The following is a 97,797-nucleotide window of genomic DNA, read 5'->3' as shown; positions in this document are numbered from 1 at the left end:
AACGTCAGCACGACGGACAATGGCACGCTGAATGTAACGGGCGACGTGTCGAACAATGGCTCGCTCGACACCAGCAATGGCGGTTCGACCGACATCAACGGCAACCTGTCGAACAACGGCACGGTGGACACCGACAATGGCTCGCTGAACGTCAACGGCAGCGTGGACAACAATGGTTCGCTGAACACGAGCGGTGATAACGGCACGACCAGCATCGGTGGTGACCTGAACAACAGCGGCAACGTCAGCACGACGGACAATGGCACGCTGAACGTGACGGGCAACGTCTCGAACGATGAGAACGGCACGATCGACACCAGCAACGGTGGCTCGACTGATGTCGGCGGTAACCTGTCGAACAACGGCACGATCGACACTGACAACGGCTCGCTGAACGTCAACGGCAGCGTGGACAACAACGGTTCGTTGAACACGAGCGGTGATAACGGCACGACCAGTATCGGTGGCGACCTGAACAACAGCGGCAACGTCAGCACGACGGACAATGGCACGCTGAACGTGACGGGCAACGTCTCGAACGATGAGAACGGCACGATCGACACCAGCAATGGCGGCTCGACGGACATCAACGGCAACCTGTCGAACAACGGCACGGTGGACACCGACAATGGCTCGCTGAACGTCAACGGCAGCGTGGACAACAACGGTTCGTTGAACACGAGCGGTGATAACGGCACGACCAGTATCGGTGGTGACCTGAACAACAGCGGAAACGTCAGCACGACGGACAATGGCACGCTGAACGTGACGGGCAACATGTCGAACAACGGCACGATCGACACCGACAACGGCTCGCTGAACGTCAACGGCAGCGTGGACAACAATGGTTCGTTGAACACGAGCGGTGACAACGGCACGACCAACATTGGCGGCGACCTGAACAACAGCGGCAACGTCAGCACGACGGACAACGGCACGCTGAACGTGACGGGCAACCTGTCGAACAACGGCACGATCGATACCGACAACGGTTCGCTGAACGTCAACGGCAGCGTGGACAACAACGGTTCGTTGAACACGAGCGGTGATAACGGCACGACCAGCATCGGTGGCGACCTGAACAACAGCGGAAACGTCAGCACGACGGACAATGGCACGCTGAATGTAACGGGCGACGTGTCGAACAATGGCTCGCTCGACACCAGCAATGGCGGTTCGACCGACATCAACGGCAACCTGTCGAACAACGGCACGGTGGACACCGACAATGGCTCGCTGAACGTCAACGGCAGCGTGGACAACAACGGTTCGTTGAACACGAGCGGCGACAACGGTACGACCAACATTGGTGGCGACCTGAACAACAGCGGCAACGTCAGCACGACCGACAATGGCACGCTGAACGTGACGGGCAACGTGTCGAACGACGAAAACGGCACCATCGACACCAGCAACGGTGGTTCGACTGATGTCGGCGGTAATCTGTCGAACAACGGGACGATCGATACCGACAACGGCTCGCTGAATGTCAACGGCAGCGTGGACAACAATGGTTCGCTGAACACGAGCGGTGATAACGGCACGACCAGCATCGGTGGTGACCTGAACAACAGCGGCAACGTCAGCACGACCGACAATGGCACGCTGAACGTGACGGGCAACGTGTCGAACGACGAAAACGGCACGATCGACACCAGCAATGGCGGCTCGACGGACATCAACGGCAACCTGTCGAACAACGGCACGATCGATACCGACAACGGTTCGCTGAACGTCAACGGCAGCGTGGACAACAATGGTTCGCTGAACACGAGCGGTGACAACGGCACGACCAACATCGGTGGTGACCTGAACAACAGCGGCAACGTCAGCACGACGGACAATGGCACGCTGAACGTGACGGGCAACGTGTCGAACAACGGCACGATCGACACCGATAACGGCTCGCTGAACGTCAACGGCAGCGTGGACAACAACGGTTCGCTGAACACGAGCGGTGACAACGGTACGACCAACATTGGCGGCGACCTGAACAACAGCGGTAATGTCAGCACGACGGACAACGGTACGCTGAACGTGACGGGCAACGTGTCGAATAACGGCACGATCGATACCGACAACGGTTCGCTGAACGTCAACGGCAGCGTCGACAACAATGGTTCGCTGAACACGAGCGGTGACAACGGCACGACCAACATCGGTGGTGACCTGAACAACAGCGGCAACGTCAGCACGACGGACAACGGCACGCTGAACGTGACGGGCAACGTGTCGAATGACGAAAACGGCACGATCGACACCAGCAATGGCGGCTCGACGGACATCAACGGTAACCTGTCGAACAACGGCACGGTCGACACCGACAACGGCTCGCTGAACGTCAACGGCAGCGTGGACAACAACGGTTCGTTGAACACGAGCGGTGATAACGGCACGACCAACATCGGTGGTGACCTGAACAACAGCGGCAACGTCAGCACGACGGACAATGGCACGCTGAATGTAACGGGCGACGTGTCGAACAATGGCTCGCTCGACACCAGCAATGGCGGTTCGACCGACATCAACGGCAACCTGTCGAACAACGGCACGGTGGACACCGACAATGGCTCGCTGAACGTCAACGGCAGCGTGGACAACAATGGTTCGCTGAACACGAGCGGTGATAACGGCACGACCAGCATCGGTGGTGACCTGAACAACAGCGGCAACGTCAGCACGACCGACAACGGCACGCTGAACGTGACGGGCAACGTGTCGAATGACGAAAACGGCACGATCGACACCAGCAACGGCGGCTCGACCGACATCAACGGTAACCTGTCGAACAACGGCACGATCGACACCGACAACGGCTCGCTGAACGTCAACGGCAGCGTGGACAACAACGGTTCGTTGAACACGAGCGGTGATAACGGCACGACCAACATCGGTGGTGACCTGAACAACAGCGGCAACGTCAGCACGACGGACAACGGCACGCTGAACGTAACCGGCGACGTGTCGAACAACGGCACGGTCGACACCGACAACGGCTCGCTGAACGTGAACGGCAGCGTGGACAACAATGGTTCGTTGAACACCAGCGGAGACAACGGCACGACCAACATTGGTGGTGACCTGAACAACAGCGGCAACGTCAGCACGACCGACAACGGCACGTTGAACGTAACCGGCGACGTCTCGAACGACGAGAACGGCACCATCGACACCAGCAATGGCGGCTCGACGGACATCAACGGCAACCTGTCGAACAACGGCACGATCGACACCGACAACGGCTCGCTGAACGTCAACGGCAGCGTGGACAACAACGGTTCGTTGAACACGAGCGGCGACAACGGCACGACCAACATCGGTGGTGACCTGAACAACAGCGGCAACGTCAGCACGACCGACAACGGCACGTTGAACGTAACCGGCGACGTCTCGAACGACGAAAACGGCACGATCGACACCAGCGATGGCGGAACGACAAACGTCAACGGCAACGTGTCGAACAACGGCACGATCGAGACGGACAACGGCACGCTGAACGTCAACGGCAGCGTCGACAATAACGGCACGCTGAACACGAACGGCGAAAACGGCACGACCAACATCGGCGGCGACCTGATCAACAACGGCAACGTCAGCACCACGAACAACGGCACGCTGAAGGTGGCGGGTAACATGACGGGCGTGCCGGGTGAAGGGGGAGGCGACAACGGCGGCGTGACGAACCCGGGTGAAGGTGGTTCGGGTGACGGTGGCTCGAGCGGCGGTAGTGGCGGTAGTGGCGGTAGTGGCGGTAGTGGCGGTGGCGGTGCCGGCGCGATTGCCGGAGGCGTCGGTGGAGCGGGCCTGCTCGGCCTTGCCGGTTGGTTCGTGTGGCACGATTTGACCCAGGGATGGATTCTGGAGAGCCCGCAGACTCTGACTGTGGTCGAAGGCGATGCCGTGGTGTGGGCCGATGCTACGCTGGACTCTGTGCACATCGATGCGCTCGAGATGCAGGCGGTCGTAAGTCTGCACACGAAGACCGGCGTGATCGAACGTACGCTGATGCTCAAGGACCGCGCGGATGGGGTCGACCATTTTGAGGTGGACGATCCGTCAACGCAGACGCACACTTCGCTTTCGTACAACCGTGAAACCCACGAGTATTTCTTTGAGGAGAGTGGTGTGAAGGACGGCAAGCCGTACACCGTCAGAGCTCACGGTTGGCTCAAACCGCAGGCCAAATCCGCGGAGGCCCACTAACAGATGTTTGCGGGGATCTCTGAGTCGCCCGCTTGAGTAAAGTGTCGCAGACCGTCGGAGGTTTGACGGTCTGCGACGGTGTTCGTGGTACGAGTGTCCGGGATCTATGGGTCGTGATGTGCACGAGCCCCGGATGGCAGGTAAATCGGACTCGAAATCGGCATTGATAGTCGTCAATTTCCGCTTCGATTTTCTGAAAAGCGCAGCATTGCGTGATTGTGTCCTCATCGTTGCGTCAGCAACGTATCGGATGCAGCGGACTGGGAGTAAGCAGAAGCAAACCGGATGCCAGGCGCGGTTTGCGAGCAGCACGACGGGCCTGAGCAAGGTTCCTGTGTTGCATCGAGTGACGGCATGGATGCCGGTCGGGGACGCAGTTGCGTTGAGCGCAGAAGGCGGTCCCGCAGGTCTCTATTCCGGAGTCCGGACGTTATGCAAATTTAACGACCGCGTTTGGATCAGTGGCGAATGAGGTTCGCACCTGAGCGCGGTTTTCTGTTTTCCGGGGGCTGCCGGTATGTGCCAGCGGATTTCGGGGTAGGTCATTCATGTTTTCAATCAGAAAATGCGATCTCCGTTTGCCGCGTGGTCAGCGGTGGTCGATTCAGGCGGGAGGATCGCTGGTAGCAGCAGGACTTCTGTGGACGACGAACGCGCTCGCCGTGCAGGCCGACGCGCCGGCGACCACGCCTGTCGTCGTCGCGGCCAGCGCCCCCACGGTGCGCGTATTTCCGGCCGGCAGTACCCAGGAGTCGACCGTGCAGGCCGCTCTGAGCGACATCCTGCATCGGGACGCACCGCCCACTACACTGCAGGAAGTCGATCAGTGGTCGGCGAAGCTGACCGCAGCGCTGCGCCGGGGAGGATTTCCGCTGGGGCAGGTGCTGATGACGCAGCAGGACTGGCAGGTGCTCGAGCGCACGGGGCAGCCCGTGTTTACGGCCTTTCCGGGTCGTATCGGCCAGATCGTTATTCACAACAAATCCCGGGTGGCGGACGAGCGGCTCTATCGTCTGGTCACGCACGCGTTGTGCGGCAAGTCCAGTCTGGATGAGGTCTGTCTGTTCCAGAGTTCGCGCTTCGAGCGGACCACGCAGCTGCTGCAGGATCTGCCCGGCGTCGCGCTCGATGGCGCTCCGAAGTTCGCGCCCGGCGACGCCCAGGGCACCGTGAAGGTCGACTTTGCGGTGACGCAGAAGGGCAAACCGCTCTCGGCTAGCGTGACCCTCGACAACAACGGCATCGATGCCACCGGCCGTATGCGTGCCGGGGTGAGCGTCGCGGGTAACAACTACTTTGGCCTGGGCGAAGACTACGCATTCTCGATCACCGGGACGGACAAGCGGATGTGGACCGGCGCGCTGAGCGCAGGCATTCCCGTCTTCTCGGACGGAATGCGCCTGACCGGCGGCTTCAGCCGGCAGCAATATTCCGTACTGGCTGGCGGGACCGCTATCGCCGGCTTTGCCAACACGGTTTCCGCCGGGCTGCTGTATCCGTTCACGCGAGGCCTGGACAGCAACGTGTGGGGCGGGCTGTCTGTGCTGCATACGAATACATCGTTAAATTACCGTGACTTCGGTGTCGGCACGACGAGTTCTCTCGACTCGATGCAGCTCTCGCTGACGGCCAACAATGGCGACCGCGCGCAGCAGTTGCGCACCAACGTGTGGAGCGCCCAGGGCGCGTTGACCTTGGGTCATCAGCGCAACGACGACCCGAACGACGTCGGACCGCATCGTGCCGGCAACTATCTGAAGCTGGCGGGCACCGGCGTGGGCACGTACGCGCTGGATCGTTCGGGCGATCTTTTCCTGCGCGGACGTGTCACCGCGCAACTCTCGGACCGGAACCTGGACCCTAGCGAACAACTCCTCGTCGGCGGTCCGAACGCAGTTCGAGCGTACCGGCTCGACGAGCCGTCGGCGGACGAAGGCGTAATCGCGAGCGTGGGTTTGTATCGGCGTTTTTCCGTGGCCACTGGTCACCAGATCCAGCCCGGCATTTTCGTCGATTATGGCCTGGCCCGCGTCAACCACAGCCCGTGGCAGGACTGGGCGGCGGCCTACCCGGGCGTGCCCGGCGTCACAAACATCCGGCATCTCGCCGGCTACGGAGCTAGCGTAGACTGGCTTACACCTTATGGCGCGATCGTCTCGGTATCGGCGTCGAAGGCTTTCGGCTTTTCCGACGACTCATGGGTCGACCCGGGCCGCAAGCCCATACAGTATTGGCTGTCAGTGACGTGGAATCACTAGTCGCGGTCTTCACCTTCTTCCGGATGCATCATGGCTGACAAGTTTCCCATTAACGAATTCGAATATCACGTCTATCGGCGCGACCGCGAGACGGCTGCCCGCACGCTCATCAGGCTTCTGGAGATCATCGACTCCCACTATGGCGTGTTGAAAAACGTCGACGCGTGGGCGCAGTCCGAAGCAGCCGGTGACATCATGGACGATCACCTGCTGACCCGACTGACGAGCGCGATCACGAGCCTCGCAACCGATCCGGAATTCACGGTCTCGGACTATGGGGTCGCGCGTCTTGCGCTGTTTCATCGCTGGATGTCGGCGCTATTTTCCGCGAGCTCGTTCCGTAACGCCGATCACATCCTCCGGTCGCTGGGCGCGGTAGCCGACGCCAAGAACGTCGTGCAACTGCGCAACGCCGAATCGCGCAAATTCCAGCTCTTCTATCTGACCGACTCCGAAGTGCGGCTCGACTGGGACGTGTTCTGGAACCTCGACAGGATGCGGGCGGCCAACCTTGCCATTTCCATTCTCTCCACGCGGCTGATGGCTTCGCCGTCGGCGCACGCGAAAAGGGAAATGCTGCTGAGGTGGCTGCCGCCGAAGTTGCCGGAACTGGAGTGGGATCAATTGCCGGGTGGCGTGATCCACGACGCCTATATGCACTGCTCCTACGCGGATCTGCCCGAGAAGCACGACATCAAGCGTGCGATCAACGTGCTGATCCGGCGCAAGCTCGCAAGCGTGGGACTGTCCGATGTGACGCGCGAAGCGCAAGCGCCCGCCGAAGGCGAAAAGCCCGTGCTGCTGGTGGTGCTGGAGTGGTTTTCGAAAAACCATTCGATCTACCGTACGCACTCGCAAACGATGGTCGCCATGCGCGACAAGTTCCACCTGATCGGCATGGGCTACGGCAACAGGGTCGATGACGTAGGTAAGGAGGTGTTTCACGAGTTCATCGAGCTCAAGGGCGGCCACCTTTGGGAACACGTCGCGCACGTGCGTGAAGTGAGTGAAACGCGCAACGCCCAGGCCATGTATATGCCGAGCGTCGGCATGTTCCCGATCACGATGGTGCTCGCCTGCCTGCGAGTCGCGCCGCTGCAGATGATGGCGCTCGGCCATCCGGCGACAACCCACGGTCATGCGATGGACTACGTCGTCGTGGAAGAGGACTACGTGGGCGACGAGGCGTGCTTCAGCGAGGCGCTTCTGAAGCTGCCCGCGGACGGCATGCCGTACCGGGCGCCCGCGGCCATGACGGAGCTGAAGCTCGAACCGGGGCGCCTCGGGCCGCGGACCACGCCGGACACAGTCAGAATCGCGGTGGCGGCGACCATCATCAAGCTCAACCCCAGGTTCCTGCGGATGTGCGGCCAGATCGTGCGGGAAGCGAAGGTCCCGGTGGAATTCCACTTTCTGGTGGGGCAGGCCAACGGGATCACCTATCCGCAGCTTTGCCACATCATCCGGCGGCTGGTGGGCAAACAGGCCGTTACGCACAAGCATCAGAATTACGAACGCTATATGCAGGTGATCACCGACTGCGATATGTTCATGAATCCGTTCCCGTTCGGCAACACCAACGGGATTGTAGATACCGTGTGGGCCGGGTTGATGGGGGTGTGCAAGACCGGTCCCGAAGTGCACGAGCATATCGACGAGGGGATGTTCCGGCGTCTGGGGTTCCCGGAGTGGACGATTGCGCATACGCATGATGCTTACAAGGCAGCTGCGCTGCGGATGATCCACAATACCGAAGAGCGCCATCAGCTTGCCGCGGAGTTTGCCGGCCCGCGTGCGGTCGAAAAACTGATCTTCGAGGGGCGGCCGGAGATTCTGGGTGAACGTATCCAGGGGTTGTGGCGCGATCGTTTGCATGGCGCGAACCCGGATCTTGACAAGCCCGATCACGACAAGCCGGAACTCGACAAACCCGATCTCGACAAGCCGGCCACGGATCCGCTAAAAGCCGCGAAGCGTGCCCGGAAACGCGGCCGTAAGTAGAGCGTAAAGTGGCTCGAGCGCGACGCATGGCCAAAGTCCATGTCGTCGCCTGTCGAACGGGATCGCCGCCGTTATTCCCTCAAGTCTTCTGGAAACATCATGACCGACCGGTTTCCCATCAACGAGTTTGAATATCACTGCTACCACCGCGAACACGAGCAGGCGGGACGACGTCTCCTGCAATTGCTCGAACGGGTGGACGCCAACTACGGCACGCTGATGGACGTCGACGAGTGGGCACAGTCCGAGCAGGCTAGCGACATCATGGACGACCACCTGCTCACGCGGCTTGCCTCGGCGATCACGGCGCTCGCGACCGATCCGGCGTTCACCCTGTCCGAACACGGGATATCGCGACTCGCGCAGTTGCAGCGCTGGCTGTCGGCGCTCTTCGCCGCGAGTCCTTTCCGCAACGCGGACCACATCCTGCGCGCACTTGGTACCGATTCGGCGGCCAAGAATATGCTGCAGATGCGTTACGGCGAAGCGCGCAAGTTCCAGCTGTTCTATCTGACCGATTCGGAAGTGCAGCTGGACTGGGACGTGTTCTGGGAATTCGATCGCGTGACGGCGGCACGCCTCGCGGTGTCGATCCTCTCCACACGTCTGATGGCATCGGCTTCGGCTCACCAGAAGCGGGAGATGCTGCTCAGGTGGCTACCGCCCAAACTCGCCGAACTGGAATGGGACCAGCTCCCCAGCGGTGTCATGCATGACGTGTACATGCATTGCAGCTATGCGGATCTGCCCGCGAAGCACGACATCAAGCGCTCGATCAATACGCTGATCCGCCGCAAGCTGGAGAGCCTGGGGATGAGCGACGTGACCCGTGCGGCTCAGGCGCCGGCTGAAGGGACGAAACCCGTCGTGCTGGTGGTGCTGGAATGGTTCTCGCAGAACCACTCGATCTATCGGACGCATTCGCAGACGATGGTGGCCATGCGCGAGCGGTTCCACCTGATCGGTATGGGTTACAACGACCGGGTCGACGATGTGGGCAAGGCCGTCTTTGACGAATTCATCACGCTCGAAGGTAACGACGTCTGGGAGAACGTGGCTCACGTCAGGCAGGTGAGCGAAAGCCGTCATGCGCAGATCGCGTACATGCCGAGCGTCGGGATGTTTCCGATCACGATGATTCTTGCCAGCCTGCGGGTCGCGCCGTTGCAGATGATGGCGCTCGGCCATCCGGCGACGAGCCACGGCCATGCGATGGATTACGTGGTGGTCGAGGAGGACTATGTCGGCGACGACGCATGCTTTAGCGAAAAACTCCTGAAGCTGCCGCGCGATGGCATGCCGTACCGTCCGCCGACGGCGATGACGCAGATGAAGCTCAAACGCGGCCATCTGCCGCCGCGGGTTGCACCGGACACGGTCAGGATCGCCGTCGCGGCGACCATCATCAAGCTGAATCCCGGCTTTCTGCGGATGTGCGGCGAACTGGTGCGCAAGTCGAAGGTGCCGGTGGAGTTCCACTTCCTCGTTGGACAGGCCAACGGCATTACCTACCCGCAGATCAGTCACATCATTCGCGGCATGGTGGGGCGCGAGGCGGTGACGCACAAACATCAGGACTACGAGCGTTATATGCACGTGATCGCCGACTGCGACATGTTCCTGAATCCGTTTCCGTTCGGCAATACCAACGGGATCGTGGATACCGTCTGGGCGGGGCTCGTCGGCGTGTGCAAGACCGGACCTGAAGTCCACGAGCATATCGACGAAGGCATGTTCCGGCGACTCGGATTCCCGGAGTGGACGATCGCCAGCACGCTCGAGGACTACAAGACCGCGGCCCTTCGGCTGATTCACAACCGCGAAGAGCGGCATCAGCTTGCGCAGGAGTTCGCTGGCCCTCACGCGATCGAGAAGCTGATTTTCAAGGGTCGTCCGGAGATTTTGGGCGAGCGCTTCGAGTCACTGTGGGAGTCGGCAAAGCAGGCGGATGCGGATTCGCCGCAGCGCGAGGCGCCGAACACCGGGGCGTCGGCCTGAACGGGCGATGCGGATCCGGGACGCCAGATAGCACGTTGGCGTGCCGTGGCGTCGTATCCGCATCGATGACCGGTGCCGCAATATGAAGAGCGGGATCGTTCGATAACGTATGGAGCGTGTCCGGCGGAGCGGCTGTTCCCGGCAGTTTCGCTGGAAAATTCCTCGGAGTAACGGATGTCCGATCTGGATTCGACGGCCAGGTCCCCGCGGTGGGGCAAGGCGCGTTTCAAGCTGTTCTTTGGGGGAAAGGGTACGGTGGTTCGCGTCACCACCGTTCAGAGTAGTGGTAGCAGCGAGCGCGACAAGGAGTGCATCGCGTGGTGCTGGACTCGCACTATCCCCATCGTAAAGAAAGGTGTGCGGACCAACGCGCAGTGGTTCATCCTCGACATCGATGCCGGTGCGGTACTCGAGATGCCGAAGCATTGAGTGTTCAACGTCGGTCACTCACCTCGCCGGGTTGTCGTGAGGCAAGCTTATGAATTTGGCGGAACGTATCGATCGGTTGGCTCGAGTTCGTCCCGGACACACCTCGCCCTATGCGTTGAGCGTAGACGCAGTCGATGGGCTAGGCTTCGTTTGCCGCAGCCCGCACACACCTGAACCCTGCATACACATACTGATAATGCGGCTGGAACCAGTTGCGGAATTCCGGTCGCAGCATGCATTGCGCGGTGCGCGCTGAGCCGCCCTTGAGTACGTAATGCTGGCCGTCGAAAAAGTTGGCCGAATAGCCGGGATAGAACGGAAACGCTTCGAAGCCCGGCAGCGCTTCGAATAGCGTCGAGGTCCATTCCCAGCCGTTGCCGAACTGGCCTTGCACGCCGAAAGCGCTGACGTTGTCGGGATGGGCGTCGACGGGCTGCGGGTCCCAACTGCGGAAATCGAAATTACCCGATGCAGCGTGAGGCGCGCCTTGTGCCGCGCGTTGCCATTGCGCTTCGGTCGGCAGCGCCTTGCCGGCCCAGCGGGCGAACGCGCTGGCTTCGGCGTGGCTCACGTAGACGGGCCAGTCGAGCGGCAGCGGCACTTCGTCGAACATCGTGCGTAGGGTCCATTCGGGGTGGCCGTTCCGCGCGGCGCGTTGCGACCAGCCAGCCGGGTGCGCGATGCGCTCGGCTTCCTTCCACGCCCAGTCCTTCAGCGACCACCACTTCGTCTCGCGGTAACCGCCGTCGTCGATAAATTCGACGAACGCGCCATTCGTCACCATATGGCGATCGATCTCGAACGCGGGCACGTCGATGCGCATTTCGCCAAACTCGTTGTCCCAACCGAAGCGTCCGGCTTCGCGCGCCATGCCGAGCATGCACGGGCCGGCCGGCACGCTGATCATCGACGACAACGCGTCGTGCCGCTCGGTCTGGGTCATCACCGGTTCGCGCAACGCGGTGGTCTTCTGCGCGAGCGGCAATTGATGGAGCATGTAGGCGAGGGTTTCCGCATGCATCAGGCGATGCTCGATCGCGACGTTCAGCAATTGCTCGGCCGCTTTGTTTTGCGTCGGACTGCCGAGCGCGGCAAGCGCGCCGTCGATCTGCCGGCGGGCGTGCGTTGCGTATTCGCGCACGATCTCGAGCGATGGCCAGTCGGCGGGTTGATCGGTTGGAAAGCCGCCGCCGACCGGATCGATACCGAATGCGAATAGCTGGTCGAGTTCCGGTGCGAACGCGGGCAGGTCGAACAGACGCTGGTCGAGCAGGTTGCGATCGAACGCTTCGAGATGGCCGATGTAGAACACGATCCGGTGACGTTCGCGGATCGGCCGTTCATATAGATAGTCGGGTTTGACGATCGCAAAGAGGGCGTCGCTGACTTGACGCGCATCGATCAGGCGCTGCACCAGCGGGTGATGCGGGGCGGGATCACGATTCATTTCGCCGGGTCTCCTTACCTGGGTCCCATGCAAAGCGGTCGACCCAAGCTAGCGCTCCAGCGCCTGCCTGGGCTCCATGCAACACGGCTACTGCGGGGAACAATCCAAAGACTCTACCCGGTCGCAGGAGCCATGCCAAGGCGAAATGAATGTGGGGGACGGGCCGCGCGGGAACCGGTCGGACAACACCGGCAGCGCGGCTCGATTGGATGAGGTGACCACGTGGGGCCACGCCGGACGGACCCGTCCGCCGGCTGTCAGATGCGTTTAAACCTGCCGCAGACCTTCGAGATCGACGATCCGGATGTGCTTGCCCTGTGTGTCGATCAGGCCGCGCTTTTGAAATCTTGACAGGGTGCGGCTGACGGTTTCGAGCGTCATGCCGAGATAGCTACCCATGTCCTCGCGCGTCATGCGCAGATTGAATTCCGACCACGAGTAGCCGCGCTGCGCATTGCGTTGCGACACGTCGAGCAGGAACGCGGCGACGCGCTCGTCGGCGGACAGCGAGCCGAGCACCATCATCTGAGCGGCCTCGCTGACGATCTGCGCGCCGAGCAGCTTGTGCATCCGGTCCTGCATCGAGCTGATTTCGCGGCACAGCAGCTTCAGCGGGCTGTAAGGGATGATGCAGACCGTGCTGTCCTCGAGCGCGACCGCGCTGCAGGCATGCACGTCCGCGCTGATGCCGTCGAGCCCGAGCGCCTCGCCGGCGAGGCGCAGGCCGGTGACCTGCTCACGACCGTCACGGTGGATCATCACCGTTTTCATCGAGCCGGAACGCACCGCGTAGATGCTGTCGAAGCGGTCGCCGCTGCGATACAGCGCTTCGCCGCGCTGCACCGAGCGCGCGGAGCAGATGAGCGTTTCGAGCTTCGACAATTCGTCCGCCGACAGGCCCTGCGGCATGCATAGCAGGCGCATCGAGCAACTCGAGCAGCGCGCCGCGGTGCGCGTGGCCGCGCGGGGCGGTGGGCTCTGGCGGGTACCGCGCGTGGGCGGCGAAACGGTGGTGTGCTCGGTACTGCCGGAGGACGGGGTTATCGGACGAGGTTGGGTCGGAGTCAGCATGATCTGCACGCGCTTATTGTTAGCGTATGAGTAGATTGTCCCATCCGCTATGACGCGCAACTGGCGGCAAAGTGACGCGTCCGGCTGTCAGGTGTCCTGAGCGACGGAGTGCGCTTTGACGGGAGTGGGAAAGGGAGCCGCTGGGTAGTGCCGATGAGTTGCATCGACCGGGACGGCGGCTCGCCGGGGCGGGGCGACGCGTGGCGCGTTGCCCCGTGCGAAATGGAAAAATCAGGCGGGTTCCTTGTCCGTGCCGGCCGCCGACGGAATCAGCAGCACCGGCAGCGTGGCCTGACGCACGCAGCGCTCGGCGACGCTGCCAAGAATCAGCCGCTGGAAACCGCGCCGGCCATGCGTGCCCATGACGAGCAGGTCGGCGTTGAATTCGGCGGCGGCTTGCAGCACGATTTCCGAGACATCGCCGAGCGATGAGGCTTCGGACACCGCCGGATCGCCTTTCACGCCCTTGTCGGCCATCGCCTTCGAGAATTCGGCGCGGAGCTCCTGGCCTTCCTCGACCAGCCGGGTGCGCAGAATCGACGGGTCGTAGCCGGGCGCCTCGAAGTACATCGGCGTATTTTCGACGACATAGAACGGCCGCAGCACGGCGCCGTTGGTTTGGGCGAGATCGAGTGCCGCTTCGAACGCACGGCGTGAGGTGTTGCTGCCGTCGACCGCTACAAGAATGCGTGTGTACATATCGGCTCCACGTCTGAAAGTGCATCTGCCGCAATGATTGCCACGGCAGGGTTTATTGATCTTTTATACCAACGAAGCTTAGATGATCGCCAGAAAAGATGCACTGAACCAGGATGTAAATCAAACATTCGTCAAATATTCAGGTGCCGAACAGCCGTTGCGACGATGGGTGGGGCATCCGATACCGCGCGCATAAGTTTCTGAAGCCGTAATAGGGTTGCCCTTACAATCAGGCCATATTCAGACAAGCTGCCCAGTCCGCTGATGAACGATCGTAAAACCAAGGGCTTGCCCGACCAGATCTACGGCGACATTCTCAACCGTATCCTCGAGGGCGAATACAAGGAAGGCGAGCGTTTGCCGACCGAGCACGCGTTGGCCGAGCGCTTCGCGACCTCGCGGCCGACGGTGCGCGAAGCGCTGGCGCGACTGCGGGCGGACGGCATCATCACGACGCGGCACGGTTCGGGCACGACGGTCGCCCGGCGGCCCGATCCGGACGTGCGCCGGTTTGCGCCGCTCGAAACGCTGTCCGATATCCGCCGCTGCTATGAATTTCGCATCGTGACCGAAGCGGGAGCGGCCGCCCAGGCCGCGCTGAAGGCCGACGCCGACGACATCGCGGCGATCCAGCACGCGTGGGAGGAGCTCGAGCGCATCATCGAGGCGCAGGGAATTGGTGCGCACGACGACTTCATGTTCCATCTGGCGGTCGCGCGGGCGTCGAAGAACCCGTTTTTCATCACAGTGATGTCGTTCATCGAGGAGCAGATTCTGTTCAGCATGAACCTGTCGCGCAATCTGTCGCTGGTGAAGACGGTCGAGCGGCAGCGGCTGGTGCAGGACGAGCACATGGCGGTGCTCGACGCAATCCGCCGCGGAGATGCGGCGGGGGCGGAGGAAGCGATGCGCGCGCATCTCCAGAATGCGCTCGAACGGATGTTCGGTTCCTGAATCGGCACGCGCGTGGTCAGGTTGTCACGGTCGGGGAGCGCGGCGCGCACACGCTGCGGCTAAACGTCGTCAGGTGGCAACCTGGTTGAGATCAAATCTGGAACAGACTCCCGGATCAGACTTCCGTTTACGCCGCTGCGGCGACTGGCCCAAACAGCGAGGTCAGGGTTTTTTCGCTCACCGCGACATCCAGCGCTACGGCCCTTTCGACACCGATCTGCAGCGGCTCGCCGAGCCGGCTGATATCGAGGCCGGCCCGGCGCAGCATCCGTTCGATCGGCGTGGTGGTGACCGTCACGTAATGCGTGATGCCCATACGCTGGGCGAAGCGCATGACTTCCTGAATCGCGCGGATGGTCATATCCGTGAAACCAAACGACTGTTCTTCTCCACCCGTTTCGATGGCCCAGCGGCTCAGTTCCCAGATGTGCCGCCCGACCGGCGCGGCTGCGCCGTGCAGTAGCTGCGGGAAAGTGTCCTTCAGCATGTTGGGCCCTTCTGTCGGCATCAGTCGCCAACAGCCGCGTACACACTGCTTTTCGTCCTGAATCAGCATGTAGTGAGGGCTGAGTGCATCGTAGCCGTCGATTTCCATCCCCGCGATGGTCGGGATCTCCCAGCCGAGCCGGCCGTGAAACACCCGCGCCCGTAGGCGATACATCTCGTTGATGAGCTCGTTGTCGAATTCCTGCCGCATTCCAATACGGATCGTTGTGTGCATGACGTTCTCCTGAACGTGTTGGGGTTGCCAGTACTCAGGAAAACTTATGCATTTTGAATCCTTCCGACACCTACCTACCTGGATAGGTGTGGATGCTTATCGGGTAACGCAGAATTCAAACATGTATCCGCCAATAACCTACAAGGCTCGAAAATGGAACTTCTTGACAATCACTGGCAACCGCAGACCCACCTCCCGGCACGTCCCTCGGAGGTTTCCTCGGCAGTGGACCGCGTCCTGATCATCGCCTACCGGAAGAAGAAAAAGGAAAGCCAGCGCCGCTTCTGGGCTCGTTTCGGTGTGACGCAATCGCGCGGTAGCCGCTTCGAATCGGGCGCGGAGATTCCGGCACCGGTCTCGATCCTGCTGGGTCTGTATTTCACGAAGACCGTGTCCGACGCCGATCTGGGTCGCGCCGAACGCGTGATGTACAGCCGCGACGCCGCCGCGCTGCTCAACCCGGGTCAATAAGACCTAGCTGGGCCGCAATCACGGCGGCCGCACGCCGCGAATTCACGCCGAATTTCGTCCTGATGTTCTTCATGTGGAAGTTCACTACGGCTTCCGAACAATTCAGGATGTGGGATATCTCCCAGGTGGATTTGCCGCGTGCGGTCCATTTCAGACATTCACGCTCGCGCGGCGTGAGCTTGGGCAACAAGGTCTGAGCGTGCGAATTCAGATGGCGCTTGCTGGTGTCCATCACCAGATCGCGCAATAACACCAGGCTTGGCAATGCGGCGTTCACATCACGCCGGAATCCGTCGGACGGCATGTTGTCGTTGACGAAGCACATCATGCCGGCTTCCTGGTTGGGCCCGTGGATCGGTAGCGACACCCCCGAGCGCAGGCCATACGAGCGTGCTTCCTCATAAAGGGATTGCTGCTCGGCAGTCGAGAAAATGTCCGGCGTCCAGATCAGCGGCGCGGAGCGCGACAGACAATGCGCAACCGTCGGATCGAAATGGACCATTCCCGCGTCGTCGTATGTCTGGCGCCATGCCGGCGCATAGGTGCTGCGCAGGTACGCGTCTTCGAGGCGCATGGTCGGGCGCGGCAGCATCGCGATCAGAATCCTGTCGAAGCCCCATGTCTCGGCGAGGTCCGCGATCGCGCCGAACCATTCCGCCTCGTCGGCGGCGTCCAGTAGCGGTGCCATCTGCTCGATAAAATGTAGCGACAATTTTTGACTCTCTCAGGCTCGCAAACAACCCATTTGCGGTTAATTGCAGGCAGATGTTCCGCCTGCTTGTTTTATCCGGGGTAATTTATCACTAAAAATTGAATCGCAACGCCCTGGATTCCCCCGCTGAATGGACGGAGACGCCAGCTGCCTCGCGGCGCATTATGCCCATTGATATAAGTCTTTAGCTCATCCGAGTTTCATCGGCGATTACAACGGCTAATTTTCTGGCAATGATGGCATTTTAAGGTGTTTCATTGACCGCATTATTTCCGGATACCTCTCTCGTTAATCGTATTTGCACGATTATCTTGCAGATAGCTTAATCCCCGCGCGTATCTGTTTATCCCAAATGTCGGAAAACAGTCGTGTCGGATGCGGCCTCCCGCGTGCAGCTTCTATTGTCATACAAAAGAAGGTTTGGCGATTCGAGGGCTGCCTGTTCCGGCCCTTAAGCACATATCTCCAAACAAGGGTCCACATCGGCCATGTCAGTTGTTTGACAACTTTGAGCCTCGATGCTACCGTAAAAATCCTGGTTCTTCGTCGACTTCGCGTGGACTGATCATGAACGAATCTCCGCTCCATGACGGCGAGTTCGCCGCGTCGGTCATGGCGGTGCCGCCGCTTGCGCGCCGCGCCGACTACACGCTCGAGCCCACGCAGAATCTCGCATTGATCCGCCATATCGAGGCGGGCGGCGTGCGCACGCTGCTGTATGGCGGCAACGCGAACCTCTATCACGTCGCGGTCAGCGAATATCGCGAGCTGCTGGACATGCTGGCCGACGCCGCGAGTCCCGCGACCCGTGTGATCCCGGCGCTGGGCCCCGATTACGGCAAGATGCTCGACCAGGCGCGCATCCTCGCGCAGACCCGCTATCGGACCGCCATGGTGCTGCCGCTCGGCGGCTTCACGACGTCCGACGGCATCGAGGCGGGACTCGCACGCATCGCGGATATCGCGGGCATGCCGCTCACGCTGTATATCAAGAGTGAGAACTACCTCGACGTCGATGCGCTCGCGCGGCTGATCGACCGCGGCACGCTCTGCGCGATCAAATACGCGATCGCGCGCGACGATCCGGCGCACGATCCCTATCTGCGTCGGCTGCTGCAAAGTGTGCCGGCGACGAAGGTTGTGTCGGGCATGGGCGAGCGGCCGGCGCTCGTGCATCTGCGCGAATTCGGCCTTGCCGCGTGGACGACCGGTTCCGGCTGTCTCGCGCCGCGCATGGCGATGGCGCTGCTACGTGCCGTGCAAGGCGGCCGCGGCGTCCAGAGGGGGGAGCGCGCGGAGAGCGACATCGCGCAACGTCTATACGATGCATTTTTGCCGCTCGAAACCCTGCGCGAGCGGATTTCACTGATCCGCGTACTGCACGACGCGCTCACGTTGTCGGGCCTCGCCGACATGGGGCCGCTGCTGCCACTGCTCAGTTCGACGCCCGCCGAGCATCATGCGAAGATCGCGCAGACCGCGCAAACGCTGCTCGCCCTCGAACGCGCGTTCGCCGCCACCCACCCAACTCTCTCCGACACCCAGGCACCCGCATGACCGACCACAGCCGACGCTATCCCGATCCCTCCATCCGTGTATTCGATCCGCGCTTCAGGTCGCTGATTCTCGCGTCGGCGTCCGTCGAATGTCTGTATCAGGGCACGCGCTGGTCGGAGGGGCCGGTGTGGTTCGGCGACGGCCGCTATCTGCTGTGGAGCGACATCCCGAACGACCGCATCCTGCGCTGGGACGAAACGACCGGCGCGGTCAGCACGTTCCGGCAATCGTCGAACAATGCAAACGGCCACACGCGCGATCGCGAAGGGCGCCTCGTCAGCTGCGAGCACCTGACGCGCCGCGTTACGCGCACCGAGTACGACGGCTCGATCACCGTGCTCGCCGATCGCTATCAGGGCAAGCGCTTCAACTCGCCGAACGACGTGGTCGTCAAATCGGACGGCTCGATCTGGTTCACCGATCCGACCTTCGGCATCGACAGCTTCTACGAAGGCGAGCAGCAGGCGTCGGAGTTGAGCGCGTGCGTGTATCGGGTCGACGGGCAGTCGGGCGAAGTATCGATGGTCGCCGACGATGTGCTCGGTCCGAACGGTCTCGCGTTCTCGCCGGACGAAACGCTGCTGTATGTCGTCGAATCGCGCGGCGAGCCACGCAAGATCCGTGTGTTCGACGTCGACGCAAACGGCAAAGGCGCGGGCGCGATGCTATCGAACAATCGTGTGCTGATCGACGCGGGCCCAGGCACGCCCGATGGTTTTCGCGTCGATGTACACGGCAATCTGTGGTGCGGGTGGGGCATGGGCACCGACGAACTCGACGGCGTGCGCGTCTTCACCGCGCAGGGCGAAGCGCTCGGTCACATCGCATTGCCGGAGCGCTGCGCGAACGTGTGCTTCGGCGGACGGCATCGCAACCGGCTGTTCATGGCCGCGAGTCATGGGCTGTATTCGTTGTACGTGAACACGCGGGGTGTGCGCGGCGGGTGATCGCGAGCGAGCGTGAGCCTTGAGCCTGCGACGGCCGGCGCGGAACAAGCGCGAGGAGCACGCGCCAGAAACAAGCGCCAGAAACAAGCACGCGGAACAAACGCCGGGAGCAAGCAGCAGGCAAAGCACCCGCCGCCCACGCGTCGCCATCTTCATAGCCCGCTCCTCCAGCCCCCACAGCACCGCACTCACACACCAGTCGTCCGCTTGCCTGACAACGTTTGTTGCAAGCACCTCAGGGCTCGGGTTTGTCCCTGGGCGCAGCGAGCAACCCATTGAGCGATAAGGATTCCAGGGGGAAATCGCTGCGTTAGCGTACCGCCCGCACGGACGACTATTTGCTTGACATCGGCTGTTGCGCTTCGCTATGTTCCATTGATAGAAAGACACCGCCCGCGGCGCTTCGATCGGCGGGCTTCCATACCAAGAAGCGAGGAGACGCAATGACTGTTTCGCACAGGTTGTCGCTCAAGCTGGTATCCGTAGCTCTCGCGGCGAGCGCCGCTTTTACGCCGACCGCGCAGGCGGCCGATCCGGTCACGATCAATATCGTCGACGTCGCCGGCGATCTTCAACTCACGCAAAAAGGCTTCGAGGCGTTCAAGGCGAAAAATCCGAACCTCGTCGCGAACATCACGTTCACGAACGCGCCCGCGCCGCAACTGCCGGGCAAGATCAAGGCGATGCAGGCCGCGGGCCGCTCCGACATCGATCTTGTACTGACCGGCACCGACGCACTCGCGGCCGGCATCGAACAGAGTCTGTGGATCAAGCTGCTGCCCGACAACGCGGCGCAGTTTCCCGGCGTGCTCGACAAATACGCGCCGGGTCCGCGCAAGATGCAGGATCTCGCACAGGGCTACGGGCTCGAGGTCGCGTATATGCCGGCCGGTCCCCTGCTCGAATACAACCCCGCCAAGGTCAGCGATCCGCCGAAGACGCCCGAGCAACTGCTGCAATGGTGCAAGGCGCATCCCGACAAGCTGATCTATGCGCGGCCGGCCAACTCCGGCCCGGGTCGCACGTTCCTGATGGGCCTGCCCTACATCCTCGGCGATAAAGATCCGCAGGACCCGGTGCATGGCTGGGACAAGACGTGGGCGTTCCTCAAGCAGCTGAACGATTGCATTCCGTATTACCCCGGCGGCACGTCGGCGGTGATGAAGGAGCTCGGCGAAGGTACGCGCGACATGACGGTGACGGTGACCGGTTGGGACATCAATCCGCGTGCGCTCGGCATCGTGCCGGCCGAATTCCGCGTGCAGTCATTCGACAACATGACATGGGTCAACGACGCCCATTACATGGTGATTCCGAAAGGCGTGCCGAAAGAAAAGCTCGACGTGCTCTACAAGATGATGAACTTCATGCTGGAGCCCGCGCAGCAGGCGTTGACCTACGACGACGGTTATTTCTATCCGGGCCCGGCGATCAAGGGCGTCACCGTCGAGCAGGCGCCCGCGCATAGCCAGGAGGTGCTGAAGAAGTACGGCCGCCCCGAATACGCGAAGATGCTGACCGATCATCCGCATGCGTTGCCGCTGAACGCGGCGGCGATGGTTGCGGCCTTCAAAAAGTGGGATACCGACGTCGGCGCGCAGAAAACGCGGTAGGTTCGCGTTGTCGTTGTCGCCGCGATGGTGATTGCGATCGCGATCGCGGCGGCTGGCCGTGCTCCTCGTCGTTGCGTAGAGCGGAGAAAGGAACACGGCAAAACGGACACGGCAAAACGAACGCAGCAAAACGCCCCGAGCCTACGCGCGGTACGCGCTAACGGATGTTCCACCGCGCCGCAGCCCGGTTAGCCGTTCACGCGCAGCCGCGCGCCACGTCCTTCGTACTCCGTGCGGGCGCTTCGCATCGCGTCCGTCCCGCGCCAGCGGCATCATACGCTGCGCGCCCGTCGTTTGCGCGGCATCGGCATCGTTCGCCACCTCGCTCGCGTCAAGCGGATCAGGAAACCGCCATGAAGCATCAGTTTGAGCAGTTGCGGCTCGACTCGGTGAGCCGCAGTTTCACGAACGCACAAGGCCACGCGATCGCGGCGCTGCAAGAGCTCGATCTGACGATCCGGCGCGGCGAGTTCATCGCGTTGCTCGGGCCGTCGGGCTGCGGCAAGTCGACCGCGCTGAACTGCATTGCCGGTTTGCAGCCGCTCACCGGCGGCGGCATCTGGCTCGACGAGCGACGTATCGACGTGCTGCCGCCGGAAAAGCGCGGCTTCGGCATGGTGTTTCAGAACTATGCGCTGTTCCCGCATATGAGCGTGCTCGACAACGTCGGCTTTGGTCTGAAGATGCGCGGCGTCGGCAGGAGCGAAATCGCGCGACGCGCGCGCGAGGCGCTGCAACTCGTGCAACTGGTCGGCCATGAGCACAAGCTGCCCGGTCAACTGTCCGGCGGCCAGCAGCAGCGTGTCGCGATTGCGCGCGCGATCGTGATCGAGCCGCCGCTGATCCTGATGGACGAGCCGCTGTCGAATCTCGATACGAAGCTGCGCATCGAAATGCGCGCGGAGATTCGCCGCATCCATACCCAGCTCGAACGCGCGACGCTGTACGTGACGCACGATCAGGACGAGGCGCTGTCGATGGCCGATCGCATCGTCGTGATGAAGGAGGGCGTCGTGCAGCAGGTCGCGACGCCGAAAGAGGTCTATACGCGGCCACGCAATCTGCACGTTGCGCGTTTCATGGGCTATCGCAACGTCGCCGAGTTCATGCTGGAGGGGGCGCAAGGCGATGGCGTCGTGGTCGGCGCGAACGGCGTGCGGCTCGTCGGCACGCCGATGGCCGGTTTCGACGGCAAACGCGTGAGCGTCGCGTTGCGCCCCGAAGACATGGAGCGCGCCGCGCCCGGCGCGGACAATACGTTCGACGCGCTGATCGACGCGGTCGAATACGGCGGCCACGATTCGCTGCTGCGCGCGAAGACCGCGTTCGGCGATGTGTGGGCGCGCGTCGCCGGCGAATTCGCGCAAGGCGAGCGCATCACGTTGCGGGTGCGGCCATCGTGCGTGCTCGTCTACGAGGCCGAGGCCGCATGAACACGCCGACGCTCGTCCCCCCGCTGACTCCCCGCGCGCCGCGCGACGCGAAGGCCTGGCTCGTCACGCCCGCGCTGCTCTTCATCGTCGCGCTGTTCATCTATCCGTTCGCGTACGGACTCGCGCTGTCGTTCCGGCCGATGAACGGCGGCAGCGCGTGGGCCAACTATCTGACGTTCTTCACCGACACGTCGATGTGGCCGACGATCCTCGTCACGCTGAAGCTCGCGGTGCCGGCCACGTTGATCAACGTCGGCGTGTCGGTGCCGGTCGCATTCGCGCTGCGTCGCTACTCGCGCTATCAGAAGATCGTCACGACGCTGCTGGTGATTCCGGTGACGCTCGGCACCGTGCTGATCGCCGACGGCATGCTTACGTATTTCGGCCCGCATGGCTGGTTGCCGCAGGCCTTGCAGGCGCTGCATCTGTACACGCGGGAAGTGCGGCTCACGCATAACTTCACCGGCGTGCTGCTGTCGCTGATCGTGTCGGGCTTTCCGTTCGCGTTTCTGTTGACGCTGTCGTACGTGACCGGTATCGACCCGACGCTTGCGGCCGCGGCCGCGACGCTCGGCGCGAGTCCGTGGCAGCAGTTTCGTCGCATCTATTTCCCGCTGCTGGTGCCGGGGCTGACGATGGCCGCGTGTCTGTCGTTCGTGCAGGCGTTCTCGGTGTTTCCGTCGGCGGTGCTGCTCGGCGCGCCCGCTGGCCCGACGCGCGTGATGTCGATCGCCGCTGCCGAAGCCGCGTTCGAAAGCTACGATTATTCGCTCGCATCGGCGATCGCGATGGTGATGGGCTTCGTGCAACTGGTCGTAGTCGCCGCGCTGCTCGGCGCGCGCCGCTGGTTCTATCGCGGTCCCGCAACCGGAGGCAAAGGCTGATGACAACCGATCCTCGCGCGCCGCAAGCCGACTGGCCCGCCTCCGTCTCGCCGCAACCCGCGCAGCCCACGCAGCATGCACGTCAGCGCGCGAGCGTCGTCGCGCGCATCTGGCGCACGCTGGTGTGGGCCGTGATGGTGTTTTTCCTGCTCAACGTCGTGCTGCTGATTGCGACCGTCGCGGTTAATTCGATCGCGACACGCTGGTTCGGCACCGCGCTGCCGCAAGGTTTTACGCTGCACTGGTACGCGCAGGCGTGGAGCGACTTCCAGCTCGCGAGCGTGTTGTGGGTGACCGTGCAGGTGGTTGGCGCGGTCGTGTTGCTGTCGGTGCTGCTCGGCGTGCCGGCCGCCTATGCGCTCGCGCGCGTGCAGTTTCCCGGCAAGCGGCTCGTGATGCTGATCTTCCTGTTGCCGCTGATGGTGCCGCCTGTCACCTACGGCATACCGATGGCAACCGTGATGTACAAGGTCGGGCTCGCCGGCACGCTGTGGGGCGTGATCCTCGCGAACCTGGTGCCGGCGCTGCCGTTCGTGATTCTCGTGATGACGCCGTTCATCGAACAGATCGATCCGAATCTCGAAGCGGCCGCGCGTATTTTCGGCGCGAACACGTTCCGTTATTTCCGCTACGTGCTGCTGCCGCTGCTGGTGCCCGGCATGCTCGCGGCTGGGCTGCTGGTGCTGGTGCGCACGATCGGCATGTTCGAGCTGACGTTCTTTACCGCGGGACCGGCGACACAAACGCTGGTGGTCGCGCTGTACTACGCGGTATTCTCGACCGGCGTGCGCGCGCCGCAGTCGATCGACGCGATGGCGATGATCTATATGGCGATCACATTGATCTGGGTGCTGATTGCACTGCAATTCGTGAGCCCGACACAGATCGTTTCGCGCGTGAAGGAAGAGCGCCGCTGACGCGCTCGATGCCCCCTGGAGTAGACGTTGACGAAGAGAAAGACCCCCGAGGAATTGCGCAGTCATCGCTGGTATGGCGTGAACGATCTGCGTTCGTTCGGTCATCGCTCGCGCACCGCGCAGATGGGCTACAACCGCGACGAATACGCGGGCAAACCGGTCATCGCGATTCTGAATACGTGGAGCGAGATCAATCCTTGCCACACGCATTTCAAACAGCGCGTCGAGGAAGTGAAGCGCGGCATCTGGCAGGCCGGCGGCTTTCCGCTCGAACTGCCGGTGCAGACGCTGTCCGAGCCGTTCCAGAAGCCCACCACGATGCTGTACCGCAACTTCCTCGCGATGGAAGCGGAGGAAACGCTGCGCTCCTATCCGGCCGACGGTGTCGTGCTGATGGGCGGCTGCGACAAGACCACGCCCGCGCTGCTGATGGGCGCGATTTCGATGAACCTGCCGGCGATCTTTCTGCCGGCCGGTCCGATGCTGCGCGGCAACTGGAACGGCGTGACGCTCGGCTCCGGATCGGACTCGTGGAAGTACTGGGCCGAGCTGCGCGCGGGCACGATCACACCGGACGACTGGCAGGGCATCGAAGGCGGCATCGCTCGCTCGCCGGGTCACTGCATGACGATGGGCACCGCGTCGACGATGACGAGCGCGGCCGAAGCGCTCGGCTTCACGCTGCCCGGTTTCGCATCGATCCCGGCGACCGATTCGCGGCATGCGCAGATGGCCGCGAAAACCGGCATGCGCATCGTCGAGATGGTGTGGGAGGATCTGAAGCCGTCGGATCTGTTGACGGCCGCGTCGGTCGACAACGCGGTGACCACCTGCCTCGCGCTGTCCGGCTCGACCAATGCGATCGTGCATATGATCGCGCTCGCGCGGCGCGCGGGCATCGCGTTGACGCTCGATCGCTTCGACGAACTTGCGCGTCGCACGCCGGTGCTCGCGAACATCCGGCCGACTGGCGCGTATCTGATGGAGGATTTTTTCTATGCCGGCGGTTTGCGCGCGCTGCTCGCGGAGCTCGGTGAACTGATCGACCGTTCGCAGAGGACGGTGAACGGCCGCACGCTCGGCGAGAATCTCGCGGACGCGCAAATCTTCAACGACGACGTGATCCGCCGCCGCGCGAAACCGTTGCTGGCCGATAGCAGCCTCGCCGTGCTGCGCGGCAATCTCGCGCCCGACGGCGCGGTGATCAAGCCCGGCGCCGCCGAGCCGCGTCTGCTCGTGCATACCGGCCGCGCGGTGGTCTTCAGCGATTACAACGAAATGGCGGCGCGCATCGACGACGACGCGCTCGATATCGACGAGACCTGCGTGCTGGTGCTGCAACACGCGGGGCCGGTCGGCGCGGGCATGCCCGAATGGGGGCAACTGCCGATTCCGCGCAAGCTGCTGCAACGAGGCGTGCGCGATATGGTGCGCATCTCCGATGCGCGGATGAGCGGCACCAGCTACGGCGCATGCGTGTTGCACGTGGCGCCGGAGTCGTTCGTCGGCGGTCCGCTCGCGTTGGTGCAAAGCGGTGATCTGATCGAACTCGACGTGCCGCGCCGGCGCCTGAATCTGCTCGTCTGCGCCGACGAACTCGCGCGCCGCAAGGCCGCGTGGGTCAAGCCGGCGGCGCGCTTCGAACGCGGCTATGGCGCGCTGCATCAGGCGCACGTGCTGCAGGCCGATCAGGGTTGCGACTTCGATTTCCTGCAGCGCGACGGCGCCGCGAAGACAAGCGCTGGCGGCGAGCCGGAGATTCACTGAAGCCGGGCGAGTCGGCGTGAACTCCCGCGCGGACTCGACGGAAGAGTTAATCCACCAGATCTATAACAAGCTAACGCACGCACCGGAATTGAAACGGCGCGTGCGTCACTATTTACTGATTAATTGGAATAAATACGGTAATTCAAACACTGTATCGCGCGGGGTTACACGCGCGATACGCAGGACGTTTATTTCACGCGATGTAATTCGATCACGCGCGCGGGCCGCAAATGATTGAGCGCGTAGTGGATGCGGCCGCGATCCTGACGTTGGCCGACCGGACGCGGGTCGTTGTATTGGTGGTCGGCCGAGTAGCCGGCGAGCGGTTCGACCATGCCCTTGTCGATCACCGCATAGCCCGGTTCGAGCGCAAGCAGCAGATGATTGCCGCCGACCCGGCTGTCGAAGCCGGCCATGCCGTCGAGCGCTTCGGGCACGCTGTTATCGAGCGTCGCGTTGCTCGTGGTGATCTCGTCGGGCGAGATCGCACTGTGGCCCGCGATACGCGCGGCTTCGTGGTTCTTGCCGTCGGTGTCGACGGTGCTGTCGTGGGTGCGGTCGTTGTGCAGGTCCGTGCTTCGCGGGTCCTGCGTGTCCGGTTTCGTGCCGGCGTTTTCCGGCTTGCTGATCGCGCTGTTCATCGTGCATGCTCCTATAGAGGACAAGGTTTGAAAGCAGCAAAAACCGTTCCGGAAGGCCCGGCACCTTGCGCGCCGCGCGCTCTACGCAACGCATGTTTCCCCGCCGATCGACTGGCGATGACGTCCGCGATTCTTTTCGTTTTTTTTAATGGACGGGTATTTTCTACAGAGTATGATCTTACTCCGGCGAGCGACGCGCGGTTAAATTGACGAGATCCTCCGGCTGTTTCAGTGTAGTCGGAAATAACGAACAAACACGAAGGGCCGCGCGACTGAAAACATGTTACGGGCTTCAGGGGCGGGTGACACATGCACTTCGATGCTGCATTTACACATCGCGGCTATCTGTTGAATTGCGAACCGGCGCGCGCGGGCGACGGCTCATGGCAACCGTACGTGGTGATCTCGCGCTCGAGCGACGGCGAACTGGTCGCCAACCGTTTCTTTCCCACTGACCTGCGTTTCTCCGATGAAGCCGCGGCCATCGCACATGCGCGCGACTGGGCCGTGCGGTGGATCGATATGAGCAGCCTGACTATCTGACGCGTCGTAAGCCGATGCGCGAACGCATGCGGCGAGCGAGCCCGGCATGCGGCGCGGTTCATGTTGTGCATCGCGCCATGCGTCGCCGCGTGTCGCTGTGCATCGACGCAGCGGGCAGCCTCCAGCTGCACCCATACCCATGCCAGGGTCTCGGCGAACTGCGCCATGCCGCGCGGGCCGCGATAAAACGCGGTAATCTCTGCGGATAACCACTTTGAACCGTGCCCATTGCACGGCGCCGTCCCTTATGGCTAATGCGCCTTCCCAGAACTGGGGTCTCGAACAGATCGTCGCTGACCTGCGCGCCTCGCGCGAACAATTGCATCGCACGCGGCATCCGCTCGGCATTCGCGAGTTGCCGTCGCGCGAAGCCGTCAGCAGCATCGTCACCGGTCTGCGTGCCGCGCTCTTTCCGACGCATTACGGCGCGCCCGATCTGACCGACGAAACCGTCGACTACTACGTCGGCCACACGCTCGAAAGCACCTTGCGTTTGCTCGCCGAACAGATTCGCCGCGCGCTGCGCTTTCTACCCGAGTTCGGCGCGACGTCGGATGCCGAGTTGCAGGAGCGCGCGTTCGCGGTGGCACGCGAATTCGCGACGCAACTGCCGGGCATTCGCGCGCTGCTCGTCAGCGACATTCAGGCGGCTTTCACCGGCGACCCGGCCGCGCAGCACATCACCGAAATCCTGCTTTGCTATCCGGGCGTGTGGGCGATGACGCATCACCGGCTCGCGCATGCGCTGCATCGTCTGGGCGTGCCGCTGCTCGCGCGTTTCATCAACGAGATCGCGCATTCGGCAACCGGTATCGACATTCACCCGGGCGCGACGATCGGGCCGAGCTTCTTTATCGACCACGGCACCGGTGTCGTGATCGGCGAGACCGCGATCATCGGCGAGCGCGTGCGCGTGTACCAGGCGGTGACGCTCGGCGCGAAAAGTTTTGCGGCCGACGAAGACGGCGCGCTGATCAAGGGCAATGCCCGGCATCCGATCGTCGAGGACGACGTGGTGATCTACGCGGGCGCGACGATCCTCGGGCGCGTGACGATCGGGCGGGGTTCGGTGATCGGCGGCAATGTGTGGCTCACGCATAGCGTGCCGCCAGGCAGCAGCATTTCGCAGGGGAAGGTGCGTGAAGGCGAGCGCGATCACGAGGGGCGGCATTGACGCTGTGGGAGTGAGGTAGGTTACTGACGTACGCACGCTGACGCGTGCTATGGAAGCACATCACTAAGGCACGCGTTCGATACGCGGCAGCGAGCGCGCTGTTTAACGCGGTGGGTTGACTGCGTGCCTCAGCGCTGCCCGACTCGCAGCGCCCCATTCATTGCGAACAAGGCGCCGCGGCGCGCATGCACGCATCGTCGCGCGTCTAGCTTGTGCACCAGTGCCGCAGCCACAGCCATCCATACGCGTCGTGCAGCCACACGTGCTGGCCGATAAACCACGCGGCCGCCCACGACGCGGCGACTACGATCACATCGCAGTTCCCGCTATTCCACAGATTCAACGAATGACGCCCGACGATCCACGGTACGCCGAGCGGATTCGGCCAGTCCGCGAGCAGATGCATGAGGCCGCCGCACGCGAAGCCGAACGCGGGCGCCGCGTAGATCGAATGTCCGAGCGCGTGGTACGACACCGCGAGCAACGCTAACCAGCCGACGCCCCAATGCGTCAACGTGCGATGCGTGATCCACAGCCGTCGCGCGCGCGACCACCACGCGACTTCGAGCCAGTCCGGCGCGGTGCTGCCGGCCATGCCGGCGATAAAGCTCAGCAGCATGCCCGAATGAAAAAAACCGCCGCCGACGCGCGCGACGATCGTCGCGGCGATGACACCGGCCGCGAAACCGGTCGCATGATGCGCTTTGCTGGATGCCATCGAACCTCGCGGCATGAGCGCCGCCTGGAAAACAGAGGGCGGCTATGTTCGCAGATGCGCGAGCAAAAAAATAGCCGGCGCGCGAGATAAAAATCGCGCGCCGGCCGGATGTACTGGAAGCGGTGTGACGCATGACGAGGTTCGCGCAACATCGGGAGCGTCGCGCACGAGCGAACGCATCGACCAATGAGCGCGAACCTCGCGTGAAAAATAGCGCGAACGAAGCGCGAAGGGAGCTTGAAGTGCGCGTGAAGTGAGCGCGAAAAAAGCGCGCAAAAAGTACGAACGAGCGCGCGACGCTCAGGACGCGCAGCGCGCGATATCGAAGCGCATTTCCTCTTCGGGTGGATCGTCGGGCGCATTGGCCGGACGCATGACCTTGATGACCGTGCTGCCGTTGAGCGGCGTCAGCGTAATGAAGTACGAGTTGTGCGAGTCGGAGCCGACCGCGAGTTCGGTCGCGGCGCCGGCATGCGACGTGCGCACGCGCGGGAGACGGTCTTCGAGGCACGCGGCGATGGCGGCGGCCGGCCGCGACGACGATACGTAGACCATCGGCACGGACGCATCGCGCGCGGGACCGCCCGAGGAGCCGCAGGCGGCGAGAGTGGCGGTCAGGGTGACAGCGGGGGCAAGCAGGAGAAGTCTTTTCATGATCCGATCGTCGGCGTTCCCGGGTCGTGCATGGGAAAGTGAGGCGCGGGCGAAGCGCGATGCGCTGACGGGCAGCGCGATGCTTCGCGGCGAAGCTGCGATGCGGGGGCGTCGCTCGATCGCGGCACCGCAAGGCAGTCGGGGCAGTATACCCAGCATGCATCGGCATCGTCACTACGTGCCGTCGTTCATTCAACGATATGCCGGCCAACCAGTATGACGGCCCGGTATGACGGCCAATCGTAAGGCCCATGAAAAAACCCGCGACGTGATCGACTCACGCGCGGGTTTCGGTGCAGCGCGAGCGAATGGGCTCGCGCTGCCGCTGCCGGACGGAAAGCTGCCGGCGTTAGAAGCGATGGCGCATGCCGAGCGCGGCGGCCACCTGATTGCGGTTCGTCGACGGCGCGAGCGTGTTGATCGACGCGACGTTCACGCCCAGGTCGCCGAGCGTGCCCGACGCGTGTTGATACACGCCTTCGATGTACACGTCGGTGCGCTTGCTCAGCAGATAGTCGCCTTGCAGCGAAGCCGTGTGCCACCTCGGGGTGCCCGAGCCGTTCGAGCCGCTCATCTTGCCGTTGGTGAACGTGTACGAAGCAGCGAGACTCAGTGCCGGCGTCAGCGCGTAACGGCCGTTCACTTCGTAGTTGTCCAGATGCAGATTGGTACCGGCGATGCCCGGCAGCGTCGCGCCGCCGACGTTCATGCTGGTGATGCCGTCCAGTTGCGAGTGCGTGTACACGAAGCCGACGACGGCGGGACCGTACGCGTAGTTGATACCCGCGCCATACGTGCGCTGCAGATGCGCGCCGATGGCCGAAGTGCCGTCGCCTTGCGAGACCGCGCCGTTCAGGTTCGAGCTGCCCGAGTTGTTCAGTTGCAGGTAGGCGGCGGCCACGCTCAGCGGGCCGTTGTCGTACGAAGCGCCCGCGCTCCATGCGCGATTGTTCGAGAAGTCGCCGGCCGCGTTGCTGAAGCCGTACAGGCCGCCGAACTTCAGGCCGCCGTAGTTCACGCTCGTGTACTTGACGGCGTTCTTGATCGAGAACGAGCTGGCCAGATTGTCGTTGTTGAACGGGTGGGCCGCGAGATTGTTGCCGTAGCCTTCGCCCGTTTCCGACAGCGGCGCCACGTAATCGCTCACCGAGTCGTATTGACGGCCGAAAGTCAGCGTGCCGAAGTTATTGCTGCGCAGGCCGACGAACGCCTGGCGGTTGAACAGCGTGTTGCTTTCGGTGTTGTGACCGTTGCTCAGGTTGAAGCCGTTTTCCAACGTGAAGATCGCGTGCAGACCGCCACCGAGGTCTTCGCTGCCGCGCAGACCGAAATAGGTGTTCGACAGCGAACCGCTGCCTTGTTGCCAGTTGCTGTGGCCGCCCTGGTTGTTCGAGTAGACGACGCCGGCGTCGAGCGAGCCGTACAGCGTGACGCTGCTTTGGGCGTGTGCGGTGACGGCGAGAGCGCTCAGCAGGCTTGCCGCGATGAGAGTTTTTTTCATAGGGGATCACTCCGGGATAGTGCATGGAGAATCGGCGTTCCAGCGATGACGCGCCGTTTGCGCTCGATGACTGGCGATTCGCGATGCAGTGTATTCCGGTTCCGCATTCGGTTAATTGCGAGTAGTACGATAATGAGTTTTTTAAATTGAGAATGTGAAATTAATTGCGTAAGTGCTGACGAATAAAAGAAATTTATTTTTTGCTATTTAAATGCGGAAAGCATTGTCAAGTCCGGGATGTTGTCCCTTCGCGACACGCAAGCGCTTGTGCATGTGGGGAGAGAAGCTGTCTGAAGCCTTTCGTTGCCTATCGATTCCTGCTGTTTTTTGCAATGCATTTTTCCGATAGACATCTTAAATCAAGATAATTTGCCATTTATAATTCTCATCGACCCCTATGACCAAAGGGTGTCTTTTTCATTTTTACACGCGGCCCTCGGGTCGCGTTTTTTTATCTCTAATTAAAAGCTGGCTTTAACCATCCGGCACAGGACGAAACAGCTTATTACGGCAAGGGCATGGGCGGTGGAGCTCGTCGCGACTTGTCCGTTTGTCGGAGGGAGCAGGGCGGGGCGCTCGCGGGAAGGTAAAATCGCGGGCTCGAATCTGTTAAACGCCTCGCGAAGTGAGTGAACCTGTGATGACCGACATGCCCTTTCCCTCGTCCGATACGGACGCCGAATTCCTGACCGACGACGCGTCGTCCGAGGCAGACGACGATAGCGTGCACGAAGAGCGTCTGTGGCGCGACAACGGCTGGACCGCGCGCATCATCAAGAATGAAGACGACGAAGGCTGGGCCGTCGAAATGATCAAGGACGGCGAGGCCGAGCCCGCACTCGTCGGACCGTGGACGATGGGCCGCAACAAGAAGGATCCGAAGCCGCTCGACGTATCGGCGTTCAACACGCTGGTGAAAACCGCGTCGGAAGTGCTGCGCCGTCACGAGCAGCAACTGCGCGCGCAATTGCACAAAACGCTGCGGGTGCCGAGCGCGGACGGTAACGACGAACTCGAGATCACGCTCGACATCGTCCCCGACGAAGACGAACCGTACGCACTACTGACCGCGTTCGATAGCTTCGGTGAACAGATCGCTCAGGTGCAGGTCGCGCCGACGTTCAAGCTCAGCAAGGCAAGCGCGGTGGCGTGGGTCGAAAACGAATTCCGCCGGCCGGGTTGAGTCGCGGCGGGAAAGGCTGTGTCAGCGGTGATGATGGAGCCGGATCCGCAGCTGGCGGGGACCGGCGTAACGACGAACCGGCGCGCTGAGCCGGCCTAGCTGCGCTTGCAGAAAATCGCGGTAATGAGTGGCGCGACGTGATGCACGATCGCCGTGCTGCCGGCCTCCTTCAGCGCGCTCTTGACCTTGTCTTCGCTGCCGAATACAACCGCGCCATACGCGGACTGCGCAAGCGGTTCGCCGTCGCCCTCGCGGAACAGCGGGTCGTCTTTTTCGAAGCCGACCACGGCGAACACGCGAAATCCGAACGCGGTCAGATTGGCGTTGGGTGTCGGCGAAAACGCGTTGATCGAATTGCGCTCGACGTGGCTTGGCTTCGGGTTGATCAGTTGCTGCTCCAGCAGATCGGCGATGAACTGGTGGCCGCTCTCGTTACACGTGAGCGGCGCATCGAGTTCCGCGGCGAACGAGGGGAGCGGCAGCGCGGCGGCTGCGAGCAACAAAACAGAAGCAAGAAGACGGTTCATGAGCTTAGGAGGCAGGCCCGCTGATGTAGTGGATTCGCAACGGCCGGCGACGTAGCGGAAGCGCCGCGTAGCGTTGTGCATCGAAGGGATTCGGCGTGACAGGCGCAAACCGGATTCGCACTTTATCGCTATTCGCCGAATCCCGCTTTGTGACAGACACACGAATGCCATCGACAAACCGCAAAGAAACGCACGGTAAGAAAGCAATCTTTCACGATCCCGTATATATTTCCGGGTTATGACTTCGCAACCCCGACCTCCATTAAACGTCCCATTGCCACGCACGTGGGACGCCCGGCTCGCCCGCCGGCTCGTGACACCGCTAGTCGATACCTGGGTCACGCCCAATCACCTCACCACGCTGCGCCTGCTGATCGGCGTGGCAGGCGCGCTGTGCCTCGCGCGCGGCGGATTTGCGTGGGCCAATGCGGGCGCACTGCTGATTGTATTGTCAAATTTTGTCGATCATACGGACGGCGAGCTTGCGCGCATCGGCGGCAAGTCGAGCCGTATCGGTCATTTTTACGACCTCGCCTGCGATGCGCTCGTCACGGTGATGCTGTTCGTCGGCATGGGCGTCGGTGTCGGCGGCACGCTGATCGGCGGCTTGAAGATCGCGCCGGGCGTGCTCGGCGCGGCGGCCGGCGTGGCGATTGCACTGATTTTCTTCCTGCGGATGCGGATCGAGGAAATGGCCGGCAAGGCGGGAACGAAGCAGGCGTCGCTCGGCGGTTTCGAAACCGAGGACGTGCTGTATCTGCTACCTATCGTCACGCTGACCAACGTGGTCGCGCCGTTCGTCGTGGTTGCATCGATTGGCGCGCCGCTGTTCGCCGCATGGGTCGTGGTCGACTACTGGCGCGTCGCGCGCCGTGTCGCCCGTCCGACGGTCAATGCCGCCAAGGCTTCCGAAACTCAACTTTGGGCCAGCGAATGAGTACCCACGCCGAAGACGACGTTATCGCGCCCGTGTCGTCAGTTGCACCCGCAGCCACCCTCACGCCCGCGCCCGATCCCGACCGCGCGGTCGCGAGCCGCACGCGCACGTTCGACAACGCACGTCTGCGCCAGGAATTCGCCGCGCAGGACGCGTTCCTGTATCTGGAAGATTTCCTCGCACCGGAAGTGACCGCGCAGCTGATTCACAGCGCGCGGGCGCTGCTCGATGAAGTCAACCGCAACTATCTGCCGGGACACAAGCAGGGTGGCAGCGTGAGCCGCCATACGATCGACCGGCTCGCGCCGTTCATCGCCGAGCTGTATCGCTCCAAGGAACTGATCGGTTGGCTCGAACAGCTGAGCGGCGACAAGCTGCAGGTGTCGCCCGCCGACGACCCGCATGCGTACGCGCTCTACTACTACACGCGGCCGGGCGATCATATCGGCTGGCACTACGATACTTCGTACTACGACGGACGCCGCTATACGCTGCTGCTCGGCGTGATCGACGACTCGTCGTGCCGGCTCGAGTACGAACTGCATACCCGCAATCCCGACGTGCCGGATCAGCCGGGTTCGGTGCAGTATCCGCCGGGCAGCCTGGTGTTTTTCGACGGCGACAAGCTGCGCCATCGGATCACGCCGGCCGGCGCGAACGAAATGCGCGTATCGCTGACGTTCGAATACGTCACCGATCCGAACATGCGGCCGTGGCGCCGTTTTATCTCCAATATGAAGGACGCGATCGCGTACTTCGGCTTCCGTCAGGTATTCCGTCAGATGATCTCGCGTGGTAAGGACGCCGCATGAGTCGCGCGGCCCTGCTTCTGCTCTCGATCGGCACGATGCTGTTCGTCGGCCTGCTCGCATGGCAGGGGTTCGGCTCGGTGGCGTCGACCTTGCTTGCGGCCGGTTGGGGGCTCGCGGCGGTCGCGGTGTTCCACGTCGTGCCGCTGGTACTCGATGCCGGTGCGATCGCGGTGCTGCTCAGGCGTAGCGACACAGCGGACCACAGCGCGCGCGCGCACGAGCCGTCGCTGCGCGACGCGATATTCGCGCGCTGGATCGGCGAATCGGTGAACAGTCTGTTGCCGGCGGGGCAGATCGGCGGACCGGTCGTGATGGTGCGGCAGCTGTCGCAGCGCGGCATGCTGATGCGCGACGCGGCCGCTGCGATCACCGTCAGTACGACCTGGCAGGCGCTCGCGCAAATCCTGTTCGCGCTGGGCGGCCTGGCGCTGTTCGGCGCTTATGCCGCGCAGGGTTCGTTGCATGACTTGCGCGCCGCGACGCTGATCGCGACCTGTGTGCTCGGCGCGATGATCGCCGGGTTCTATTTCGCGCAGCGGCGTGGCCTGTTCGGCCGCTTGCTCGGCGTGGTGTCGAAGGTGTTCGGCAAGCGTGACTGGTCGTCGCTGATGACGCGCGCGGAAGCGGTCGATGCCGCCGTGCAATTGCTGTATCGCGAGCGCGGCCGGGTTGCGGCGAGCTTCGCGCTGAGCTTCGTCGGCTGGGTTGTCGGCACGGTCGAGGTGTGGCTTCTGCTGCGTTTTCTCGGCCATCCGGTCGGCTGGATCGACGCGCTGCTGCTCGAAAGCATCGGCCAGGCGATTCGCGGCGCAGCGTTCATGATTCCGGGCTCGCTCGGCGTGCAGGAGGGTGGCTATCTGCTGCTCGCGCCGCTGGTGGGGCTGCCGCCCGACGCGGCGCTGGCGTTGTCGCTCGCCAAGCGTGCGCGTGAAATCCTGCTGGGCCTGCCAGGCCTGCTGGTTTTGCATTTCAGCGAACGAAACTGGCAACGACGGCGCGCGCTACGGCGCATTCCGGTTGCCGATTGATCTCCGTATTTTTTCAAAGGACCGCGCATGCGCGCCATCATTCTCGCAGCGGGCCTCGGCCTGCGTCTTCAGCAGCCGCCGCAAGCCCAGTTTCCGAAGTGCCTGTTGCAGTTCGACGGCATGAGCCTGCTCGAACGGCATCTGCAGATGCTCGAAACCGCCGGCGTGACCGACGTCGTGCTGGCGCTCGGTTTCCAGCCGGAATCGGTGCAGGCGGAACTCGCGCGTATCAACTGGCCGCATAAGGTAGAGACCGTGATCAATCCGCGCTTCGATCTGGGCAGCGTGCTGACGGTGCATACCGTGGCCGATGCGCTGACGCGCGGCGGCGACGTGCTGCTGATGGACGCGGACGTGCTCTACGACGAGCGCATTCTGAGTGCGCTGGTGGCGGGCGAATCGGTCAACCGTCTGCTGATCGACCGTGATTTCGAAGCGGGCGACGAGCCCGTCAAGCTGTGTCTGAAAGACGGCGTGCCGGTCGAGTTGCGCAAGCAGCTCGCGGTCAATCTGGAGTACGACACGATCGGCGAGTCGGTCGGCTTCTTCCGCTTCCGCCAGGAAACCGCGCGGCGCTTCACGCAGATCGTCGCCGGTTATATCGACAGCGGCCGCGCGAACATGCCGCACGAAGAGGCGGTGCGCGACCTGCTGCTCGAGCGCAGCCAGGTGTTCGATACCGCCGACGTGACCGGCGCGCCGTGGATCGAAATCGACTTCCCGAACGACGTCGCGCGCGCCACCAGCGAGATCCTGCCGCAACTGCAGCCGCTCGTCAGCGCATCGCGATAAGCTGCGTGCCGCGGCGGCGCGGCATCGCCCCGGTCTCGTACCGATTGGTGGTCCGCGCCGCGTCACCCAGCAAAATCCCCTCGCGCAACAACATTTGTTGCTGCCGCAGTGCCATAATCGACGCTTTCCATTGAAGGCTTCGCCGCCTGTCGTCACGACAATGCCGCTCGCTTTAGGCGCTTTCATCGTTCCGCTGATCGTCGCGTGTGCGATGTTCATGGAAAACGTGGACGGCACGGTCATCGTGACGTCGCTGCCGGTTCTGGCGCGCGATCTCGGCCACGATCCGATTACCCTGAAGCTCGCGGTCACCGCGTATGTGATCGGCCTGGGCGTGTTTATCCCGATCTGCGGCTGGGTCGCTGACCGCTTCGGCTCGCGCACCGTGTTTCGCACCGCGATCGGCATCTTCATGGCGGGCTCGCTGCTATGCGCGGCCTCCACCTCGCTCGACACCTTCGTGCTTGCGCGCTTCGTGCAAGGTATCGGCGGCGCGCTAATGGTGCCGGTCGGGCGCATCATTATTTTCCGTTCGCTGCCGAAGTCCGAGTTTATCCGCGCGATGAACTATCTATCGGTGCCGGCACTGCTCGGCCCGGTGGTCGGGCCGCCGCTCGGCGGCTTTATCACCACCTATCTGCACTGGCGGCTGATCTTCGTCATCAACGTGCCGATCGGTTTGCTCGGCATCTGGCTCACCAACAAATACATCGCCAATGCGCGCGAGCCGCATCCCGGTCGGCTCGACTGGATCGGCTTCGTGCTGTCCGCGAGCGGTGCGTCGCTGTTCATGCTGGGGTTGTCGCTCGTCGGCGGCGAACTGGTGTCGACCGGCGAGTCGGTCGGCATGTGCGTGACCGGCATCGTGCTGCTGCTGATCTATGTGCTGTACGCGAATCGCGTCGCGTTGCCGGTGCTCGATCTGCGTTTGCTGCGCATTCCGAGTTTTCATGCGAGCGTGGTCGGCGGTTCGTTGTTTCGTATTGGTCTCGGCGCGGTGCCGTTCCTGTTGCCGCTCGCGTTGCAGGAAGGACTCGGCATGACCGCGTTCAGGGCGGGGGCGATTACCTGTGCATCGGCATTCGGCTCGATCTTCATGAAGACGATCGCATCGCGCATTCTTGGCCATTTCGGCTTTCGCACCGTGCTGATGGTCAATGCCGCTTGCGCGGGTCTCGCGATCGCCGTGTATGGGCTGTTCTTTCCTGGCACGCCGCATTGGCTGATCTGGTGCGTGGTGCTGGTGGGTGGCTTTTTCCCGTCGCTGCAATTCACTTCGCTGAATACGCTCGCGTATGCGGATATTCCGAGCAGCGAGGTCGGCCGCGCGACGAGTGTCGCGAGCGTGATCCAGCAGATGTCGCTCGGTCTCGGCGTGACGATCTCGGGTATCGTGCTGCAGATTTCGCATCATCTGCAGGGGCATCCGAAGATCATGTTCTCCGATTTCTGGCCGGCGTTTCTGGTGGTCGGACTATTCTCGTGCCTGTCGATTCCCATTACCGCGCGCCTGCCGCATAACGCCGGCGATGAGATTGCGCGCGGTAGTCGCGGGAAGGCATAAGGGCGTTTGATTCGCCGAGTCGTTTCAACTCGCTTCAACATGCATCACCGCGTGCGCGTTGCCTCGATCTCACGATCGTCTGCTGTTCCAATTTCGCTATTCGTGCGATATCGATCCGCCATCGCTGCAATTGCGATTCACGCTGCTCGCCCTGAGCCGTGTGTGTTGCGCGTTCTTTTTAAGCCTTGTTTCAAGGCCTTTTTGTGTGCTGCAGCATGCTCCCTACGAAATGTAGCAGCTTCGCAAACGTTGACGTGGCGTGTTATAAGCGCAAGATAGCCTGAGCGTCGTACGGATTCCGTTGTCATTGGTGAGGAGGTCACGAAGTTGTTCGGTCATCTCAAAGCATCAGCCAGCGGCTTTGCGCTGGTCGCACTCGTTTCTGTTTCAGCCGCTTTGCTCGACGCGACGCCAGCCGTCGCCAAGGCGCCCGCCAGCACGCAGCCGATCATATTGACCGGTTCGGCTATGGCGGTTCCTGATCGGTACAGCGCCGATGCCGCCGAGCAGATTTTCAAGGAAGGCGGTAATGCGATCGATGCGGCCGTCGCGATTGCCTTTGCGCTTGCGGTCACCTATCCGGACGCGGGCAATATCGGCGGCGGCGGTTTCATGACGCTATATGTCGACGGCAAACCTTACTTCCTCGACTATCGCGAGAGCGCGCCGCTCGCGGCAACCAGAAACATGTATCTCGACGACAAGGGCGAGGTCATCAAGGGCATGAGCCTCGTCGGCTATCGCGCGGTGGGCGTGCCGGGCACGGTCGATGGCATGTGGCAGGCGCAGCGCCGCTTCGGCAAGCTCAAATGGAAGCAGGTACTCGCGCCCGCGATTCACTATGCGCGCGACGGCTTCGTGGTCAGCGCGAAATTGCAGAAGCGGCGCGACGACGCGGCGAAAGACTTCGCGGGCAAGACCAATTTCGACACCTATTTCGGCGATCTGAAAGAGGGCGTCAACTTCAGGCAGCCCGATCTCGCCGCGGTGCTCGAACGTATTTCGGATCAGGGCGCCAAGGGTTTCTACACCGGCAAGACTGCCGATCTGATTGCTGCTTCGATGCGCGGCCACGGCCTGATTACCAAGGCGGATCTCGCGCAATACAAGGCCGTGTGGCGCGAGCCGGTGCAGGCCCAATGGAACGGCTATCGCGTGATTACGGCGCCGCCGCCGAGTTCGGGTGGCGTCGGCCTCGTGCAACTGCTGAAGATGAAGGCCGATCTCGCGTCCGACTTCAAGGGTGTGCCGCTTAATTCCGCGCAATACGTACATCTGATCGCGGAGATCGAAAAGCGCGTGTTCGCGGACCGCGCGCAGTATCTCGGCGACCCGGACTTTTATAAGGTGCCGGTCGCGCAACTGATCGACGATGCGTATCTCGCGAAGCGTGCGGCCGAAGTCAATCCGGGCGCGCCATCCGATACGAAGAGTGTGCTGGCGGGACTCGGCACGTCGATGCCCGAGAAGGCGGAGACCACGCACTATTCGGTGGTCGACAAATGGGGTAACGCGGTATCGAACACGTACACGCTCAATGGCGCGTTTGGTTCGGGCGTGGTGGTGGATCGCGCGGGCATCGTGTTGAACGACGAGATGGACGACTTTTCGTCGAAGCCGGGCACCGCCAATATGTTCGGCGTGGTGGGCAGCGACGCGAATGCGATCGAACCGAACAAGCGCCCGCTGTCGTCGATGGCGCCGACCATCCTGACTCGCGACGGCAAGGTTGTGCTCGTTATCGGCACGCCGGGCGGCTCGCGCATTTTCACGTCGATCTTCCAGGTGATCAACAACATCTACGACTACGACATGCCATTGCCGGATGCCGTTGCCGCGATGCGCTTCCATCATCAGTTGCTGCCGGAGAATACGATTTTCTGGGAGCCGTACAAGCCGATCGCGGGCGAACTCGCGCAGCAGATCGAGGCGAAAGGCTACAAGCTGGAAGGGCAGTCCTTCAACGGCGATATCCAGGTGATCAGGATCGACGGAGGCAAGCCGGATGCGGCGGCCGATCCGCGTGGGCGTGGCGTGACGCGGGTGGTGCAGTAGGGGCAGTCAGGAGAGCCGCCGGCCGGAGCCGGCGGTGTCGTAAGTGGATGCGTGGCTACTGCTGGTCGACTTCGGGCCACAGGCGCGGAAACAGGAAGCGCAGGTTTTTTAATGGCAGTCCGAAAGAAAGATCGCCACGATGCGAAGGCGACGCAAGCAGGTTGATATCGAGCAGCGTGCGTGTGATCCGGCGCGCCAGAACGCCGCTTACGCGTGGCATCCGATTGAATTCCGCGCGCGTGAGGGCGCGCCGCGTGGCGACGAATTGCGACGCGTTCGGTCGTACGCGCAAGCACGAGTCTTCAGGAAATGGCGATTCGAACGAAATGACCGTCGTCACGGCGGGCTGGATGGCTTTATGTAGAGTTTCCTGTCCGCGGTTATGTGCCGTAATTGATTGATTTATATTGGTTTGTTGGATTTTTTGTAGGGTTGAATGTAGGGTTGTATATCCGCACGCCGAGGCACGACCGGCCGCATCGCGGCCAGCCTCTCTTCCCCGACCCGCCTAACCTGTCTGCTCGACCGGCGTCACCGTCAATTCCACCCGCCGCGCGCCACGCAGTACCGTCACGCTGACTGGCTTGTCGATTCGCGAAGCGTCGAGCGCGCGTTGCAGGCCATCGACGTCCAGCACCGGCTGCGCGTCGATGGCGACGACCGTGTCGTCGGTGCGCAGATCGCCTTGCGCGGCCGGGCTGCCTTTGACGATCTCCATCACATGTACGCCGCTTGTCGCGGTGAGGCCGAAATAGCGCTGCACGCGCCGCGATATCGGCGTTGTCGTGCCGGCCACGCCGATATACGCGCGCCGCACGCGGCCATGCGCGAAGAGCTGCATGATGACCCACTTGGCGGTATCGATTGCGGTGGCGAAACAGATCGCCTGCGCGCCGGGGATGATCGCGGTATTCACGCCGATCACCTGGCCTGCCGAATTGATCAGCGGGCCGCCTGAATTGCCCGGATTGAGCGCCGCGTCGGTCTGGATCACGTCGTAGATCATGCGGCCGGAGTTCGAGCGCAGCGAACGGCCGAGCGCCGAAATCACCCCGGTGGTCACCGTCTGTTGCAGACCGAGCGGATTGCCCACCGCAATCGCAATCTGCCCGACGCGCAGTTTCGACGATTCACCGAGCTCGACATGCGGCAGCGGCTCCGGCGAGCCGATGCGCAGCACCGCGAGATCGCTGCCAGGGTCGTCGCCGACCAGATCGGCATCGAATTTCGCGCCGTCGGCGAGCGTCACCTGGATATGCGTCGCGCCATGCACGACATGGCTATTGGTCAGCAGATAGCCGTCGGGCGTAAATAGAAAGCCCGAACCCGTGCCGCCGCGCGCGCCACGGCTTCGCGCGGCCGACTCGCCGGGCGGACGGCGTTCCACGGCGATAAATGCGACCGCCTGCTGGACGCGCTCCAGTGCGCCGATAACGGTGCGCGAATAGGCGTCGAGCAGGGCGTCGTCGTCGCGGGTAAGGAGGTCGGTGGATTGGGGCCCGTGGGCGTCGGATGCGGCGCTCGACAGGTCATCGATGAAGCGTGGGCGGCTTCCCATGGCGATGCTCCGGAGAAACGGGCTGGGAGATGCGGGGCGGCGAGCGGGTTTTCAAGGCGCTTGGGCGTTCGAGGGCTAATGGCCGCCGCCGCGTGTGAGGCACGTATGAGACACTTTGCCGGACAAGCCATCGAGTCATTCTCGAACGATGGCTGACCGTGCCGTCGCGATCAGCCGCCTCCCTCATCGAATGCCACCTGGAGCTACCGAGCCCACCGCCATGTCCGCATCCGCCCCTTCGACCTCGCAAGCCGCGCGCGAGGCGCCGCGCATCGAATCGCTCAGCGCGATCACTCTTGCCACCGCCGATATGCAGCGCGCCGTGCCGTTCTACGAAGCGCTCGGCTTTCCGCTCAAATTCGGCGGTCCGCAGCAGGCGTTTACATCGTTCGAATTCGGCGGCTCGTATCTGAATCTGATCGCCGATGCGCGCGCGCCGGTCGACTGGTGGGGGCGCGTGATTATCTACGTGTCGGACGTCGACGCGATTTACCGCAAGGCGCTCGCGGCGGGTCTGCAGCCGTCGTTCGCGCCTTCGGACGCGCCTTGGGGCGAGCGCTATTTCCACATCACCGATCCGGACGGCCACGAATTAAGCTTCGCGCGACCGCTGCGCTAACGGCGGAGAGTCGCGCAAAACTCGCTATCATGGACGTCGCCACGCATGCACGCGCGCCGCGCCTCGGCCGCATCCGGATCAACCGCGACTCACACCCGGCTGACAAAGTCATCGGGAGTCGCTACCACGCCGCCGCCGGCGCGCCCGTTGCGGTAACACGCCTGACACCTCGCGCTTCGATAATCGAATGCGTCTGCGTCGCGTTTGCCGCCGCGCGCCATCCCATTTCCTGTTGCGAGGAGAGCCGCAATGAAAGAGCCGGACCCGAGATCTGATATCGAACTGATGGCGGAGCGGCAGCGCCGTTTCGAAGAAGACCTCATCGACGCATACGACGAAGAGCTCGAGATGGAAGTCGACGATCGCATCATCGACGGTCCGGGCGGCTTTACGGCCGAGCAGCGCGAAGCGCGCAAGCAGTACTTCCGCGAGCTGTTCCGGCTGCAAGGCGAACTGGTCAAGCTGCAGGACTGGATCGTGCAGACCGGCCATCGGCTGGTGGTGATTTTCGAGGGACGCGATGCGGCCGGCAAGGGCGGCGCGATCAAGCGCATCACGCAGCGGCTCAATCCGCGCGTATGCCGCGTCGCGGCGCTGCCGGCGCCGAACAATCGCGAGCGCACACAGTGGTATTTCCAGCGCTATGTATCGCATCTGCCGGCGGGCGGTGAAATGGTGCTGTTCGATCGCAGCTGGTACAACCGCGCGGGCGTTGAACGCGTGATGAATTTCTGTACCGACGACGAGTACGAAGAGTTTTTCCGCTCGGTGCCGGAGTTCGAAAAGATGCTGGCGCGCAGCGGCGTGCAGATTCTCAAGTACTGGTTTTCGATTACCGACGAAGAGCAGGAAATCCGCTTCCAGAACCGTATTCACGATCCGCTCAAGCAATGGAAGCTGAGCCCGATGGATCTGGAAAGCCGTCGTCGCTGGGAGGCGTATACGCAGGCGAAAGAGGTGATGCTGCAGCGCTCGCATATTCCCGAAGCGCCGTGGTGGGTCGTGCAGGCGGTCGACAAGAAGCGCGCGCGCCTGAACTGCATCAGCCATCTGCTGAGCCAGGTGCCGTATCACGAGATCGAGCATCAGCAGATCGAACTGCCGTCGCGGGTCTATCACGACGACTATAGCCGCCAGCCGGTGCCGCAATCGATGATCGTGCCCGAGGTTTATTAAGGCGCGCGCTACGTAAAGCGGCAAATAAAGCAGCGAGCAGATAGACCGGCTATAGCTGCATCGCAGGACACAGGAAAGGCGACACATTGCGTGTCGCCTTTTTTATATCGTCGCAGGTCGGAGAGATTGGGCGTTTACCTTCAAACAGCATCGAAGTGCGGCCTGTCCTGCCGCGTGTGTGCTTCAATGCGTCGAGTTGGAATTCCTGCCAAAAATCACGAAGTCCGGACGAGCCGGTTATTTCCCGGCCAAATTTACGCACCCCTGACCATTTCCTGGCGATACCTGTTTCTATGAGCTCGAAACGTCTCGCAGCAATCGCGGCAGCCGTATCCACGCTGCTGACCATGGCCGCTCCGACCGCGCACGCCGATGCGTCGACGGTGTCCGATCCGTTCTATCGCTACACCGGCACCACGCCGTTGGCCTCGATCCCATTGGGCATGGTGCTCAAGAGCCGCAGCGTCACCTATCACGTGGCCGGTCTGCCGACCGCGGTGACTGCCCAGCAATTGCTGTATCGCACCAATAACGCGCTGAACCAGCCTGTCGTCAACGTGACCTCGGTGATCCAGAGCCCGGTCAGCAATGGCCACGCCATTTCGTATCAGTCGGCCTATGACTCGTTGAACCCCTACGATGAACCGTCGCAGGTGATAGCCGGCGGGCGCGATATCACCAAAGTCGTCAATCTCGGCACGGTGATCTACAGCGCCGAATCGGTCCCGTTATCGGCGTTGCTGCTGCTCGGCTACAACATTATCGTGCCCGATACCGAAGGGCAAACGGCCGATTTCGCGGCGGGCCCCGAGTATGGAATGATGACGCTCGATTCGATCCGCGCGGCGCTCAACACCGCATCGACCGGCCTGAGTCCGTCCAGCAAGGTGGCGATGATCGGCTACTCCGGCGGCGCGATCGCGACGAACTGGGCCGCGCAGCTTGCGCCGAGCTATGCGCCGGATCTCAACAAACAGCTCGTCGGCGCGGCGGAAGGGGGTGTCCTGGTCGATCCCGCCCACAACCTGAAATACGTCGATGGCAGCATCGTCTGGGGCGGCGTCGCGCCGGCCGCGCTCGCCGGCCTCGCGCGCGGCTATCACTTCGACCTGACGCCGTACCTCAGCGACATCGGGGTGGCCGTCTTCAACGATATCCAGAATCAGTCGCTGGCCTATATCCTGCCGAAGTACACGAGTCTGCGCTGGGAGACTTTGTTCAAGCCGCAATACGCGAACGACATCAACAGCATTCCGGTGTATGTGACGTATGCGAACAGGGTGAATGCCGGGCTTGCCGCGTCGCCGACCATCCCGATGTATATCAGCCAGGGAACGGCAGGCGCGGTGGACGGCACCTTCAGCAGCCAGGTAGGCGACGGCGTGATGCTCGCCTACGATGTGCGCGCCCTCGCGAAGAAGTTCTGTTCGAGCGGCGTACCGGTCGTGTACACCGAATATCCGCTCGAACATGCGGGGACTATCGTGCCGTGGGTCGCCGGGATGCTGCCATGGCTCTACGACCGTTTCGCCGGCAAATCCGCGCCGAGCACCTGTCTCGTGACCGGGCTTCTGCCGGCCAATTCGCTCGCGCCCGAGACGCAGCACTAGAGAGCTTTGCCGGGTCGAGGCTTGGCGGATCGGAGAGCGTCGTGCCGATGCCGGGATTGTCCGGAGTAGGAGAGTCGGCGTGACGGCGCGCTTTATCGGCGCGCTGTTTTCGCTAGAGGGACGGGTTCCCTGAAGCACGCCTGCTTCGTCGTCAGCCGGAACCTTTGCCGGCCGACGGAAGCAGGCGTTTCGAACCGGGCGCCTAGAACACCGAGCGGAACACCCAGTACAGGCCAGCGGCGAGTGCGATCGACGCGGGCAGCGTCAGCACCCACGCGAGGATCAGGCTGCGCACCGTGCCCCATTGCAGGCCCGAGCCGTTGGCCGCCATCGTACCGGCCACGCCAGACGACAGCACGTGAGTCGTCGACACCGGCAGGCCATACGCGTCGGCGGCGCCGATCGTGACCATTGCGACAACTTCAGCCGCCGCGCCTTGCCCGTAGGTCAGATGCTGCTTGCCGATCTTCTCGCCGACCGTCACGACAATACGCTTCCAGCCGACCATCGTGCCGAGTCCCAGCGCGATCGCGACGGCCACCTTGACCCAGGTCGGAATGAACTTGGTCGCGTGATCGATCTGCGTTCTGAAGTTGCTGATGATCTTCGCGTCCCCGGCGGCGAACTGCGGCTGATTGGCTTTCTGCATCAGGCGAATCGCTTCGGACGCCACATACATGTTGTTACGCACGTTATCGACGATGCCTTGCGGCACCGCGGCCATCGAACCCGACTGGCCCACCTGCTGGCCGATCTGCTCGGTCAACTGCTTGAGCGCCGGCAGCGTGGCGGGCGTCAGATGACGCGTGCGCACGAATTCCTCGACATCGCCGCGCGGATTCGTGGAGGGCGCCGCGCCTTGCGTGTAGCGCGACAGCGTCTGCGCGGTCTGCTGCGCGACCGCGACGAAGTTCTGCGTCTGCTCTGGCGTAACCGCCTTGTTCAGCGCGTAGGCGGTCGGCACCGTGCCGATCAGGATCAGCATGATCAGGCCCATGCCTTTCTGACCGTCGTTCGAACCATGCGCGAACGACACGCCCGTGCAGGTCAGGATCAGCAGGCAGCGAATCCAGAACGGCGGCGGCTCCTTGCCCTTCGGCTCGGCATAGAGCGCGGGCACGCGCACCACGGCCTTGAGGATCAGCAGCAGCAGGCCGGCGAGCAGAAAGCCGACGATCGGCGAAAACAGCAGCGACTTGCCGACGCCGAGCGCCTGGTTCCAGTCGACACCGCTGGTGCCGTTCGCACCGTGCATCAACTGATTCATCAGGCCCACGCCGATGATCGAGCCGATCAGCGTATGCGAGCTCGACGACGGCAGGCCGAAATACCAGGTGCCGAGATTCCAGATGATCGCGGCGATCAGCAGCGCGAATACCATCGCGAAGCCAGCGCTGCTGCCGACCTGCAGAATCAGTTCGACAGGCAGCAGTTGCAGGATGCCGAACGCGACCGCGCCGCTCGACGTCAGCACGCCGAGAAAATTCCACGCGCCGGACCACACGACCGCGAGGTTCGGCGTGAGCGAGTGCGTATAGATCACGGTGGCGACCGCATTGGCCGTATCGTGAAAGCCGTTGACGAACTCGAAACCGAGCGCGATCAGTAGCGCGACCCCAAGCAGCAGATACGGCAGCACCGAACTTTCGCGAACGGGCTGCAGATCGTCGAGCAGATGCACGGCGCAATACACCACGCCGGCGACGAGCAGGGCAAGAAAGATAACCAGGCCGAAATTACGCCCTTTACCACTAGCGGCGTCTGGTTGCGGATACGAAAGTTCCGGCATGACGTGAGCCCCAAAAGTTTGTCGCGGAACTGCCGATGCTGCTGGGGCCATGTGTCGCAATGATGACAATTGCGTGACGGAACCGTCGTCCCATTCAAACGGCCGCCGCACGGGGCTTACACCCCTTTGCGCGGGTTCCCGCGGGCCGCCGGACGGCGGCTGGGGATAGTCAGAAGTCCGAAAACAGCTGTAGGAAGTTACCCTGGTAAGTCGATGAAGCAAACGGCGAAAAGCGTCGCGGGCGGCGGTTGCGCCGCCGCCGACCCGTACTTACGACGCGCTGATCACTTCTCCGCTCGCGCTGCCGCCAAGGCTGCGTTTATAGGCCTGCGCGACGATTTCGGCGGGGACGCCTTGCGACGGATCCTTGCCCATCGCTTCGAGCGTTTCGGCCACCCAGCCCGGGCTCACCACGTTGACGCGTGCCTTGCCGCGCAACTCGAGCGCGGCCGAACGCGCAAACGCCTCGACGCCGGCATTGACGATGCTGACCGCGGCGCTGCCTTCCATCGGCTGCTGCGCGAGCACGCCGCTCGTCAGCGTGAAGCAGCCGCCTTGCGAGACATACGCTGCGCCGCAGCGCACCAGATTGACCTGGCCCATCAGTTTGTTGGCAAGACTAAATGAAAAGTCATCGTCGCCGAGCGATGCCAACGGCGCGAATTTCGCCGAGCCGGCCGTGCAGACGACCGCGTCGAGCGTGCCCGCTTGCGCATACATCGCTTCGATGCTGCGTTTGTCGGACAGATCGACATGCAGTGCGGAGCCCCGACGGCTCGCGGTCACGATCTCGTGCTCGGGCGTCAGCAGCTTGACCACTTCGGAGCCGAGCAGGCCCGTGGCACCGACGACGAGTATGCGCATACGTCCTCCTCGAACAGGTTGGTGACGCGCGAGTTGAGCCGACAAGCCCACACGCCTGGCTCCACCATAGGCGCTGTCGGCGCGCGACGCCAATGCGCAACGGGAAAAATCGCGCCGGCGTATGTGGCTGGCCTTTTTAAAGCGTTTTTTCGCTTATCTGCCCATCAAATGCCTTACGAATACCCCGTGCGCATTATTTTTGCTACGCTGGAAAGAACCTCATGGTGTGGGGAGTGTTGATGAAGCAGGACAGTGAAGCCATCACCGAGCCGGCCCGCGAAGGATTCGCGCAGCAGGCTTTCGCCTCTTATGCGGCGCCGCTGATCGGGCAGACGATCGAACTGGCCGAAGCGGTGCACGACGACGCGTCGCCCGAAGCGCTGCACCGGCTGCGCGTGTCGTTGCGGCGCCTGCGGTCGTTGTGGTGGGCGTTCGCGCCGCTACTCGACAAGGGAGAAAACGAACGCCAGCGCGCGGTTTATCAATTTCTCGCGACGGCCGCCGGCAAAACCCGCGACTGGGACATCCTGATCGAACTGCTGGACAAGCAGCGCGGCGCTGCGCGCGACCTGCTGACGAGGCTCGAACAGGCGCGCGGCGAGACCCTTGCCGTCAGCCGCGAGACGCTGCTCAATGCCGACGTCAAGCGTCTGCTGCGCGAGGCGTTCGCGAGTACCTCCGCGCAACTGAACACCGCGCACGAACCGCGTATCGCATTGCACAAGTTCGTCGCCAAACGGGTTGGCGCGTCCGAGCGCTCGCTGAAAAAGCGCATCAAACGCGCGAGGCGCGCAAAGCGCTCGAACTACGCCGCGTTTCACGACGTCAGAAAAGCGGGCAAAAAACTGCGCTATCTGTTCGAGTTTTTCGGGCCGGTCTTGCAGGGCGGCCATAAGCGCACGCTGAAGCGCTTGAAACGCATCCAGCAATGCTTTGGCAAGCTGAACGACACTGTCGCCAGCGAGGCGTTGTTGCGCGAGAATGCGTCGATGCTTGCCGATGCCGGCGACCTGGACGCCGCGTTGCACTGGCTCGGCAAGCAACGCAAACGCCGCATGCGCGCGGTGACCGCTCTGCTGCACTGAGCGGCCGCGAGCGCCCGGCGAAAGCACCGGGACCGCGCGCCCGGCCATCATCGAACCAGACGGGGACCCACGTCGTAGCGCGACGACGTGGGAAAAAATCGTCCGCCAAGGAGGCGATAAGCGTGGTAGAGAAGTCGCATTCGCAGCGTCATCGCCTGCAGGCGACGCTGCATGCCGTCGGGGCCGACCTGACGCATTACGTCAGCAACCGGCCGTGGGTTGCCGGGGTGGCGGGCACGCTGGTCGCGACGGCGATGGCCGGCCTGACGCTGCTGACGCTCGGCGCGGGCCGCGTCGACGCGCTCAATCACGCACGCCAGAATTCGCAGAACCTGGTGTCGATCATTTCCACGGATCTGGCGCGCAACGTCGAGATCTACGACCTGTCACTGCAATCGATGGTGGACGGCGCGCGCAATCCGGTCACCTGGACGTTGCCCGCGAGCGTGCGCCGCGCGGTGCTGTTCGATCGAGCGACTACTGCCGCGTATCTCGGCGGCGCGTATCTGATCGATGCGAACGGCGAGGTCGCGGCCGCGCAGGACGACGACGCCAACACCACCGTCCATCTCGACGACCGCGAATATTTTCAGGTGCAGGCGCACGACGCCAAAACGGGCCTTTATTTTTCGCATCCATTCCATTCGCGGCTGCGCGGCGAAAAACTGTCGGTCGCGCTAACGCGGCGCATCGACGATGCGCAGGGCGGCTTCGCCGGCATTGCATTGCTGGCGATTCGCATCGAGTACTTCCAGCATCTGCTCGACCGGATCGATCCCGGTGGCGCGGGCTCGGTGTTCATCGTCATGGCGGATGGGACGTTGCTCGCGCGCAAGCCCTACGTCGCGCGCGATATCGGCGCCAGCATCGGCAAGTCGCCGACCTTTCAAACGATGAGCAGCCACGACTCGGGCACCTATATCGGGGTGGCGGCGGTCGACGGCGTGAGCCGCATGTACACCTATGCGCGCGTGCCGGGCACGCCGTTGTTCGCGGTGGTGGCGCCCGCGGTCGACGATGTGCTCGCGCCGTGGCGGCACCGCAGCCGGCTGGCCGGCGCGCTGACGGTCGCTTTCGGCGGCGTGTTCGTGGTCGTGTCGTGGTTGCTCGCGTTCGCGTTGCGCGACAAGCAGCGCGCGCAGTCCGCGCTGGTGCGCCTCGCCGCGACCGATCCGCTGACCCGGCTCAGCAATCGCCGGGTGCTCGACCAACGGCTCGACGAAGAGTGGCGGCGCGCGCAGCGCGAGCAAAAGCCGCTGTCGGTGCTGTTCATCGATATCGACTACTTCAAGCGCTTCAACGATACCTATGGCCATGCGAGCGGCGACGAGGCGTTGATCGCGGTGGCAACCTGCATTGCGTCGGTGGCGCGGCGCTCGGTTGATCTGGTCGCGCGTTATGGCGGCGAGGAATTCGCGGTGGTGATGCCGGACACGACGCCGCAGCGCGCGTTCGAGATGGGCGAGCGGATTCGTCGCAAGGTGGAAAGCCAGATCATCGTGCGCGGGCACGATACGCCGCTTACGGTGACCGTGAGTGTCGGTTGTGCGACGGCGACGCCCGCGCGTGGCGATCGCAGCGGCGGGGCCGACGTGCTTGCCGCCGCCGACCGGCAGCTATACGTGGCCAAGGAGCAGGGACGGAATCGCACCAGCTCGGCGCAGTGGGACGAGTCGGTGATGCAGGGGGCGGTGAGTTAGCGCGGCGGGCGGCGTAACTCAGTCGTAATTCAGGCATAAGTCAGGCATAAGTCAGGCACGCTGTCGGCCGCGCGGCGCGAGGCCGCGCAGCGTGACCTCGCCTTGCGTGTCGTTGCGCAATTCCGGCTGTGACTGCGGCCGCGGTTGCGCTCGCGTGGTCGCGTCGTTCGCTGCCGTGGCCAGCCAGCCCACCGGAAAGCCGCGTCGCTGCCACGCATCGAGCCCGCCGCGCAGCGCGCGAATCCGCGTATAGCCGTTGCTGCGCATGCGTTGCGAGACTTCGAACGCGGTCGTGCTATCCGGACAGATGCAGTAGATCACCATGTCATGTGTGCGCAGCGCGCCGTCGAGTTGCTCGACCGAATGCGGATCGAGCGCGAGTGCATCGGGGAAATAGCGTTGCAGGTCGAAGCGCGGCGCGTCGGGGCGTGCATCGAGCACCCGCGATGGCGCGATACGGCCCAGATGACCGAAGCGGGGCCAGCGTCGTGTGAGCGGCGCTGCGACTGGCAGCGGTGCGGTTGAGCCGGTCGTTAGCGCGATGGATGCGGGCTGCGTGGGCTCGCTGCCGCTGTTAATGCCGCCGTCGATATCGCCGTGCATTCCCACGGCCGCAGCCGCAGCCGCAGCCGACGCTGGCGCGGCCAGCACCGGCCTGCTTCGCAGCGCGGCTACCTGCGCGAGCAGGCGTCGCTCGCGCTGCCGCGCATACAGCCGATAAACCAGATAGACAAGCGCCGCGCCGATCAGAATATCGGCCAGCGTGCCGCCGCGCGCCACGACGAACGCGTGCAGCATGTGCAGCTCGCGTTCGACCGCCGCGCCGCCGAGCAGCCAGAATGCCGCCCACGCGAGCACGCTCGCGAGTTCCCACAGCGCGTAGATACGGACATCGACGGCGGTCGTGCCCATCAGCGGCGGCGTGATCAGACCGAGCCCCGGCACGAACTTCGAAATCGACACGAGCGGCACACCATAGCGTTCGAATAGCGAGCGCGCCATCTCGAGCTTCGCATCGACGGCGGGCGACAGGCGGCCGAGCCACGCGAGCAGCGTGCGGCCATACAGGCGGCCGGCCGCGAACCAGGTGCCGTCGCCGATCAGTGCGCCCAGCACCGCCGCGCCAAGGATCGGCCAGAACGACAAGGTGCCCGCGGCGATCGCCGAACCGGCGAACAGCAGCATCGGTACGGCCGGAATTGGTACGCCAAGACGCGTCAGCAGCACGTTGACGAACACGATCGCGCTGCCCCAGCTGGCAACCGCCGACGACGGAAACTGGACCAATTGAGGCGCTCCTGTTGCTGCGGTTGGATCGGCGCGCGGACGAAACCGGCCGGCGCGCCGCGCGCGCGATTTGCACAACTCGCACGGCCTACGCCACGGCCATCACGCAAAGCCCGTTCCCGCAAGCCGCCACACCGTTCGTTCAGGATACCCGATGATTCGCGCGCCGGCCTTGACCCGTCAGCGACTCAGGTGTTCGGCACCGCGACCACGCCGGGATTGCCGACGATCGACAGAAACTCGCGCCGCGTCGACGGATCGCTGCGGAACGTGCCGAGCATGCGCGAGGTGACCATCGTCACGCCGGCCTTGTGCACCCCGCGCGTCGACATGCACTGATGCGCGGCTTCGAGAATCACGCCGACGCCGGCCGGCTGCAGCACCTCGTTGAGCGTATCGGCGATCTGCACGGTCATCTTTTCCTGGATCTGCAGCCGCTTCGCGAATGCGTCGACGAGCCGCGCCAGTTTAGAAATGCCGACCACCCGATGATTCGGCAGATACGCGACATGCGCGCGGCCGATGATCGGCACCATATGGTGCTCGCAATAGCTTTCGAAGCGGATGTCCTTCAGTACGATCATTTCGTCGTAGCCGTCCACTTCGGAGAAGGTGCGCGCGAGAATTTCGCGCGGATCGGTCTGATAGCCCGCGAAGAACTCCTCGTACGCACGCGCGACGCGCGCCGGCGTATCGATCAGGCCTTCGCGGCTCGGGTCGTCGCCGGCCCAGCGCAGCAGCACGCGAACGGCTGCCTCAGCTTCGTCGCGGCTCGGGCGTTCGGCGGCCGCTGCGGGTTTGGTTTTCTTTGCCTTGCTGCTGGTCATGCGTCGTTCCTCCTGGATCGCGCGTCGACGCGACGCGTGGCGCGCGGGGTCAGTTACTGGGGCCATTGTTCCATGTTTTTATGCCAAAGTGCCGATGCCCCTGTCGTTGCCAAGGCGGGCGGCGCGGCGCGCGGCTGTCGGGCCTGCTCTGCTGTCGTGTACACAGCCGTGCGGGCCCGCGTGGATTGCCGGCTCGCGCCTCCACGCTACTTCGGCCATTCGTCCAGCGCATCGTTGAACAGTTCGGCGACCATGCCGCGCAGCCAGCTGCCGCGTGGATCGTTATGAAACTTGCGATGCCAGTGCTGCCGCAGATCGAAGCGCGGCAACGGCAGCGGCGGCTCGACCAGCATGATCGACGCATGCTCGGACACGTACGCGAAGCCGATCGCGTGCGGCACGGTGGCGAGCAGATCGGTGCGCGCGAGGATGAACGGCAGGCTCATGAAGTGCGAGGTTTCGAGCACCGCGCGTCGCTTGATGCGCTGCTTTTCCAGGTATTGCTCGAGCACTTCCTGGCTGCGTCCTTCGGCGCGCACCACTGCGTGCCCGGACGCCACGTACTGCTCGAGCGTGAGCGGTCCTTGCGACAGCGGATGGCCGCTGCGCATCAGGCAGATGAAGCGGTGCGTGAAGAGTCGCTGCTGAAAGAAGTTGGTGCCGGCCAGATCGGGGAAATAGCCGACGGCCAGATCGACGTCGCCCGATTCGAGCCCGCGTTCCACCTGCGACGGCGACACCGATACCGAGCGCAGATTCGCGTGCGGCGCGCGCTCGGCGAATAATTGCAGCAGTCGCGGCAGAAACACGATCTCGCCGACGTCGGACAGCGCGATCGAAAACGTGTGCGTGCTGGTCGCCGGGTCGAACTCCCGGACGTCGAGCATGCCTTTTTCGATGCGCAGCAGCGCGTCGCGCGCGGCGGGCAGGATCGCGAGCGCACGCGGCGTCGGCTCCATCCCCTTGGAGGTGCGCACGAACAGCGGGTCGTCGAAGTACTCGCGCAGCCGGCCGAGCGCGGTGCTCACGCGCGGCTGGCTCACGCCGAGCTGCTCTGCCGCGCGGCTCACGTTGCGCGTGTCTTCCATCGCCACCAGGTAGGGGATCAGATTCAGATCCAGTTGGGTCTCGGACATGCTTGTTCTGGGTTGCAAGGCACCGCAAAACGGGGCGCGCGGCCGGAGTATGCGGAGCGGCGCGCGTATCGCGTATCGCTATAGAGCCTAGTTGAAGAATCGCCCATAAGCATAGTGGGAATTTGCGCAACAGGTTTTTTCGCGCGCAGGCGAGGGGCTTGCGAAGCGCTTGCAAGGCGCCCGCGAAGCGCTTTGCGACCTATCATGAAGGGGGTTTTCCTGCCTTGACAACCCGCCCAAAGGACAACCATAATCGCCGGAGCGTTCGCTAAACGAATCACTGTTCATATATCGAACTTTTCGCGAATATATCGAGCAACCCGGTGGTGAACCAACCGCAGGCGTCAGCCCGCTCTCCAGCGCGCGAGCCGTCGCCAGCAGGCCCGGAGACTGTTCCCGCGCGAGCCTTGCCGCGAGCCTCGTCGGTGAGGGCTATCAGCCCAGCGGCACGTAGCGCCCCCAAAGGAAATTCGACATGATCAACAAGATTTTCGAGACTCTTCAATCGGCGGTCGCCGATGTTCACGATGGCGCGACCGTCATGATCGGCGGCTTCGGCACGGCCGGCATGCCGTCCGAGCTGATCGACGCGCTGATCGAGCAGGGCGCGCGCGACCTGACCATCGTCAACAACAACGCCGGCAACGGCGACATCGGCCTCGCGGCGCTGCTCAAGGCGAAGCGCGTGCGCAAGATCATCTGCTCGTTCCCGCGCCAGACCGACTCGTATGTGTTCGACGCGCTTTATCGCGCGGGCGAAATCGAACTCGAACTCGTGCCGCAGGGCAACCTCGCCGAGCGTATCCGCGCGGCGGGCGCCGGCATCGGCGGTTTCTTCACGCCGACCGCTTACGGCACCAAGCTGGCCGAAGGCAAGGAAACCCGTCTGATCGACGGCAAGCACTATGTGCTGGAAGCGCCGCTGCACGCCGACTTCGCGCTGATCAAGGCATACAAGGGCGACCGCTGGGGCAACCTGACCTATCGCAAGACCGCGCGCAACTTCGGCCCGATCATGGCGAGCGCCGCCAAAACGGCGATCGTGCAGGTGTCGCAAGTGGTGCCGCTCGGCGAACTCGATCCGGAAGTGATCGTCACGCCCGGCATTTTCGTGCAACGCGTGATCGAAGTGCCGCAAGCGGCACATGCCCCGGCTGCGAATCCTCACGACGCCGCTGCCTGAACCGGAGACCGACATGAAAAAACTGACCCGCGACGAAATGGCCAAGCGCGTTGCCCAGGACATCCCTGAAGGCGCATATGTGAACCTCGGCATCGGCGTGCCGACGCTGGTGGCGAACCACCTCGGCGCCGACAAGGAAATCTTCCTGCACAGCGAAAACGGTCTGCTCGGCATGGGCCCGGCACCGGCCAAGGGCGAGGAAGACGACGAACTCATCAACGCCGGCAAGCAGCACGTCACGCTGCTGACGGGCGGCGCGTACTTCCATCACGCGGATTCGTTCGCGATGATGCGCGGCGGCCATCTGGACTTCTGCGTGCTCGGCGCGTTCCAGGTGTCGGCCAAGGGCGACCTCGCGAACTGGCACACCGGCGCACCGGATGCGATTCCGGCGGTCGGCGGCGCGATGGACCTCGCGATCGGCGCGAAGCAGGTCTACGTGATGATGGAACACCTGACCAAGCAGGGCGAAAGCAAGATCACCGCCGAATGCTCGTACCCGGTCACCGGTATCGGTTGCGTGACCCGTGTCTATACGGACCTTGCGATGATCGACGTGACGAAGGAAGGCCTCGTCGTGCGCGAGATCTTCACGGATATCGGCTTCGACGAACTGCAGAAGCTGACCGGAGTGCCGATGACCGACGGCACCCAGGCCGCGCGCGCGGCTTGATGGCTGGCAGAGGCGTCGCGGCGGCGGTTCGCATGGCGGCCGCGCCGGGCGCTTCGACTTAACGGCGGTACACGAACGGGCCAGCACTGGCGAGGCAATGCCTCGGCAGCGCTGGCCTGGTAACTTCGGCGACGTGCGGGTCGCGTTTGGCGCACAATACGCAGCGATGCGATGCGATGCGATGCGATGCGCTGCGGCACGTGCGTGTATTACCGCAGGTCGTTCGCACTGCCATGCCGCCACGGCGTCGGCTTCACCACGCCACCCGCGGCATCGCTTCTTCATTTCCGATTCCCCTCGAACATCGACGTCACCATGCTCGACTCCAGCGCCCGTCTGACTGGCCTTCTTTGCGGCACACAGCCGATGAACGACATCTGGGCGCCGCGTGCCACGCTGCAGCGGATGCTCGACGTCGAAGCCGCGCTTGCGCGCGCTTCGGCTGCCCACCAGGTGATTCCCGCCGCCGCCGTCCCCGCGATCGAAGCCGCCTGTCAGGCCGATCAGCTCGACGCCGATGCGCTCGCGCGCGATGCCGCGCTTGGCGGCAACCTCGCGATTCCACTCGTCAAGCAACTGACCGCGCGCGTGAAAGCCGCCGACGCGGAAGCCGGCAAATACGTGCATTGGGGCGCGACGAGCCAGGACATCATCGATACCGCGACGGTGCTGCAACTGCGCGACACCTTCGAGCTGCTCGACAGCGGTCTGCAATCCACCTGCGACGCGATCGCGAAACTTGCGGCCGCCCATCGCGCGACGCCGATGATCGGCCGCACGTGGCTGCAGCAGGCGCTGCCTATCACGCTCGGTCTCAAGTTCGCGCAATGGCTCGACGCGCTGCTGCGCCATCGCGAGCGCCTCGATGAATTGCGCGCGCGCGTGCTGGTGCTGCAATTCGGCGGCGCGGCCGGCACGCTCGCGAGCCTGCGCGACGCGGCTCTCCCGGTCACGCAGTCGCTCGCCAAGGAACTCGGCCTCGCGGTGCCGACGCTGCCGTGGCATACGCAGCGCGATCGCATCGCCGAAACGGCGTCGCTGCTCGGCATGCTGATCGGCACGCTCGGCAAGATTGCGCGCGATGTGTCGTTGCAGATGCAAACCGAAATCGACGAACTCGCCGAACCGGCCGCGGCCGGCAAGGGCGGTTCGTCGACGATGCCGCACAAGCGCAATCCGGTCGGCTGCGCGGCCGTGCTGACCGCCGCGACGCGCGCGCCTGGCCTCGTTGCCACCGTGTTCGCCGGGATGGTGCAGGAGCACGAGCGCGCGCTCGGCGGCTGGCAGGCCGAATGGGACGCGCTGCCGGATCTCGCGCGTCTCGCGGGCGGCGCGCTCGCGAACATCGAACAGATCGCCGCGGGCCTGAACGTGAACGTCGCGCGCCTTGCGAAGAATCTCGACGTTACGCGCGGCCTGATCCTCGGCGAAGCGGTGATGCTCGCGCTCGGCGATTCGATCGGCCGGCTCGACGCGCATCATCTGGTCGAGCGTGCATCGAAAGCGGCGATCGCCGACGGCAAGACGCTCTACGACGTGCTCGCCGCCGACCCCGCCGTGACCCAGCATCTTTCGTCCGAGCGCCTGAAGCAGTTGCTCGATCCCGCTCAATACGTCGGCCAGGCGCACGCATATGTCGACGCCGCGCTGGCGCTTCACACCTCGCGCGCGCAGCGCGCCCATTCCAAGGAGTAACCGGCATGCCCTACGCCGCAGTCAACGGCACCGAGCTTCACTATCGCATCGACGGCGACCGTCACGGCCACGCGCCGTGGCTGATCCTGTCGAACTCGCTCGGCAGCGATATGTCCATGTGGACGCCGCAGGTCGCGGCGTTGTCGAAGCACTTCCGCGTGCTGCGCTACGACACGCGCGGTCACGGTCATTCGGAAGCGCCGAAGGGTCCGTACACGATCGAGCAACTGACCGGCGACGTGCTCGGTCTGATGGATTCGCTGAAGATCGCGCGCGCGCATTTCTGCGGCCTGTCGATGGGCGGCCTCACGGGCATCGCGCTCGCCGCGCGTCATGGCGATCGCTTCGAGCGCGTCGTGCTGTGCAATACGGCCGCGCGCATCGGGTCGCCGGAAGTGTGGGTGCCGCGCGCCGCGAAGGCTCGCAACGAAGGCATGCTCGCGCTCGCCGACGCGGTGCTGCCGCGCTGGTTCACGGCTGACTTCATCGAACGCGAGCCGGTCGTGCTGGCGATGATCCGCGACGTGTTCGTGCATACGGATAAGGAAGGCTACGCATCGAACTGCGACGCGATCGACGCCGCCGACCTGCGCCCCGAAACGCCCGGCATCAAGCTGCCGGCGCTGGTGATCAGCGGTACGCACGATCTGGCCGCAACGCCCGCGCAAGGCCGCGAACTCGCGCAGTCGATTCCGGGTGCACGCTACGTCGAGCTCGACGCATCGCACATCTCGAACATCGAGAAGGTCGACGAATTCACGAAGACCGTGATCGACTTCCTGACGGAGGCGAAATGAACGACGAAGACCGCTACGAAGCCGGACTTGGCGTGCGTCGCGCGGTGCTGGGTAGCGCGCACGTCGACCGCTCGCTCGCGAATCGCACCGAGCTGACCGACGAATTCCAGAACCTGATCACCCGCTATGCGTGGGGCGAGATCTGGACGCGCGATGGTCTGCCGCGTCATACGCGCAGCCTGCTGACCATCGCGATGATGGTCGCGCTGAATCGCAGCGAGGAACTCGCGTTGCACCTGCGCGCCGCGAAGAACAACGGCGTGACGCGCGAGCAGATCAAGGAAGTGCTGCTGCAAACCGCGATCTATTGCGGCGTGCCCGCGGCGAACTCGGCGTTCCATCTGGCCGACAAGCTGTTCCGCGAGGACGACGCGGCTGCCGCCTCTGCTGCTGCGAAGGCGTAACGGCGCGGCAATCCGCTGCTAATCTGCCGCCGATCCGCTACCGATCGGGAAACGCGCGCCAGGCGAACCTGGCGCGCGTTTTTTTATGCGTCGAGCGCCGCGCAGGGCGGCGCGCTTCGGCGTAGATTTCGAGTGGGTTGTGATGCGGGATGATTCACTGGTAGTGTCCTGCCTTTGACGCGCGCGCAGGGTGCCGCACGCGCTGCTACGCCTGCCGATCCCTCGTCGTTCGGCAAGCCGCCGAGGATCACGATGCTTTCGAACTTGCTGGTACAACTGGTCAATGGACTTGCCGACGCGTCGACGCTGTTTCTGGTCGCCGCCGGTCTGTCGTTGATCTTCGGCGTGACGCGCATCGTCAACTTTGCGCACGGCTCGTTCTATATGCTCGGCATCTACGTCGCGTACAGCATCGCGAGCCGCTATGGACACACGGCGGGCGGTTTCTGGCTGTCGGTGCTGGCCGCCGCGCTCGCGGTCGCGGTATTGGGCGCGCTGGTCGAAGTCGTCGTGCTGCGGCGGATCTATCAGGCGCCGGAACTGTTCCATCTGCTCGCCACGTTTGCGCTGGTGCTGATCTTTCGCGATGCCGCGCTGTGGCTGTGGGGCCCCGAAGATCTGTTCGGCCCGCGTGCGCCGCATCTGGCCGGCGCGGTCGATTTTCTCGGCCATCCGCTGCCGACCTACGATATCGCACTGATCGGGATCGGTCCGGTCGTCCTGCTGCTGTTGTGGTACGCGTTGACGCGCACGCGCTGGGGCACGCTGGTGCGCGCGGCCACGCAGGATCGCGAGATGCTCGGCGCGCTCGGCATCAATCAGGCGTGGCTGTTTACCGGCGTGTTTTTCGTCGGCGCGTTTCTCGCGGGACTCGGCGGTGCGCTGCAGGGGCCGCGCATGTCCGCGAATCTGTCGCTCGATCTCGAGACGATCGGCAACGCGTTCGTGGTCGTCGTGGTCGGCGGGATGGGCTCGATTCCGGGCGCGTTCGTCGCGGCACTGCTGATCGCCGAGATCAAGGCGCTGTGCATCGGCATCGGCCACGTGACGATCTTCGGCGTCGGCGTGTCGCTGAGCCGCTTCACGCTGGTCGCTGAATTTGTCGTGATGGCGATCGTGCTGGTGGTGCGGCCGTGGGGTCTGCTGGGCCGCGCAAGCGCTGCGGTGCGCGCGATGGGCGCACCGGAAGCGCCATTGCGCCCGGCCGGCAAACGTCTGAAGTGGCTCGCCGCATTCGTGTTGCTGGGGCTCGTGCTTGCACCGCTCGCGGCCAACACGTTTCCGTATATGCCGGTGCTGCTGGTCGAGATTCTGATCGCGGTGCTGTTCGCGACGAGCCTGCATTTCATCATGGGCCCCGGCGGTCTGCACTCGTTCGGCCATGCCGCGTACTTTGGACTCGGCGCGTACGGCGCGGCGTTGTTCCTGAAAGTGCTGAATCTGTCGATGGAGGCCGCATTGCTGCTCGGACCGTTGCTCGCGGTGGTCGGCGCGCTCGTGTTCGGCTGGTTCTGCGTGCGTCTCTCCGGCGTCTATCTGGCGATGCTGACGCTCGCGTTCGCGCAGATCGTCTGGTCGGTCGTGTTCCAGTGGGATGACGTGACCGGCGGCAGCAACGGCATTCTCGGGCTATGGCCATCGACCTGGCTGTCGTCGCCGGTCGCGTTCTATTACCTGACGCTCGTGTGCGCGGTGCTCGGCGTGTGGCTGCTGCGCCGGATGCTGTTCTCGCCGCTCGGCTACGCGATGCGCGCGTCGCGCGATTCCGCGCTGCGCGCCGAGGCGATCGGCATCGACGTGAAGCGCGTGCAATGGGCGTCGTTCGTGATTGCGGCGCTGTTTTGCGGGCTCGCCGGTTCGCTGTACGCGTTTTCGAAGGGCAATATCTCGCCGGAAGCGATCAGCGTGAGCCGTTCGGTCGACGGTCTCGTGATGGTGCTGCTCGGCGGCCTGCAGACCTTGAGCGGGCCGATCGTCGGCGCGGCGGTGTTCACGTGGCTACAGGATACGGTCGCGCGGCAGACCGACTACTGGCAGGCGCTGCTCGGCGTCGCGATCCTGTTGCTGGTGATCGCGTTTCCGCAGGGCATCGTCGGCTTTATTCGCGAGCGTTTCGGCGATGCGCATGCCGATCAGGCCGATAGCGCCAATGGCGGCAAGGGATCGTCGCAACCGGCCGCCGCGGCCAAGGAGGGCCTATGAGCCTGCTGCGCGTCAGCGGTCTGTCGCGATCGTTCGGTGGCCTGAAGGCCGTCGATAACGTGTCGTTCGATCTCGAAGCGGGCCAGCTGCTGGCGCTGCTTGGGCCGAACGGTGCCGGCAAGTCGACCTGCTTCAACATGGTCAATGGACAATTACCGCCGTCGTCGGGCTCGATCCTGCTCGACGGTCATGAGCTCGTCGGCATGCGGCCGCGCGAAATCTGGCGGCGCGGCGTGGGCCGCACGTTCCAGATCGCCGCGACCTTCAACTCGATGACGGTGCTCGAAAATGTGCAGATGGCGCTGGTTTCGCGCGAGAAAAAGATTTTCGGCCTGTGGAAGCCGGCCGGTTCGCACTATGCCGACGAAGCGTTCGCATTGCTCGAACAGGTCGGCATGGGCGCGCATGCGAAGCGCGCGTGCGGCGTGCTGGCTTATGGCGATGTGAAGCGCGTCGAGCTGGCGATCGCGCTCGCGAACCGCCCGAAGCTGCTGTTGATGGACGAACCGACCGCCGGCATGGCGCCGAAGGAGCGCAACGAATTGATGGCGTTGACCAAACGTCTCGTGACCGAGCACCGGATCGGCGTGCTGTTTACCGAACACAGCATGGACGTCGTGTTCGCGTACGCCGACCGGATGATCGTGCTCGCGCGCGGCAAGCTGATTGCCGAGGGCGATGCCGATACGATCCGCAACGACGCTCGCGTGCAGGAAGTCTATTTCGGCACCGGCAAGACGTTCCGTCCGCATGCGCCGCCGCACGATGCGGCGGGCGGCGCGCAGAACGGTCAGGGGGCGCGGCAATGAGCGAACCGATGCTGAAAGTCTCCGGCCTCAACGCGTTCTATGGCCGCGCGCATATCCTGTTCGACGTCGGCCTCGAAGTCGGCCGTGGCGAAGTGGTCGCGCTGATGGGCCGCAACGGCGCCGGCAAATCGACGACGATGAAAGCGGTGATGGGATTGCTGCCGCGCCGCCAGGGTGAGGTGACGTTTCGCGGCCAGAACATCGGCGCGCTCGCGCCGTACCGGATCGCGCGGATGGGCGTCGGCTACGTGCCCGAGGATCGCCGTGTGTTCGCGGACCTGACGGTGATGGAAAACCTCGACACCGGCCGCCAGCCGCCGCGCGAAGGCGCGCCGCAATGGACGCCCGAAAAGCTGTTTCGCCTGTTTCCGAATCTCGGCGAAATGCCGACGCGTCCGGGCGGCCAGATGAGCGGCGGCGAACAGCAGATGCTGACCGTGTCGCGTACGCTGATGGGCAATCCGTATCTGGTGCTGCTCGACGAACCGTCCGAAGGCGTCGCGCCGGTGATCGTCGAACAGATGGCGAACATGATTCTCGAACTGAAGCGCGAAGGGCTGTCCATTCTGTTGTCCGAACAGAATCTGCACTTCGCCGAGCTGGTCAGCGACCGCGCGTATGTGCTCGAAAAAGGGCAGATTCGTTTCAGCGGCACGATCGGCGAACTCGCACGGAACGAAACCGTGAGGCGTGCTTATCTGAGCGTGTGACGCGATCGGGTAAGACCCCGGCTCGCCCGCACGGCCCGAACTCGGTACGATGCCGGCTTGTCGTGGCGGCTAGCGAGCCGCCTCAAACGCTTCAAACCGTCGACCGCCCGAATTCCCGAACGAATCCCGAACCCGAAAAAAGCAGCAATCTTTAAGATCATGGAGAAACGCATGACCACGCGCGCAGGATGGATCTCTCGCCTCATGGTGTCGACCGTGTGCTCGCTCGCCGCGCTCGGCGCGAGCGCCCAGCAGACCATCAAGATCGGCGAGATCAATAGCTATAAGGCGCAACCGGCCTTTCTCGGGCCTTACAAGCAAGGCTGGAATCTCGCGCTCGAGCAGGTGAACGCGGCGGGCGGCGTGCTCGGCAAGCAGCTCGAAGTCGTTTCGCGCGACGACAACGGCAACCCCGGCGATACGATCCGCGTCGCCCAGGAGCTGATCGCGCGCGAGCAGGTGCAGCTGCTGTTCGGCGGTTTCCTGTCGAACACCGGTCTCGCGCTCGCTGACTTCGCGAAGCAGAAGAAGATTTTTTTCCTCGCCGCCGAGCCGCTGACCGACAAGATCGTCTGGGCCGATGGCAACAAATACACGTACCGTCTGCGTCCTTCCACCTACATGCAGGTCGCGATGCTGGTGCCGGAGGCGGCCAAGCTGAAGAAGAAGCGCTGGGCGCTGGTGTATCCGAACTACGAGTACGGACAGTCGGCGGTCGCGACCTTCAAGAAGCTGCTGACGGCCGCGCAGCCGGACGTGCAGTTCGTCGTCGAACAGGCGACGCCGCTCGGCAACGTCGATGCGGGCGCCGTGACCCAGGCGATCGCCGACGCGAAGCCCGACGCGATCTTCAACGTGCTGTTCGCCGCCGATCTCGGCAAGTTCGTGCGCGAGGGCAATACGCGCGGGCTCTTCAAGGATCGCGCGGTGGTGTCGCTGCTGACCGGCGAGCCCGACTACCTCGATCCGCTGGGGGCCGAGGCGCCGACCGGCTGGATCGTGACCGGCTACCCGTGGTATTCGATCGATACGGCCGCCAACAAAAAGTTTGTCGAAGCGTACCAGGCCCGGTATCACGACTATCCGCGTGTCGGCTCGGTGGTCGGCTACTCGGCGCTGATGTCGATCGCAGACGGCATCAGGAAGGCCGGCTCGACCGATCCGGACAAGCTCGCCGCCGCGTTCAAGGGGCTCAACGTGCAGACGCCGTTCGGGCCGATCACCTACCGCGCGCAGGACAACCAGTCGACGATGGGCGCGTATGTCGGCGTGACCGGCGTGAAGGACGGCAAGGGCGTGATGACGTCGTATCGCTATATCGACGGCGCGAGCGTGCAGCCGTCGGATGCCGAGGTCAAGAAGCTGCGGCCGGCGGATTGAGGGGCTGGTGCGCGGCGGGTGCGTTGGATGCGCGGCGGGTGCGTGGCCGGTCCGCGCAAGGTTGCGCAACTTCGAGCTTGCTGCGCGGCTTGAGCCGGCGGTGGGCTGACGTTGGATCGGCCGCGTACGACCGCCGCGCGCCAACCTCGTGACTCGCAACTCTCGCGGTCCTGGTGGCCGCGGGTAGGCTGCAAAAGCGGACGACGAAGCGCGCTGCGACGTGCCGCAGCGCGTGCCTGCCAACCCTATTCCTCCGCGTCGTGCTCGGTGACGAAGCGTTTCAGATACGCGAGCACGGCGGCTTCCATCGCGCGATGATCGGCGGTGCTCTTCGAGCCCGCGTTCTCTTCGTCGCCGAACAGCGTGGATGGCGCGTTGTGCACGTCCACCTCCTGCCCCTCGCGAAACACACGAATTTCGTGAACATCTTCGACGTACTCGGCGACCCAGTGCACGCCTTCGATGTGCGCACCCGCGCGAACGGTAGGTATCTTCATGAGTCTTCTCCGATGCAGAGCTGTCGGGGCGGACCCGCTGCCGCTCCTGTGCCGCCCGTTGCCTATCACCATACGCCGTCCGGCTGTCGCGCGCGAGTTTTGCCGCGAGTGGGGGCGGCGTGGCTCGCGGCGAATTCTTTGGCCAATCCAGTAGTGAATCCGGCGGCAAATCCCACCGCGAGCGTGGCCTCGGAAAGCGCATCGCCTTCGCAAAGCCGCTGCGCCACGCACGCGCGCACCGACCTCCGGCACGGCCGTTGCTGAACCACAAGGCCACAGCCACAACCGGAGAACTGTCATGCCAGAGCAGAAAACCCTCAAGCGTGCCGCTGCCGATAAACGCGCCGGCAAGTCGGCGAGCACTCAAGCGGGAGAGTTCGTCAAGGAACAGGTCGACAAGGTGCGCGCCGGCAAGCACGGCGTGCGTTCGGCGAAGCAGGCGATCGCGATCGGGCTGTCGGAGGCGCGTCGCGCGGGCGTCGACGTGAAGCCGCCGAAGCCGGGCGCGACGAGCGCGGCGACCCGCAAGAAAGCGCAGAAGGACAGCGCGGCGGGCCAGCAGGTCAAGCACGACGGCGCGGCGAAGAAGAGCGCGAGCACGGAGTCGAGCGCGAAACGCTCGCGCGTGAGCAGCCGCGTGCTGAAGCGCGAGAGTCAGGCCGGCGCGTCGCCGACGGCGATGTCGAAGCAGGCGAAGTCGGCGGCGGCGAAGCGGCCCGCGGCGAGCCGTTCGGCGGCGGCGAAGAAGGCGGCCGCGACCAAGGGCGCGGCGGGACGCTCGGCGGCGGCGAAGAAGGCCTCCCGGACGCGGGCGGCGCGCGCGCATCACTGACGCGATGCGATGCGGGGGCGGGTGGGGTGCAGCGGGTTTGCCGCCGTGCGGGTTTGAAAAGGATGGCCGCGCGCCAGCAGGGTGAACTAGCGGGCGCGAGGTCTGCACGCGCCTGCCTTGGCGCGTGCGGTGACTTCATCATGACTACCGCGCGGCTAGTACGGGGGCTACTGCCCGCTCATTGCACCGTCGCCAGCACCTCGCCCACCGTACGGAAGATGCGCGCGATCTGTTCTTCGTCGATGATCAGCGGCGGCGAGAACGCGAGAATGTCGCCGGTAAAGCGGATCAGCACGCCCGCCTCGAAGCACTTGACGAACGCCTCGTAGGCGCGCGCGCCCGGCGCGCCGTCGCGCGATTCGAGTTCGATCCCCGCGACCATGCCGAGATTGCGCACGTCCTTCACGTGCTTCGCGCCGCGCAGCGCATGCGCGGCCGCTTCGAACGTCGGCGCGAGGCTCGCCGCGCGCTCGAACAGCTGTTCGCGGCGGTACAGATCGAGCGTCGCGATCGCGGCGGCGGCCGCGGCCGGATGCGCCGAATAGGTGTAGCCGTGGAACAGCTCGATCGCGCCGGGCGCGCCGCCGTTCACGACCGTATCGTGGATCGTGCGGCTCGCGGCGACCGCGCCCATCGGAATCGACGCGTTGTTGATCGCCTTCGCCAGCGTAATCAGGTCCGGCGTGACGCCGAAATACTCGCTCGCGGTCGCGCGGCCGACACGGCCGAAACCGGTGATCACCTCATCGAAGATCAGCAGGATGCCGTGCTTCGTGCAGATCTCGCGCAGCTTCTGCAGATAGCCTTGCGGCGGAATCAGCACGCCGGTCGAACCAGCGACCGGCTCGACGATCACCGCGGCGATCGTCGACGCGTCGTGCAGCGTAACGAGGCGCTCCAGCTTCTCGGCCAGATGCGCGCCCCACGCGGGTTGTCCCTTCGAGAACGCGTTGTGTTCGAGGTTGTGCGTGTGCGGCAGATGATCGACCGCCGGCAGCAGCGCGCCCGAGAAAGTCTTGCGATTCGGCGCGATGCCGCCGACCGAGATGCCGCCGAAACCCACGCCGTGATAGCCGCGCTCGCGGCCGATCAGGCGCGTGCGTTGCCCTTCGCCGCGCGCGCGGTGATACGCGAGCGCGATCTTCAGCGCGGTATCGACCGATTCGGAGCCCGAGTTGGTGAAGAAGATCCGGTCGAGGCCGGCGGGCATCAGCTCGGCGACCTTGCTCGCGGCTTCGAAGGCGAGCGGGTGGCCCATCTGGAAGGTCGGCGCGAAGTCGAGCGTCGACAGTTGCTGCGTGATCGCGGCGACGATTTCGTCGCGGCTATGACCGGCGTTCACGCACCACAGCCCCGCGCAGCCGTCGAGAATCTCGCGCCCATCGGTGCTGCGGTAGTACATGCCCTTTGCCGATTCGAGCAGGCGCGGCGCGGCCTTGAACTGGCGGTTGGCGGTAAACGGCATCCAGAAGGACGACAGATCGTCGATCACGGGGCGCGAAGTCATGGCATCTCCTCGAAGTGGGTGGCTGCGGCGTAGCCAAACTGTAGCGTCCGAGGTTTAATGGCGGCATGCACAGTCGATGAAGTGTGGTGCTAACTGTGCTGGCGGATTCGCGTGAACTGTATTGCTTCGCGGGAGGCCGCAAGAGGTCGCGCGAGGCCGCAAGAGGCAGTCTGCACGCAGCCTGCTGCCGTCACTGCACCCACCCGACCCGGTCGCCGTCGCGGCCCACTTTCCCGTTTGCCGCTTTTCCTTTGCTTTCGCTTGCCACATGATCGAACTGGACCTTCAACGCGACCGGCGCGGCGCACCGACCCTCGTCGAACAGGTCGTGCAAGCCTTCGCGCGCGCGATCGACGCGCAATCGCTGCGCGCCGGCGCGCTGCTGCCGTCGGTGCGGCAGCTCGCGCAGCGCCACGCGCTGAGCACCTTCACGGTGACCGAGGCCTATGGCCGGCTGGTCTCGATGGGCCTCGTGGTCGCGCGCCGCGGCTCCGGCTATCGCGTCGCCGCGCGGCCGTCGTCCCCGCGCGTGGCCGCCGCCGACTGGCAGCCGCCGAGCCTGACCGCGACCTGGCTGCTGTCCGACGTGTTCGCCGATCACTCCGTGCCGATCAAGGCCGGCTGCGGCTGGCTGCCGAGCGAATGGATCAACGAGAGCGGCCTGCAGCACGCGCTGCGCGCGCTGAGCCGGGTGCCGGCCGCGCGCCTCGGCGACTATGGTCATCCGTATGGGTTCGCGCCGCTGCGCGAGCGCGTCGCCGAACAGCTCGACCGGCTCGGCCTGCCGGTCGACGTCGCCAATGTGCTGTTGACCCAGGGCGCGACCCAGGGGCTCGATCTGATCGTGCGCACGCTGCTGCGCGCGGGCGATGCGGTGATCGTCGAAGATCCCGGCTACGGCAACCTGCTGCAGATCCTCAAGCTGGCCGGGCTGGTCGTGCACGGCGTGCCGCGCACGCTGGCCGGCGTCGATACCGAGGTGCTCGAAACGCTGGTCGCGCGACACAAGCCGAAGGCGATCTTCGTCAACACGACCTTGCAGAATCCGACCGGCGCGAGCTTCGGCATGGCGGCGGCGTTCCGACTGCTGCAGATCGCCGAGCGCGAGCGCATCTGGGTGATCGAGGACGACGTGAGCCGCGAACTCGCGCCGCCCGGTGCGCCGTTGTTCGCGGCGATGGAGGGTTTGCAGCGGGTGGTGTACGTCGGCGGCTTTTCGAAGACGGTGACGCCGGCGCTGCGCTGCGGTTACGTGGTCGCCGAGCAGGCGGTGCTGCGCGAACTGGCGCGCACGAAGATGGCGGTCGGGCTGACGTCGTCGGAGGCGATCGAGCGGATCGTCGACAAGGTGCTGGTCGAAGGGCGCTACGCGCGCCACGTCGAAACGGTCAACGAGCGATTGAAGCTCGCGCACGTCGCGCTGGAAGAGCGGCTCGATGCGCTCGGCGTCGAGGTGTTTCATCGGCCGCGCGCGGGGCTGTTCGTGTGGGCGCGTCTGCCGATCGAAGCGGAGCGCGCCGGCGAGGTCGCGACGGCCGCGCTCGCGCACGGCATCTGGCTTGCGCCCGGCTCCTACTTCCGTCCCGACGATGCGCCGAGCGCATGGTTCCGCTTCAACGCGCCGTATGCGCACGACGAGGCGCTGTGGCGTTTTATCGAGCGTATCGGCAGAGGGGGGCTCTAGAAGCGCGGCCACCTCTGCGTTTTACGGGTGTTTGTGTTGATGCCGATGCTTAGGCACCCTGACCGATCAGCTTCATCACGATCGGATACAACGACGACACCAGCAGCAGCGCCATTGCGACGTTGAAGATGCGCAGCCGCTTCGGGTTCGACAGCACCTCGCGCATTGCGGTACCGAAGCCGGCCCACAGGCAGATGCACGGAAAGCCGATCACATAGAACACCACCGCCATCGCGACGACGTTCATACCGAAGCTCTCGCTGAGGTGGATCGTCGTGGCGGCCGTCAGCACCATCATCCACGCTTTCGGGTTGACCCACTGGAACGCGATTGCCTCATGAAAACGCATGGGCCGACGCTCGCCTTTTTTCAACTTCAGTTCGCCCGACGTGCCGATTTTCCACGCCAGATACAGCAGATACACGACGCTCACGACTTCGAGCACCGTGTACAGCACCGGGAAATGCACGAACGCTTCGCCCAGACCGATCCCGACCGACAGCATCAACAGCACCATGCCGGCGCTGATGCCGGACAGATGCGGCAGCGTGCGGCGAAAGCCGAAATTCACGCCCGACGCGAGCAGCATGGTGTTATTCGGACCGGGCGTGATCGAGGTGACGAGCGCGAACAGGATGCCGGCGGGCAGTGCGCTGAGGGTGACGTAAGACATGGGGGCTCCGGTGTCGCGGTATCGCAGGGAATGAATGCAGTGCGGTTCATTCTAGCGAGATGGGCCGGTACAGTACCTGTACGGTTTGCGGGATGGTGTCCGGTACGGATGGAGGCGAGCTGCGGGCACGGCGGAGGGCTGCATGGCTGCGGCTGGTTAGGGCGGCCTGTCGCAAGGTGGGCTTTTCGTCGACAGGAAGCCGATAGCGATCGGCGTAGTTGGCTCAATGATGGGCCGCGCGTTCTTCGTGTCTTCGCATCTTCGCGAAACCGGATGCCGTCGGGGCGAATCAGTCCGCGCCCAAACTCCAGACCGCACAAACCCGCTTCATATCTCTTTTCGCTCGGTCAGCTACGCGATGCGCGATCTCGGGATAGCGTGCCGGCACGCGGCCTTATGCCCACTCAATATTTCGTCCTGCCAGGCAAGCGACAACGCCCGGTTTTGTTGCTTCGCCAACATACACATCGACAGTGAGGATGCACGCTGGCCGCTTTTCGTGCCAACCCATAGTCGAGTAAAAGCAAATGAAGTCAGCGCATGAAACGAATCCCTGGCGTGGCGGGGAGACGATCGATTCAGCGAGTACTGCTGTCGCTTCGGAAGTTCTTGAGATCCAGACGACTCGGACACACATCAAATTTCTCGATGGCATGCGCGGGCTCGCCGCGCTTTATGTCTGTCTGACTCATAGCTGGAATTTTCCTTCCGGAAATGGCATTGCGCTGAGCCGGGCGCATCGGATATTGCGTTTTCTGCTGGAAGGCGGCCATTGTGCTGTCAGCGTATTTATCGTTCTATCCGGCTACTGCCTGACGCTTCCTTATCTGAACGGAAAGCGCTTGAAGGCAGGCGAATTCTTCGCGACGAGAGCAATGCGCATTTTGCCGCCTTACTACGCATGCCTATTGATTTGCCTGTTGCTCAATTACACATTGCTGTCGGGCAAAGCGACCGGCTTTTGGGTCGAGACTTCGCCCATCGATACACGCGCGATATTGCTGCATGTCTTCATGCTGCACGACTGGTCCGCGGCTAGCGCCTCGAAAATCGACTACGTGTTGTGGTCGGTCGGTGTCGAGTGGAAGATTTATTTTCTGCTGCCGGTACTCGTTCTATTCGGACGACGCTTCGGCTTTATGCGGACCGCAGCCGCTTCGGTTGTCGCGAGCTTTGCCGTCTGGGTGCTTCTGTACCGGCATGACTGGTTGAATCCCGGTGCGTTCGGTTCATCGGTCTACTATGTCGGGCTTTTCGCCTGCGGTATGGCGGCTGCGGTGTATGTCGACCAGTGTCAACAGGGGCGCGCGCGCTTCGATTTCAAATGGATCGGCGTGGCCATGGCCTGCCTGACAGTGATCGTATTGGCGACTGAATTCAAGAAGGTGGGGCCGCTGCAGGTTGCGAGTCTGTTCAGCGGATTGCTGGCGTGCTTCGTTATCGTCTGGATGTCGTTGCGCGAGCGGTCGGCAATGAAGTCTTTTCTGTCCACGGGGCCGATTACCGGGCTCGGCAAAATCAGCTTCAGCCTTTATCTGATTCACCCGCCTTTGCTTCAGTTGTCGTGGACCTATCTGATCGAGCCGAACTTCCCCGCAAGTCGATTTCTTATTCCTATTACGTTCGCGATTTCCGTCGCGGTATCGATTGCTGGCGCCTACCTGTTCTTTTGGGCGTTCGAGTTCCCGTCGCTCATGTGGATTCGGCGCACCAGAGCAGCGCGAAGCCGGCGGACTATGGGGTTTGCCGTAGCGGACCGTGCGGAGTCGGCAAGATGATGCGAGCGCGACGATCGCACGCTGTGATCGTCGCGCTTCAATCGACGGCGATCAAGCCGATGTCGGAAGCTCGCTCGTGCCATCGGCGGGAAGTTGTCGAGACGCTACGTCGCGCCTGAGTTGGAGCGCGATTGCGCGTCTATCCATCTCTGACCCAGCGTGAATCCGGCCATGAGGCCGTCGGCCGCGGTGGGGAGCGGCGTCAGCCGGTCTGGCTCGGCACGCATCGAATCACCGGTTGTTGCCGCGATAACGCTGACAATCGGCACGAATCCCACCGGTGACGATACGGTTACGCCTGCTTGCCGCATCCAGACAGGATCGAGCTCGACATCGATCTGAAAACCTTTGTATTCGTAGACCCGCTTCATTACAGGTTTCCTTGTATTTCCAACAAAGCGCGCGCCGCTCGACTCTGAAAATGGGTGACGGTATGAGGCAATGAGTGAGGGTAGAAACCGGATTCGCGCACGGATATCTCTACGCTCCAGAGCAGTGGATTACCGATGCCCGTACTACACGATCGAGCTGGAAGGAAAACAGATTCGGTGCGCAATCGCGTTATCCAGTGCCGACACGATGTCCTCGATCCAGCGACGGTCTTGGTCCTCTAATGCCTCGGTTTCACCAGCGGTCGAACTCAACACGACGGAAAATCGGGGTTTCAGCAGAGCAAACCAGACGATGCCGGCCAGAATTATCGCGGCGGCGATCCAGATGGCGAGGTTGCCGATCGCACCCATACCCACTCCGGCGAAAATGCACAGAATCGGACCTGTCTGGCTAGGCATATGTCTGTGCATCCGGACTGCCGTAATCCCGTCTATCGCGTAAGTCTGCCTCTGCGGCAACAGGAATCTCGCACCTGTAACGACGACGCCTCGACTATCGAGAAAGACTCTCGCGTCGAGGTGTTCATATGAGACCCGGTCTTGCGATGTGGCATCCGACGATGTGCCGAAGCGGGGATAAAGTATTAATACCTCGCTACGCATATCGCACCAGCAATGCGGCAGCCGCCATCAGGAGCACCGACATGGCCATGATTGCGCAGTGGGCAATATGGGAGGATTTGTAAAGTGATTCCATAATTCTTAAACCGTCTCTGAAGATTGTTCTAATGCGTCGACGGCCGATTGTGCCTATCGATATTTGACAAATGTACCGATCAGCTCAGACGTGTTGCACGAGCGCAATGATCAATGTCGAGATCAACGCAGAGACTGCAAAGAGGCCTGCGGCTATGGATAAATCGTCGGGAATTTTCATGTTATTGCCACGATGGTGGGCCAGACGGAACATTACGTCCGTTTCGACAGCAATATGATTAGCAATCGAAAAATCAGCCAACGCGATTTTTATAAATTGAAAAATCCATAGGTCGATATGCGAATGGTTCCTGATCCGGCTATGGAGAAACGGCAGATGAATCTGGCCACCATCCGCTCGACGTCATTCCGATGTGCGTGCGCTGGCGCATGCTCCGCTCGCCGAGTCTGCGTACGTGGACTCATGGCTTTGCTCTGACTAAACGGATTTAGCTATTGTTAACTGTTTTGTTGCCCGGCACGCGTGTAATGTCTCACCGAATCCAATGTGTTACGGATTCTGCACAAAGAGGCTTGGCCCTGCAGATCGATGCAGGACCCATCGCGACGGCCATGCCGTACGACAGAGTCAGACCATGGAACTTGCCGGCTGCTGCTGGAATGCGCGAGCACTCCGGCAGTCTCGCCCGGAAATCAGGCAAATTTTGAGATAAGAATCTTGTCTATGTACCCCTGAATTCACTCTCCCGTGTCGACAGATTTGGCTAGTCTTTCGCAATGTAATGGCTTGGATCTCGGGGTGACGCTGATCCGTATCGAGCCAGTGCATGCACTGAGAAAGTGAGTTTTTGCAATGAAAATAAAAGCGATACCCGGGAGCAAGGTATCCCCCGTCGTAAGGGCGACCCTCGAGGATATGGTCGACGCGGTCGTCATGATCGACGCGAACAACGCGATTACATTCTTCAATTCGGCCGCGGTGAAGCTTTGGGGGCTGCCAGCCGGGGAGGCCTTGGGAAAGGACTTCATGTCGCTGATCTCGTGCGAAGACCGGACCGCTCGGCCGATCCACGGGTCTGAACGGCCCGATCTGGACATCGACCAGTTGGCCGGGGCCAGCAACGAAGTATCGATCAGACGGCTCGACGGTACCATGAGCTGGGGATCGATGTCGGTTTCGAAAATCACCACCGCAGGACAGGCGGACTACATCGCGGTCGTCAAGGACACGACGATTCAGCGGCTACAGCAGGAACAGTTCGAACGATTGTCCTGGGTGGTCAATCAGACCGATGCGGCAATCATTGCCACGGATCCGGACGGGCGAGTGGTGTACTCGAACGGAGCGGCAACCCGCATGCTCGGCTACGAGCTGGACGAACTCCTGGGGCGTCGGCCGTCCGAGGTATTCTTCGGTCCCCGAACGAATGTCGAGGCCGGGATGCTGATCCGCAACGCGACCGAGCAGCCCAATTCGCTTTGCGGATTCAGGCAGGACATTCTCGTCTACACCAAGACAAGGAAGCCGCTCTGGGTGTCGATTGTGATCAACGCTGTGCGCGACGAAGCCGGCAATCCGGTGAATCTGATTGGCGTCCTGACCGATATTACGCTGACCAAGATGCACGAGGAGCTTCAGGAGAACGTGCTCGGCGCGATGGTGCGTGAAATGCCAACCGAGGATGTCGCAAGAATCCTCTGTCAGGAAGTCGAACATATCGCTCCGAATCTGATGTGTTCGGTCATTGAAGTGAGCAGTGAAGGGCGGTTGACGACACTGGCGGCGCCGAGCCTGCCGCCATCCGTCGTGCAGCGATTCGACGGACTGCCGATCGGACCCTCGGTTGGGTCGAGCGGAACCGCGGCATGGCGCGAAGAGGCCGTCCTGGTCGCGGATATCAGTAATGATCCGTTGTGGGAGGACTATAGAGAAACCTTTCTTCCGCTAGGGATAAAAGCCGGTTTTTCTTATCCGATCAAAGCCAAAGACGGAACGCTTATTGGTGTTTTCACTTTTTATTATCGCGAGCGTGGTGGACTCGACGTCTTCCATGAACGCCTTATCGAAGTTGCGGTTAATCTCTGCATCCTCCTGCTGCAGCGGAAGTCGAACCGGGCTCATATCTACCGGCTCGCGTTCTACGATAATCTGACCCGATTGCCGAATCGTGCGATGCTCACCATCAAAATGGAGCAGGCGCTGCAGGACGCGAAGGATACCGGTAGCGAACTGGCCGTCGTGTCTATCGATCTCGACCGCTTCAAGCAGGTCAATGACACGCGAGGACATGCGGTCGGCGACGAATTGCTCGGTGAAATTGCAAGGCGATTAAGAGCGGCTGTCTGCGACGGAGATGTAGTCGGTCGTCTTTGCAGCGACGAGTTCATCCTGATTGTGCCGCGATCCGATACCTACCGGATCGCGTATCTCGTTCAGCGGATACTGAAGGAAATCAGGCGTCCTGTCGCGGTGAAAGGGAGTGCGCTTCACACCTCCGCGAGCGTGGGTATCGCGATGTATCCCGGCGACGGCACGGATGTGGAAACGCTGCTGCGGCATGCGAACATGGCCATGTATCAATCGAAGGCAGACGGTCGGTCCAGGCTGAGATTCTTCAGCGTGGAAATGAATTCCGCGGTTCAGGAACAGGCGATGCTCGAGGCGGATCTGCGTGCCGCGTTGCATGACGGGCAGTTGTATCTGCGCTATCAACCGAAGGTCTGCGGCGAGCATTCGCAAATTCTATTTGGCGTCGAAGCATTGGTGCGCTGGAAACATCCCCTATTGGGCGAAGTACCGCCGGCGCGCTTTGTCACGATGGCCGAAGAGCGTGCGCTGATCATCGAACTCGACACCTGGGTGTTGAGTGCGGCATGCCGCCAACTGGCCAAATGGCGTCGGTGCGGAACGGACATCCGGAATGTCGCGATCAACCTGTCGGCCAGTCATTTCCTGGATGCCGGCTTGCCGGGGCTGATCGCAAGGACGCTGCGTGCGCACGATTTGCCGCCGGATAGCTTGACGTTGGAATTGACGGAGGGCGTCATGCTGGGCGCGACGACGGCGGTGCTGGCGACAATCGACAGAATTCATCGCCTGGGCGTGCGGCTTTCGATGGACGATTTCGGAACGGGTTATTCGAGTCTGGGCTACCTGCATCGTCTGCCGATCGATGAGCTAAAGCTGGACAAGAGCTTTGTGCAGGATCTGGAAGGCAGCGATGTGGCGCGCGCGCTGACCGCGTCGGTACTGCGCATCGGTCAGAGCTTGCACATGAAGGTCGTGGCGGAAGGAGTCGAGACCGAAGCGCAACGACGGTTTCTCGCCCAGCATGGATGCCCTGTCATGCAGGGGTATCTGTTTTCCAAACCCTTGTCTCCGGCTGCTCTGGAAAAGTGGTTGAAAACTCGCCGGATACGGCAAGGCCAAAGCATCGGCATAACTGGTTGAGCGATGTGAATGGCCATCGTGCGCGGATCGTATCTGGCCGTCAGTTTTTTATGTTCTGATCATGAAGATTCTGGTTATCGAAGAAGATCAAGCGTTTGTATCGCATCTGAAGTCGGTCTTACGGCGATCTGGCTGCGATATCCACGTCGCGAATGACGGGCAGAAAGGACTGAACCTGTTTTGCACGGAAGAGGTCGACCTGATCCTGGTGGGAATAGACCTGCCCGTTATATCCGGCCTGGAGCTGACAGCGACAATCCGTGACATCGAGGCGATGCAACAACTTTCGCCGACCCCGATTATCGTACTGACCTCCGAGGATCACGCAGTGGATTGCGTGACGGCCGTCCGTGCCGGTGCGGACGATATGCTTGCGAAGACCGTCTGCCGGGATGTATTGAAGGCAAAGATCCTGGCCTTCGCGAGGATGTCGGCGGTAAAGCGTCAGTTGGGAATTACCAACGGCATGCTTAACAACATATTGAATTCCGTCAGCGAGGGCATCCATGTTCTCGACATGAACGGTACGATCATTGCCGAGAACGCCGCTGCCATCGAGATGTTGGGATGGGCAGACAAAGAGAGTCTGATTGGCAGGTCGGGCCACGAGACTATTCATCATCATCGCGCGGACAGGTTCGCGTTCCCCGTCGAAGATTGTCCGATTTACGCGACGCTTGGAGACGGGCAGTCCCGTCACGTCGTGGACGATCTGTTCTGGCGTAAGGACAACGCCTGCTTTCCGGTCGAATACAAATGCGCACCTCTGCGCGACCAGGCAGGCAATATGTACGGCGTGACCGTCGTGTTCCGCGATATTTCGGAGAGAAAGAAAGCCGAGCGGCAAATCGTCTATCTGGCCCAGCATTGCTCGCTGACGGATCTTCCTAACCGGTTGTTATTTGGTGACCGGTTTCAACAGGCCACACTCAACGCAAAGCGCGCGCAAACGAAGTTCGCGCTGCTCTTTGTGGACATCGACCACTTCAAACCGGTCAACGATCGCTACGGACATGCGGTAGGCGACAGCTTGCTGGAGCATATCGGCAAGCGTCTGAAGCAATGCTTCCGCAAATCCGATACGGTCGCGCGCGTGGGCGGCGATGAATTCGTCGCGATTCTCGCGGACGTTCGTGGGATCGAAGACGCGGCTTCATTTGCCGAAAAGGTGCGGCAATCGATCGAAGAACCGTTCCAGATCGGCGCTCGGGTACTGCACGTGTCGGCCAGCATAGGCGTGGCAGTCTACCCGGACGACGGAGCGGACGAACAAAGCCTGCGGAGCAACGCGGATCAGGCGATGTATCAGGCCAAAAGTCGGGGTGGAAACGCCGTTGCGATATATAGCTCGCCTTCGAGCACCATGCGCTCCCAGTTTTTCGATCAATAGAAATCGAATCGATACGCGTCCCCCGGCGCACAGTTCTCTCGCGCTTCAGCGTCGTTCGCGGGCATGTCGCGTTGCGCGGGTCCGCGACGAATGCCGTGCGCGTTTACGCGGATGCGTCGCTCAACTGCCCGATCACCAGGGTCCGGATCCAGCGATTCGCGTCGTGCGTGTCGAAGTTGGCGTGCCAGTGCACGGTGACGGTCACGCCGGGAATGTCGACCGGCAGGTCGTACACGGCGAAGTCGCCGGCAGGGTTGAGCAGTTCGATCGTGCGTCGCGGCAGCGTCACGATCCAGTCGGTATGCGCGAGAATGTGCGGCACGACGGTGAAATGCGGCACCTGTAACGCGATCTGGCGATGAATGCTGCGTTTGCGGAAATTGTCCTCGATCTGGTGGTGGCCGCTTTCGAGCGACCCCACGAGCACATGCGGAAACGACAGGTACTGTTCCAGCGTGAGCGTGCGCTTCGGCAATCCGCGACGGCGGCGCGTCATGCAAACGTAGTCCTCGTGAAACAGCCGTTGATGCCGGGTGTGACCGACGAGCGCCGGTAAATTGCCGATCGCGAGATCGAGACGTCCCACGCGCAATGCGTCGTCGATCTGATCGAGCGGTACCGACTGGATGTCGAGACGCACGCGCGGCGCGCATTCCGCGAGTGCCGCGCACAGCCGCGGCAGGAACGCGAGCTCGCCGATATCGGACATTGACAGCCTGAACACCCGGGTGCTGGAGGCGGCATTGAACGGCACCATCAGATGCAGCGCGTGTTCCGCGGCCGTCATCGCCGCGCGCAACGGCTCGCGCATTTCGAGCGCGGCGGAGGTCGGCTGCATTTCGTTGCCGGTCCGCACGAACAACGGGTCTTCGAGGATCGCGCGCAGCCTGCCAAGCGCATAGCTGACGGCCGGCTGCGACAGCCCGAGCCGGTTCGCCGCGAGCGTCAGACTGTGCTCTTCGTGAATCGCGTGAAAAACACGCAGCAGGTTCAGGTCGATGCGGTTGGTGTCCACGGCAGGGGGAGTCGTTGTCCGGCGATGCCGGCGGGCGGCGAGTGGGAAGTGCGTCCCGTTCGACGGCCCGAGGGTCGAATAAATAAACTTATGCTGCTGCCAGAATTTGATCGATTCGGAGATGCCGTACTTTATTCCTATACTCGCCTAACCTCAAACGATAAGGTGCGCGATGGCCGAGCGATCATTTGTCGAGGAAGTCGGAAAGCTCCGCCTCGGAGACGGCGAGCTGTTCAGCGGCGAGGGCATTCTGGCGGTCACGAAGGCGCTGCTGGAATCGGGCGTGGCCTACGTCGCGGGCTACCAGGGCGCGCCGATCTCGCACCTGATGGACGTGCTGGCCGACGCGCAGGACATCCTCACGGAGCACGGCATCCGCTTCGAAAACAGCGCGAGCGAAGCGACGGCCGCGGCGACGCTGGCGGCGTCGGTCAACTATCCGTTGCGCGGTGCGGTCACGTTCAAGGCCACGGTCGGCACCAACGTCGCGTCCGACGCGCTCGCGAATCTCGCCTCGGGCGGGGTACTCGGCGGCGCGCTGATCATCGTCGGCGAGGACTATGGCGAGGGCTCCTCGATCATGCAGGAGCGCAGTCACGCGTTCGCGATGAAGTCGCAGATATGGCTGCTCGATCCGCGCCCGAACCTGCCTTCCATTGTGCAGGCCGTGAAGGACGGTTTCGAATTGTCCGAGGCAAGCAGTACGCCAGTGATGCTGCAGATGCGGATTCGCGCTTGCCATGTGCATGGGCAATTCATCGCGTCGGCCAATCGCCGGCCTGCGTTTACGGTGAAAGACGCGCTGGAAAACCCGACACGCGACGTCGATCGTATCGTGTTGCCGCCCGCGAGCTTTCTGCATGAAAAGGAGAAAGTTCAGCAGCGCTGGCCGGCCGCGATCCGTTTCATTCAGGCACGCAAGCTGAACGAATTCTTTTCCGAAGACGCCGCCGATGTCGGCATCGCCGTGCAGGGCGGTGCGTACAACACGCTGATCCGCGCGTTGGGCAAGCTTGGACTCGCGGACGTCTACGGCGAGTCGACAATCCCGCTCTATGTGATGAACGTGGCTTATCCGCTCGTGGATGCGGAGTTCGAGCGGTTCTGCCGCGGCAAGCGCGCGCTGCTTGTGATCGAGGAGGGGCAGCCGAACTTCGTCGAGCAGAACGTCGCGAGCATCCTGCGCACGCTGCAAAGCGACACCGTGCTGCATGGCAAGGACGTGTTGCCGATGGCGGGCGAGTACACCACCGCGACGGTGCTGGCCGGCGTGCGGGCTTTTCTCGAACGCTACGGGCACGTCGATCCGCAACCGGTCGAGGCGCCCACGCGCAAGGTCATTCCGGTGGTCGCGGTGAGTGCCGGCGCGCAGGCCGCGCTGTCTCCGCTATCCCCTCAGGCTCCGCGCGATGACGCGCTACCCGTGCCGTCGCTGGATCAGACCGTCCATGCGCGGCCGCCGGGCTTCTGCACAGGCTGTCCTGAGCGACCCATCTTCACCGCGATGAAGCTCGTCGAACGGGAGCTCGGCGCGCATCACGTGAGCGCGGACATCGGCTGTCATCTGTTTTCGATTCTGCCGCCGTTCAACCTCGGTAACACGACGATGGGCTACGGTCTCGGCGCGGCGGGCGCGGCCGCGCTCAACGCGCCCGCGGGCAAGCGCGCGATCGCCGTGATGGGCGATGGCGGCTTCTGGCACAACGGCCTGACGAGCGGCATTGCGAACGCGGTGTTCAACCGCAGCGACAACCTGACGATCATCGTCGACAACAACTACACGTCTGCTACCGGCGGCCAGGATATTCCGTCGTCGAATGCCCGCAATCCGACGCGCAGCACCGGCCATGAAATAGAGCGGGCGGTGCGCGGCGTCGGCGTCGAGTGGGTGCGAACGATCAGGCATACGTACGACCTGAAAACAATGACCGCGACGCTGCGCGAAGCGTTGACGACGAGTGCGCCAGGTCCGAAAGTCCTGATCGCGCAGAGCGAATGCATGCTGAACCGGCAGCGTCGCGAAAAGCCCAAGGTGCGCAAGGCGCTTGCCGCGGGCGAGCGGGTAGTGCGCGAACGCTTCGGCGTCGACCCCGATACCTGCACCGGCGATCATTCGTGCATCCGGCTCTCGGGTTGCCCGTCCCTGTCGATCCGCCCGAACCCGGACCCGCTGCGCCGCGATCCAGTCGCGACCGTCGTCGACAGTTGCGTCGGCTGCGGCTTGTGCGGCGAGGTCGCGCATGCGGCCGTGCTGTGTCCGTCTTTCTATCGCGCCCAACTGATTAGCAATCCGAGCGGTTGGGACCGCCTGCGTCAGCGTGTGCGCGATGTCGTGATCGGCTGGCTGCAGCGCCGTGACGCCGCGCGTCGCGCGAAATACGCGTTCTGATTTCTACTCGCTGGACTACCTGGAGGCCGCTGCGCCATGTCCGCCATTCCGAATGAAGTCGTTGGGTTGCGTGTGCCGTCCCGCCTGACCGGTCGCGTGCTGCTCGTGTGCTGGCTCGCGATTCTGTTCGAGGGCTACGACGTCGGCGTGATGGGCGCGGTGTTGCCCGCACTCGCCGACGACAAGGCCTGGAACCTGAGCCCGATCCAGTTGGGCGCGATGGGCAGCTACGCGCTGATCGGGATGTTTTTCGGCGCGTTCCTGATCGGTACGTTGAGCGATCTGCTCGGGCGGCGTCGCATGCTGCTCACCTGCGCGGCGCTGTTTTCACTGACGATGGCGGGGGCGGCCTGGGCACCGACACCGGGCTGGTTCGCGTTTTTCCGGCTGCTCGGTGGACTGGGGCTCGGCGGCGTGATTCCGGTGGCCGCCGCACTGACCATCGAATATTCGCCGCCGCATCGCCGTAATTTCAACTACGGGGTGATGTATTCGGGCTATTCGTTCGGAATCCTGTGTGCAGCGGCGGTGGCGATCCGTCTGTTGCCCGAGATGGGCTGGCGCGGCGTGATCGGTTGCGGCGCGGTGCCGCTCGTGCTGCTGTTGCCGATGGCGCGCGCGTTGCCCGAGTCGCTCGAATATCTCGTCGCACAAGGGCGTCACGCGCAGGCGGTCGAGCTGGCCGCGCGGCTTGGCGTCGATGTGCCGGCGTTGCCGGCGCGCGCGAGTTCGACGGAGCGCGGCTGGCGTCCGGTGCTGCGCGAAGTGTTCGCGAAGCAGCATCTGCGCGCGACGCTGTGCTTCTGGAGCGCGCTGTTCTGCGGCTTGCTGCTGGTCTACGGCCTCAATACGTGGCTGCCGACGATCATGCGCAAAAGCGGTTACGACCTCGGCTCCAGCCTGACGTTTCTGCTCGTGTTCAGTCTCGCGTCGGCATTGGGCGGGCTCGTGCTCGGCAAGCTCGCCGACCGTGCCGGCGTGCGGGTGACGCTCGGCGTGTTCTACCTGCTGGGCGCATTTGCCGTGCTTGCGCTGATGTACCGACACGGCATGGCGCTCAACTATCTGTTCGTCGCGCTGGCCGGCGTCGGCAGCATCTCGGCGTCGCTGATTCTGACCGGCCATCTCGCCGACTACTATCCAGGCTCCGTGCGTGCGGCGGCCACTGGCTGGGCGCTGAGCTTTTCGCGCATCGGCGCGATGGCGGGGCCGTTGCTCGGCGGCTATGTGGCCGCGAGCGGACTCGGTGTCGCGTCGAACTTCGTCGTGTTCGCGCTGGTGGGCGTGCTCGCCGCGTGCGCGGTCTTTCTGTTGCCGGCGAAACGGTCGGCAGAGCGGTCGGCAGAGCGGTCGACCAGGCAGTCAGCTTAGCGGCCGGCCTGGCGATGCGTCGGGTTCAATCCATCAACCGGTTACGGGAACACAGTCATGGCCGTTGAGCCGATCAAGATCGCGATTCTCGCGATGGGCGGGGAAGGGGGCGGCGTGCTCGCCGACTGGATCGTCAGCCTGGCCGAGGCCGACGGCTACTTCGCGCAGACCACGTCGGTGCCGGGCGTCGCGCAGCGTACCGGCGCGACGATCTACTACCTCGAGCTCTTCCCCGGCGCGACGCAGCCGGACGCGCGCGTTCCGGTGCTGGCGCTCACGCCATTGCCCGGCGACGTCGACATCGTGCTCGCGTCGGAATTGATGGAAGCCGGGCGCGCGGTGCAGCGCGGGTTCGTCACGCGCGAGCGCACGACACTGCTCGCATCGAGCCATCGCGTGTACTCGATCGCGGAGAAATCGGCGCTGGGCGACGGCCGTGTCGATGAAGCCGCGCTCGCCCATCAGGCGCGCGAGGCGGCCAGGCGCTTCGTCAGCTTCGATATGGCGCAGCTCGCGCAGCACACGGGCAGCGTGATTAGCGCAGTGCTATTCGGTGCGCTGAGTGCCGCCGACGTGCTGCCGTTTCGCCGCGAGCAGTTCGAAGCGACGATCGAGCGAGGCGGGCTCGGTGTCGCGGCGAGCCTCAAGGCGTTCGATGCAGGCTATCAGGCGACGCGCGCCGAACAGAGCGGCGCCTGGCCGGCCCTGCAAGATCATGAGTCGATTCACGAGACTTATGTGACTCACGCGACTCACGCATCGACCTCCGCCGCGCAGCCGCCGCGCGATGCAGGCGTCGCGGCACTCGTCGCGCGTGCGCTGGATTTGCCTGTCGTGGCGCGGGACCTGGCGCTCGAAGGTGTCCGGCGGCTCATCGACTATCAGGACGTCGCGTATGCGAGCCTGTATCTCGATCGGCTCGACGTGTTGCGCGCCGCGCCGGGCGGCGGCGACGCTGGATTGCTCGGCGAAACGGCACGGCATCTGGCGCTGTGGATGTCGTATGAAGATACGATTCGCGTGGCGGATCTGAAGACCCGCGCGAGCCGTTTCGAACGCGTGCGCGGCGAGGTGCATGCAAATGCGGCGCAGGTGCTGCAGATCAACGAGTTCATGCATCCTCGCATCGAGGAAATCTGCGAGACGCTGCCGGCGGGGCTCGGTCGCTGGCTCGCGCGGCCGCATCGCGTGCATCGCATCGTCGCGCGCTTCGCCGCGAAAGGTCGCGTGATCCAGACCAGTTCGCTCGGCGGCTTCCTGCTTCTGTATCTGCTGGCCGGCTGGCGACGCGGCCGGCGTACGACGCTGCGCTACGCGCTGGAAACGCGCCGTATCGACGCGTGGTTGCGGCGGATCGAGGCGGCTGCCGCCATTGATGCGGCACTTGCCCTCGAAATTGCGCAGTGCCAACGGCTCGTCAAAGGCTACGGCGACACCCACGCGCGCGGGCTGAGGAACTACGAGACGTTGATGACCGTGGTGGACCGCCACGCCGAAGCGCTTTCCCCACGGACCTTGCGCGAGCTGCGCGAAAAGGCGCTGGCCGACGAGAACGGCCATCAACTGCGCGAGCATTTACAGCGTTGCGGCTTCTCTGTCGACGCAGGGCTCGGGGTCGCTTAACCTCCCGGAGCTGCTTCACTTCTCTCCTTCGGGCCGCGCGAAATAGTGCTGCTCCGCGCTCGCGACGCAGTGCTGCGTCGCGGATTCCCTCGTCTATACATCTTTCCGACTCGGGTGGTTCGGCCGTGCGGTCGTCCAGAATCGGCGGCGGCCGCATTCCCGATGACCCTTCCGGGAGCCTGTACGCGCGCCTCGGTAGTTAACATATGTTGCAATTATTTTTTTAGTGGCAACATATGTAGACGGATCATCCGGAAGCCCCACCACCCATCAGAAACATGCCGCACGATTGGAGAAACCTATGAAAGTACTGAATTGGTCCGCTATCGCTGTGCTTGCTGTCGTCACGTCTGCGAGTTCCGGCGCGTTCGCGCAGGACGCGACGTCCACGCTCGCGAAGATCCAGCAAAGCGGCGTGATCGCGATCGGCCATCGCGAGACTTCGGTGCCGTTTTCGTATGTCGACTCGAACAATCAGGTGATCGGCTTTTCGCAGGACCTCTGCAACAAGGTGATCGACGCGGTCAAGGCGAAGACGAAACGCGCCGATCTGAAGGTGCGCTTTATTCCGGTGACGTCGCAGAACCGCATTCCGCTGGTGCAGAACGGCACGATCGATCTCGAATGCGGCGTGACGACCAATCTGGCGGCACGCCAGAACCAGGTGACGTTCGCCGACACGTTCTTCGTCGCGACGACGCGGCTGTTGACGCGCAAGGACTCGGGCATCAAGGACTTTCCCGATCTCGCCGGCAAGACCGTCGTGACGAATCAGGGCACGACGTCCGAGCGCATCCTGCGCAAAATGAACGAAGACAAAAAGATGAACATGCAGATCATCAGCGCGAAGGACTACGGCGAAGGGCGGCTCACGCTCGAAAGCGGCCGGGCGGTCGCGTATATGATGGACGACGTGTTGCTCGCCGGCACCCGCACGTTGACCGCGAAGCCGTCGGACTGGATCATCACGGGCACGCCGCAATCGTCGGAAGCGTACGGCTTCATGATGCGCCGCGGCGATCCCGAGTTCAAAAAGCTGGTCGACGACACGCTCGCGCAGGTAATGAAGGGGCCCGAGTTGCAGCCGATGTACGACAAATGGTTCATGAAGCCGGTCCCGCCGAAGAACATCAGCTTCGATTTCCCGATGACGGACACGCTGAAGCAGCTGTACGCGACGCCGAACGACAAGGCGTTCGAATAACGGTGTTTTCGAAGGACTGTGACGCCGCGCGGCTTGCAGGCAGTGTGGCGTTTTCGCGCGACGTATACCGCTTGCGCTGAGCTATACGGGTATTCGTGTGGCAGTCCTGCGTTGTTTCCTCTATACCTCGATGGAGGCGGTGCGTTTTTTACGCCCACCGCCGTGTCCGCATGACAGGGATGGAGGAACGGAGGTGCAACATGGTCGGACTACTCGACGCTTCCGGTAACCGAAGGATGTTCGTCGGCGCAGTCGTTCGTGGATTGCTGTGTGTGTCGGGCATGCTCGCGCTATCCGGTCATGCCGGCGCGGACGAGCACGCGATCACGATCGTCTCCGGCACCTACGGCGAGAACTGCGGCGCGGCGCGCGGCAACCTCACTGGCGACATCGCGCGTCATTGCAACGGCCGGCAGACCTGCGATTACTCGATGCCTGCCCGGCAGCAGGGTAGTACGACAGCCGCGTGCCCCGGCGACTTTCTCGCGCAATGGCATTGCGACGGCACGGATGGGCACAGCGCCGCATTGAGTGCCGGCGCGAGACCGGGCGATACGCTCGTGCTGAGTTGCGTCGAATCGCGCGGTGCCGGCAAATAATCCGCTCTCAACGAACCGGTTTGCGCCGGAAACGAAAAAGGCCGAGTCCCTGATGGGGCTCGGCCTTTTCTGTCAGTAGAGCAATTTCGCTTAACCGGTCTTGCGAACCGGCGCGAAACGTCGCTTACCCAGCGACGGCCCAATGCGCCGGAACCGTTCGCGCTTATGTTCCTCCTCGAAGTGCGCGAGCGACGGCTTGACCAGATCGCTGCGCGACACGATGCCGACCAGACGCATGCTGTTGCGATCCGCGACCACCGGCAGACGTTCGAGATCGAGCACCGCCAGGCGCGTCGCGACCAGCCGGCATGTTTCGGAGGGCAAAGCAAATGCCGGATTCTGCTCGGCGAACACGTCGGCGAGCGTCAGCGCGCGTTTGCGTTCGGTGTCGTCGGCGCAGAAGCGTTCGAGCAGCGAGCGGTCGGCCACGCCGATCACCGCGCCGTTGCGCACCACCGGATAGGCGCGCCGCGACTGGTTCGCGCCGAACAGCGTTTGCAGCGTGGCGCCGACTGTCGTGGCGGCATCGACCGTTTCGACCGATGCGCTCATTACTTCGTCGACATAGTGACGTTCGAGCGGATCGACGCCGTACTCGCGATAGATGTGATAACCGCGCCGCGCGATTTTCTCGGTCATGATCGAGCGCCGCATCACGACCGCGGAGAAGCCGTGCGCGACGAGCGTGGCCGTCAGCAGCGGCAGCAGCGCGTTGCTGTCGTGCGTGAGGCCGAACGCGAACACGATGGCCGTGAGCGGCGCGCCGAGCGTGGCGCCGAGCGTCGCGGCCATGCAGACGAGCGGCCACAACGCGGGTTCGTTGCCCGGCAGCCAGTGCGCGAGCACCGTGCCGAGGCCGGCGCCGAGCATCAGCAGCGGCGCGAGCACGCCGCCCGAGGTGCCCGAGCCGAGCGCGATGACCCACATCACCGCCTTGACCGCGAGCAGCAGCAGCGCGACCTGCACCGCGATGTTCTGATGCAGCAGATCGCCGATCACGTCATAACCGACGCCGAGCGCGCGCGGTTCGAGCCAGCCGCCGATGCCGACCACGATGCCGCCGAGCGCCGGCCACCACATCCAGTGAATCGGCAGCTTGCCGAACAGATCTTCGACCTTGTACAGCGCGGCCGACAATCCCGACGCGAGCGCGCCCGACAATACGCCGGCGATCGCGCACGACAGCAGCGCCCAGCCATCGGGCGCGGCGGTTTGCAGCGGAAACAGCGGGCCGGTGCCGAAGAAGATCGCGCGCGCGAAACCGGCGACCGCGCAGGCCACCGCGACCGGCAGGAAACTGCGCGGCCGCCATTCGAACAGCAGCAGCTCGACTGCGAGCAGCACGGCCGCCACCGGCGTGCCGAACACCGCGGTCATGCCGGCCGCGGCGCCGGCCACGAGTAGCGTCTTGCGTTCCGCCGAGGTGACCTTCACGCACTGCGCGATCAGCGAGCCGAGCGCGCCGCCCGTCATGATGATCGGGCCTTCCGCGCCGAACGGGCCGCCGCTGCCGATCACGATGCCCGACGACAACGGCTTGAGTACCGCGACCTTCGGCGACATCCTGCTCTTGCCGAACAGGATCGCTTCGATCGCTTCGGGAATACCGTGCCCGCGAATCTTTTCGGAGCCGAAGCGCGCCATCATCCCGACGATCAGACCGCCGAGCACCGGCACGCCGATCACCCACAGGCCAAGCGTGTTGTTGGCGGGGGAGCGCTCGGCGAACGACAGCGTGCCGAAGAAAAACAGATTGGTGAAGAGGTGAATAAGGTTCAGCAGCACAAACGCGGCCAGCGTGCTGACGAGCCCGATGCCCGCGGCCAAAGCGAAAATACCGGGAAGCCGCGCGTTCGACGAGAAGTCGCGCTTGTGGGAATCCATGCTCATGATTAGTCGAGATCGATCTGTGGAATCTGGAAGGAGCCTTCGAGCGACCTCAATTCGGCGCGATGCAATTCCGCGAGCCGCTCGAGCACCCGTTCGCCCGCTTTTTCAAGGTGTACTTCGACCTGACGACGGTCGGTTTCGCTGACCTGGCGGCGCACCAGATTCAGCGCCTCGCAGCGCGATACCAGTGCGACGACGCCATGATGCTGCGCCTGCAGCCGCTCCGCGAGTTCCCCGACGGTCGCCCAGTCGCGCTCCGGATAGCCCTTGATATGCAACAGCAGCAGGTATTGCAGCGGCGTGATGCCTTCGTTCTGCGCGGCCTGTTCGGAGAACCGCTCGAAGCGGCGCATCTGATAACGAAACTCCGACAACTGCTCGAAGTCGCTCTTGTTCAGTTTGCGCGTGCGTACTTTCATAGGTATCCGCCGATCAGAAGAAAGGTAAAATATATCACATAATGATGTATTTGAGCGGATTGCGACCTTGATAGGGGCTGCGCGCGCGCGTCTGCCCGGTTCGGGTTGGGTCGGTCAGGCGGTTTGACGGGCCTGTGCGACGGTTTGTCGATACAGGCCGGAAATCAGATCGACCTGGGTAATCATGCCGACCACGCGCCCCGCGTGATCGAGCACCGGGATGTGGTGGTGGCCGAAGTTCGCGAACATCGGCACGAGTTCGGTAATCGGCGAATTCGAGTTGACGGTGCAGACGTCGGTGGTCATCACGTTGCCGACGTTCGGCGGCCGTTTCGCATCGCCGCGCAGCCAGCCGTCGAAGTAGCTGAGAATCGGTGCGAACGCGCCGAAGTTTTTTCTGTCGACGAAATCGGCGCGTGTGACGATGCCGACCAGCTTCTGCCCGGCGTCGACCACCGGCAACGCCTTCACGTTGTGGCGCTTGAACAGGTCCCATGCGGTCGTGGCACGCGCCGCCGGCGATACCGACACGACGTGGCGCGACATCACGTCTTCGCAGCGCAATTCGTCGAAGCTGCGCGAGAACGCTTGCAACTGCGTTTCCCGCAGCAGCGAATACAGGTCGTTGGGATCGATGTCGAGCATTTCACCGCGGCGTTCGAGCACCGCGTTAAAGTCCGCGCGATTGAAGCCGACGCGCGCTGCTTCGTCGGCGACCTGGCTGGCGGTCGCGCGGTCCTGACGCCCCACGTGCGGATAGCGATGGCCGGTGACGGCGTGATAGACGAGCGCGCCGAACAGCAGCGCGGCCGACTGGATCAGGATCGGTTCGAACACGAAGCGATAACCGAGCACATGAATGACCGGGCCGCCGAGCACGGCGGTCAGCGCAACCGCGCCCGACGGCGGGTGCACGCAGCGCAATGCGAACATTCCGCCGATCGAGAGCGACACCGCCAGCGCTGCCGCGAGCGTCGGATCGCCGATCAGCTTCGCGCAGGTCACGCCGATCGTCGCGGACACCAGATTGCCGCCGATGATCGACCACGGCTGCGCGAGCGGACTCGCGGGTACCGCGAACAGCAGCACGGCGGAGGCGCCCATCGGCGCGACCAGCAGCGGAATGCTCGCGGTGGGCCCGAGCAGCAGATACATCAGGCCGCCGGTGAACGCGATGCCGAGCAGCGCGCCGATGCACGAACGCGCACGCTCGTGCCATTTCACGGCGACCGGTGCGGGAAGAAAGCTGGCAAGCCAGCCGAGAACGAGAGAGCGGGACAAAATAAGCGCGGAAGTAGTCGATGATGCCGGGGCCGACATTACCGGGGAAACCCTGGCAACGCGAATACACTCTGGGCATGATTATATTTCAATATGATATAAAACGACCCCTTTTCGTTTTGCGGCGCGCGCAAACTGTCGTCTGGCGGTGACAGTCGAGAGGTGTCCATACTCGTTCTTTTTTATCATGTTGTGATATAAAATGAGGGCAGACGGATTGAGATGGATTCGTTGGCCCATTTCATCTACATCGATAAAGGAGCCATCATGATGATCGACTTTTCAGTCGACAGCGACACCGGATGTCGTGATGCTCAGAGATCTTGCGCAATACCTGCTCGGGCTGACCGGCAAGCGGCTCGGCGAACGCGGCGTGATCAGTCACGACGAACTGCCGCATGCGATCGATCGGCTCGAAGCCGCCATCACCGAAGACGCGACCGCGCAAGCGGGCACCGAGGCATTGCATTGCTCGACCAGCAATCAGCGCGATCCGCGCAACCGGCTGTCGCAACGCGCGTGGCCGTTTCTGGACATGATGCGCGAAGCGCGCAAGAGCGATGCGGACATCATCTGGGGACTCTAGGGTTCCGTTCGGAGCGGCGATGAAACGACGTACGTCGCGGTGACGCTTCGCAATCCTGCGCTTTGCGGCTTGCGGCATGTTGGCCGCGTATGCGTTTGCACCGCATCGAAGCGATTCTTTATGTACATGCGTGGCACCGCCGACGCACGGTATATATCACGAATCGACATATACTGAACGAATGAAGTGCCCGCGAAAACGGGGCAGGGAGAAACGACATGTCGAGCTTTAAACGCATTCTTCTCTGTTACGACGGAACCCGCGAAGGACAACACGCGTTGAAGGACGGCGCCGCGCTCGCGCAGGATCTCGGCGCGGATGTGCACCTGCTTTCCGTGCTCAACAATACGGCTTGGATGCAAGGCGCGGATATCACATCCGCGGTGCCGCTTGATTTCATCAACGAATCCGCCAGGACGCTGCTCGACGAGGGCTTGCAGAAACTCGCCGCGCGCGGCATTCGGGCAACCGGGCATCTCGCGATCGGCGAACCGCTGGAGCAGATTCCGTTTTTCGCCAACGATCTGAAGGCCGATCTGGTCGTCGTCGGGCATCGGCGCAGTCATGGGCTCGCGCGCTGGTGGGGCGGTCGTCACGATGGGCTGCTGCTCGACCGCGTGACGTGCAGCGTGCTGGTGACGACGGGCGCGGAAGCGCCAGCCGCGACGGCGGGCGCCGATAGCAAGAGCGATACCGCTCGCGCCGCCGAACCTCATTCATAAACGCTGCCCGATGAATTCGGGCGCGTATGGTTTTGGTCTGCGTTGGCACGGAGGCCCGTCATGACGAACGTCGACGAACAGTTCACGCATCCCCAGCCCGTCAAACACAGCGATAACGAAAAGAGCAAGCTGCCGCAGCGCGACGACGCGCGCGAGCGGCCGAAGAAAACGACTGAAGGCGAGCCGCCCATCGACGATTGACGTGAAGCGGCGCGTCGTTCAGTCCGCGCGACCGTCCATGATGCTGACCCCGCCGTCGACGAAAATCGTATTGCCGGTCATCCGGCGCGCGTATGGCGTGGCGAGAAATGCGCAGGTGTAGCCGACGTCCATGATGTCGACCAGTTCGCCGATCGGCGCGCGCGCGGCGGCCTCGGTGAGCAGCAGATCGAAGTCCTTCAGGCCCGACGCCGCGCGCGTTTTCAGCGGCCCCGGCGAAATCGGGTGCACGCGGATGCGGCGCGGGCCGAGTTCGTGCGCGAGATACCGGCACGACGCTTCGAGCGCGGCCTTGACCGGGCCCATCAGATCGTAGTTCGGCACGACGCGCGTTGCGCCGAGGTAGCTCATCGCGAACAGCGAACCGCCGTCGTCCATCAGCGGCGCCGCGAGCCGCGCCATCCGGATGAACGAGTGGCACGAGATGTCCATCGCCTGCGCGAAGCCCTCGGCCGAACTGTTCAGCAAGCCGCCTTGCAGGTCGTCCTTCGGTGCGAAGGCGATCGAATGGACTGCGACGTCGAGCCGTCCCCAGCGCTCGCGAATCGTGTCGAACACGGCCTCGAGCTGGCCGGGTCTGGCGACGTCGAGCGGCATCACGATCGACGCGCCGAGCGCTTCGGCGAGCGGCTCGACATAGGCCTTCGCCTTGTCGTTCAGGTAGGTGATCGCGAGATCAGCGCCCAGCTCGCGGAATGCGCGTGCACATCCGTAGGCGATCGAATGTTCGTTGGCGATGCCGACGATCAGCACCTTGCGTTGCGCAAAAGGCTGCGCGGACAGCTGGTCCATGCTTGTCTCTCCAGTCGGGTCGAACGTGGGGTGGGGCGCCTTGGCGGGCGAGGCGCGAAACGGCACGTGCTGCGCTGCATCAACCTGCGCAGTGTAGACGCTGGAAATACGGCTGACAAACCCGTTGGAAAAACCGCTGCTGGCGAAAAGGCGGCTGCATTACGCTTCTTCAGCGCTGTCGTGATGTCATGCGCGTTTGCGCCGATCCCAATCCTGTTCGGTCATGACGATGCGAAAGCCCAGATGGGACATGCTGTTCATCGGATCGGTGCCGCGCCGGGCACTGGTTCGATAGCTCTGGCAATAGGTTTCGCTACAGAGAAACGACCCGCCGCGGGTCACGCGCTTCGGAGCAGCAGGCGACACGCCCTGCTCGTCGGGGTCGAAGCTGTCGCACGGACCGGCGGGGTCGACGGCCGGCTTGCCCGGCGAGCGCGCGGCCAGTTGCCGGAACGCGTCGGCCCGATACCAGTCCGCCGTCCACTGCCATACGTTTCCGGCCATGTCATAGAGACCGTAGCCGTTCGCGTCGAACGAGCCAACGGGCATCGTGCCCACCGCGACTTTCTCGGTGGCGCGCGGCACGACGGGAAATCGCGAGACGTCGTCGCGCCAGACGTTTGCGCGCGTCGCGGTGTTGGCAGGGACTTCGTTACCCCAAACAAAATCCGCCTGTTCGAGGCCGCCGCGCGCCGCGTATTCCCATTGCGATTCGGTCGGCAGACGGCCGCCTGCCCACGAGGCATACGCCAGCGCGTCGCGGTGCGAGACCTGCACGACCGGACGAAGGTCCTTGCCGGCCAGCGACGAAGCCGGTCCCAGCGGATGTCGCCAGTCCGCGCCGGGCACGAATTGCCACCACAGGCTGTAGTCCTGCAACGGCACCGGCTGATCCGTGCCGGTGAACACCAGGGCGCCGGCAACGAGTTCGCTGTCCGCGGGCCTGGGTGTGCCGGGCGGCAACTGCACGGCCAGATCTTCCCAGCGGGGCGCCTGTTCCGCCGTCGTCGTATAGCCGGTGGCCTTCACGAAAGACGCGAACTCGGCATTGGTGATGTCGTATTGGCTGATCCAGAATCCGCTTAGCGTCACCGGATGAGGCGGCCCTTCGTTCGGCAGCGCAAGTCTCGACGTGCTGCCCATCAGGAACGTTCCTTCCGGCACCCAGACCATGCCGCGAGGCCCTTGCGTGCCGTCGCCGACCAGAACGTCGCGCCGGCGACGGGTCGAATACGACCAGACTCCACCGACGGTGGCCAGCACCGCGCCAGACAGGCCGCCCAGTAATAGTCGTCTGCGTATCATGGCCCGGTTCATTCGATTCCTCGCGCAAAGCACGGTATCGGAGACGTGCGTGACTATTCCTTCATCAGCATGCGCTGGGCTTCCTTGTTGAGGTCTTCGTATTGCGCTTTTTCCACGGTGACGCCGACGCCGTATATCGTCCCGCCTTTGAAGCGCGCGGGCGACTGGTATTCCTGACTGACCGCGTCGCCGCTATCGAAGCCCACACACAGGCCGTCGCCGCTGAGCGTGAACTTGCCGGGCTGCGTTCTCATCGGACCTTCCGCGACGAGCTGGCCGTCGATATAGAGCTTCGTTGTACCTGGCGATTCGCCATGTTCGCCCGCTTTTTCCCGCGCGAATTCGACGCCGAACGTGTGTTTGCCCGGCGCGACCTCGGTCCTGGAGATGAAGGCCTGTTCGGGCTTGATGCCGAGGAAGTTATAGACGTAATGGAGCTTTCTGTCTTTCAGGAACAGCGTGTGTCCGCCGAAGCGCGAGCCGTGCGCAAAGATCACACCGGACGCGTTCGCGTCGGTCACATCCACGTTGGCGAGAATCTTGTAGGAGCGGTTGCGGATGTTGACGGCGACGGCTTCGGGAATCGGCGCGGTGTCGGGATAGTAGATGTAGCGCTCATGCGGCGGCTCGTCGCTGGGACGCTGCAGGCCGAGCAGTTCGGGCGCGGGCCGGTCGTCGAGCGGCAACACGTGATTTCTGTCCGCTTCTTCGAACCATGCGGTCACCAGGGCGCGGACTTTCTCCGGGTATTGCTTCGACAGATCCTGCGATTCGGAGCGGTCGACATCGACGTGATACAACTCCCATGCGTCCTGATCGAACTTGCCTCGTCCGGTTAGCGGCGCGTGAACCGAGGTGACTTTCCAGCCGTTTTCCCAGAGATCGCGCGTGCCGAGCATTTCATAGTATTGCCGATGTTTCTGGGTCGGATCGTCCGGTCGAGCGGTGAATGTATAGACCATCGACACGCCGCTGAGCGGATATTGCTCCACGCCGCGATAGACCTTCGACATGTCCAGACCCCCAATTTCGAGGATGGTCGGAACGATGTCCGTCGAGTGGTGGTATTGATTCCGTAGTTCGCCGTGTGCGTGGATGCCTTTTGGGCCATGAAATGATTAACGGGTCGGCGGTGCCGCCCGCGAATTGCGAGTACCGCTTGAACATCTGGAACGGTGTCGAAAAGGCGACGGCCCATCCGGTCGGATAGTGTTCATAGGTATTCGGTCCGCCCAATTCGTCGATATGACTCATGTTCTCGGCAATGGTGTCGGGAAAGCCATTGAAGAACTTGTTCTCGTTGACCGAGCCATTCGGACCGCCTTCACCGGATGCACCATTGTCGGCAGCGTAAAAAATGACGGTATTGTCCAGTTGCCCGGTCTGCTTCAGATAATCGATCAGACGTCCTATCTGAACGTCCGTGTACTCGGAGAAGCCGGCGTAGACTTCGGCGAGCCGAGAAAACAGCCGCTTTTCGTCGGGCGACAGCGAATTCCAGGGACGCACGTTGTCCAGCGGGTTGGCCACGTCCTGCGGAAGAGGATTGAGCGGCGTCAACTGTGTTCCCTTCGGCAGCACGCCTTTGGCAATCATGCGTTGAAGCACCCACGAGCGATAAGCTTCATAGCCGTCGTCGAACTTGCCCTTGTATTTGTCGATGTACTCCTGCGGCGCCTGATGCGGCGCGTGATTCGCGCCCGGATTGAACCACATGAACCATGGTCGGGATGGGTTCGTGGCTTTCTGGTCGCGCAGCATTTCGATTGCGTGATCGACCAGATCCTTCGAGAGGTGATAGCCCTGCTCGGGACCATACGGTGGATCGACGAAACGGTTGTCCTCGACCAGGTCCGGGTACCACTGATTCGTTTCGCCGCCGAGAAATCCGTAATAGCGATCGAATCCTTTCTGCAGAGGCCATTGCTTGCGAGTCGCGCCGGAGGCGACATCCTGTTCGGCGACATTGTGATTCTTGCCGACCCAGAACGTGCTCCAGCCCGCGTCCTGCAGGATCTGCCCGATCGTGGCGGACTGTTCGGGGAGACGGCTGGTCGAGCCGGGGAAGCCGCTGGCGGATTCCGTAATCGATGCCATACCGTTCAGGTGGTGATTGCGTCCCGTCAGGATCGTCGAGCGCGACGGCGAACAGAGGGCCGGGGTGTGCCATTGCGTGTAGATCAGGCCGTTCGCGGCCAATCTGTCGAGTGTCGGCATATTGATGCGACCGCCATATGGCGACCATGCCGCAAGACCGGTATCGTCGAAAAGAATAAAAAGGAAACTAGGTGCGCCTTGTGGCGCGCGTTTTGGCGTAAAAGGCGTCCAGTCGGATTTGGAATTCCGGACGTCGAGATTGATCACGCCATGGAAATCCGGCACGTATTGGGGATTGGGGCGTGGCTGTGGCGGATTGGGCAGTACGATTCCGATCGATGGAGAATTAGTAGGGCTCGATTCAGGCGGCGATGTGCCTTGCGCGCGGATGCCCGAACCGATGCACAGAAAGAGCGCAATTACGCCGGGCATCATGGGTAGTGCGAGCCTGGTTCGCATATAACCCTCCGCTACAGTAAGGCAAGGGCACTTCTCTGCGTGTGTGAGGCCCGGACAGTCACCGTGCATGCCTGACGCAAGCATTCCATTTCGACGAGCCCGAAGGTCGGATGCAGCGGGCGCTTCACGTTCTCGCCGTCGCCGTGACCCAGCACCTGGTTGTCGCGCCACATGCGCTCGAAGTCGGGGCCGGCTCGGCATAGATCGTCGACCATGTCGGACGCGAGCCCCGCGCGCGACGTCCGCGCGGAACGCTCCCACGACGAAGCGCGCGACGCTCTCCCAGTCGTGCTGCGGTATGTCGAGGTGTCGACTTAAATATCCACCGATAGATATGGCGGTTGTCCGCCAGACTGCAGCGCTTTGACATTCGGCGAGCGTGTATCGGGCAAACGAGTGAAAGTCGGTATCGAGACCGTAAGGACGCTTTGTTAAGCTTCGCTCTCCTGTAGCTGCCGGGGCGAAAGCAATGACAAAAATATCCGTTCGTAGGGCAGGTTTGCCGGACGTGCCGATTCTCACGCAGATCCGTAACGACGCACACGCAATAAAGGTTGCGCGTGGCGATTACGCATGGGGCAAGGAAGGAGACGGATTTTCCGAGCGGTGGGTACGAAATAATGTCTCGGAGAGGGAAGTGTATGTCGTCGAACTGGATGGCACGCTGGTCGGAACATTTTCGCTCGTTCTGGACGAGGACAATCATTGGGGACCTCAGGCACCGATCGCCGGTTATGTGCATGGGCTTAGTGTGCGCAAAGGCTTCAACGGACGTGGGCTTGGCCGCGACATACTCGATTGGTGCGCTGACAGGATGAGCGGCTTGAGCCGACGTTTCGTTCGACTCGACTGCGCCGTCCACAACGTCAAGCTATGTGCTTACTACGAGTCGCTCGGCTTTATTCGCGTTGGCCTGTATTCGGAGCCGGAGCCCGGTGGCTATGTCTGGTCACTGTATGAAAAGCCGGTGAGTCCCCTACGCGAACGACTTTCGGCCAGGCTGCTGGTCACCACGCCAAAGCAGCGTGTGTTGCTATTCCGGTTCATGCATCAATCCGGCGCGCTCGCAGGAAAGAGCTATTGGGCAACGCCAGGTGGTGGTGTCGAGCGCGACGAGACGTTTGCCGATGCTGCGATACGAGAACTTCGTGAAGAAGCCGGCATTCGCAAGATGCAGATGTCCGATCCGGTCGCACGACGCGAGGTGCGTCTGCAGTTGCCCGATGGCGAACACGTGCTCGCGGTCGAACAGTATTTCGTCGTTGACGTCGATACGGAATCAATTTCGCGCGACAGCTGGACTGCGGAAGAGCGTGAAGTGATGGCGGATCATCGATGGTGGAGTAGGGAAGAACTGTCTGGTACCACGGAGACGATCTATCCGGAAGAGCTCGTCGAGATGCTGGACGAGGCTGGAGTTTTCGATTCCGAACGGCTGCCTTGAAGCAAAGTGAAGGGGAGGAATGAGGCGATGTGAGTCGATTGCTTGGCAATGCAGATTGTCGGAGGAGATTGTCGGGCAGGTGGTTTCGCCACAGCGGCGTGATTCTCGCGAGTGACCATCTGGATCACCATCGTCTCTTCAACGCGTGATAGAGTCCGCTTACTTTCCTCGTCGCGTCACGCTTATGTCGCCACGCATCGAATCAGGATCCGTCGATCCGGTAGATCAGCAACAGGGCATGGAAACCGCCACTGCCACCGCCACCTCCGGGCGAGGCGCGAGCACGCAGATGCCGCCGATCATGCCAGCGCAAACCGCGTTGGTGATCATGCATTATCAGACCGATATCCTCGCGTTGTTTCCTTCGGTCGCCGCCACGTTGCTCGCCAATACGCGGCAGTTATGCGACGCCGCGCGAGCCAGTGGCGTCAGCGTCTATTTCGCCAGGATCCACTTCAGCCCAGGCTATCCCGAGGTCAGTCCGTTGAACAGGAACGGGCAGGGCATCAAACAACTCGGTCTTTTCGTCGACGACAGGATTTCACCGGAACTCGCGCAACGGCCCACTGAGCCGCTCATCATCGCGCATCGTGCCAGCGTGTTTTTCGGCACTGATCTGCAGGTGCGGCTTTCCGCTCAGGGTATCGATACGCTGGTGATGGCGGGCATTGCGTCGACGGGTGTCGTGCTGTCGTCGGTGGCCTACGCGAGCGATGCGGACTTCCGTCTGTTCACAGTGAAGGATTGCTGTTACGACCCGGATCAGGTCGTGCACGAGCATCTCTTTTCGACGGCGTTCGATTCGCGCACGACGGTGCTTTCGCTTGCGGAGGCGTTGGTGGTGTTGGGGGGATGAGGGTGTTTTTTTCGAAGGCGCGAGAGCTCAACCAAGATTAGAACGGGTGCATTTGTGTGCCAGAGCGATTCCGCGACAAACAGGAACGACATTCCTCGATCACTCAGGCACGTTGTGAGCCTAACGGCTACGCTACGCGCATCGACACGATGTTAAGGAATCCTTCTGTAATTGTCGAATAACGACATCAGTAGCGACAACTGCTGGAACTCGTGATCGAGGTCGGGGGCAACTACCATCGGACTAATCGCTGCGATTACGACAGCTTATTGCCGCCGTTTATTGATTCATCGTAAGCGAAACTAAGCAATAAAACCGGGATATAGAAATTCATCGTAAATCATTGTCAAAATCGAAGAATTTCAGATTAGTCCAGTTGACTCCCCCGGGCCTGAAACGTCACCCTTCGGCTTCCCGACCGTCGGGGGGCCAGACCAATATGACCGGTGGCATCTGGCATGGTCCACGCCCGGTCAGCACATATGATGTGCCGCGCGGCGGCGGTGCGGTCCAGTACTTCGAGGAACAGCATGACCTCGAGGACAAGGCGCGCAAGTTTGCCGAACCCGCCGGGACGCCACAGGCGGGACCGGCGACGACCGACGCCGGTGTGGCATTGCCCAGTCTTGCGGGGCCGACGATGGCGGCGCTGGGATCGGCTGCGCCGGTTGCTTCGACCGTGTCCAGTGCAGCGCAGAGCGTTGCCTCAGGTGGCGTCGCTGCGCTGGGCAAGCAGGCCGTCAGTGCGCTGGAACAGCAGGCGCGCGGTCAGATCGCGAGCGGGCTGTCCGGAGTTTCGGGTGACGCGCTCGCACATAACCCACTGACGCCGCCCGCGCTGGGCTGACCAGTCGATCCCCATCATCACAAGCAGGTAACAGGAACATGACGGCAGCAGAAACCCCGCGTACTCCGCAACATGAGATACCGGCAGAGATAAAGACCAATGC

Annotated in this window: 86 protein-coding genes; 54 read left to right on the top strand and 32 right to left on the bottom strand. The window is 63.0% G+C overall.

What is annotated here, in order from left to right; translation table 11 throughout:
* From HHL14_RS27980 to HHL14_RS27955, 6 genes are all read left to right on the top strand, one after another.
* The coding region (locus tag HHL14_RS27980; protein ID WP_169500844.1) for a beta strand repeat-containing protein at positions 1-4,203 on the top strand (4,203 nt) is incomplete at its 5' end.
* Positions 4,204-4,336: 133 nt separating this feature from the next.
* Complete coding sequence (locus HHL14_RS27975) at positions 4,337-4,675, top strand: hypothetical protein (RefSeq protein ID WP_169500843.1); 339 nt, start codon at positions 4,337-4,339, stop codon at positions 4,673-4,675.
* 190 nt (positions 4,676-4,865) lie between these two features.
* On the top strand, positions 4,866-6,461 hold the full coding sequence (locus HHL14_RS27970; protein ID WP_169500842.1) for a ShlB/FhaC/HecB family hemolysin secretion/activation protein: 1,596 nt from the start codon (positions 4,866-4,868) through the stop codon (positions 6,459-6,461).
* 30 nt (positions 6,462-6,491) lie between these two features.
* The gene (locus HHL14_RS27965; RefSeq protein ID WP_169500841.1) at positions 6,492-8,462 is read left to right on the top strand and encodes a peptide transporter; all 1,971 of its coding nucleotides are present in this window, start codon (positions 6,492-6,494) and stop codon (positions 8,460-8,462) included.
* Positions 8,463-8,561: 99 nt separating this feature from the next.
* A complete protein-coding gene (locus tag HHL14_RS27960; RefSeq protein WP_169500840.1) occupies positions 8,562-10,460 on the top strand; it encodes a peptide transporter in 1,899 nt (632 codons plus the stop codon).
* Positions 10,461-10,634: 174 nt separating this feature from the next.
* On the top strand, positions 10,635-10,889 hold the full coding sequence (locus tag HHL14_RS27955; RefSeq protein WP_169500839.1) for a hypothetical protein: 255 nt from the start codon (positions 10,635-10,637) through the stop codon (positions 10,887-10,889).
* 139 nt (positions 10,890-11,028) lie between these two features.
* Here HHL14_RS27955 and HHL14_RS27950 read toward each other — a convergent pair whose 3' ends face one another.
* The 3 genes from HHL14_RS27950 to HHL14_RS27940 form a co-directional block, all read right to left on the bottom strand.
* Entirely contained in the window at positions 11,029-12,336 is a 1,308-nt protein-coding gene (locus HHL14_RS27950; protein WP_169500838.1) for an SUMF1/EgtB/PvdO family nonheme iron enzyme, read from the bottom strand.
* Between the two features lie 267 nt (positions 12,337-12,603).
* Positions 12,604-13,407, bottom strand: coding sequence for a fumarate/nitrate reduction transcriptional regulator Fnr (gene fnr, locus HHL14_RS27945; RefSeq protein ID WP_169500837.1), 804 nt, complete (start codon positions 13,405-13,407; stop codon positions 12,604-12,606).
* A gap of 231 nt (positions 13,408-13,638) precedes the next feature.
* On the bottom strand, positions 13,639-14,106 hold the full coding sequence (locus tag HHL14_RS27940) for a universal stress protein (RefSeq protein ID WP_169500836.1): 468 nt from the start codon (positions 14,104-14,106) through the stop codon (positions 13,639-13,641).
* Between the two features lie 264 nt (positions 14,107-14,370).
* Here HHL14_RS27940 and HHL14_RS27935 point away from each other — a divergent pair, with 264 nt between their 5' ends.
* A complete protein-coding gene (locus HHL14_RS27935) occupies positions 14,371-15,060 on the top strand; it encodes a FadR/GntR family transcriptional regulator (RefSeq protein ID WP_169500835.1) in 690 nt (229 codons plus the stop codon).
* Between the two features lie 127 nt (positions 15,061-15,187).
* On the opposite strand, the gene HHL14_RS27930 is transcribed toward HHL14_RS27935, so the two are convergent.
* The gene (locus HHL14_RS27930; RefSeq protein ID WP_169500834.1) at positions 15,188-15,781 is read right to left on the bottom strand and encodes an acyl-homoserine-lactone synthase; all 594 of its coding nucleotides are present in this window, start codon (positions 15,779-15,781) and stop codon (positions 15,188-15,190) included.
* A gap of 153 nt (positions 15,782-15,934) precedes the next feature.
* Between HHL14_RS27930 and HHL14_RS27925 the strand changes: the two genes are divergently transcribed.
* The gene (locus HHL14_RS27925; protein ID WP_027195752.1) at positions 15,935-16,252 is read left to right on the top strand and encodes a helix-turn-helix domain-containing protein; all 318 of its coding nucleotides are present in this window, start codon (positions 15,935-15,937) and stop codon (positions 16,250-16,252) included.
* Here the strand turns inward: HHL14_RS27925 and HHL14_RS27920 are convergent.
* On the bottom strand, positions 16,236-16,940 hold the full coding sequence (locus tag HHL14_RS27920; RefSeq protein WP_169500833.1) for a helix-turn-helix transcriptional regulator: 705 nt from the start codon (positions 16,938-16,940) through the stop codon (positions 16,236-16,238). The genes HHL14_RS27925 and HHL14_RS27920 overlap by 17 nt on opposite strands.
* 591 nt (positions 16,941-17,531) lie before the next feature.
* On the opposite strand from HHL14_RS27920, the gene HHL14_RS27915 reads away from it, so the two are divergent.
* The 7 genes from HHL14_RS27915 to araD all read left to right on the top strand — a co-directional run bounded on the left by HHL14_RS27915 (position 17,532) and on the right by araD (position 26,082).
* Positions 17,532-18,521 carry a dihydrodipicolinate synthase family protein gene (locus HHL14_RS27915; RefSeq protein ID WP_169500832.1) on the top strand — a complete coding sequence of 330 codons (990 nt, stop codon included), beginning with the start codon at positions 17,532-17,534 and terminating at the stop codon, positions 18,519-18,521.
* Positions 18,518-19,468 carry an SMP-30/gluconolactonase/LRE family protein gene (locus HHL14_RS27910; protein ID WP_169500831.1) on the top strand — a complete coding sequence of 317 codons (951 nt, stop codon included), beginning with the start codon at positions 18,518-18,520 and terminating at the stop codon, positions 19,466-19,468. The genes HHL14_RS27915 and HHL14_RS27910 overlap by 4 nt, the downstream gene beginning before the upstream one ends.
* 443 nt (positions 19,469-19,911) lie before the next feature.
* Positions 19,912-21,081, top strand: a complete 1,170-nt coding sequence (locus HHL14_RS27905) for an extracellular solute-binding protein (protein ID WP_169500830.1) — start codon at positions 19,912-19,914, stop codon at positions 21,079-21,081.
* Positions 21,082-21,434: 353 nt separating this feature from the next.
* The gene (locus HHL14_RS27900) at positions 21,435-22,514 is read left to right on the top strand and encodes an ABC transporter ATP-binding protein (protein WP_169500829.1); all 1,080 of its coding nucleotides are present in this window, start codon (positions 21,435-21,437) and stop codon (positions 22,512-22,514) included.
* A complete protein-coding gene (locus HHL14_RS27895) occupies positions 22,511-23,398 on the top strand; it encodes an ABC transporter permease (protein ID WP_169500828.1) in 888 nt (295 codons plus the stop codon). Before HHL14_RS27900 ends, HHL14_RS27895 begins: the two co-directional genes overlap by 4 nt.
* Complete coding sequence (locus HHL14_RS27890) at positions 23,398-24,315, top strand: ABC transporter permease (RefSeq protein ID WP_169500827.1); 918 nt, start codon at positions 23,398-23,400, stop codon at positions 24,313-24,315. Before HHL14_RS27895 ends, HHL14_RS27890 begins: the two co-directional genes overlap by 1 nt.
* Positions 24,316-24,342: 27 nt before the next feature.
* Positions 24,343-26,082: an L-arabinonate dehydratase gene (gene araD, locus HHL14_RS27885; protein WP_169500826.1), complete on the top strand. Its 1,740-nt coding sequence runs from the start codon at positions 24,343-24,345 to the stop codon at positions 26,080-26,082.
* Between the two features lie 188 nt (positions 26,083-26,270).
* Here araD and HHL14_RS27880 read toward each other — a convergent pair whose 3' ends face one another.
* A complete protein-coding gene (locus HHL14_RS27880) occupies positions 26,271-26,723 on the bottom strand; it encodes a DUF3005 domain-containing protein (protein WP_169500825.1) in 453 nt (150 codons plus the stop codon).
* A gap of 309 nt (positions 26,724-27,032) precedes the next feature.
* On the opposite strand from HHL14_RS27880, the gene HHL14_RS27875 reads away from it, so the two are divergent.
* Both HHL14_RS27875 and epsC read left to right on the top strand, forming a co-directional pair.
* Entirely contained in the window at positions 27,033-27,266 is a 234-nt protein-coding gene (locus tag HHL14_RS27875; protein ID WP_169500824.1) for a hypothetical protein, read from the top strand.
* A 247-nt stretch (positions 27,267-27,513) separates the two neighbouring features.
* Positions 27,514-28,440 carry a serine O-acetyltransferase EpsC gene (gene epsC, locus HHL14_RS27870; protein WP_169500823.1) on the top strand — a complete coding sequence of 309 codons (927 nt, stop codon included), beginning with the start codon at positions 27,514-27,516 and terminating at the stop codon, positions 28,438-28,440.
* A gap of 205 nt (positions 28,441-28,645) precedes the next feature.
* Here epsC and HHL14_RS27865 read toward each other — a convergent pair whose 3' ends face one another.
* From HHL14_RS27865 to HHL14_RS27855, 3 genes are all read right to left on the bottom strand, one after another.
* Positions 28,646-29,158, bottom strand: a complete 513-nt coding sequence (locus HHL14_RS27865) for a metal-dependent hydrolase (protein ID WP_169500822.1) — start codon at positions 29,156-29,158, stop codon at positions 28,646-28,648.
* 300 nt (positions 29,159-29,458) lie between these two features.
* Positions 29,459-29,812: an LPS-assembly lipoprotein LptE gene (locus tag HHL14_RS27860; RefSeq protein ID WP_169500821.1), complete on the bottom strand. Its 354-nt coding sequence runs from the start codon at positions 29,810-29,812 to the stop codon at positions 29,459-29,461.
* Positions 29,813-30,161: 349 nt separating this feature from the next.
* The gene (locus tag HHL14_RS27855) at positions 30,162-31,313 is read right to left on the bottom strand and encodes a porin (protein ID WP_169500820.1); all 1,152 of its coding nucleotides are present in this window, start codon (positions 31,311-31,313) and stop codon (positions 30,162-30,164) included.
* A 640-nt stretch (positions 31,314-31,953) separates the two neighbouring features.
* On the opposite strand from HHL14_RS27855, the gene HHL14_RS27850 reads away from it, so the two are divergent.
* Complete coding sequence (locus HHL14_RS27850; RefSeq protein ID WP_169500819.1) at positions 31,954-32,496, top strand: hypothetical protein; 543 nt, start codon at positions 31,954-31,956, stop codon at positions 32,494-32,496.
* Between the two features lie 95 nt (positions 32,497-32,591).
* Here the strand turns inward: HHL14_RS27850 and HHL14_RS27845 are convergent, their stop codons facing one another.
* Positions 32,592-33,023 (bottom strand): hypothetical protein, encoded by a 432-nt coding sequence (locus tag HHL14_RS27845; protein ID WP_169500818.1) that lies wholly within the window; start codon positions 33,021-33,023, stop codon positions 32,592-32,594.
* A 238-nt stretch (positions 33,024-33,261) separates the two neighbouring features.
* Between HHL14_RS27845 and HHL14_RS27840 the strand changes: the two genes are divergently transcribed.
* The 4 genes from HHL14_RS27840 to HHL14_RS27825 are packed head-to-tail and all read left to right on the top strand — an operon-like array spanning position 33,262 to position 36,592.
* On the top strand, positions 33,262-33,960 hold the full coding sequence (locus HHL14_RS27840; protein ID WP_169500817.1) for a CDP-alcohol phosphatidyltransferase family protein: 699 nt from the start codon (positions 33,262-33,264) through the stop codon (positions 33,958-33,960).
* Positions 33,957-34,772 carry a HalD/BesD family halogenase gene (locus tag HHL14_RS27835; RefSeq protein WP_169500816.1) on the top strand — a complete coding sequence of 272 codons (816 nt, stop codon included), beginning with the start codon at positions 33,957-33,959 and terminating at the stop codon, positions 34,770-34,772. Before HHL14_RS27840 ends, HHL14_RS27835 begins: the two co-directional genes overlap by 4 nt.
* Positions 34,769-35,800, top strand: a complete 1,032-nt coding sequence (locus HHL14_RS27830) for a lysylphosphatidylglycerol synthase domain-containing protein (protein WP_169500815.1) — start codon at positions 34,769-34,771, stop codon at positions 35,798-35,800. Before HHL14_RS27835 ends, HHL14_RS27830 begins: the two co-directional genes overlap by 4 nt.
* A gap of 27 nt (positions 35,801-35,827) precedes the next feature.
* Complete coding sequence (locus HHL14_RS27825) at positions 35,828-36,592, top strand: phosphocholine cytidylyltransferase family protein (RefSeq protein WP_169500814.1); 765 nt, start codon at positions 35,828-35,830, stop codon at positions 36,590-36,592.
* On the opposite strand, the gene HHL14_RS33630 is transcribed toward HHL14_RS27825, so the two are convergent.
* The gene (locus HHL14_RS33630; RefSeq protein ID WP_268966654.1) at positions 36,576-36,707 is read right to left on the bottom strand and encodes a hypothetical protein; all 132 of its coding nucleotides are present in this window, start codon (positions 36,705-36,707) and stop codon (positions 36,576-36,578) included. The two genes, HHL14_RS27825 and HHL14_RS33630, sit on opposite strands and share 17 nt — an antisense overlap.
* 45 nt (positions 36,708-36,752) lie before the next feature.
* Here HHL14_RS33630 and HHL14_RS27820 point away from each other — a divergent pair, with 45 nt between their 5' ends.
* Positions 36,753-38,156 carry an MFS transporter gene (locus tag HHL14_RS27820; protein ID WP_169500813.1) on the top strand — a complete coding sequence of 468 codons (1,404 nt, stop codon included), beginning with the start codon at positions 36,753-36,755 and terminating at the stop codon, positions 38,154-38,156.
* A gap of 327 nt (positions 38,157-38,483) precedes the next feature.
* Entirely contained in the window at positions 38,484-40,211 is a 1,728-nt protein-coding gene (ggt, locus tag HHL14_RS27815; protein WP_407945313.1) for a gamma-glutamyltransferase, read from the top strand.
* A 508-nt stretch (positions 40,212-40,719) separates the two neighbouring features.
* On the opposite strand, the gene HHL14_RS27810 is transcribed toward ggt, so the two are convergent.
* A complete protein-coding gene (locus tag HHL14_RS27810) occupies positions 40,720-41,769 on the bottom strand; it encodes a S1C family serine protease (RefSeq protein WP_169500811.1) in 1,050 nt (349 codons plus the stop codon).
* 220 nt (positions 41,770-41,989) lie between these two features.
* Between HHL14_RS27810 and HHL14_RS27805 the strand changes: the two genes are divergently transcribed.
* The gene (locus HHL14_RS27805) at positions 41,990-42,388 is read left to right on the top strand and encodes a VOC family protein (RefSeq protein ID WP_169500810.1); all 399 of its coding nucleotides are present in this window, start codon (positions 41,990-41,992) and stop codon (positions 42,386-42,388) included.
* Between the two features lie 249 nt (positions 42,389-42,637).
* On the top strand, positions 42,638-43,564 hold the full coding sequence (gene ppk2, locus HHL14_RS27800) for a polyphosphate kinase 2 (protein WP_169500809.1): 927 nt from the start codon (positions 42,638-42,640) through the stop codon (positions 43,562-43,564).
* Between the two features lie 49 nt (positions 43,565-43,613).
* Here ppk2 and HHL14_RS27795 read toward each other — a convergent pair whose 3' ends face one another.
* Positions 43,614-43,913, bottom strand: a complete 300-nt coding sequence (locus HHL14_RS27795; protein ID WP_169500766.1) for a hypothetical protein — start codon at positions 43,911-43,913, stop codon at positions 43,614-43,616.
* Here HHL14_RS27795 and HHL14_RS27790 point away from each other — a divergent pair.
* Positions 43,858-45,174: a lipase family protein gene (locus HHL14_RS27790; protein WP_169500808.1), complete on the top strand. Its 1,317-nt coding sequence runs from the start codon at positions 43,858-43,860 to the stop codon at positions 45,172-45,174. The two genes, HHL14_RS27795 and HHL14_RS27790, sit on opposite strands and share 56 nt — an antisense overlap.
* A gap of 202 nt (positions 45,175-45,376) precedes the next feature.
* Here the strand turns inward: HHL14_RS27790 and HHL14_RS27785 are convergent, their stop codons facing one another.
* Both HHL14_RS27785 and HHL14_RS27780 read right to left on the bottom strand, forming a co-directional pair.
* Positions 45,377-46,963 (bottom strand): inorganic phosphate transporter, encoded by a 1,587-nt coding sequence (locus HHL14_RS27785; RefSeq protein ID WP_169500807.1) that lies wholly within the window; start codon positions 46,961-46,963, stop codon positions 45,377-45,379.
* Positions 46,964-47,233: 270 nt separating this feature from the next.
* The gene (locus tag HHL14_RS27780) at positions 47,234-47,827 is read right to left on the bottom strand and encodes a short chain dehydrogenase (RefSeq protein WP_169500806.1); all 594 of its coding nucleotides are present in this window, start codon (positions 47,825-47,827) and stop codon (positions 47,234-47,236) included.
* Positions 47,828-48,066: 239 nt separating this feature from the next.
* Between HHL14_RS27780 and HHL14_RS27775 the strand changes: the two genes are divergently transcribed.
* The gene (locus HHL14_RS27775; protein WP_169500805.1) at positions 48,067-48,912 is read left to right on the top strand and encodes a CHAD domain-containing protein; all 846 of its coding nucleotides are present in this window, start codon (positions 48,067-48,069) and stop codon (positions 48,910-48,912) included.
* A gap of 122 nt (positions 48,913-49,034) precedes the next feature.
* The gene (locus HHL14_RS27770; RefSeq protein ID WP_329601741.1) at positions 49,035-50,612 is read left to right on the top strand and encodes a GGDEF domain-containing protein; all 1,578 of its coding nucleotides are present in this window, start codon (positions 49,035-49,037) and stop codon (positions 50,610-50,612) included.
* 51 nt (positions 50,613-50,663) lie between these two features.
* Here HHL14_RS27770 and HHL14_RS27765 read toward each other — a convergent pair whose 3' ends face one another.
* The 3 genes from HHL14_RS27765 to HHL14_RS27755 form a co-directional block, all read right to left on the bottom strand.
* Positions 50,664-51,899 (bottom strand): VTT domain-containing protein, encoded by a 1,236-nt coding sequence (locus HHL14_RS27765; protein WP_169500804.1) that lies wholly within the window; start codon positions 51,897-51,899, stop codon positions 50,664-50,666.
* Between the two features lie 188 nt (positions 51,900-52,087).
* Entirely contained in the window at positions 52,088-52,726 is a 639-nt protein-coding gene (gene folE, locus HHL14_RS27760; RefSeq protein ID WP_169500803.1) for a GTP cyclohydrolase I FolE, read from the bottom strand.
* A 206-nt stretch (positions 52,727-52,932) separates the two neighbouring features.
* Positions 52,933-53,862, bottom strand: coding sequence for a LysR family transcriptional regulator (locus HHL14_RS27755; protein WP_169500802.1), 930 nt, complete (start codon positions 53,860-53,862; stop codon positions 52,933-52,935).
* A 475-nt stretch (positions 53,863-54,337) separates the two neighbouring features.
* Between HHL14_RS27755 and HHL14_RS27750 the strand changes: the two genes are divergently transcribed.
* The 9 genes from HHL14_RS27750 to HHL14_RS27710 all read left to right on the top strand — a co-directional run bounded on the left by HHL14_RS27750 (position 54,338) and on the right by HHL14_RS27710 (position 63,715).
* A complete protein-coding gene (locus HHL14_RS27750; protein WP_169500801.1) occupies positions 54,338-55,045 on the top strand; it encodes a 3-oxoacid CoA-transferase subunit A in 708 nt (235 codons plus the stop codon).
* 13 nt (positions 55,046-55,058) lie between these two features.
* Positions 55,059-55,718: a 3-oxoacid CoA-transferase subunit B gene (locus HHL14_RS27745; RefSeq protein WP_169500800.1), complete on the top strand. Its 660-nt coding sequence runs from the start codon at positions 55,059-55,061 to the stop codon at positions 55,716-55,718.
* Between the two features lie 315 nt (positions 55,719-56,033).
* Positions 56,034-57,413, top strand: coding sequence for a 3-carboxy-cis,cis-muconate cycloisomerase (locus tag HHL14_RS27740; RefSeq protein ID WP_169500799.1), 1,380 nt, complete (start codon positions 56,034-56,036; stop codon positions 57,411-57,413).
* Positions 57,414-57,418: 5 nt separating this feature from the next.
* A complete protein-coding gene (gene pcaD / locus HHL14_RS27735) occupies positions 57,419-58,210 on the top strand; it encodes a 3-oxoadipate enol-lactonase (RefSeq protein WP_169500798.1) in 792 nt (263 codons plus the stop codon).
* On the top strand, positions 58,207-58,614 hold the full coding sequence (gene pcaC, locus HHL14_RS27730; protein WP_169500797.1) for a 4-carboxymuconolactone decarboxylase: 408 nt from the start codon (positions 58,207-58,209) through the stop codon (positions 58,612-58,614). The genes pcaD and pcaC overlap by 4 nt, the downstream gene beginning before the upstream one ends.
* 252 nt (positions 58,615-58,866) lie before the next feature.
* Positions 58,867-60,816 carry an ABC transporter permease gene (locus HHL14_RS27725; protein ID WP_169500796.1) on the top strand — a complete coding sequence of 650 codons (1,950 nt, stop codon included), beginning with the start codon at positions 58,867-58,869 and terminating at the stop codon, positions 60,814-60,816.
* Complete coding sequence (locus HHL14_RS27720; RefSeq protein ID WP_169500795.1) at positions 60,813-61,625, top strand: ABC transporter ATP-binding protein; 813 nt, start codon at positions 60,813-60,815, stop codon at positions 61,623-61,625. The genes HHL14_RS27725 and HHL14_RS27720 overlap by 4 nt, the downstream gene beginning before the upstream one ends.
* Positions 61,622-62,335: an ABC transporter ATP-binding protein gene (locus HHL14_RS27715; RefSeq protein ID WP_169500794.1), complete on the top strand. Its 714-nt coding sequence runs from the start codon at positions 61,622-61,624 to the stop codon at positions 62,333-62,335. The genes HHL14_RS27720 and HHL14_RS27715 overlap by 4 nt, the downstream gene beginning before the upstream one ends.
* Before the next feature lie 171 nt (positions 62,336-62,506).
* A complete protein-coding gene (locus tag HHL14_RS27710) occupies positions 62,507-63,715 on the top strand; it encodes an ABC transporter substrate-binding protein (protein ID WP_169500793.1) in 1,209 nt (402 codons plus the stop codon).
* A gap of 245 nt (positions 63,716-63,960) precedes the next feature.
* On the opposite strand, the gene HHL14_RS27705 is transcribed toward HHL14_RS27710, so the two are convergent.
* A complete protein-coding gene (locus HHL14_RS27705; protein ID WP_169500792.1) occupies positions 63,961-64,212 on the bottom strand; it encodes a hypothetical protein in 252 nt (83 codons plus the stop codon).
* A gap of 298 nt (positions 64,213-64,510) precedes the next feature.
* On the opposite strand from HHL14_RS27705, the gene HHL14_RS27700 reads away from it, so the two are divergent.
* Positions 64,511-65,044, top strand: coding sequence for a DUF6496 domain-containing protein (locus tag HHL14_RS27700; RefSeq protein ID WP_169500791.1), 534 nt, complete (start codon positions 64,511-64,513; stop codon positions 65,042-65,044).
* 178 nt (positions 65,045-65,222) lie between these two features.
* Here the strand turns inward: HHL14_RS27700 and HHL14_RS27695 are convergent, their stop codons facing one another.
* Positions 65,223-66,551 (bottom strand): aspartate aminotransferase family protein, encoded by a 1,329-nt coding sequence (locus HHL14_RS27695; protein ID WP_169500790.1) that lies wholly within the window; start codon positions 66,549-66,551, stop codon positions 65,223-65,225.
* Positions 66,552-66,819: 268 nt separating this feature from the next.
* Here HHL14_RS27695 and HHL14_RS27690 point away from each other — a divergent pair, with 268 nt between their 5' ends.
* Positions 66,820-68,235: an aminotransferase-like domain-containing protein gene (locus HHL14_RS27690; protein WP_169500789.1), complete on the top strand. Its 1,416-nt coding sequence runs from the start codon at positions 66,820-66,822 to the stop codon at positions 68,233-68,235.
* Between the two features lie 49 nt (positions 68,236-68,284).
* Here HHL14_RS27690 and HHL14_RS27685 read toward each other — a convergent pair whose 3' ends face one another.
* Entirely contained in the window at positions 68,285-68,908 is a 624-nt protein-coding gene (locus HHL14_RS27685; RefSeq protein ID WP_169500788.1) for a LysE family translocator, read from the bottom strand.
* 527 nt (positions 68,909-69,435) lie between these two features.
* On the opposite strand from HHL14_RS27685, the gene HHL14_RS27680 reads away from it, so the two are divergent.
* A complete protein-coding gene (locus HHL14_RS27680) occupies positions 69,436-70,686 on the top strand; it encodes an acyltransferase family protein (RefSeq protein WP_169500787.1) in 1,251 nt (416 codons plus the stop codon).
* Between the two features lie 104 nt (positions 70,687-70,790).
* Here the strand turns inward: HHL14_RS27680 and HHL14_RS27675 are convergent, their stop codons facing one another.
* Both HHL14_RS27675 and HHL14_RS33380 read right to left on the bottom strand, forming a co-directional pair.
* The gene (locus tag HHL14_RS27675) at positions 70,791-71,057 is read right to left on the bottom strand and encodes a hypothetical protein (protein WP_169500786.1); all 267 of its coding nucleotides are present in this window, start codon (positions 71,055-71,057) and stop codon (positions 70,791-70,793) included.
* Between the two features lie 144 nt (positions 71,058-71,201).
* Positions 71,202-71,681, bottom strand: a complete 480-nt coding sequence (locus HHL14_RS33380) for a DUF6232 family protein (RefSeq protein WP_230413235.1) — start codon at positions 71,679-71,681, stop codon at positions 71,202-71,204.
* A gap of 907 nt (positions 71,682-72,588) precedes the next feature.
* On the opposite strand from HHL14_RS33380, the gene HHL14_RS27665 reads away from it, so the two are divergent.
* Positions 72,589-75,186 carry a sensor domain-containing protein gene (locus tag HHL14_RS27665; RefSeq protein WP_169500784.1) on the top strand — a complete coding sequence of 866 codons (2,598 nt, stop codon included), beginning with the start codon at positions 72,589-72,591 and terminating at the stop codon, positions 75,184-75,186.
* 61 nt (positions 75,187-75,247) lie between these two features.
* Positions 75,248-76,576, top strand: coding sequence for a diguanylate cyclase domain-containing protein (locus tag HHL14_RS27660; protein ID WP_169500783.1), 1,329 nt, complete (start codon positions 75,248-75,250; stop codon positions 76,574-76,576).
* Positions 76,577-76,679: 103 nt separating this feature from the next.
* Here HHL14_RS27660 and HHL14_RS27655 read toward each other — a convergent pair whose 3' ends face one another.
* Positions 76,680-77,591 (bottom strand): LysR family transcriptional regulator, encoded by a 912-nt coding sequence (locus tag HHL14_RS27655; RefSeq protein ID WP_169500782.1) that lies wholly within the window; start codon positions 77,589-77,591, stop codon positions 76,680-76,682.
* A gap of 172 nt (positions 77,592-77,763) precedes the next feature.
* On the opposite strand from HHL14_RS27655, the gene HHL14_RS27650 reads away from it, so the two are divergent.
* From HHL14_RS27650 to HHL14_RS27630, 5 genes are all read left to right on the top strand, one after another.
* Positions 77,764-79,980, top strand: a complete 2,217-nt coding sequence (locus HHL14_RS27650) for a thiamine pyrophosphate-dependent enzyme (protein ID WP_169500781.1) — start codon at positions 77,764-77,766, stop codon at positions 79,978-79,980.
* Between the two features lie 36 nt (positions 79,981-80,016).
* Positions 80,017-81,351 carry an MFS transporter gene (locus tag HHL14_RS27645; RefSeq protein WP_169500780.1) on the top strand — a complete coding sequence of 445 codons (1,335 nt, stop codon included), beginning with the start codon at positions 80,017-80,019 and terminating at the stop codon, positions 81,349-81,351.
* A 57-nt stretch (positions 81,352-81,408) separates the two neighbouring features.
* Positions 81,409-82,974, top strand: coding sequence for an indolepyruvate oxidoreductase subunit beta family protein (locus HHL14_RS27640; RefSeq protein ID WP_169500779.1), 1,566 nt, complete (start codon positions 81,409-81,411; stop codon positions 82,972-82,974).
* A gap of 301 nt (positions 82,975-83,275) precedes the next feature.
* Positions 83,276-84,178 carry a glutamate/aspartate ABC transporter substrate-binding protein gene (locus HHL14_RS27635; RefSeq protein WP_169500778.1) on the top strand — a complete coding sequence of 301 codons (903 nt, stop codon included), beginning with the start codon at positions 83,276-83,278 and terminating at the stop codon, positions 84,176-84,178.
* Positions 84,179-84,378: 200 nt separating this feature from the next.
* A complete protein-coding gene (locus tag HHL14_RS27630) occupies positions 84,379-84,777 on the top strand; it encodes a hypothetical protein (RefSeq protein ID WP_169500777.1) in 399 nt (132 codons plus the stop codon).
* A gap of 90 nt (positions 84,778-84,867) precedes the next feature.
* On the opposite strand, the gene HHL14_RS27625 is transcribed toward HHL14_RS27630, so the two are convergent.
* From HHL14_RS27625 to HHL14_RS27615, 3 genes are all read right to left on the bottom strand, one after another.
* Positions 84,868-86,667, bottom strand: a complete 1,800-nt coding sequence (locus HHL14_RS27625; protein WP_169500776.1) for a chloride channel protein — start codon at positions 86,665-86,667, stop codon at positions 84,868-84,870.
* 2 nt (positions 86,668-86,669) lie between these two features.
* Positions 86,670-87,086, bottom strand: coding sequence for a MarR family winged helix-turn-helix transcriptional regulator (locus tag HHL14_RS27620; protein WP_169500775.1), 417 nt, complete (start codon positions 87,084-87,086; stop codon positions 86,670-86,672).
* 114 nt (positions 87,087-87,200) lie between these two features.
* Positions 87,201-88,367 carry an HPP family protein gene (locus tag HHL14_RS27615; RefSeq protein WP_206002557.1) on the bottom strand — a complete coding sequence of 389 codons (1,167 nt, stop codon included), beginning with the start codon at positions 88,365-88,367 and terminating at the stop codon, positions 87,201-87,203.
* A gap of 310 nt (positions 88,368-88,677) precedes the next feature.
* Between HHL14_RS27615 and HHL14_RS27610 the strand changes: the two genes are divergently transcribed.
* The 3 genes from HHL14_RS27610 (at position 88,678) to HHL14_RS27600 (ending at position 89,876) form a co-directional block, all read left to right on the top strand.
* The gene (locus HHL14_RS27610) at positions 88,678-88,953 is read left to right on the top strand and encodes a DUF1840 domain-containing protein (protein WP_169500774.1); all 276 of its coding nucleotides are present in this window, start codon (positions 88,678-88,680) and stop codon (positions 88,951-88,953) included.
* Positions 88,954-89,171: 218 nt separating this feature from the next.
* Positions 89,172-89,675 (top strand): universal stress protein, encoded by a 504-nt coding sequence (locus tag HHL14_RS27605; RefSeq protein WP_169500773.1) that lies wholly within the window; start codon positions 89,172-89,174, stop codon positions 89,673-89,675.
* Between the two features lie 60 nt (positions 89,676-89,735).
* Complete coding sequence (locus HHL14_RS27600; protein ID WP_169500772.1) at positions 89,736-89,876, top strand: hypothetical protein; 141 nt, start codon at positions 89,736-89,738, stop codon at positions 89,874-89,876.
* Positions 89,877-89,894: 18 nt separating this feature from the next.
* Here the strand turns inward: HHL14_RS27600 and fabI are convergent, their stop codons facing one another.
* The 5 genes from fabI to HHL14_RS33860 form a co-directional block, all read right to left on the bottom strand.
* Positions 89,895-90,686: an enoyl-ACP reductase FabI gene (gene fabI, locus HHL14_RS27595; RefSeq protein ID WP_169500771.1), complete on the bottom strand. Its 792-nt coding sequence runs from the start codon at positions 90,684-90,686 to the stop codon at positions 89,895-89,897.
* Positions 90,687-90,872: 186 nt separating this feature from the next.
* Positions 90,873-91,988: a formylglycine-generating enzyme family protein gene (locus HHL14_RS27590; protein ID WP_407945314.1), complete on the bottom strand. Its 1,116-nt coding sequence runs from the start codon at positions 91,986-91,988 to the stop codon at positions 90,873-90,875.
* 56 nt (positions 91,989-92,044) lie between these two features.
* Positions 92,045-93,004, bottom strand: a complete 960-nt coding sequence (locus tag HHL14_RS32940) for a hypothetical protein (RefSeq protein ID WP_206002555.1) — start codon at positions 93,002-93,004, stop codon at positions 92,045-92,047.
* Positions 92,892-94,547 (bottom strand): sulfatase-like hydrolase/transferase, encoded by a 1,656-nt coding sequence (locus HHL14_RS32935; protein WP_206002554.1) that lies wholly within the window; start codon positions 94,545-94,547, stop codon positions 92,892-92,894. The genes HHL14_RS32940 and HHL14_RS32935 overlap by 113 nt, the downstream gene beginning before the upstream one ends.
* Positions 94,548-94,558: 11 nt before the next feature.
* The gene (locus HHL14_RS33860) at positions 94,559-94,762 is read right to left on the bottom strand and encodes a hypothetical protein (RefSeq protein ID WP_329601740.1); all 204 of its coding nucleotides are present in this window, start codon (positions 94,760-94,762) and stop codon (positions 94,559-94,561) included.
* A 254-nt stretch (positions 94,763-95,016) separates the two neighbouring features.
* On the opposite strand from HHL14_RS33860, the gene HHL14_RS27575 reads away from it, so the two are divergent.
* The 3 genes from HHL14_RS27575 to HHL14_RS27565 all read left to right on the top strand — a co-directional run bounded on the left by HHL14_RS27575 (position 95,017) and on the right by HHL14_RS27565 (position 97,694).
* Positions 95,017-95,991, top strand: coding sequence for a bifunctional GNAT family N-acetyltransferase/NUDIX hydrolase (locus HHL14_RS27575; RefSeq protein ID WP_169500769.1), 975 nt, complete (start codon positions 95,017-95,019; stop codon positions 95,989-95,991).
* A 238-nt stretch (positions 95,992-96,229) separates the two neighbouring features.
* Complete coding sequence (locus HHL14_RS27570) at positions 96,230-96,847, top strand: isochorismatase family cysteine hydrolase (protein ID WP_230413233.1); 618 nt, start codon at positions 96,230-96,232, stop codon at positions 96,845-96,847.
* Positions 96,848-97,286: 439 nt separating this feature from the next.
* The gene (locus HHL14_RS27565) at positions 97,287-97,694 is read left to right on the top strand and encodes a hypothetical protein (protein ID WP_169500767.1); all 408 of its coding nucleotides are present in this window, start codon (positions 97,287-97,289) and stop codon (positions 97,692-97,694) included.
* Positions 97,695-97,797 lie beyond the last annotated feature (103 nt).

This window comes from Paraburkholderia antibiotica (assembly GCF_012927125.1).
GTDB classification, from domain to species: domain Bacteria; phylum Pseudomonadota; class Gammaproteobacteria; order Burkholderiales; family Burkholderiaceae; genus Paraburkholderia; species Paraburkholderia antibiotica.
Note: the sequence above shows the minus strand (reverse complement) of the source record. Positions and strands in the feature narration are given on the sequence as shown.

What these genes read in the sequence shown, in the direction of transcription:
- HHL14_RS27975 (WP_169500843.1), top strand. Translation starts at nt 4,337, where the DNA reads ATGGCAGGTAAATCGGACTCGAAATCGGCATTGATAGTCGTCAATTTC.
- HHL14_RS27965 (WP_169500841.1), top strand. Translation starts at nt 6,492, where the DNA reads ATGGCTGACAAGTTTCCCATTAACGAATTCGAATATCACGTCTATCGG.
- HHL14_RS27960 (WP_169500840.1), top strand. Translation starts at nt 8,562, where the DNA reads ATGACCGACCGGTTTCCCATCAACGAGTTTGAATATCACTGCTACCAC.
- HHL14_RS27955 (WP_169500839.1), top strand. Translation starts at nt 10,635, where the DNA reads ATGTCCGATCTGGATTCGACGGCCAGGTCCCCGCGGTGGGGCAAGGCG.
- HHL14_RS27950 (WP_169500838.1), bottom strand. Translation starts at nt 12,336, where the DNA reads ATGAATCGTGATCCCGCCCCGCATCACCCGCTGGTGCAGCGCCTGATC.
- fnr (WP_169500837.1), bottom strand. Translation starts at nt 13,407, where the DNA reads ATGCTGACTCCGACCCAACCTCGTCCGATAACCCCGTCCTCCGGCAGT.
- HHL14_RS27940 (WP_169500836.1), bottom strand. Translation starts at nt 14,106, where the DNA reads ATGTACACACGCATTCTTGTAGCGGTCGACGGCAGCAACACCTCACGC.
- HHL14_RS27935 (WP_169500835.1), top strand. Translation starts at nt 14,371, where the DNA reads ATGAACGATCGTAAAACCAAGGGCTTGCCCGACCAGATCTACGGCGAC.
- HHL14_RS27930 (WP_169500834.1), bottom strand. Translation starts at nt 15,781, where the DNA reads ATGCACACAACGATCCGTATTGGAATGCGGCAGGAATTCGACAACGAG.
- HHL14_RS27925 (WP_027195752.1), top strand. Translation starts at nt 15,935, where the DNA reads ATGGAACTTCTTGACAATCACTGGCAACCGCAGACCCACCTCCCGGCA.
- HHL14_RS27920 (WP_169500833.1), bottom strand. Translation starts at nt 16,940, where the DNA reads ATGGCACCGCTACTGGACGCCGCCGACGAGGCGGAATGGTTCGGCGCG.
- HHL14_RS27915 (WP_169500832.1), top strand. Translation starts at nt 17,532, where the DNA reads ATGAACGAATCTCCGCTCCATGACGGCGAGTTCGCCGCGTCGGTCATG.
- HHL14_RS27910 (WP_169500831.1), top strand. Translation starts at nt 18,518, where the DNA reads ATGACCGACCACAGCCGACGCTATCCCGATCCCTCCATCCGTGTATTC.
- HHL14_RS27905 (WP_169500830.1), top strand. Translation starts at nt 19,912, where the DNA reads ATGACTGTTTCGCACAGGTTGTCGCTCAAGCTGGTATCCGTAGCTCTC.
- HHL14_RS27900 (WP_169500829.1), top strand. Translation starts at nt 21,435, where the DNA reads ATGAAGCATCAGTTTGAGCAGTTGCGGCTCGACTCGGTGAGCCGCAGT.
- HHL14_RS27895 (WP_169500828.1), top strand. Translation starts at nt 22,511, where the DNA reads ATGAACACGCCGACGCTCGTCCCCCCGCTGACTCCCCGCGCGCCGCGC.
- HHL14_RS27890 (WP_169500827.1), top strand. Translation starts at nt 23,398, where the DNA reads ATGACAACCGATCCTCGCGCGCCGCAAGCCGACTGGCCCGCCTCCGTC.
- HHL14_RS27880 (WP_169500825.1), bottom strand. Translation starts at nt 26,723, where the DNA reads ATGAACAGCGCGATCAGCAAGCCGGAAAACGCCGGCACGAAACCGGAC.
- HHL14_RS27875 (WP_169500824.1), top strand. Translation starts at nt 27,033, where the DNA reads ATGCACTTCGATGCTGCATTTACACATCGCGGCTATCTGTTGAATTGC.
- epsC (WP_169500823.1), top strand. Translation starts at nt 27,514, where the DNA reads ATGGCTAATGCGCCTTCCCAGAACTGGGGTCTCGAACAGATCGTCGCT.
- HHL14_RS27865 (WP_169500822.1), bottom strand. Translation starts at nt 29,158, where the DNA reads ATGGCATCCAGCAAAGCGCATCATGCGACCGGTTTCGCGGCCGGTGTC.
- HHL14_RS27860 (WP_169500821.1), bottom strand. Translation starts at nt 29,812, where the DNA reads ATGAAAAGACTTCTCCTGCTTGCCCCCGCTGTCACCCTGACCGCCACT.
- HHL14_RS27855 (WP_169500820.1), bottom strand. Translation starts at nt 31,313, where the DNA reads ATGAAAAAAACTCTCATCGCGGCAAGCCTGCTGAGCGCTCTCGCCGTC.
- HHL14_RS27850 (WP_169500819.1), top strand. Translation starts at nt 31,954, where the DNA reads ATGACCGACATGCCCTTTCCCTCGTCCGATACGGACGCCGAATTCCTG.
- HHL14_RS27845 (WP_169500818.1), bottom strand. Translation starts at nt 33,023, where the DNA reads ATGAACCGTCTTCTTGCTTCTGTTTTGTTGCTCGCAGCCGCCGCGCTG.
- HHL14_RS27840 (WP_169500817.1), top strand. Translation starts at nt 33,262, where the DNA reads ATGACTTCGCAACCCCGACCTCCATTAAACGTCCCATTGCCACGCACG.
- HHL14_RS27835 (WP_169500816.1), top strand. Translation starts at nt 33,957, where the DNA reads ATGAGTACCCACGCCGAAGACGACGTTATCGCGCCCGTGTCGTCAGTT.
- HHL14_RS27830 (WP_169500815.1), top strand. Translation starts at nt 34,769, where the DNA reads ATGAGTCGCGCGGCCCTGCTTCTGCTCTCGATCGGCACGATGCTGTTC.
- HHL14_RS27825 (WP_169500814.1), top strand. Translation starts at nt 35,828, where the DNA reads ATGCGCGCCATCATTCTCGCAGCGGGCCTCGGCCTGCGTCTTCAGCAG.
- HHL14_RS33630 (WP_268966654.1), bottom strand. Translation starts at nt 36,707, where the DNA reads ATGGCACTGCGGCAGCAACAAATGTTGTTGCGCGAGGGGATTTTGCTG.
- HHL14_RS27820 (WP_169500813.1), top strand. Translation starts at nt 36,753, where the DNA reads ATGCCGCTCGCTTTAGGCGCTTTCATCGTTCCGCTGATCGTCGCGTGT.
- HHL14_RS27810 (WP_169500811.1), bottom strand. Translation starts at nt 41,769, where the DNA reads ATGGGAAGCCGCCCACGCTTCATCGATGACCTGTCGAGCGCCGCATCC.
- HHL14_RS27805 (WP_169500810.1), top strand. Translation starts at nt 41,990, where the DNA reads ATGTCCGCATCCGCCCCTTCGACCTCGCAAGCCGCGCGCGAGGCGCCG.
- ppk2 (WP_169500809.1), top strand. Translation starts at nt 42,638, where the DNA reads ATGAAAGAGCCGGACCCGAGATCTGATATCGAACTGATGGCGGAGCGG.
- HHL14_RS27790 (WP_169500808.1), top strand. Translation starts at nt 43,858, where the DNA reads ATGAGCTCGAAACGTCTCGCAGCAATCGCGGCAGCCGTATCCACGCTG.
- HHL14_RS27795 (WP_169500766.1), bottom strand. Translation starts at nt 43,913, where the DNA reads ATGGTCAGCAGCGTGGATACGGCTGCCGCGATTGCTGCGAGACGTTTC.
- HHL14_RS27785 (WP_169500807.1), bottom strand. Translation starts at nt 46,963, where the DNA reads ATGCCGGAACTTTCGTATCCGCAACCAGACGCCGCTAGTGGTAAAGGG.
- HHL14_RS27780 (WP_169500806.1), bottom strand. Translation starts at nt 47,827, where the DNA reads ATGCGCATACTCGTCGTCGGTGCCACGGGCCTGCTCGGCTCCGAAGTG.
- HHL14_RS27775 (WP_169500805.1), top strand. Translation starts at nt 48,067, where the DNA reads ATGAAGCAGGACAGTGAAGCCATCACCGAGCCGGCCCGCGAAGGATTC.
- folE (WP_169500803.1), bottom strand. Translation starts at nt 52,726, where the DNA reads ATGACCAGCAGCAAGGCAAAGAAAACCAAACCCGCAGCGGCCGCCGAA.
- HHL14_RS27755 (WP_169500802.1), bottom strand. Translation starts at nt 53,862, where the DNA reads ATGTCCGAGACCCAACTGGATCTGAATCTGATCCCCTACCTGGTGGCG.
- HHL14_RS27750 (WP_169500801.1), top strand. Translation starts at nt 54,338, where the DNA reads ATGATCAACAAGATTTTCGAGACTCTTCAATCGGCGGTCGCCGATGTT.
- HHL14_RS27745 (WP_169500800.1), top strand. Translation starts at nt 55,059, where the DNA reads ATGAAAAAACTGACCCGCGACGAAATGGCCAAGCGCGTTGCCCAGGAC.
- HHL14_RS27740 (WP_169500799.1), top strand. Translation starts at nt 56,034, where the DNA reads ATGCTCGACTCCAGCGCCCGTCTGACTGGCCTTCTTTGCGGCACACAG.
- pcaD (WP_169500798.1), top strand. Translation starts at nt 57,419, where the DNA reads ATGCCCTACGCCGCAGTCAACGGCACCGAGCTTCACTATCGCATCGAC.
- pcaC (WP_169500797.1), top strand. Translation starts at nt 58,207, where the DNA reads ATGAACGACGAAGACCGCTACGAAGCCGGACTTGGCGTGCGTCGCGCG.
- HHL14_RS27725 (WP_169500796.1), top strand. Translation starts at nt 58,867, where the DNA reads ATGCTTTCGAACTTGCTGGTACAACTGGTCAATGGACTTGCCGACGCG.
- HHL14_RS27720 (WP_169500795.1), top strand. Translation starts at nt 60,813, where the DNA reads ATGAGCCTGCTGCGCGTCAGCGGTCTGTCGCGATCGTTCGGTGGCCTG.
- HHL14_RS27715 (WP_169500794.1), top strand. Translation starts at nt 61,622, where the DNA reads ATGAGCGAACCGATGCTGAAAGTCTCCGGCCTCAACGCGTTCTATGGC.
- HHL14_RS27710 (WP_169500793.1), top strand. Translation starts at nt 62,507, where the DNA reads ATGACCACGCGCGCAGGATGGATCTCTCGCCTCATGGTGTCGACCGTG.
- HHL14_RS27705 (WP_169500792.1), bottom strand. Translation starts at nt 64,212, where the DNA reads ATGAAGATACCTACCGTTCGCGCGGGTGCGCACATCGAAGGCGTGCAC.
- HHL14_RS27700 (WP_169500791.1), top strand. Translation starts at nt 64,511, where the DNA reads ATGCCAGAGCAGAAAACCCTCAAGCGTGCCGCTGCCGATAAACGCGCC.
- HHL14_RS27695 (WP_169500790.1), bottom strand. Translation starts at nt 66,551, where the DNA reads ATGACTTCGCGCCCCGTGATCGACGATCTGTCGTCCTTCTGGATGCCG.
- HHL14_RS27690 (WP_169500789.1), top strand. Translation starts at nt 66,820, where the DNA reads ATGATCGAACTGGACCTTCAACGCGACCGGCGCGGCGCACCGACCCTC.
- HHL14_RS27685 (WP_169500788.1), bottom strand. Translation starts at nt 68,908, where the DNA reads ATGTCTTACGTCACCCTCAGCGCACTGCCCGCCGGCATCCTGTTCGCG.
- HHL14_RS27680 (WP_169500787.1), top strand. Translation starts at nt 69,436, where the DNA reads ATGAAGTCAGCGCATGAAACGAATCCCTGGCGTGGCGGGGAGACGATC.
- HHL14_RS27675 (WP_169500786.1), bottom strand. Translation starts at nt 71,057, where the DNA reads ATGAAGCGGGTCTACGAATACAAAGGTTTTCAGATCGATGTCGAGCTC.
- HHL14_RS33380 (WP_230413235.1), bottom strand. Translation starts at nt 71,681, where the DNA reads ATGCGTAGCGAGGTATTAATACTTTATCCCCGCTTCGGCACATCGTCG.
- HHL14_RS27665 (WP_169500784.1), top strand. Translation starts at nt 72,589, where the DNA reads ATGAAAATAAAAGCGATACCCGGGAGCAAGGTATCCCCCGTCGTAAGG.
- HHL14_RS27660 (WP_169500783.1), top strand. Translation starts at nt 75,248, where the DNA reads ATGAAGATTCTGGTTATCGAAGAAGATCAAGCGTTTGTATCGCATCTG.
- HHL14_RS27650 (WP_169500781.1), top strand. Translation starts at nt 77,764, where the DNA reads ATGGCCGAGCGATCATTTGTCGAGGAAGTCGGAAAGCTCCGCCTCGGA.
- HHL14_RS27645 (WP_169500780.1), top strand. Translation starts at nt 80,017, where the DNA reads ATGTCCGCCATTCCGAATGAAGTCGTTGGGTTGCGTGTGCCGTCCCGC.
- HHL14_RS27640 (WP_169500779.1), top strand. Translation starts at nt 81,409, where the DNA reads ATGGCCGTTGAGCCGATCAAGATCGCGATTCTCGCGATGGGCGGGGAA.
- HHL14_RS27635 (WP_169500778.1), top strand. Translation starts at nt 83,276, where the DNA reads ATGAAAGTACTGAATTGGTCCGCTATCGCTGTGCTTGCTGTCGTCACG.
- HHL14_RS27630 (WP_169500777.1), top strand. Translation starts at nt 84,379, where the DNA reads ATGGTCGGACTACTCGACGCTTCCGGTAACCGAAGGATGTTCGTCGGC.
- HHL14_RS27625 (WP_169500776.1), bottom strand. Translation starts at nt 86,667, where the DNA reads ATGAGCATGGATTCCCACAAGCGCGACTTCTCGTCGAACGCGCGGCTT.
- HHL14_RS27620 (WP_169500775.1), bottom strand. Translation starts at nt 87,086, where the DNA reads ATGAAAGTACGCACGCGCAAACTGAACAAGAGCGACTTCGAGCAGTTG.
- HHL14_RS27610 (WP_169500774.1), top strand. Translation starts at nt 88,678, where the DNA reads ATGCTCAGAGATCTTGCGCAATACCTGCTCGGGCTGACCGGCAAGCGG.
- HHL14_RS27605 (WP_169500773.1), top strand. Translation starts at nt 89,172, where the DNA reads ATGTCGAGCTTTAAACGCATTCTTCTCTGTTACGACGGAACCCGCGAA.
- HHL14_RS27600 (WP_169500772.1), top strand. Translation starts at nt 89,736, where the DNA reads ATGACGAACGTCGACGAACAGTTCACGCATCCCCAGCCCGTCAAACAC.
- fabI (WP_169500771.1), bottom strand. Translation starts at nt 90,686, where the DNA reads ATGGACCAGCTGTCCGCGCAGCCTTTTGCGCAACGCAAGGTGCTGATC.
- HHL14_RS32940 (WP_206002555.1), bottom strand. Translation starts at nt 93,004, where the DNA reads ATGTCGAAGGTCTATCGCGGCGTGGAGCAATATCCGCTCAGCGGCGTG.
- HHL14_RS32935 (WP_206002554.1), bottom strand. Translation starts at nt 94,547, where the DNA reads ATGCGAACCAGGCTCGCACTACCCATGATGCCCGGCGTAATTGCGCTC.
- HHL14_RS33860 (WP_329601740.1), bottom strand. Translation starts at nt 94,762, where the DNA reads ATGGTCGACGATCTATGCCGAGCCGGCCCCGACTTCGAGCGCATGTGG.
- HHL14_RS27575 (WP_169500769.1), top strand. Translation starts at nt 95,017, where the DNA reads ATGACAAAAATATCCGTTCGTAGGGCAGGTTTGCCGGACGTGCCGATT.
- HHL14_RS27570 (WP_230413233.1), top strand. Translation starts at nt 96,230, where the DNA reads ATGGAAACCGCCACTGCCACCGCCACCTCCGGGCGAGGCGCGAGCACG.
- HHL14_RS27565 (WP_169500767.1), top strand. Translation starts at nt 97,287, where the DNA reads ATGACCGGTGGCATCTGGCATGGTCCACGCCCGGTCAGCACATATGAT.